Raw genomic sequence first — 114261 nt, forward strand, 5'->3', positions numbered from 1 at the left:
GATATCAGTCTGATCTATCGTCGCAGCAGCAGGCTTGTGTCGCATCACCCCGTGTCACTGATTTCCAACCAGCAAACCATTCCTATTGACGACAGCGACCATATCAGGGTGTCAGACACCCGGGAATATAAAATTCGAGCCATGCCCCCGTGGTCGTGCCGCCGGGCTGCACAATAGCCGTCGAATCGGCGCCGCCGAACTCTCCCGCTGACGCAAAATCCAAATGAATTTCAAAAGCCTTGAGGTCTTTTACTGGGTGGTCAACTTCAGCAGCTTCAACAAAGCTGCGGCAAAACTGCACACGACTCAGCCTGCAGTCTCACAACGAATTGCGGCGTTGGAGAAGGAACTGGGTATCAAGGCGCTGGACCGGACGTCTCGCGCGGTAAAGCTCACCGCGAAGGGCCGCGTCCTGTATGGGTACGCCGAGCGTTTCATGGCGCTGCATTCGGAAATGATGATGAAGGTAGCTGAAGAGCAGGCGATCAGTGGAGTCATTCGTCTTGGCGTTGCCGAAACCATCGTTCATACCTGGCTGGTGGAGTTCCTGGAGCAATGCCGCAAGCGCTATCCCAATGTGATTATCGATTTTGTCGTGGATATCACGCCCACCCTGCGCGAAAACTTGAAGTCGGGTGAGTTGGACATGGCCTTCCTGCTCGGGCCATTGAATGACGATGTGCTGATTGAAAAGCCGCTTTGCAGCTACGAACTCAACTTTCTGTCGGCGCCTTCGCTGAAAGTGGGGAAAGAACCTTTGTCGAACAGCGAGGTAGCGCGACATCCTCTGATCACTTTTCCCAAGCGGACCTACCCGTATACGTTTCTTCATCGGGAACTGACTACCCCCGAGCATGGCGCGCCTCGAATCTTTACCAACTGGTCCCTGTCCACCATCGTTCGCATGGCAGAGGATGGCTATGGCGTATGCGTCGTCCCGCGGTTGGCGGTAGCGAAGGAAGTGGCGCAGGGGCGGTTGAAGGTTCGGCGGGCGCAGATGCAACTGCGTGATCTGTCCTTTGCCGTGGCTTATGCGCCAGGCAGTGACCAACAGACGAAAGAGGCGTTGTCCGAGCTTGCCGGCGAGATTGCGCGGGCTTCATCCGCTGGCAATCCGCGTGGGCGAAAAAAAGCCCGCCTCTAGCAGTTCTTTCACCTCGTCAACGTATTAGTGGTTTCCCTGATAACTGCGGACTTCGTGCGCCCGCTGAGAGTGCACGCTCCTCGGAAAACTGCGATCAATAAGACAGCCTTATTGATTTCTATCCAAAGATAGGATTGGTTGTTATGAAACGACCGGGATGTAATGGGTGCGCAAAATCCCATTCAGCCAGGAGCAGCCTTGAATACCGCAGATCCCACATCCGCCTTTGCCATCACGCTTGGTGACGTGCAGCAGGCACACGAACGCATTCGTTCCCACATCGTGCGTACCCCTTTGCTGGAGAGCGCATCGCTCAATGCATTGACGGGGGCGCGGGTGTTGGTCAAAGCCGAATCCTTGCAAAACGCCGGGGCCTTCAAGTTCCGGGGGGCCGTCAACCGGTTGTTGCAACTGTCCGACGCAGAAAAGCGAGCAGGCGTGGTGGCGTTTTCATCCGGCAACCACGCGCTGGCCACGTCGTTGGTGGCTCGCACGTTAGGCATTTCGGCGTCGATCATCATGCCGGCCGACGCGCCCCGGGCCAAGATTGAAGGCGCACGCGCGAACGGTGCGGAGGTGGTGCTGTACGACCGCCAGAAGGACGACCGCGAAGCGATTGGCGCGGAAATCGCTGGCAGGACCGGCGCCGTGATCGTTCCGCCCTATGACGACCCGCACATCATGGCCGGACAGGGCACCGTCGGCCTGGAAATCGTTGAGCAGGCCCGCGACATGGGCGCGCCGCTGGATATCGTGATTGCGGCGTCCAGCGGCGGCGGTCTGGTCGCTGGCGTGGCGACGGCCGTGAAGTCGCTGTCGCCCGAAACGGCGGTGTATGCCGGTGAGCCAGCGGGCTTTGACGAACTGGCGCGATCGCTGGCATCCGGCCAGCCTGAAAGCAATGCGCCCGGCGCCAAGTCAATCTGCGACGCGCTGCAGGTGGTGAAGCCGGGCAAGCTGACCTTTCCGATCAACCTGGATCTGCTTTCCGGCAGCCTTGTCGTCACCGACGACGAGGTCAGGCGTGCAATGAAAGCCGCGTATCAACACCTGCGTCTGGTGGTGGAGCCGGGCGGCGCCGTGCCGCTTGCCGCCGTGCTCGCGGGAAAAATTGACGTTGCGGGCAAGACCGTTGTCGTCGTACTGAGCGGCGGCAACGTCGATACCCCTGTTTTCATCGAGGCCTTGAACGCCTGACCTATCATGCTGAATTCTGAATCCAAGACATATCACCGCGTTGCACGCACCATCGACGACTTCATGCGCGTCGACTACACCGGCGTGGGACTGATCGGCAATCTCTACGAGGCGCTGCAGACGCGACAGCCTGGATATGCGTGCATGGGCGCTGCCGAGCGGTTGCAGCAGGCCACCCAGGAAAGCGCCGGACCGATCCTGATCGCGACAGGTTTTCCGGAAGGCGGCGGTGCGCCCGAAACCGATGGCCCGATCGGTGCCGCGCTGATGGCCCGGGCCTTTTTCCTGGGGTTGCGTCGCGAGACCGTCATCGTCATCGACGAAGACTGGGAGGAGATGATGATCGCCACCTGCCGCGGCGCGGGCCTGGCGCCGATGCCGTTCCCGGAAGATGGCGTCATCAAGCCCTTCGATTTCTTGCGGCCGGTGTATATCAAGACGGTCCCCAAGGACGATCGCGGCGCACACGCAGTTTGCGACGCGCTGGTGACAATAACGCGTCCCTGCGCCGCGATCGCAATCGAACGGCCCGGGAAGAACGCCAAGGGCCTGTACCACGGGTTGGGCGGTCGCCCGCTGGACGGGCTGGTCGCCAATCTGGACTATTTGTTCGAGAAAATCCAGGCGGCAAAGATCCCGTTCATCGGCATCGGTGACGGCGGCAACGAGCTAGGCATGGGCGTGATTGCCGAGGACTTACCACGGTTTTCACCCAAGGCTGCGGATACCGGCACACCGGGACGCGGCGGCGTCGCCGCTGTCACGGCTGCCGACTGGCTGGTGGTGTCGAACATCTCCAATTTTGGTGCAACGGGCGTGGTGGCGGCGCTTGCTGCCTTGCTGGAGAACCCGGTGGTGTTCCACGAGCCCGAACTGGAAATCCGCAGCACCGAGCTGTGCGTCGCCAGCGGCGGCGTGGATGGGATGTTCATGGCCCCGGAGCCAGCGCATGACGGCATTGCCATGCAGGAGTACGCAGGGATGGTTCGCGCACTGCGTGGCAGTGTGATGCGTGCGCTGGGTCACTCGATCAACTGGCAGGGGCATCAGGGCGACTGGAGGCAACTGAAATGAGCGCAACCACCATCTCCGGTCGGCTGGCCGAACTGGGACTTGCATTGCCAACGGTCAATCCGCCGCGCGGCAGTTACGTTCCGGCCGTGCGCGCCGGAGACTTGCTGTTCGTCGCGGGACAGGCGCCGCGGCGCAACGGCGTGCTGGAGTTCTCGGGCCGCGTGGGGCGCGATCTAAGCGTCGAGCAAGGCCGCGATGCCGCGGCCCTGTGCGCGCTCAACGTGCTCGGCCATCTGGCTCAGGCCTGCGGGGACGATCTGGCGCGCGTCGCCGGCTCGGTGCGGCTGGCCGGTGTGGTCAATTGCGCCGAGGACTTTGATGCCCATTCAAAGGTCCTGGACGGCGCATCGGACTTGCTGACCGCTGTGCTGGGCGAACGCGGCCTTCATGCGCGCATCGCCACCGGCGCTTCATCGCTGCCGTCGGCCATGGCGGTGGAAGTCGAAGCCATCTTCCAACTCAAACCATAAGTCGGGGCGGGGCGTCCGCCTGACATCCGCAAGGGGAAAATTCGTGCAAGCAACTCTGACTCAGCCCGCCTACGCGGGAAATGCGCCGGACCGGAATGCCGTCTACCGCAAGGTGGCGCTGCACATCATGCCGTTTCTCATGTTGTGCTACGTGGCGGCGTATCTGGACCGCATCAATATCGGCTTTGCCAAGCTGCATATGCTGAACGACCTGGGCTTCAGCGATGCCGTTTATGGCTTGGGCGCGGGACTGTTCTTTATCGGGTACCTGATCTTCGAGGTGCCCAGCAATCTGCTGATGATGCGCATCGGCGCCAAGCGGACGATTTCCCGCATCATGATTCTGTGGGGCATCATTTCGGCCTGCTTTGCCTTTGTCGAGACGCCGACGCAGTTCTACGTGTTGCGCTTTCTGCTGGGCGCGGCCGAGGCCGGCTTCTATCCTGGCGTGATCCTGTATCTGACCTATTGGTTTCCGGCAAACAAGCGCGCGAAGATGGTGGCGCTCTTTGTGGGGGCGGTACCGTTGTCAGGCATGATCGGCGCGCCGCTTTCTGGCGCCATCATCGAATGGGGCCACGGAGCGCACTCGTTGGCTGGCTGGCAATGGATGTTCCTTATCGAAGCCGTGCCGTCGCTGATCCTCGGCCTGCTGTGCCTGAAGTATCTGGCCGACAGTCCCGCGGTTGCCCCGTGGCTCACGCAGGGCGAGCGCGAGTTGGTGGAAGGCGAACTCCACGCCGAGCGCGAGCTCACCCGCCACGACAAGTCCACCGTGTCGCTCGCGGCCACGCTGAAAGACCGGCGGGTGTGGAAGATGACCAGCATCTGCTTCTGCTCGGCCATCTGCTCTTACGGCGTGTCGTTCTGGCTACCCACGCTTGTGCAGCAGCTGAACGTGGGGGACGTCATGCACGTGGGTCTTTACACCGCAGTGCCGTTCACCGCGGCTTTCGTGGTGATGTATCTGATCGGCCGCAGTTCTGATCGCATGCGCGAGCGCCGCTGGCATCTGGTCGGACCGTTCACCTGCGTGTGCGTCGGCTTGATTGGCAGTGTCTGGTTCCATGGGTCGATGGGGCTGGCGCTTCTGTCGCTGACGATCGCCGCGGTTGGCGCCTACAGCACGACGTCCATGCTGTTCACGATTCCCGGATTGTTTCTTTCGGGCGTCGGCATGGCAGCGGGCGTGGCACTGATCAACTGCTTCGGAGGACTGGGCGGATTTGTCAGCCCGTATGTCGTCGGTGTCGTCAAGGATGTCACAGGCAGCACCGATAATGGCGTGATATTCATCGCCTGCGTGGCAATGATCGGTGCGGCTCTTACGTTGACGCTGCCCAAGAAGCTGGTGAATCGTTGAGCCGATGCGTTGGCCGCTCAGGCGTCGCCTGCGGCCAACGCATCAAACAGGCGATCCCCGCCCATTTGCCCGCCCTTGAGCATCAGCTCAATGCCGTCGATCACAGGGTCGTCGCTGCGTGCAACGCTGACCGTCACCCCCGGCGCCAGCACGCAGCGAAACGCCAGTCCCCACAATCCCAAGGCAAGCGTCGCCTGGCTGGAAGTGTCTCCACCTGCGATGCCGATGCGATTCAGCCGTTGACCGGCTGTTGCGCTGGCGCGCACGATGTCCGCGGCGAGGCTGGCGGTGGCGCGGGCTGTTGCGGCGGTCTGGTCTGCGCTGACCGTGCCGACAGGCCTGTCGGTATGCACCAGGACGTTGCGGCCTTCGGCCAATGTCACGGCGGCCAACGCAACCTGTTGCGCGGCATAGCCGGCATCAGCCAGCAGACGCGCGACTTGCAGCGGTTGGCGCGTATAGCTTTCGGAAGCGGCGATCTGCCGGGCGGTGACAGGCGACAGGCTGCCCGCGACAACCAGCACCGGGCCGTCCGACGGGCCGAGTGGGGCAGCCTGCGTAGCGGGGGCTTGTCCGGTGGGCCGGGCGCGAGCCAGAGCTTGCTGCACGCTGCTCGGGCCGACAGCCACCAGCGGGGCGCGGGCTGCGGCGCGTTGGATCAGGCGGCCGATCGCGGCGAGCTGCGATTCGTCCACCAGATCCAGCAGCAGCGGTCCGTCCGCACTCTCCGTGACCTGTTCGATCCACGCATCGAGCGAGGCTAAGTCGGTACCGGAACTCACTGCGGAGTCCGTACCCGTGTTCACTGCCAAGTTCGCACTCGGGGGATAAGCAACATGCGGCACCGACCGCACGCCCTCCAACCCCTGCGCTTCCAAATGCCGCCGCAAATCTGCCTCGTGCATCGGCGTGACAGGATGCACGCTCATCACGGGATGGCGATCAATGCGATGAATCTCGGGCGCAGACCCCGCGCGTGCAAAGAGGTTTCCGAAGCTGCAGTACCGGCCAATGCTGGGCTGCCCGCCAACGATCGGCACGATGGGATTCGCAAAATGCCGGCGCAGCTCCCGCACCGCCACGCCGATGCTGCCGACGTGTGGCGCGCTGTCGAAGGTGGAACAGCACTTGTAATGCAGCACGCGCGCGCCGGTGCTGGCCATGAACGCGCCAACCGCGCGCAGTTCCTCGACCATCTCCGCCGGCGCCATCCCACGCGCGGCGCCGGCGATGCCGATGGCGTCCAATGGCCCGGCCCGTTCCAGTTGCGCAGAAGAAGGCACGCCCAAAAACAGCAGGCTGCGCAGGCCCGCCCGCGCGACCTCGGCGAGCGTGTCAGTGGCGCCGGTGAAGTCGTCGCCATACCAGCACACCTGCGGCGCGGTGCCGCCAATCATGCGCGGCTTCCAAAAAATTCCAGCGCGCGCTGCAACTCAGGCGCGTTGCGGGCGTAGTCTTCCAGCCGCTGGTTGTCGCGCACGGCGTGCCACGCCTGACGAATGCTTTGCACCCCAGCCGCCGGGCCATCCGGATGCGCAAGAATGCCCCCGCCCGACATGAACAGCAGGTCGTCGCTGCGCACGGCCGCCCACGTGGCGGGCACCGTGCCGGCCCACTGACCCGACGAGAAAGCAGGCATGACGGCGTCGTCGATTCCCGGTGTCAACGACGCCAGGCAATCGCGCGCCGAGTCCACGACTTCGCTGTCCTCCTGCGAGAATTTCCCTTGCAACCCATGCACATGCATATGGTCCACGCCCGCCAGCCGCCACAGCGTCTGATACGCCTGAAATCCCATGCCCAGCAGCGGATGGCGAGACAGCGCGCCGAACCCATTGCGATGGCCATGCAACGCCAGCGGCGTGCTGCGGCGCAGGGTCTGGATGGCGGAGTAGCCGCACCAGTTCAGGCTGGCCATGACGCAAGTGCCGCCTTCGCGTTCGATCAGCTCGGCGTGGCGGCGCATGGCATCGGTTTCGTCGGTGATGTTGAACGCGACCATCACGTTGCGGCCGGTGCGTTCGCGGTGCGCGCGCACCACGGCCATTACGGCGGCGACGCGCTGGGCGAGCGGGGCGTGGGCCGGGTTGGCGCACACCTCGTCGTCCTTGATGAAGTCCACGCCGGCCGCGCAAAGCTGCGCCACCAGGTGCGCAGTCTGCTCGGGCGAGAGGCCGACGTTGGGCTTGATGATGGTGCCGACCAGCGGACCCTTGTCCACGCCGGTCAACGCGCGCGTGCCGGCGATGCCGACCTGGGGCAGGTCGAATTGCGCACGGTAGTTGGCGGGCAGCTCCATGCTTTCGAGCCGCAGGCCGGTGACTTCGCCCAGGTCGTACAGATTGCCGCCGACCGTGGCGGCCAGCGTGGGCAGGTTGGCGCCCACGTTGGCGACCGGAAACGCGATGCGAAGCCGTGCGCGCTGGAATTTGCCGGGCATGCCACCCGGCTGTCGCGCGAGATACGCATTGGGCAGGCTGGGCGTGTCGACCGTTTCCAGCGTTTCGATGGATTCGATGCGGGCGCGGGCGCGGGCGCGCAGCTCGTCCGTTTCGCCCTGCACGCGCGTGAAGGTGCCGCAGGACTGCTCGCCGGCCATGACCTCCGCAACCTTGGCGGGGTCGACGGGGGTCTCAATCAGGTAGGTGGCGGTAAACGATTGGGAATTCATGGTGGCGTGTGCGGCAGGGGTGTATCAGAGGCGGCTCAGGTCGGGGAATGCGCGGACGGGGTCCTTGCCGTCCCAGTTCACCGAGCTTTCGCGGATCAGGTCGAAGAGGCGGCCTTTGGGGCCGGCCACTTCGGAGAGCTCGATGACGGTGCCGGGGTGGTATTCGGTGTCAAAGTAAATGAAGCGGCCTTTCTCGCCGACTTCACCGCTCATCTTGGGCTTGAAGCCTTGCGCCAACAGGCGTTCCAGGTCAGCGTCGTAGCTTTCGGTCCAGTAGGCGACGTGCTGAAGGCCGGTGCGGCCGGCTTGCAGGAAGTCGCGGTACATGGAGGGCACGTCGTTGCGGGTCTGGATCAGTTCGACCTGCACATAGCCGGAATTGGCCAGGGCAACGGAGTTGTGCGGTTCATAGCCCTTGCCGTCGTATTGGTAATTGACGATGGGCACGCGCGGGTTGTAGTACCAGGGTCCCACGCCGAGCTTGGTGCTCCAGTAGTCCATGGCGGCTTCGATGTCGTGCACGACATAACCGAGTTGGCGGATCTCGCCCAGGAAACGACTCATGTTGGATCTTTATAAAAGGGTGGCTGAGAGACGGGAAGGGCGCGGCCCGCAAGGGGCCGCGCTGCGTCACAGGAAACCGATGGAGAACCAGGGGAAGGCGGCGACGACGATCAGGCCGATCAGCAGCGCGCCGATATAGCCCCAGATCGGGCGGATGCCTTCGTTGGGATCGACGCGGCTGATGGCGCAGGCGCCGTAGTAGCCGACACCGAAGGGCGGTGCGAACAGGCCGATGCCCATGGCGAAGATCACAACCATCGCGTAGTGCACTTCATGCACGCCGGCCTGCACCGCGATCGGGAACAGCAGCGGACCGAACAGCACGATGGCGGGGATGCCTTCCAGCACGCTGCCCAGGATGATGAAGGCCACGATGGAGACGGCCAGGAAGCCGTAGCTGCCGCCGGGCATGCCCGCCATCAGCTTGGCCAGATCGCCCGAGAAGCCCGATTGCGTCAACGCCCACGCCATCGCGGTGGCGCAGCCCACGATCAGCATGATGGCGCCGGACAGGGAGGCAGTCTCGATCAGCATGGGCTTGACACGCGCCCAGTCGAAGCAGCGGTAGATCACAAGGCCCACGACGACGGAATACACGATGCCGATGGTGGAGACCTCGGTGGCGGTGGCCACGCCTTCGACGACGGCGGCGCGGATCACGAACGGCAGGGCCACGGCGGGCAGCGCGATCATGAAGAACCGGCCGATCTCCTTGAAGGTGAAGCGCTGGACGAGGCTCAGGTCTTCTTTGCGGTAGCGCCACCAGACGACGCCGCACAGGGCCAGGCCCAGCACGACGGCGGGCAGCAGGCCGCCCGTAAACAGCGCGGCGATCGACACGCCCGTCACCGACCCGATGGTGATGAGCACGATGGACGGCGGAATCGTCTCGGTCTGCGCGCCGGTGGCGGACAGCAGGGCGACCAGATCGCCAGGCTTGGCGCCGCGCTTTTTCATTTCGGGGAACAGCACGGGCGCGATGGCCGCCATGTCGGCGATCTTCGAGCCCGAGATGCCGGACACCAGATACATGGCGCCGATCAGCACGTAGGACAATCCGCCGCGTACGTGGCCGAGCAGGCTGGCCAGGAACTGGATCATGGCGCGCGCCATGCCGGTCATTTCGATCAGCGAGCCCAGGAAGATGAAGAGCGGCACCGCGAGCAACATCAGGTGCGACATGCCTTCGTCCAGCCGGCCTACCATGACGACCATCGGCGTGTTGGTGGTCAGCGCCAGGTACGAGAAGGTGGCCAGCGCGAACGAGAATGCGATCGGCACGCCCGAAAACACGGTGGCGGCGACGATGCCCACGAAGAAGATCACCAGGTTCAGCTTGCCCAGTCCGGAGAACAGGGGCTGCGCGAGCCAGAACAGGCCGACGACCGCCGCCACGCCCGCCAGCGCCATCGCCACCTGCGGTAGCGGCTGCGTGCGCAAGAGGCGCAGCAGCGCAATGACGCCCATCAGGCCCATGCCAACCGGAATCGCCGAGGCACGCCACGCATTGCTCAGTTCCAGCGCCGGCGTGATGATGAAGTGTTCTTCATGCGCGTACTCGATGGCGGGCGCCAGGATCAGCACCAGGAACGCCAGCGACGCCGCAAGCGCTGCGGTTTCAAGCTGCGCGCGACGCGCCGGGCTGACGTTGTTCACCAGCGCCGTCATGCGCATGTGCTCGCCGCGCCGCAACGCCACGACGGCGCCCAGCATGGACAGCCAGAGGAACAGGATTGACGCCAGTTCGTCGGACCAGACCAGCGGGCTGTGGAACGCGTAGCGCGCCACCACGCCCGCAAACAGGACGAGGATCTCGACCAGCACGATGGCTGCGGCAACGTGTTCGACCACGGTGCCCAACACGCTGTCGAGCGCGCCGGCCGCCCGGCGCAGGGGATTGGCCGGCAGCGCGGGCGCCGCGGCGTGGGGAGCGGACAGGGAGGACATGGCGCGCGACCTCAGGCCAGCTTGCCGACGGACTGCTCCAGGAGGCCCCAGGCCTCATTGCCGAACCGGCCTTGCCATTCCTTGTAGAAGCCCGCGGTGCGCAGTTGTTCGCGGAAGCTGTCGGCGGACGGCTGGTTGAACACCAGGCCCTTGGATTCCAGGTCTGCCTGCACCGAGGCGTTGAGCTTCTTGATGTCTTCGCGCTGGGCCAGGCCGGCTTCGTTGATGCCGCGCGCCACAACCGTCTTCAGGTCGGCGGGCAGGCCTTCCCACATGCGGCCGTTGGCGATGAACCAGTAGCCGTCCCAGATGTGCTTGGTCAGCGAGCAGTACTTCTGCACTTCGTACAGTTTGGCGACCTGGATGATGGGCAGGGGGTTTTCTTGCGCGTCCACCACCTTGGTCTGCAGCGACGAGTAGACCTCGCTGAACTGCAGGCTGGCAGGCGCGGCGCCCAGGCCCTTGAACATGGAGATCGGCAGCGAGCTCACCGGCACGCGGATCTTCAGGCCGTCCATGTCAGCGGCCGTATTGACCGGACCCTTGCTGCTGGTGGTCTGGCGGAAACCGTTGTCCCACATCTTTTCAAAGGCGTAGAGCTTGCGCTGCGCGATGGCGGCGCGCACGTGGGCGCCCAGCGCGCCGTCCATGGCGTTCCAGACCTGGTCGTAGTCCTTGAACGCGAAGCCGACGGCGTTGATGGCGGCCACCGGCACCAGCGTGGCGATCACCAGGGCGGACGGCGTGAAGAAGTCGATGCCGCCCGAGCGCACCTGAGCCAGCATGTCGGTGTCGCCGCCAAGCTGGTTGTTCGGGAAGATCTTGATGTCGACGCGGCCGTTGCTTTCCTTGAGGATGCGTTCGGCCGCTTCCTGGGCGCGGATGTTCAGCGGATGCGTCACCGGCAGGTTGTTGCCGTACTTGAGCGAGTAATCGGCGGCGCGGGCGATCAGCGGAAAGCCGGTGCCGGCGACGGCGAGGGCGGGAACCGCGCAAAGGCGGCGCAGGGCACTGCGGCGAGTAAGCAGCTTCATGGTTGTCTCCGTTGTCTTGCTTATGATGTTTTTTGATGTGCCACAAAACCGCCTTAGCCCTGCGGCACTGTGGACAATAGTGAATAGGCGCTATCATCGTCAAATCTTATTCATGATGGTTTTTGATGTGAATAGAAGCGCCTCCTCTCGTGGACTCGCCAAGCTGGCGGACGTGGCTGCCCGCGCGGGCGTGTCGACGGCCACGGCCGATCGCGTGCTCAATCGCCGGCCTGGCGTGCGCCCGGCCACGGCGCAAAAGGTCTTCAAGGCCGCCATCGAACTGGATTACCTGCCGGACGAAGAGGCGTACGCGGCCCCCGCGCCCGAGCCGATGCGGCTGGTGTTCCTGCTGCCGCGCGGCAGCAATCGCTATCTGCGCATGCTGGGCGATACCGTCAACTTTGCGCACGAGCACTTTGCGCCGTTAAATGCCAAGTGCCATGTCGAGTACGTGGAAAGCTTCAATCCCGATGCGCTGGCGCAGGCGCTGGCCAAACATGGCAAGCGGGCCGACGGAATTGCGTTCATGGCGCTGGAGCACCCCGTGGTGCGCGAGGCCGTGAATGCGCTGGCGCAGCAGGGCGTGCCGACGGTGACGCTGATCTCGGACATCGCCAACAGTGCGCGCACGGCTTACGTGGGGTTGGACAACCGGGCCGCCGGGCGCACGGCCGGCTATCTGATCGCGCGCTTTATCGGTATGCGCGCGGCGCATGTGGCGCTGATCGCGGGGTCGCGGCATTACCGCGCCCATGAAGAGCGGGAAAGCGGATTTCTGCAGCTCTACGCCGAACAATTCCAAGCCATGCAGGTGGTGGACTTGCGCGAAGGCTATGACGACGCGCAGCGCAACTACGAACAGACGCGGCAGTTGCTGGAGCAGTATCCGCAGCTTGCCGGGATTTACAACATCGGCGGCGCGTCAGACGGTGTGGCCCGCGCGCTGAAAGAAGCAGGGCAGCAGCACCGGGTTGTTTTCATCGGGCATGGACTGACGCCGGACACGCGTTCGCTGCTGATCGACGGCACGATGGACGCCGTGATCACGCAAAGCCCGATGGAAGCGCTGATGAGCTGTGTCCGCATTTTCAGCAATCTGCGGGATAAGCGCAGCGCGATGAATGGGGTGGAATTGGCGCGCAGCCAGGTGATATTCCGGGAGAACCTGCCGTAGGGGTGGGGGCGGGCGTATTATTTCGGCTATGGGCTCGCACCCAGTGCGGCAGCGGCGGGGCACGCCGCTGCCTACTTCAACGGATGGTTCCTCTACAACGGTTGCCCGGCGCTTGCCGGCGGACGGCCGTGAAGGCGCTGCGCCATGGACCACACAGCCGACCGCCAGGCCGATCCCGCCGCTTGCGAGGCGGGGTCTGCCGCGCGATCACCGGCGGGTGATCACGATTTCCATGTACTCGCTGGGCACCACGACCGCCGAATCGCCGGAGCGGTTGAAACGTTCGATCTGCGCGGTGATATCGGCGGTCAGCGCCGTCTGCGCCGCGGGTTCCAGCGCGCCGAAGGCCTTGAGCAGCGGGCCGTAGTAGGTCTTGAAAACCTGCATCCAGTGCTCCGGCGAGCGGTAGCGGAACACGAAGTGGCGCGGTTCGCACTGAATCGACTTGGCTTGCGATCCGAACATCTCTTCGATGCGCGCCTTGGTTCCCCACAGCGCGGGCGACTTGACGCCGGCGGGCGGGGGCAGGTGCTTGCCGATGGTCTTGAAGATCTGGCCGATGAAGCCGTCGGGCGTCCAGTTGGCCAGGCCGATCTTGCCGCCGTGCTTGCACACGCGCATCAGCTCGGACGCGGCCTTGTCCTGGTCTGCCGTGAACATCACCCCGAAGGTCGACATGACGACGTCGAACGCGGCGTCGGGGAAGGGCAGCGCCTCGGCGTCGGCCTCCTGGAATTCGATCTTCAGGCGTTCCGCGGCGGCGCGTTCGCGGCCGCGGCTGAGCAGCGCGGGCACGTAGTCGGTCGACGTGACGTCGCACCAGCGGCGGGCGGCGGCCAGCGTGGCATTGCCGTTGCCGGCGGCAACGTCCAGCACCTTCTGCCCGGCGCGGACATCAAGGGCTTCGCAAAGCTGTTCTCCTACGATCTGCAGCGTGGTGCCGACGACGGCGTAGTCCCCGGAGGACCAGGTGCCCTGCTGGCGGGTCTTCAAGGCGGCCAGGTCGGGCTGTGCGGTTTCGCGCACGTCACTGGTGGCAAGGGAGGAAATGGACATGGTGACTCTCCGTTATTGCGTGGGGTGCGCGACAGCATCCATTGCCAGCGCGCCGGGGTAGTGCAACCAGCGCCGAGAAGGAATTCGCGTGCCGTGCGCCCCGGAAACAACGATAAAAACCAGGCGTGGAGGCGAGCGTGGTAGCGGGCGTGGAATCTGCCGTGGATTCGACCGGCGCGGGCATCCACGTGCGCATGCTGGGACCGCTGGCGATCAGCCGCGGGGGCGCGCCGCTGGCGTTGCCGCCGTCGCGCAAGCTGCGGGCGCTGATCGCCTACCTGGCGTTGGCCCCGAACGCCGTGATGCGGGCGCACCTGTGCGAATTGCTGTGGGATATTCCGAACGATCCGCGCGGCGAGCTGCGCTGGTGCCTGAGCAAGGCGCGCGGCCTGCTGGATGAGCCGGGCCGCCGCCGGGTCGAGACGGTGCAGGACGCGGTGCGCCTCGACCTGTCCGATTGCCGCGTGGATGTCCTGGACATCGGCGCGGCGATGCAGGACGGCATCGACAAGGCGGGGCCCGACAGGCTGCGTGCCCTGTTGGCGCTGTTCCAGGGCGATTTCCTGGAAGGGCTTGAGATCGGCCGCAGTCCGTTCTTCCATAGTTGGCAGACCGCGCAGCGGCGGCGCCTGCGCGCCTGCCATGCGGCCGTGCTGGCGCACCAGGCCGCAAGCCTGCCGGCGGGCGCGGAAGAACGCTTCGCCTGCCTGGACAAGTGGCTGCAATTGGCGCCGTTCGATGCGCAGGCGCATGAACTGATGCTGGACGCGCTAGGCCTGCGCGGGCAGTGGCGCGAAGGCGAGGAACATCTGGCTGCGGCCGTGCGCGCGTTTGAGGCCGAGGGGCTGGATGGGCGGCCGCTGCGCGAGGCGTGGCGTGACGTGCGCGCCCGGCGGGCGGGCGGCGTGCAGACTTGGGGGCAGGGCTTGGGTCAAGCGCTGGATCCGGCTTTTGCGGTGGCGCCGCGGCCTGGAGAGGCGGGGGCGACGATCACGGCCGAGACAGGCGCGCAGATCACGGCCGACCCGCCGTTCCAGCCGCCGCCTGAAGCGGATCTGCTTTCCCGCCTTTCCGAGCTCCCGCCGGACCGGCGCGGACGGGCATCCATCGCGGTCATGCCGTTCGTGGACCGGTCCGCGCAGGCCGGTGTACGGGGCGGATTGGCGGACGGCCTGGCCTTTGACGTTATCGCGCGGCTGGCAAAGCTGCGCAGCCTGTTCGTCATTGCGCAGGGCACCGTGTTTGCGCTGGATCAGCGCAGCGTCGGACCGGAGGAAGCGGGCCGCACGCTCAACGTGGATTATGTCGTCAGCGGCTCGCTGCGGCGCCACGGTCAGCGCCTTGCCGTAGACGTGCAACTGGTCGATTCACGCACGGCGCGCATCGTCTGGGCCGATGTCCTGGATCACCCGTTCGATGACGCCTTGCTGGCGTTGGACGAGATCGGCAACCGGATCGTGGCGTCTGTCGACATCGAGATCGAGGCGGCGGAGCGCAACCGCGCGATCCTGACGCCGCCCAATTCGCTGGACGCGTGGCAGGCGCATCACCGCGGCCTGTGGCATATGTACCGGTTCAACCGTACCGACAATGAGCAGGCCCGGCATTTCTTCGAGATGGCGGTGCGGCTGGATCCGACATTTTCGCGGGCCTATGCGGGCTTGTCGTTCACGCATTGGCAGACCGCGTTCCAGCGTTGGGACGAGCAGGGCGATGCCATCGATCGGGCGTTCGAAACCGCCGGCCAGAGCCTGATCGCCGATGACCGCGATCCGGCGGCGCATTGGGCGATGGGGCGGGCGCTGTGGCTGCGCGGCAGCCAGGATCAGTCGGTCAGTGAACTGCGGATCGCCGTGGACCTCAGCCCGAACTTCGCGCTGGGCCATTACACGCTGGGCTTTGTCGACTGCCAGATGGGCGATGCGCAAGCCGCCATCGGCGCATCCGATCACTCGCGCCACTTGAGCCCTTTCGATCCGCTGCTGTTCGGCATGCTGGCCGTGCGCGCACTGGCGCTGGTGCGGCTGGGCCGGATCGAGGAGGCGGCCGGATGGGCGATCAAGGCCGCCGCGCGCCCCAACGCGCACGTGCACATCCTGGCGATTGCCGCCTGCTGCCTGTCGCTGGCCGGCCGAACTGACGAGGCGCTGGGGTTTCTGCCCGCCATCCGCAAGGCGCAGGCGACCTACCGGGTCGACGACTTCCTGGCGTCATTCCGGCTGGAGCCCGACACGCAGGCGCTGTTCCGCGAGGGCGCGCGGCGGATCGGAATCGGATAGTGCAGCATTCGCCACGCTTCGCCAGATTCCGCTTGCTAGGTAGCTGCCTAGGCAGCTAATATCCCGTCATTGATATCGACGGCGGCGCGCCGGGCCCATCATGAGCAACGCAACTCCTTCTGTGCTGGACGAACTGTGCACCGGCGAACTGGGATTCCTGGTGACGTCGGTGCGCAACGGCATTCTGGACGCACTGGACCACGATCTGGCCCCGTTGCAGATCACCGTGCAGCAGTACGTCGTGCTCAATTGCATCGTCAAGGGGTGGGGACGCACGCTCAGCGACTTCTGCCGGGTGCTGTCCTATGACTCGGGCGCCATGACCCGATTGCTGGATCGGATCGTGGCCAAGGGCTTCATTCGCCGGGTCGAAAACGAAGCCGACCGCCGCAGTTCGCTGATCGAGCTCACCGAACAGGGCAAGGCGGCTTTTCCGCAAGCACGCCAAGCCACCGAAGTGGCGTTTCGCCGGCTGCTGGACGGCTTTTCCGAGGCAGAGGCGCAAGTGCTGCACAAGCTGCTATCCCGGATCCTGATCAACGCGCGGCCGGCGTAATTTGCCGGGCGCTTTTTTTTACCCATTTATCTGCCTAGGCATATACAGCCTGGGCTGTGAACCATGTCCCACCCCAAGCCTTCCGTCCCGCTGCTCCTCGTCATCGGCGCGCTGACGTTCATCGACTTCCTGCAGAACGGCATGGCCACCTTTGGCGCAGCGCCCATCATGGGAGAAATCGGCGCCAGCCCCGAGGAATACACCCACATCGCGCTCATCTACGCCTGCGTGGCGGTCATGATGATCGCGTTGCAGGGCTGGCTTACGCATCGGCTGGGCTTGCGCGCCTACCTGCTGGCGTCGCTGGCCGCCGCCGGCATGGGCGCGGCGGTCTGCGCGCTGGCGCAGGACCCGGCGCAATTCCTGTTGGGGCGCGTGTTGATGGCGCTGGGCTGCGCAGCGATGCTTACCTCGTCCCGGCTGACCGTCAACCTGATTCCGCCCAGCCCCGCGCGCTTCCTGGGCATCAAGGCCTTGGCGACCGGCCTGTGCCTGGGGACCGCGCTGGCGCCCTGGCTGGCCGCGATGGCGGTCGAGCACGATGGCTGGCCGTTGATGTTCTGGCTGATCGCGGCGTTGTCGGTGCTGGCGATGGCGCCCGTCTTGCTGGCCATGCCGGGACGCGAGGCGGGATCGGTCCTGGCCGGCAACGTGCGCCTGCTGCCGATCGCCGCGCTGGGCGCGGGCAGCTTCCTGGTGCTGCATGCGTTGCAGCGCGCGTATTACGACTTCTTCAGCCACGGCAGCCTCCTGGCGCTGTCGGCGGCGGCGGGGGTAGCCGCGCTGGGTTACTTCGTGTGGTCGGAAACGCGCAACGGCGCGCCGCTGCTCCGGCTGGGCGGCATGAACGAAGCACGGTTCCTCTGCGGACTGGCGCTCTTCACGGTCTGCTATGTGATGCTCGGGGCCAATGGCTACCTGGTGCCGGTGATGCTGCAGCGTGCGCTGGGGCAGGCCTGGGTCACCGCGGGCAAATTCTTTGCGCTGGGATTGGGGGCGGGCGTGCTGACCTGGGCCGTGATGTCGCAATTGCTGCCGCGCTGGCCCTCGCCGCGCAAGTTCTTCGTGACCGGCTTCCTGGCGCTGGCGGCGTTCGGGGTGTGGATGTCACGCTTGACGCCCACGGCCAACATGTGGACCGACGTGTTTCCCGCGCTGGCCTGCTACGGCATGTTCATCATGACCCTCATGCCCACGACCGCGATGCAGACCTTTACGGGCCTGACGGGCGACCCGGCAGTGTTCGCTCATGCGCAGCAGGTCAAGAACATGCTGGCGCAGGTCGGCCAGGCGCTGGGGATCATGCTGGCCACCATCGGGCAGCAGTGGTTCACGTCGCGGCACTACACGGTGCTGCGGGAAAGCATTGCGACGGGCAATGCGCAGTTCGAGGCGGCGATGGCGCAGCTGACCGCCTATTTCACCGCGGCGGCGGGGCCGGCACAGGCGCGGCAGCTTGCCACGGCGCAGATCGCGCAACTGCTGGACCAGCAGTCGGTGCTGCTGGCCAGCCTGGATCATTTCCGAATCGTGGCGGGCGTGGCGCTGGTGGCGGCCGTCGTCAGCCTAGTCCAGCGCGTGTTCCGCTAGGAGAAGGGTTCAGTTGCCGCCCAGCTGCGCGATGATCTGCCGCGCCACGTCCGCCAGCGACAGGCCGCCGTCCATTGCCGCGCGTTGCAGGCGTTCGTGCGCCGCCTGCTCGGTCAGGCCGTAGCGGCTGATCAACAGCAGCTTGGCGCGGTCGATGCGTTTCCTGTCGTCCAGCGCGCCCCGCACGCTGGTCAGCGCATCGTCGGCGTGCTGCATGCGCAGCGTCTGCTCGCGCATCATGTCCAGAATCGACCGTTCCAGCTCGCCGCCCACGCCGTCCTCGGGCGGCACATCCAGGATGCGGCTCTGCACGCTGAACACCATGCTGGGGACGCGGCCGCTGGCATGATCGGTGTAGCGGCTGAGCAGGAGGCGGCGGTCGTCCAGTTCCTGGCGGGTGTCGGCGATGCGCCGGGCGCACTGCTGCGCCAGTTCCTGCGCCAATTGGGTTTCAACGTTGCGCATGGCGTCGATGCGCGCCGTACACAGGTCGAACCACAGCTCGGCCAGGCCGCTGTCGACGCGCTGCGCGTCCGACGTGTGCTGCGCCATGTCGCGCATGCGTTGCACGGGTTGCGCCTGCTGCTGGATCTGGTCCCACGCCTGCAGTGGCGCGCCCTGCACATACTGCGAGTAGACGCCGAAGCTGCGGGCCTGGTTGGCCGCGAGGCCCAGCATGCGCGCCTTGCGGGCGTCGTCGAACCAGCCGGCTGTAAAGCCCATGACGCCGCAGGCGCGCTCCTGGCCGCTCAGTTCCTTGCCTTGCATGAAATTCAGCAGCGCCACCAACAGGCGCGTGACATCCGGATCGAGTGAAGAGTCGGCGGCTTCGAAGACCACTGCAAGCAGGCTGCCGATCACCTGGGTGAATCGGGTATCGGCGTCTTCCACCGCCACGCGCCGGTCGCGGACCTCGCGGCGCAAGGCCGGCAGCTCGTCCAGCCGGAAGAGGGCGTAGGCGATGCAATTGAGCAGGCGTGCCCGGCCGCTGCCGGCCGCGGGGTCGGATTCCAGTCCATCAAGAAATGTGCGTACGCCGGCTTCCACGGCCTGCGCGTCGCTCGACAGGCCGGCAAGCACCGGCTGCAGCCGGTCCGCGGCGCTGCACAGGGTCAGGTTGGAGTAGCCGCGCTCCTTTTGCAGCGCGTGCACCAGCGCACTGATGCGCAGCACCAGGTCGCAGGTGGCGGCCAGGACTTCCAGTCCTTGAAGTTCGCTGCGGCGGGCGGCGAGCAGGAAGCGCAGCGGCGGCGGCATGTGGCGTTCGGCCATCGGTATCTCTGTGCGGGGTGAGGCGCGTCTTCGCGGAAATCAGGCCGTCCGGCGTTGCGGCGCAAGCACGCCGCCCGCGTCGTCCAGCACGCCGAACATACGGCAGGCGGCGACTTCGCCGATGACCAGCACGGCAGGGCTGCGCAACCGGAAGGTCTGGGCATCGGACGCCATGCTGGCCAGCGTCGACGGACAGACCCGCTGGCCGGGAAGCGACGCGCGCTCGATCATCGCTACCGGCGTGTCCGGCGCCATGCCGGCAGCCAGCAACTGGGCGGTCATGTCGTGCACCTTTGCCACGCCCATGTAGACCACCAGCGTCGTGCCGCTGCGTGCCAAGCCCGACCAGTCGGGCGTTGCGCCGTCCTGCGAATGCGCGGTGATGAGTGTAACGCCCTGGGCCATGCCACGCTGCGTCAGCGGGATCCCGGCCGACGTTGCCGCGGCCAGCCCGGCGGTGATGCCGTTTACGATTTCGCAGGCTACGCCGTGGTCGCTAAGCCACTGCGCTTCCTCGCCGCCGCGGCCGAAGATGCAGGGATCGCCGCCCTTGAGCCGTGCCACGCGCAGGCCCTGGCGGGCGTAGCGCAGCATCAGGCGCTGGATGAAGTCCTGCGGCGTGGAGCGGCAGCCCCCGCGCTTGCCCACGCGCACGATGCGGGCGTTGGGGCAGTGCTGCAGGATCTCGGGGTTGACCAGGTCGTCGACCAGGACCACGTCGGCCCGGGCAAGCGCCTTGACGGCTTTCAAGGTCAGCAGCTCGGGATCGCCGGGGCCGGCGCCGATCAGGGACACGGTGGGATTCGTGGCGGGCATGGTCGTCTCGTTTCAGGAGGTCAGGGCCTGGATCACGATCACGATGGCCAGGATCAGGCACAGGCCTTTCCAGAAAGCCACCGGATTGCGTTCCAAGAGGGGCAGGCGTTCGCCGCCGCGCACGTCGGGCGGATTGCGCAGCGCGTGCGTGAATTCGGACAGCTCGGGCGTGCGGTGCTGCGGGTCGGGATGCAGGGCCCGGCTGAGCACGCTGTCGATCCACGCCGGGATTTCGCGTTCCCGGTCCAGCACCGACACGTAGGTCAGCCGTAGTTGCGCGGCGCGGCTGCGCGATCGCGCGACATCGGCGCCATACGGCAGGCGGCCGGACAGCATCTGGTACAGGATCGCGGCCAGCGAATAGATGTCGGACCGCGCCGTGCCGGCTTCGCCGAGGAAGTACTCGGGCGCCGCATATTGGGCGGTGCCCAGCACCGGCATGGCGTCGTCGCCATCGGCGCCCAGTTCCTGGATGCCGGCCGTCCGGGCCGAGCCCAGATCGATGATCTTTGCCGTGCCGTCGGGCGTGATCAGAATGTTGTCCGGCCGCAGATCCTGATGCACGATCTCCAGCCGGTGAAACGCCTGCAGGCCGCGTGCGATCTGCTCGATGATGGCGATTGCCGGTTCCAGCGCCGGACGCGGATTGGCCGCCATCCATTGCGTCAGCGTGCGGCCTTCGATGTATTCGCTCACGGTGTAGAGCGAGCGGCGCTGCCGCGTGCGCGGCCAGGCGCGCACGACGTGGCGGCTGTCGATGCGGCGCGCCAGCCATTCCTCGGTCAAGAGGCGTTCCAGATAGGCGGGGTCGTGCCGCAGGTCCAAGGACGGGATCTTGATGACGACGGTGTCGCCGCTGTCGAGGTCTTCGGCCAGGTAAACGTGGCTGCGGCTGCTGGCGCGCAGCTCGTCCGTGATGCGAAAGCCTTCGAACGTCTGACCCACGTCCAGCAACGGCGGACAGGGCAGGCTGCCGGAATACTGCGCCATCTCAGCGGCCTGGCGCGCGGGCAGGGCGTCGACGCGCACGATTTGCATGGTCAGGTTGTCGTCGCTGCCGCGGGCAAGCGCCAGCGCGACCAATGCGCGCGCGGCGGCGTCCAGATCGCTGGCGTTGGCGGCCACGGCCTCGCGCAGATCGTCGTCGCCGACATGCTCGTACACGCCATCGGTCGCCAGCAGGAACACGTCGCCGGGTTCCACGGCCTGGGTGTGATAGTCGATTTCCAGATGCGGCGCCAGGCCCAGCGCGCGGCCCAGGTAACTTTTGTCGTGCGCGACCCAGACGCGGTGATCCTCGGTCAGCTGCTCGATCGCGCCATCCCGCAGGCGATAGATGCGCGCGTCGCCGATATGCAGGATGTGCGCGGTGGCGCCCTTGAGCACCATCACGGTCAGCGTGCAGACGTAGCCGCTGTCCTGGTCTTGCCCATGGCGCTGGCGGCTTTGCGAATGCAGCCAGGCGTTGGCCGCGCTGAGCACCTTCTGGGCCGACTTCTTCACGGACCAGGTCTCGGGCGTGCAGTAATAGTCTTCCAGAAAGCTGGCCACCGCCGTCTCGCTGGCGATGTGGCTGACGTTGCTGCTGCTGATGCCGTCGGCCAGCGCGATGGCGATGCCTTTGGCGCCCAGGAGCGGCTCGCCCGGCACGCACAGCCCGTGGAAGTCCTGGTTGACGGGCTTGACGCCGCGATCGGTGTGCTGGCCCACCGCCACTGTCAGCGAGGCGGCGGGCGCGCCGGGCGTAAAGCTGTCCATGCCGGGTCGTATCAGTTGAAGCGGCGCTTGGGCGCGGTCTTCATGTGCGTGGTGTAGAGCGTCAGGCCCGTCAGCGAGATGCCGCCGATCAGGTTGCCCAGCACCACCGGGATTTCGTTCCAGATCATGTAGTCCATGATCGAGAAGTTGCCGCCCATGATCATGGCTGACGGGAACAGGAACATGTTGACGATGGAGTGCTCGAAGCCCATCGCGAAGAACAGCATGACGGGCATCCACATGGCGATGACCTTGCCGCTGACGGTGGTCGAGATCATGGCGCCCACGACGCCCAGCGACACCATCCAGTTGCACAGCACGCCGCGGATGAAGATGGTCAGCATGCCGCCCGCGCCGTATTCCTTGTAGCCCAGCGTGCGGTCTTCGCCGATGTGCGAGATGACCTGGCCGACCTTGTTGGGCGGCACCGAAAAGCCGTACGTGAAGACGATGGCCATCAGTACGGCGACGGTCAGCGCGCCCAGGAAGTTGCCCACGAAGACCTTGCCCCAGTGCTTGAGGATGCCGCCCATCGTGACGCCGGGCCGCTTGTCAAAGAGCGCCAGCGGGGTCAGTACGAATACGCCCGTCAGAAGGTCGAAGCCCATCAGGTACAGGATGCAGAACCCGACGGGAAAGAGCGCGGCGCCCAGGATGGGCGAGCCGGTCTGCACCGTGACGGTGACGGCGAAGACCGCGGCAATCGCGAGGATGGCGCCGGCCATGAAGGCGCGGATCAGGACGTCGCGGGTTGCCATGTAGAGCTTCGATTCGCCGGCATCCACCATCTTGGTGACGAACTCGGAGGGAGCGAGGTAGGACATGATGTTTCCTGTTGCTGTGCTGATGTGATGAATACGTTTGCGGCGGTCGTCAGGCGATTTCGACCGCGTCGCCGTTCAAGCGCACCTGCCAGGTCTGCAGGCGCTGCTCGGGAAATTGCACGCAGCTGCCGTCCGCCAGCCGGAAGTGCTGCTTGTAGAGCGGAGACGCCACCACCAGGTCGCCGGCCAGCTGGCCCACGATTCCACGGCCGATGACGTTGGCGCCGGACTTCGGGTCGCGGTTCGACACGGCGTACAAGGTCTGGCCCGCGGCGTCGGGCAGGTAGAACAGCGCGACTTGCGCGCCATCGACCAGGGCGACGACGCCGGAGTTGGCGACGAGGTCCTGGCGGTTGCACGCGTGGCGCCAGGCGGGGTGGGTGTTGGGCAGGGCGGCCATCAGACGATCTCCTCGGCAATCGGGATGACGCGCTGGACGGCGCGCGCCGGGGCCGGACGGGGCTGGCCGCGTTCCTGAACGAACTGGATGTCGGGGTCGCCCTGGCTGTCGTTGACGAAGGTGCGAAAGCGCTTGAGCTTTTCAGGGTCGCTGAGGGCGTTGGCCCATTCGCATTCGTAGCGGTCCACCACCAGTTGCATCTGCGCTTCAAGCTCGGCGCCCAGGCCCAGGCTGTCGTCGATCACGACCGCCTTCAGATAGTCCAGGCCGCCTTCCAGCGACTCGCGCCACACCGACGTGCGCTGCAGCTTGTCGGCCGTGCGGATGTAGAACATCAAGAGGCGGTCGATGTAGCGGATGAGGGTGGCGTCGTCCAGGTCGGTGGCAAAGAGCTCGGCGTGGCGCGGGCGCATGCCGCCGTTGCCGCACACGTACAGGTTCCAGCCGTTTTCGGTGGCGATGACGCCGATGTCCTTGCTTTGCGCTTCGGCGCATTCGCGGGTGCAGCCGGACACGGCGAACTTCAGCTTGTGCGGGGCGCGCAGGCCTTTGTAGCGGTGCTCGATGTCCAGCGCCATCTTCACGCTGTCCTGCACGCCGAAGCGGCACCAGGTGCTGCCGACGCAGGACTTCACGGTGCGGGTGGACTTGCCGTAGGCGTGGCCCGTCTCGAAGCCGGCGGCGATGAGTTCCGACCAGATGCCGGGCAGCTCGTGCAGTTGCGCGCCGAACAGGTCGATGCGCTGGCCGCCCGTCACCTTGACGTACAGGTTGTATTTCTTGGCGACCATGCCGACGGCGATCAGGCCGTCCGGCGTGACTTCGCCGGCCGGCATGCGCGGCACCACCGAATAGGTGCCGTTCTTCTGCATGTTGGCCATGAAGGTGTCGTTGGTGTCCTGCAGCGGCACCAGGTGCGGGTCCTGGATGGGCCGGTTCCAGCAGGACGCGAGGATCGAGCCGATGGCGGGCTTGCAGATCTCGCAGCCGACGTGACCACGGCCGTGGCTGGCCAGGATTTCTTCGAAGGTCTCGGCGCCGCTCACGCGCACGATCGCGTACAGCTCCTGGCGGGTGTAGGCAAAGTGCTCGCACAGGCTCTTGTCCACCACGACGCCGCGGCTGGCCAGTTCGTGTTCGACCACCTGCTTGAGCAGGCCCGCGCAGCCGCCGCAGCCCGAGGCCGCCTTGGTGCAGGCCTTGACGCCCGCCAGGTCCGTACAGCCGCCGTCGATGGCGTCGCAGACGGCGCCCTTGCTGACGTTGTGGCAGGAGCAGATCGTGGCGGTGGCGGGCAGAGCGTCCACGCCCAGCAGCGGCGCGGCCTGGCCTTGCGGCAGGATCAGGCTGGACGGATCCGCGGGCGGTGCGATGCCGTTCTGCGCGTATTGCAGCAGCGTGTCGTAGTAGCTGTTGTCGCCCACCAGCACCGCGCCCAGGACACGCTTGCCGTCCTCGGAGATCACCAGGCGGCGGTAGCTGGAACCGGCCTCATCGATGAAACGGTAGCTGCGCGAGCCGGGCGTGGCCCCGTGCGCGTCGCCAATCGACCCCACGTCCACGCCCAACAGCTTGAGCTTTGTGGACATGTCGGCCCCCGAAAAGGCCTGTTCCGGCGCGCCGCACAGTTCGGCGGCGACAATGCGGGCCATCTGGTAGCCGGGGGCAACCAGACCGAATACCGTGCCGTTCCACGACGCGCATTCGCCGATGGCGTAGATGTGTTCGTCGCTGCTGCGGCAGCGGTCGTCGATGGCGACACCGCCGCGCTCGGCCAGCGCCAGCCCGGCCTTGCGCGCCAGGAACACCTGCGGACGGATGCCGGCCGAGAACACGATCAGGTCGGTTTCCAGCGGGGCGCCTTCAGCAAAGCGCATGCGGTAGCGGTATTGCGTGCCCGGCTTGATGTCCTGCGTGGCGCGCGACAGGTGCACGCCCACGCCCAGCGCCTCGATGCGCGCCTTCAGCGCCGCGCCGCCGGCCTCGTCCAATTGCACCGGCATCAGGCGCGGCGCGAACTCGACCACGTGCGCTTCCAGATTCAGCGACTTGAGCGCGTTGGCCGCTTCCAGCCCCAAGAGCCCGCCGCCGACAACCACGCCGCGCCGCGCGCCGCTGGCGGCTTCGCGGATCAGGTCCAGGTCGTCGATGCTGCGATACACCAGGCGCGAATTGCCCTCGGCGCCCGCGATGGGCGGCACGAAGGGATAGGAGCCCGTCGCCAGCACCAGCTTGTCGTAGGCGAAGCGGCCATTGGCGGTGATGACTTCCCGCGCGTGGCTGTCGATGTCCAGCACGGGCTCGCCCAGGCGCAGCGTCACGCCGTCCTGCTCATACAGCGAGGCCTCGCCCAGCGCCATCGACTCGGCGTCGCGCCCGTTCAGGTACTCGGACAGATGGACGCGGTCATAGGCGCGGCGGGTTTCTTCGCCAAAGATGGTGATGCGATAGCGCTCGAGGGCGCCGCGGGCGATCAATTGCTCGACGCAATGATGGCCCACCATGCCGTTGCCGATGACAATCAGCGTCTGCAAGGAATCGGAGGTGGCCGCTGCATTCATGGGATTTCCCCAGGCTTGGATTTTCGGTTTCAAAAGACAAACGGCGCCCTGGACCTTTCGGTCGGGGCGCCATTGCCGGTACTGCTCACGTTGTCTTGCCGGGTTTGCACCCGCACATAGGCAATTAAGCAAAGTCCATGCCAGGTATGTCGAGGCGCGATGTGTCGGGGGAAATTCCCTTGCGATTCATAGGGAAGGAGGGCGGTGCGAAGCCGCGATGAGGTTCAGCGGCCCATCCGCGCGGATCCGCGCGCGTGCTTCGTATCGGTGCATATCCGTGTGCGCCCTGCACCCGTTTGGCGCAGCGCAGCATGACTGGCCGTCGGGACGTGGGGCGGCCGACAGCCAAATCAGGCGAATGCCGCCTGCACCGCGGCAAAGGCGGCCGCGACGAGCGGATCGTCGCGCCGCGCCGCCTGGGTGATGAAGGACAGCTCCGCCTGGATCGACAGGCCTTTCACAAGTTGCAGACCGCTGGATTGCGATTCGCGCAGCGCGATGGCGTCGCGCGCGAGGGACAAGCCCACGCCCGAGCGCACCAGATCCAGCATCGAAGCCTCTTGATCCACCTCGGCCACCGCGTGCGGCGTAATGCCCAGGGCGTCGAACTTGTCGGACAGCAGGCGGTGGTGGACTGAATCCGGCGGGGTCCAGATCCACGGCAACGCGGCGATTTCCGCCCAGCCCCGTCCCGCGACCTGCGCGCTCCAGCTTTTTGGGGCGACGACGTAATAGGAAAAGGAAGCAAGCGGTTGGGCGTGCAGGCCGGAGGGCTGGCTGCCGTCCCGGGCGTGTGGCCCCAGAAAGAACCCCACGTCCAATTCTCCGGCGCGCACTTGCCGGCCGACCGATCCGGACATGCCGTGCCGCAGGGTGGGGCGGATCTTCGGGTAGTGCTCGACCAGATACTGCAGCGTGGCGCCCAGCCGCAGGAATTCCGGGTCCAGGATCGTCCCGATGCGCAATTCGCCCTGCACCGTATCGCGCAACGCGCCGATGGCGCGCTGAAAGTCATCCAGCGCGTCCAGCACCCTTTGCGCCGAAGGCAACAACGCCCGCCCATCCGCGTTAGGCGCCAACCCTTGCGCCGTCCGCGCAAACAGCGTCAGGTCCAGCGACTCCTGAAAATTTTTGAGCTGCAGGCTGAGCGCAGGCTGCGTCAAATGCAGATGCTCGGCCGCGCGCGTCAAATTACCTTCGCGCGCGACGGCGGCAAACGTGCGGATGTGCTTCAGGTCCATGGATGCTCCCGGAAATCGCGTTGGAGGGTGTCAGACACCTCATTTCGTCCTACAAAACCGGTGGTGTCAGACACCTCATTCAGTCCTACAAAATCAGGGGTGTCTGACACCCACCCGCACCCGACCAAGCGTGGAAACTGCCGAGCATTATTAGAGACGCTAATAATCCCCTTTTCAACATTTCATTGGACAGCCGCCCCGTCCTGCGCCAGAGTCTTGCCAGATTCCCGGCGCGCGTCCAACGTCGTAGCCGGGGCGGCTCACCGTGCCGGCGTCCGTTTCGGGCCCGCAACTTGATAAGAAGAGCTTATGGAGACATACGACTACATCATCGTGGGCGCGGGGTCGGCCGGCTGCGTGCTGGCCAACCGCCTGAGCCGCGACCCCGCCGTGCAGGTGCTGCTGCTGGAAGCCGGCGGGCGCGACAACTATCACTGGATTCACATCCCCGTCGGTTACCTGCATTGCATCGGCAACCCGCGCACGGACTGGATGTATCGAACCGCCGAAGAGCCGGGGCTGGGCGGGCGCTCGCTTATTTATCCGCGCGGCCGCGTGCTGGGCGGATGTTCGTCCATCAACGGCATGATCTACATGCGTGGCCAGAAGCAGGACTACGAGGACTGGGCCGCGCTGTCGGGCGACGCGGCCTGGAGCTGGGATCAGGTGTTGCCGGTCTTCAAGCGCAGCGAGGACTATCACCGGGGCGCTGATGAATTCCACGGCGCGGGCGGCGAATGGCGCGTGGAGTCGCAGCGCCTGCGGTGGGACATCCTGGAAGCCTTCGCTTCGGCGGCCGAACAGGAAGGCATCCCGCGCGTGCAGGATTTCAACCGCGGCGACAACTTCGGCAGCGGCTATTTCGAGGTCAACCAGCGCAGCGGCTGGCGCTGGAATACGTCCAAAGCGTTTCTGCGGCCGGTGCGCAAGCGCCCGAACCTGCATGTGATGACTGGCGCGCTGGCCGAACAGCTTGAATTCGATGAAAAGCACTGCGTCGGCGTGCGCGTCAACCAGAACGGCCGCGCGGCGTCGTTGCGCGCACGGCGCGAAGTGGTGCTGGCGGCCGGCGCGGTGAACTCGCCGCACCTCCTGGAAGTCTCCGGCATCGGCGAGCCCGCGCGCCTGCGCGAAGCCGGCATCACGCTGCGCCACGCCTTGCCCGGCGTGGGCGAGAACCTGCAGGACCATCTGCAATTGCGCGTCATCATCAAGGTGAACGGCGTCAAGACGCTGAACCGTATCGCGTCCACGTGGCTGGGCAGGGCGGGCATCGGGCTGGAGTATCTGGTGAGCCGCAGCGGTCCGATGAGCATGGCGCCGTCGCAATTGGGCCTGTTCGCCAAATCCGATCCCGGCCAGGACCGCGCCAACGTCGAATTCCACGTGCAGCCGCTGTCGTTGGGTGCATTCGGCGAACCCCTGCATGGTTTCGACGCCTTCACCGCCAGTGTCTGCAACCTGCGCCCCACGTCGCGCGGCAGCGTGCACGCGCAAGGACCGGCGGGGCAGAAGGGCAGCGAAGCCCCCGTCATCCGGCCCAACTACCTGAGCACCGACGACGACCTGCGCGTGGCTGCCGATTCCATTCGCCTGGTGCGCCGCATTGCCGCCGCGCCCGCCCTGCAGCGATACCGGCCGGACGAATGGCTGCCGGGTCCGGCATTCCAGACCGAAGAAGAATTGCGCCAGGCGGCGGGCAAGATCGGCACCACCATCTTCCACCCGGTGGGCACCTGCGCGATGGGCCGGGACGCCGACAGCGGCGCGGTGGTGGACGCGCGGCTGCGCGTGCATGGGCTGCAAGGCCTGCGCATCGCCGACGCGTCGATCATGCCGCGCATCACCTCGGGCAACACCAATTCGCCGACGATCATGATTGCGGAGCGCGCGGCGGACATGATCCGGGAAGAGGCGGGGGCGGCGCGATAGCCGTCCGCCAATGACAACAAGCCGCCCGGTCAGGGGCGGCTTGCCTGGACACGCGCGAATGCGGCGGGTCTAACGCAGCGACCGGTATGTCTCCTGACGCTGCGGATGCGTCAGGATCACCTGCCAAAGCTGCCCTTCGCGCGACCGGAAAAAGCCCGCGCAGCACATCAGGTAGTACTTCCACATCCGGTAGAAGCGGGTGCCGTAGCGCGACTCCAGCGTGGGCCAGGCCTGCTCGAAGCGGTCCCACCATGCCATCAGCGTGCGATCGTAGTCTGCCCCGAAGTTGTGCCAGTCCTCGACGATGAACCGGCCTTCGACGGCCGTCGCGATTTCGCGCGCCGACGGCAGCTTGCCGTTGGGAAACACGTAGCGGTCGATCCACGGATCGGTGCTCTGGCTGGTGGCCGCGATACCGATGGTGTGCAGCAGGAAAATGCCTTCGGGCGCCATCAGCCGCTGCACGTTGGTGAAGTACGTGTCGTAATTCTTCGGCCCGACGTGCTCGAACATCCCGACCGACACCACCTTGTCGAAGCGGCCTTGCAGATCGCGGTAGTCCTGCAGCAGCAGCTCCACGGGCAGGCCTTTGACGCGTTCCTGCGCCAGGGCCAGTTGCTCCTTGGATACGGTCACGCCCGTGACCTTGACGCCGTAGCGTTCGGCCGCGAACTTGGCCAGTCCGCCCCAGCCGCAGCCGATGTCCAGGAGCGTCTCGCCTTCCTTCAGTTGCAGCTTGCGGCAGATCATGTCCAGCTTGGCGACCTGCGCCTCCTCCAGCGTCTGGGCGTGTTCCCAATACGCGCAGGAGTAGATCATCCGGCTGTCGAGCATCGCCTCGAACACGTCGTTGCCGGCGTCGTAATGCTGCTCACCGACTTCAAACGCACGATGCTTGGACTGAAGATTGAACAGCTTGTGGCGCAGGTGTTCGGCGATCAGCTTGATGCGTGCCACGCCCAGCGCCGCCGATCCCATGTCGGCGCGCAGCAGGCGCGTGAACAGCTCGTCCAATTGCTCGCAGTCCCACTCGCCGTCCATGTACGACTCGCCCAGCCCCAACGACCAGCTGGCGAACACCCGCTCGTACATATGCTTGTCATGCACCTGCATGTCCCAGGGCCGCGAACCGTTGATCTGCACGTCGGCGCGCGCCATCAGGTCCTGCAGGATTTTCGGGGGGGCGGGGGGAGGGGGAATGACGCTGGGTTGACCGGCAGGCTGCTCGGTCAGCGGGGTGACGGGACTGCTTTGCTGCATACGGACTCCATATCAATTTTGGGATGACTGATCTGGCAATGCCTGAAGCTTTTTACTGTGCGCCTTGAAAGGTATGCAACTCCAATTTAATGATTGCATCGGGCCCATAGCCAACGGCAATGCGCGGCGGGCCGGGCAGAAAGCGGGCGAAGGACGGGCGCTCGAAGAATGCAAGGATCGTAGCCACGACCGCCGGGATAGTCCAGAGCAGGCCGCACCGGCGTTGCATAACCGATAAGATAGCGGCCAAAGTGGCGCAGCCGTGCCGGCGCGCGCCGATCGTGGAGCCTATCGAAGTGGATGCCAGCCTGGAACCCCGTTTGGAATTCGTCACGTGCGCCAGCCCGGCGGGCCTGCACCGCATGGCCTATTGGGAATGGGGCGATCCCGCCAATGACCGCGTGCTGCTCTGCGTGCACGGTCTGACCCGCAGCGGGCGCGACTTCGACGCACTGGCGCGCCGGCTGGCGGGCACGTACCGCGTGGTCTGCCCCGACGTGGTCGGCCGCGGCCGGTCGGATTGGCTGGTCAATCCGGCGTTCTACACCGTGCCCCAGTACGTGTCCGACATGGTGACGCTTATCGCGCGCCTGCGCCCGGGCAGCCTGTCGTGGGTCGGCACGTCGATGGGCGGGTTGATCGGCATGGCGTTGTCAGGCGCCGCCGCGTTCGCCAAGGCCATGCTGGCAATGCGCCCGCATGCCGGCATGCTGCCGCCTGACCAGGGGCTGCGCCTGGACAAACTGGTGCTCAACGACGTGGGCCCGCGTCTGGAAAACGGCGCCCTGTCGCGCATCGGCCAGTACGTGGGCGCGCCTGGTGAATTCGCCACCTTCGAAGAGGCCGTGGCGACGATGCGCGCCAATTCGGAAACCTTCGGTCCGCATACCGACGCCCAATGGGCAGAACTGGCCAAATACCTGTACCCGCAGCAGGGCGACAAGTGGGTTAAGCACTACGACCTGGCAATCGCGCAGGCGCTGGCGGCCCAGACGCCCGAAGAACTGGCGGCGGGCGAGCAGATCCTGTGGCGGTCGTATGACGCGCTGGACTGCCCGATCCTGATTGTGCGCGGCGAACTGTCCGACCTGTTGACGCGCGCCACCGTCGAAGAAATGCGCCAGCGCAATCCGCGTGCACAGGCGCTTGAGGTGCCGGGCGTGGGACACGCGCCCACGCTGATCGCGGACGATCAGGTCAATCCAGTGGCGGATTTTCTGCTGTCCTGACCGGACGGGCGGCAATGTGGGGACGGCACCGCGCTAGGCGTGCCGCCGGGCCTTCTCTACAATAGCCGGATGAAATCGCCCACCCTGAACATCGACCTGCATTGCCATTCCACCGTTTCGGACGGCGCGCTCGCGCCCCGGGACGTGGCGCAGCGGGCGTTCGCCAATGGCGTCGATGTCTGGGCACTGACCGATCACGACGAGGTGGGCGGCATCGCCGAAGCTTCCGCTGCAGCAGAAGAGCTGGGCATGCGCTTTGCCACCGGCGTCGAAGTCTCCGTCACGTGGGCCGGCCTGACCGTGCATATCGTCGGCCTGCGCTTTGATCCCACCAACGCGGCGCTGGTCGAAGGCCTGCGCAAGACCCGCTCGGGACGCGCGGCCCGCGCCAAGCGCATCGGCGACCGCCTGGCAGACATGGGCATGCCCGGCGCCTACGAAGGCGCGCTGCCGTTTGCCGGCAACCCCGAACTGATCAGCCGCACGCACTTTGCGCGATACCTGGTGCAAGCCGGTTATTGCCCCGACGTGCAAACCGTTTTCAACAAGCATCTGGGCGACGACTGCCCCGGCCATGTGCCCATGCAATGGGCCACGCTGGCCGACGCCGTGGGCTGGATCCGCGGCGCGGGCGGCCAGGCCGTCATCGCCCACCCGGGCCGCTACAAGTACACGCCCCTGCAGTTTGCCGCGCTGTTCGACGAATTCCTGCAATTGGGTGGCGTGGGCATCGAGGTCAACACGGGCAGCCACACCGTGGAAGAAGCCCGCCAGTACGCCGAGGTGGCGCGCCGCTACGGCTTTTTGGCCTCGCGCGGGTCGGACTTCCACAGTCCCAAGGAAAGCCGGATGGACCTGGGCCAACTGCCGCCGCTGCCATCCGACCTGAAGCCGGTCTGGCACGACTGGTTCTGACGCGGGCGGCCTGCGCCGCTCATTCCGAAAGCTTCGACAGTGATCGCGCCATCGCGATGCAACCGCCATGAATAAAGCCTTTGTTAAAGAGTCCGACCACGAGGACGACGACGATCTGCCGCAGGCCCAAGCGTTGCCGGCCGGCACCAAGAACTACATGACGCCCGAGGGTTACGAGCGCCTGCGTGGCGAACTGACCCAGCTTATGAACGTGGAACGTCCGGCCGTCGTGCAGGTGGTGTCGTGGGCCGCGTCCAACGGCGACCGCTCGGAAAACGGCGACTACCTTTACGGCAAGAAGCGCCTGCGCGAGATCGACCGCCGCATGCGGTTCCTGACCAAGCGGCTGGATATTGCCGAAGTCGTGGACCCCAAGGCCCAACCCAACCGCGACCAGGCGTTCTTTGGCGCCACGGTCGTCTACGTGGACAAGGCCGGCGAGGAACACACCGTCACCATCGTCGGCGTGGACGAGGCCGAGCCCCTGGCCGGCAAGATCAGCTGGATCTCGCCGGTGGCGCGGGCGCTGATCAAGGCGCGGGAAGGCGACACGGTGGTGCTGCGCACGCCGGCTGGCATCGATGAGCTGGATATTCTGGAAGTCAGCTATCCGGAATAGGGAAGTCAGACGCCCCAAAAGATAACGGGCGCCGGTTGTGGCCGGCGCCCGTTTGGTGGGCGGGATTCTAGCGTCCCTGCCTCGGTTGGCGGCTTGCGCCGCCGGTTCCCCTGGGGCTTGCTGCGAAACTTTCGCGGTTTGCTTCTTGCGGGTTACTTCTTGCGTCCTGCGATCGACTTTTCGGCCTTGTTGACCAGGTCCTCGCCGATCTGCTTCTTCCACTTTTCATAGACCGGCTTGGTGGCCTTCACGAACGCGTCGTGATCGGCCTGCGACAGCGTCGTCACCGTCACGCCGTGGCCGGCGATTTCCTTGAGCAGCGACGGGTCTTCGGGCGTGACGCCCTTGCGCGCGATCACGATCTGCTGCTTGCCGGCGTCCAGCGCGGCCTGACGCACGATGTCGCGATCCTTTTCCGACCAGGAATTCCAGACTTCGCGGTTGACCACGAAGATCAGCGGATCGGCCACGTAGTTCCACAACGTCAGGTACTTCTGACCCACGGTGTAGAGCTTGGAGCCCGTGTAGATCGACAGCGGATTCTCCTGGCCGTCGACCGCGCCGCTGGCCAGCGCGGGCTGCGCGTCCGCCCAGCTCATCTGCGTGGGATTGGCGCCCAGTGCGGTGAACGTGTCGATGTACAGCGGCGACCCGACCACGCGCAGCTTCATGCCCTTCATGTCCTCGGGCCGCTTGATCTCACGCTTGGAATTGCTGACCTGGCGGTAGCCGTTTTCGCCCCAGGCCAGCGGCACCACGCCGGCCTTTTCGATGAGCTTGAACATGTCCTTGCCCACGTCGCCTTGCACCAGCGCGTCGATGGCGGCGTAGTCGGGCATCAGGAAGGGCAGGGAGAACAGGTTCAGCTGCTTGACCTGCGGCGACCAGTTGATGGTCGAGCCCACGGCCATGTCGATCACGCCCTGGCGGATCGCCGTGAACTCGCGGGTCTGGTCGCCCTGTACCAGCGAGGTGCCGGGGTAGACCTTGATGTTGATGCGGCCTTCGGTGCGCTCGCGCACCAGGTTCGACCAGATCTCGGCGCCCTGGCCCCACGGGAACGTGGTGCCCACGACGATGGAGAGCTTGTACTCGGGCTTGTAGTTCTGCGCATGCACGGGCGCCATGCCCACCACGGCTGCCGCGCACAGCGCCGCGCCGATCAGGTTGCGGAATTTCATGTTGCGTCTCCTCTCTCTGCGAGTCTTTCTGTTGTTGTCATCCATGGCCGGGAACCCTTGCCGGGCCGGCCCCGTCCAGCCTCTCTCAATAACCCAGCTTGCGCGGCAGCCACAGCGCCAGTTCGGGAAACACCAGCACTGCGACCAGCACCATGAACATCGCGCCCAGCAGCCACACCACCCAGCGCACGGTCGATTCCATCGGCACGCGCGCGATGCGGCACGACACCATCAGGTTCACGGCCAGCGGCGGGGTGAACTGGCCCAGCGCCACCTTCAAGGTCAAAATCACGCCAAACCACACCGGATCCCAGCCGTAGGCATTGGCGATCGGCATGAGCAGCGGCACAAAAATCAGAAAGATCGAGATGCCGTCCAGGAACATGCCCACGGTCATCAGCAGCAGGATCAGCAGCGCCAGCACGCCCCATTCGCCCAGGCCGGAATTGACGATGGCATGCGTGATCGGGTCGATCACGCTCAGCGTCGACAGGGCCCACGCGAAGATCCCGGCCAGCGTCACCACCAGCATGATCACGGCGGACAGCTCGGCGGCTTCGCGCAGGATGGTGTAGAGGTCGCGGAACTTGATGGTGCGGTGGATGAAGCCGCCCACGAACAGGCCATAGAACACCGCGACGACGGCGGCCTCGGTCGGCGTGAACCAGCCCATCCGCATGCCGCCCAGGATCAGCACGGGGGCCGCCAGCCCCCACGACGCTTCGCGCAGGCTCTTCCAGAACGGCGGGCGGGGCAGGTGCGCTTCCAGCGCGCCCATCTTGTACTTGCGGCTGAGCCACACGGCCGGAATGATCAGCGCAAAGCCGGCCAGGATGCCCGGAATCATGCCGGCGGCAAACAGCGCGGGCACCGATGCGCCCGGCACCAGCACGGAATAGATGATGAAGGCCACGGATGGCGGGATCAGGATATCGGTGGCGGCGCCGGCGGCCACCACGGACGCCGAGAACGACCCCGGATAGCCGGCGCGCGACATTGCGGTGATCATCACCGCGCCCACGGCCGCGGCGCAGGCCGGTCCCGAGCCCGAGATGCCGCCCAGAAACATGGCCACCGCAATCGACACCAGCGGCAGCATGCCCGGACCGCGTCCGACGATGGCAATCGCAAAGTCCACCAGCCGCTTGGCCACGCCCGAGCGGTCGAAGATGGAACCCACCAGCACGAACATCGGAATCGCCAGCAGCGGGTACTTCGCCAGCCCGGCATAGAAGTTCTGCGGCACCGTCAGCAGGCCATACCACGGCGTATCCAGGTTGGTCAGCACGATCGCCACCGTGCCGCCAATGCCCAGCGCGACGCCAACCGGCACGCCGATGATCATCAGGACGATGAAGACGGTAAAGAGAATGGCGGCGATCATCGCTGGGCTTCCTGGCCCGGCGCGCGCACGAGGCGGCGCAGCGTGCCGAGCGTGCGCAGCGAAATCGCGGCGGCCATGACCGGCAGCCAGATCGAATACCACCAGGTCGGCACGCCGATGGCCGGCGAGGTCTCCTCGTAGATGTATTCGTCATACACCAGCTTGACCGACAGCACGGTCAGCAGCACGAAGAATCCCAGCACGCAGCTGTTCGAGATCAGCGCCATGATGCGCTGGCGGCGCGGCGAGCCCGAGTCCGCCAGGATCTCGATGCGGATGTGATGATTGCGCACGAACGCCACGCTGCCGCCCGCCATCGTCAGCACGATCAGGAGGAACACGGAGATTTCTTCCGTCCAGGCGAACGACTGATCGGTGAAGTAGCGCACCAGCACATTCAGGAAAGTGATGATGGCCAACGTCGCCAGCAGGATCACGGCCAGCCAGTCCTCGACGGCCAGCGGCACCTTCACGGCGGGATCTGCTTCTACGGGGATGATCGGTTCTACGGGCTCGGCGGGGGCTTCGGGGCGGGACATTTGAGGCAGCGGCCAGCGGGCGCCGAAAGGCGCTTTTCTTGTTGGAAGGGTCGCTGCATCCTACCGTTGCGCTGCCGGGCCAGGTCTTCGTGTTTTCCCGCAATGCGGGGTCGAAGCAACATGCTGCGCCGCATCAACGTGGCGGGGCGGGAACGCCGCCGGGAGGGCAAAAGGGCCGCCTTCCGTCCCGTGGCGCCGGCGATATTGCTTTGCACCATGCCAGTGCGCGGCGTGCGGAATTCTTTTGTAACAATGGCCAAATCGGACCGCTGGAACCCGCCGCGAACTTCGGCTCCGGGAAAACCCCTTAAACGGGTAAAATCCCTGCTTTGCACCCCTCTTTATACGGCGCCCGCATCGTGTCCCTAGTTCAGCATCTGCCTGGTTCCTCCGTCCTGTCCTCCTTTCGACGTGATCGCCTTCTGGCGCAATTGAAGGAAGCCGGCCTGCCGGTGGCCGACATATCCGCCCGCTACGAGCACTTCGTCAGCACCGACGCGGCCCTGACGGCCGAACAGCAGCAGCAACTGTCGCAACTGCTCGACTACGGCACGCCCGCCACGGGTGACGCGCCCGCCAAAAGCGTGTCCCTGCTGGTGATCCCGCGCCTCGGCACGATCTCCCCCTGGGCCAGCAAGGCCACCGACATCGCCCACAACTGCGGCCTGTCGTCGGTGCATCGCATTGAACGCGGCGTGCGCTATGTCATTACGCCCGAACGCGGCCTGCTCGGCGCCAAGTCGCTCGACGAAGCCATGCTGGCGCGCGCGGCCGACTGCCTGCACGACCGCATGACCGAAACCGTGGTGGACGCCAGCTTCGACGGCCAGGCGCTGTTCCAGCCGCTGGCCGGCAAGCCCATGCGCACGGTCGACGTCCAGACGCGCGGCGCCGATGCGCTGGTCGAAGCCAACACCACGCTGGGCCTGGCCCTGTCCGACGACGAGATCGAATACCTGGCCAAGTCCTTCACCGACCTGGGCCGCGATCCCACCGACGTCGAGCTGATGATGTTCGCGCAGGCCAACAGCGAACACTGCCGCCACAAGATCTTCAACGCCGAATGGGTCATCGACGGCCAGTCGCAGCCCAACACGCTGTTCGGCATGATCCGCGCCACGCACAAGGCGCAGCCGCAAGGCACCGTCGTCGCGTACTCGGACAACGCCGCCATCATGGAAGGCGGCCCTGCGCAGCGCTTCCAGGCCGGCGTGCCGGGCCTGGCAGGCCAGGGCGCCGACAGCGCCAAGTACATCCGCCGCGACACCACCGTGCACACGCTCATGAAGGTGGAAACGCACAACCACCCGACCGCCATCGCCCCGTTCCCCGGTGCGTCCACCGGCAACGGCGGCGAAATCCGCGACGAAGGCGCCACCGGCCGCGGCTCCAAGCCCAAGGCGGGCCTCACGGGCTTCACCGTGTCGCACCTGCGCTTTGACGACGCACTGCAACCCTGGGAAGCCGACCACCACGGCCTGCCGGATCGCATCGCTTCGCCGCTGTCCATCATGATCGACGGCCCCATCGGCGGCGCCGCGTTCAACAACGAATTCGGCCGTCCCAACCTGCTGGGCTACTTCCGCTCGTTCGAGCAGACCGCCGGCGGCACGCGCTGGGGCTATCACAAGCCCATCATGATCGCGGGCGGCCTGGGCAGCATCGACGCCGGCCTCACGCACAAGGATGTGATTCCCCCCGGCGCGCTGCTGATCCAATTGGGCGGCCCGGGTTTCCGCATCGGCATGGGCGGCGGCGCCGCCTCCAGCATCAGCATGGGCAGCAACTCGGCTGAACTGGACTTCGACTCCGTCCAGCGCGGCAACCCCGAAATCGAACGCCGCGCCCAAGAGGTCATCGACCGCTGCTGGCAGCAGGCCGAAAACAACCCCATCATCGCGATCCACGACGTGGGCGCGGGCGGCCTGTCCAACGCATTCCCCGAACTGGTCAACGACGCCGGCCGCGGCGCCATCTTCGACCTGAAGCGCGTGCCTCTCGAAGAATCGGGCCTGTCGCCCGCCGAAATCTGGAGCAACGAATCGCAGGAACGCTACGTCCTGTCGATCCTCCCGCAAGACCTCGAACGCTTTGACGCCATCGCCCGCCGCGAACGCTGCCCGTACGCGGTGGTGGGCGTGGCCACCGAAGAGCGCCAGCTGCGCGTGGTGGACGGCGAAGGCCTGCCCGGCCTGGACACGATCCGCCCGCAAGGCGACGCCGAAGTGCGCCCCGTGGACGTGCCCATCGACGTCATCCTGGGCAAGCCGCCGCGCATGACGCGCGACGTCACCCGCCTGCCCGGCGTGTCCGAGCCGCTGGACCTGGCCGGCATCGACCTGACCGAAGCCGCCTACCGCGTGCTGCGCCACCCCACCGTGGCCAACAAGTCCTTCCTCATCACCATCGGCGACCGCACCGTTGGCGGTCTGTCCAGCCGCGACCAGATGGTCGGTCCGTGGCAGGTGCCTGTCGCCGACTGCGCCGTCACGCTGGCCGACTACGAAGGCTTCCGCGGCGAAGCCATGTCGATGGGCGAACGCACCCCCATCGCCATGCTGGACGCCCCGGCTTCGGGCCGCATGGCCGTGGCCGAAGCCCTGACCAACCTGGCGGCGGCCGACGTCGCGCGCCTTGAAGACATCAAGCTGTCGGCCAACTGGATGGCCGCCTGCGGCGTGGCCGGGCAAGACGCCGCGCTGTACGACACCGTGTCCGCCGTCAGCGAACTGTGCCAGGCCACGGGCCTGTCTATCCCGGTCGGCAAGGACTCCCTGTCCATGAAGACCTCCTGGGAACAGGACGGCGAGCAGCGCCAGGTCGTGGCGCCCGTGTCGCTGATCATCACGGCGTTCGCACCCGTTGCTGATGTCCGCGCCAGCCTGACCCCGCAACTGCGCACCGACGCCGGCGACAGCGTCCTGATCCTGATCGACTTGGGCCGCGGCCGTCACCGCATGGGCGGCTCGATCCTGGCGCAGACCTACAACCAGGTCGGCCAGACCGTGCCGGACATCGACGCGCCGCAAGACCTGCGCGCCTTCTTCGTCACCATCCGCACGCTGGCCGAAGCCGGCACCATCCTGTCCTATCACGACCGTTCCGATGGCGGCCTGTTCGCCACGCTGGTCGAAATGGCCTTCGCTGGCCGTACCGGCATCTCGGTCAATCTGGACATGCTGACCTTCGATCCGCAGTCGGCCGATTGGGGCGACTACAAGATCCGTCCGGAACAGGTCGCCGTGCAGCGCGACGAACTGACGCTGAAGGCCCTGTTCTCGGAAGAAGCGGGCGCCGTCATCCAGGTGCCGGCCTCGCAGCGCGACGCCGTCATGCAGGTCCTGCGCGGCGCCGGCCTGTCGGCCCACTCGCACGTCATCGGCGGCCTGAACGGCGCCGACGAAGTCGAGTTCTACCGCGACGGCCGCAAGGTCTGGGGCCAGCCGCGCGCCGATCTGGGCCGCGCGTGGTCCGAAGTCTCGCACCGCATCATGGCGCGCCGCGACAACCCCGCGTGCGCCCAGGCTGAACTGGACGTCTGGAACGACACCAAGGATCCGGGCATGAGCCCGACCGTGGCCTTCGACCCGCAAGAGGACGTGGCCGCGCCGTTCATCAATACCGGCAAGCGTCCGCGCGTGGCCATCCTGCGCGAGCAGGGTTGCAACAGCCAGGTCGAAATGGCCTGGGCCTTCGATACCTCGGGCTTCGAGGCCATCGACGTCCACATGACCGACCTCCTGTCCGGTCGCCTGGACCTTGCCCAGATGCAGGGCCTGGTCGCCGTCGGCGGCTTCAGCTACGGCGACGTGCTGGGCGCCGGCGACGGCTGGGCGCGCACCATCCGCTTCAATAGCAAGCTGTCGGATCAATTCGCCGCGTACTTCGCGCGTCCCGATACCTTTGCGCTGGGCGTGTGCAACGGCTGCCAGATGATGGCCGCGCTGGCGCCCATGATCCCGGGCGCCGAGCACTGGCCGCGCTTCACGCGCAACCAGTCCGAAAAGTACGAAGCCCGTCTGTCGATGGTGGAAATCGCCAAGTCGCCGTCCATCTTCTTTGCCGGCATGGAAGGCGCCCGCGTGCCGGTCGCCGTGGCCCACGGTGAAGGCTTTGCCGACTTCTCGCAGCAGGGCGACGCCAGCCGCGTGCTGGCCGGCGCGCGCTTCATCGACAACTATGGCCAAGCCACCGAAGCCTATCCGTTCAACCCGAACGGCAGCCCGGGCGGCCTGACCTCGGTCACCACGGCCGACGGCCGCTTCACGGTGATGATGCCGCACCCGGAACGCGTGACCCGCAACGTCATGATGTCGTGGGCGCCCGAGAAGTGGGGCAATGCGGACTCGGGCGGTGCGTTCAGCCCGTGGATGCGCATCTTCCGCAACGCGCGCGCTTGGCTGAAGTAGGCGTTTCGGGCTAAGCCCCGAACCCCTGGCCACCAAAACCGCCGCGGCTCGTCCGCGGCGGTTTTGCGTTGACGGCCTTGCCGCGGCGGCGATGATTCCGCCGCCGAAGGGGGGAGCGCTGGCGGCAGGCGCACAAGCTGTCCGCCCCGCGGTCCGCTCAACGCATGTAACCCGGTGAAATATTTAACTTTTCATTGCATTGCGCCGTTAAGGGGAAAGCGTTACGCAACCCCCGGAGTGGCTTTCAATGTTCAAGAATTTAAGTATCCGCGCAATCCTGACGACCGCCTTGGCCGTCTTCTTTGCACTCTTTCTGGTGACCGGCATCGCGGTCTACCAGCAACTGACCTCCAACCGCACCTCGATCGAGGTGATGCTGGACACCAACCTGGTCCGCGCCAATTCGCTGGACGACGCGGCGTCGGACCTGCTGCGCGCCCGCGTGGTGCTGCTGGCGGCGCATAGCGCGCTGCTCGAAGGCAAGAGCCTGGACACCACGGCCAGCAACATGCAGCGCATGGACAGCTACGTCACCAAGGCCACCGGTCAGATCGAAGCCGCGCGCAAGCTGCCGGAAACGTCGCCGCAGGGCAAGCCTCTGTTCGAGGCGGCGCTGGCCGCCTACGACGTCTACGTGCGCGAGGCCATCGGCCCGATGATCGCCGCCATTCGCGCCGGCGACGCCAAGGAGGCCGGCCGCATCAATCAGGAAAAGGTTAGCCCGCTGGGCACCAAGTTCACCCAGGCCAACCAGCAATACGTCGACTTCGCCGACGAAGTCGGCCAGCGCGTGGCGCGCGATTCCGCCGCGCGCATCAATACCGCGATCGTCTTCCTGATCTGTCTGCTGGTCGTGGTGGCCGCACTGGTCGTGGGCCTGTATGTGGTCTTCGGCCGCGCCGTCTTCCGTCCGTTGCATGAAGCCGGGCGCCTGTTCGACCGCATCGCCAGCGGCGACCTGACCAACCGCATCGAGCAGCGCGGCAACAATGAGATCGGCGTCCTGTACGGCGCCGTCAAGCGCATGCAGGACAGCCTGGCGCGCACGGTGTCGGCCGTCCGTCTGGGCGTTGAAGAGATCCACACCGGCTCGCGCGAAATCGCCGCGGGCAACATCGACCTGTCCTCGCGCACCGAGCAGCAGGCTGCCTCGCTGGAAGAAACCGCCGCCAGCATGGACGAACTGTCCTCCACCGTGAAGAACAATGCCGACAGCTCGCGCAGCGCGGCGCAACTGGCGATGGCGGCATCCGAAGTCGCCACGCGCGGCGGCCAGGCGGTCGGCGACGTGGTCGGCACGATGCGCGGCATTGCCGACAGCTCGCATCGCATCTCCGACATCGTCGGCGTGATCGACGGCATTGCCTTCCAGACCAACATCCTGGCGCTGAACGCCGCGGTCGAAGCCGCGCGCGCGGGCGAGCAGGGCAAGGGTTTCGCCGTGGTGGCCAGCGAAGTGCGTGCGCTGGCGCAGCGCAGCGCAGCCGCCGCCAAGGAGATCAAGGGCCTGATCGACGACTCCGTGCAGAAGGTCTCGGTGGGTTCAGACCAGGTGGAGGCCGCCGGCGCCACCATGCAGGAGATCGTGACGTCGGTGCGCCGCGTGGCGGACATCATCAACGAGATCTCCAGCGCGTCCGAGGAGCAGTCGCAGGGCATCGAGCAGGTGAACCAGGCCGTGTCGCAGATGGACAGCGTGACGCAGCAGAACGCGGCGCTGGTCGAAGAGGCCGCGGCCTCGGCGGCATCGCTGGAAACGCAGGCCCAGCGCCTGCGCGACGCGGTTGCGGTGTTCAAACTGCAATCCGGCCGGGTGATCGACGCTGAAGCTCCCGCGCTGGACAACCGCGGCGCTGAACCGGCCCTCATCGGCGCCTGATTCCGCCCGCCAAAGTTACGCGCCAATAAAAAGCCGGCCCCGAAGGCCGGCTTGCATGTACCACGCAAGGCCCCGACGCATGACGCGCCGGGGCCTTTTGCATTACTGGTCGAGCTGGATCTTGGCGTCGTTGGCGACGTTCTTCCACTTCTTCACGTCGCTGGCGATCACTTGCTGGAAGGCGTCCGACGAACCGGCCACCACGGTGCCGCCCAGGCTGGCCATCTTGGCCTTCACTTCCGGCGTGTTCAGCGCCTTGACCGAGGCGTCGTGCAGCTTGGTCTTCACGGCTTCCGGCAGGTTCTTCGGGGCCAGCAGGCCGTTCCACGCGTTGGCTTCATAGCGCGTCAGGCCGGCTTCCTTGAAGGTCGGCGTGTCGGGCAGTTCCGGCGAACGCACGTCGGCGGCGATGGCGATCGGGCGGATCTGGCCGCTCTTGATGTAGGGCAGCGAGGCCGGCACCGGTTCCCAGATCATCGACACCTGGCCGCTGATCACGTCGGTGAAAGCGGGGCCCGCGCCGCGGTAGGCGATGTGCATCAGGTGCGAACCCGTCATCGACTTCATCAGTTCCATGGCCAGGTTGCCCAGGCCGCCCGCGCCGGACGACGCGTACGTGTACTTGTCCGGATTGGCCTTCGACTGCGCGATCAGCGCGTTCAGGTCGGCGGCGGGGAAGTCCTTGGTGACGCTCAGCACGCCGGGCACGGTGACCAGTTGCGTGATGGCCGTGAAGTCCTGCGACGCATCGTACGTCAGGTTCTTGTAGACGGCGGGGTTCGTGCCGTGGGTGCTGGAGGAGGCCAGCAGGATGGTGTAGCCGTCGGGTGCGGCGTCGGCGACGTAGCGCGTGCCGATCGAACCGCCTGCGCCGGCCTTGTTCTCGACCACCACCGTGACGCCGAGCTCGGTGCCCAGTTGCGCGGCGAAGACGCGGCCGATGATGTCGGCGGTGCCGCCCGGGGCGAACGGCACGATCATGCGGATGGGCTTGCTCGGGTAGTCGGACTGCTGGGCCGAAGCGCCGGCCGCCAGCGTGGCGCCGGTCAGGAGCGCCAGGGCGATGGTGGTTTTCTTCAGGGTCATCTGTATCTCCACGAGAAGGTTAGTCGAGGCTGCGATCGAGCCAATCGACGATCAATCCGGCAATGTGGTCGCTGTTGCGATCCAGCATGCAGAAGTGCGAGTTGCCGGCGATGCCGGCAGCGGGCAGGTCCAGCACGTCGGCGCGTTGTCCGGCCGCGCGCAGGGCGTTCCAATAGGCGTCCGTCTGGGCGCGATAGCGCTGCCAGGTGTCGTCCGCGGTGAAGTGATCGCCCCAGACCAGCAATTGCGGGGGCAACTGACAGGAGGCCTGGGCCGGGGTGCCGGTGGGTTCGACGGCCACGACGGCGCGCACGGTCGCGGCATATTCCTGCGCTAGCTGCGTGACAAAGCCGCCGCCCTGGCTGTGGCCGACCAGGATGCAAGGACCCACGAAGTCGAGCAGCGCGCGATAGGCGTCCAGCGCCATGTCGCCGTGCGTCAGCCAGCGCGGGACGAACTGTTTGGAAAAGGTGTCGAACGCCTCGACGGGAAACTGCTGTCCCGGATACGCCTGGCGCGGTTCGCCGGCCGGCGCATAGCCCGAGGCCGGGCCGATGCGGAACAGCCGCCACGCTTCTTCCTTGGATCGGAAGATGGGGGCCGAGTCGTAGACCTCGGGAAACATCGCCCACGAGGCGCGGCCGCGTTCCGGCGCGTCGGACACGAAGACGTCGTAGCCGGCCTGCAGCAGGCGCCACAACCAGCCGTCGCGGCCATCCGGCGTGCTTTCCCATTGCGCGCCGGTCATGCCGCCGCCATGCCATAGCAGGACGGGGTAAGGCCGCGTCGGCTCGGCGAGGCGGTACTCCTGGACATACAACTGGCCGACGCTGTAGCCGCCGTTCATGTCGATGAGCCGGGGCGACGCATTGCCGACCACCTTTTGCTGCTGCATCGGCAGTCCGCCGGCCACGACTTCGACGCCGCCCAGGTAATGGCTGCGGATGGACTTGAGCTGGACAGGGATGTCGGACATAGGGTTTTCCAGGAGTGGATGCGGGGATATTAGTTGCAAGGTGTTTCTGTCTTGTGCAAAATGCGCACTCGTTGTGCCGAACAGGCACAGCCGATGAGCCGCTGGCCAACACGCATCCAGCCCCGGACAGACATGGGGCGGGGCAGGAGAAGACGCATGGACATCAAATGGCTGGAAGACTTCGTCGCGCTGTCGAAGTCGCGCAACCTGTTTCAGGCCGCGGAGTCGCGCAACGTGACGCACCCGGCGTTCGGGCGCCGCATCAAGGCGCTAGAGGATTGGGCGGGTGTGCCGCTGGTCGAACGCGGCCACCAGGTGTCCACGCTGAACGCCGCCGGCCGTAGCGTGCTGGCCGCCGCCATCGACGTGCTGGACATCCTGCACGAGACGCGCGAAGCGCTGCAGAAACCCGAACAGGAACGCGCCCGCAAGATCACCATCGCATCAGGCAAGACGCTGGCGCACTCGGTGCTGCCGGGGCTGATGGCCGGCGTGCAGCGCAGCCTGCCCGCGTTTCAGTTGAAGGTGATCACCACGACGCTGAATTACGGCGTAGACATGCTGGGGGACGGCGAGGTCGATTTCCTTTTGTGCCATGCCCACGAACCGCTGTACGCCAAGATCGACAATCCCAATTACCGTTGCCGGCGCGTGGGTGCCGACAAGCTGGTGGCCGTGAGCGCGCCCGTGGCGCCCGGCGGCCGTCACCCCCGGTTCGCGGTGCCCAAACTGGCGTCCGACCCGCCCGTGCCTTTCCTGGCCTACGCCGACAGCATGTCGCTGGGCCGCATCCTGCACGACAAACTGCGCGGCCTGTGCGAGGTGCCGCTGCTGCATACCACCTACGAGTCCGACCTGGCCGACGCGCTGCACGCCATGGCGCGCCAGGGTTTCGGCCTGGCCTGGCTGCCGCACACGCTCGTCGAACCCGACCTGCGTGACGGCCGGCTGGTCCGCGCCGACGGCGCCCGCAACGACATCCATATGGAAATCCGCCTGTACCAGTCGGTCGGCAACACCAAGCCCCTGGCCCGCGAGGTGTGGAGCCGCATCGAGGCTTACGCAGCCAAATAACGCCGTTTGCCCGCGCAGGCATAAAATAGCGATTTGCCCCTTTCCCGCACACAGGAAGCCAGCGCCATGAACGCACGCATCCCCGAAGACGCATTGCCGCCCACCCTTGATCCCAAAGCCCTCCAGGACTTCGTGGACGACAAGTGGGACAACGAGATCATCCCCGCGCTGACCGACTACATCGCCATTCCCGCCAAGAGCCCGGCCTTTGACGCCGACTGGGAAAAGAACGCGTTCATCGAGCGCGTGGTGCGCGATGCGGCGCAGTGGGTCGAAGCGCAAAAAGTCTCCGGCCTGAAGCTGGAAGTGGTGCGCCTGCCGGGCCGCACGCCCGTCATCTTCTTTGACGCGCCCGCCACCCGCAGTGACAACGGCGACACCGTGTTGCTCTACGGCCACCTGGACAAGCAACCTGAATTCTCGGGCTGGCGTGCCGGACTCGGTCCGTGGACGCCCAAGTACGAAGACGGCAAGCTCTACGGCCGCGGCGGCGCCGACGACGGCTACGCCGTGTACGCTTCGCTGACCGCCATCATGGCGCTGGACAAGCAGGGCATCCCGCGTCCGCGTTGCGTCGGCATCGTCGAGACCTGTGAAGAATCCGGCAGCTACGACCTGCTGCCGTACGTCGACGCGCTGCGCGACCGCCTGGGCAACGTGGCCCTGGTAGTGTGCCTGGATTCCGGCGCCGGCAACTACGACCAGCTCTGGATGACCACGTCGCTGCGCGGCATGGTGTCGGGCACGCTGGAAGTCCAGGTCCTGGACGAAGGCGTGCACTCGGGCGACTCCAGCGGCGTCGTCCCGTCCTCGTTCCGCATTCTGCGCCACCTGCTGGACCGCCTGGAAGACAGCGGCACCGGCCGTCTGCTGCCGCAAAGCCTGCACTGCGAAATCCCCGCCGAACGCATCGAACAGGTCAGCGCCACCGCGCGCATCCTGGGCGACGAAGTGTGGCGCCGTTTCCCCTGGAGCTGCGGCGCCGACGGCGGCTTCGTGCTGCCCATGACCACTGAACCCGAGCAGGCGCTGCTGAACCGCACGTGGCGCCCCACGCTGTCGGTGACCGGCGCCGAAGGCCTGCCGCCGCTGTCCAGCGCCGGCAACGTGCTGCGCCCGCGCACCGCCTTCAAGCTGTCGCTGCGTCTGCCGCCGCTGGTGGACGCGGTGGCCGCCTCGCAGGAAATCAAGGAACTGCTCGAAGCCGACGCGCCCTATAACGCCAAGGTCATCTTCAAGGCCAACGAAGGCGCCGCCACCGGTTGGAATGCGCCCGCCACGGTGCCGTGGCTGACGCAGGCCCTGGACGCCGCTTCGCAGCAGTACTACGGCGCACCCTGCGGCTACATCGGCCAGGGCGGCACGATTCCGCTGATGAGCATCCTGCAAAAGGGCTTCCCGCAGGCGCAGTTCATGGTGTGCGGCGTGCTGGGTCCCAAGTCCAACGCGCACGGCCCCAACGAATTCCTGCACGTGCCGTACGGCAAGAAGCTGACCGCCGCCGTGGCCCAGACCATGGCCGCCATGCCGGCCGCTTGACCTGCACGCGTGCCATGCAGAGCGCGGGGCCGTCGGCCTTGCGCTCTTTCTATTTCCAGGACTGATTCCATGATTTCCACTTCCGACGCCTACGCCAACGTGGTCGCAGAAACCCGCCACTGGCTGAACCAGGCGGTGATCGGCCTGAACCTCTGTCCCTTCGCCAAGGCGGTGCAGGTCAAGGACCAGATCCGCTTTGCCGTCAGCGACGCCACCGACGCCGAGGGCGTGCTGACCGACCTGCAGGACGAGCTGGCGCTGCTGGCCGAAACCGATCCGGACAAGATCGACACCACGCTGCTCATCATCCCCGACGCGCTGGACGACTTCATGGAGTTCAACGACTTCGAAGACCTGTCCGATCGTCTGCTCAAGCGCATGCGTCTGGTGGGCGAGTTGCAGGTGGCCACCTTCCACCCGCAATTCCAGTTCGCCGACACGCAGCCGGACGACATCGAGAACTACACCAACCGCTCGCCCTATCCCATCCTGCATCTGCTGCGCGAAGACAGCATCGACCGCGCGGTGGAGTCGTTCCCGGATGCCGCCGAGATCTACGAGAAGAACATCGACACGATGAACAAGCTCGGGCTGGAAGGGTGGAAAAAGCTGATGACGAAGGCCTGATCGGCGGGCCTTGATCGGGCCTTGATCGGGCCGCGACTCGGCCCACATCAAGTCCCCGCATCGGGTTCGGCATCGGGTCCCGTATCGCGTCCATCACCCAGGCTGTTACCGGGATATCCCTAGATAGCCCGTCGGTTGTATTGCATACAACATACGATCATTGTGACCGTCGCCGATCGGCGGCGGCCTGTACGTCCTTCCCCTTTTCATTGTCTTGCCTCGCGGCCCCCATCGGCCGCGCGTTGGCCTTTGCCTTTGTCTGGAGAGCCGTATGCGATTCACCCGCCGTCATGCCCTGGGCGCGCTCGCCGCCTTGCCGTTGATCTCGCGCCCGGCCTGGGCCCAGCAGAACGCCTTTCCGACGCGTCCCGTGCGTCTGCTGGTGGGCTTTGCGCCCGGCGGGCTGACCGACATTGCCGCGCGCGCGCTGGCCGACCGCATGGGCAAGACCCTCAAGCAGAACGTCGTCGTTGAAAACCGCCCGGGCGGGCAGGCCATCATCGCCACCGTCGCGGTGGCGCGGGCCGAGCCCGACGGCTACACGCTGGGCTTTGCCGGCACCAACGGCATGATTCTCAACCCCTTGCTCTACAACAACCTGCCGTACCAGCCATCGGACTTCAAGCAATTGGGATCCATGGGCAAATCGCCCATGCTGCTGATCGTGCATCCCGACCTGGGCGTGAACACCGTGCAGGAGTTCATTGACCTGGCCAAGAAAAAGCCCAACGACATCACCTGCGCGCATGCCGGCCGCGGCGTCATCAATCATCTCGCGCTGCTGCATTTCCAGTCGAAGACCGGCACGCAATTCCAGGACGTGCCCTACAAGGGCAGCGGTCCGGCGCTGTTGGACCTGATGGCGGGCACCGTGCAAAGCACGTTCGACTTCCCGACCTCGGCGCTGCCCAACATCAAGTCCGGCAAATTGAAAGTGCTGGCCGTCACTGCGGACAAGCGGCTGTCCAGTCTGCCCGATGTCCCCACGATGAAGGAAGCGGGCGTCGACGATTTCGAGCTCTACACCCGCATGATGATCTCCGGCCCCGCCGGCATGCCCGCCGACGTCGTGAAGACGCTGGAGCACGCCGTGCGCGAAGGCACGCGCGATCCCAGCCTGGTCCAGCAATTTGCGGAGCAGGGCGTGGCCGTGGAGTTCACCTCGTCCGCAGATCTGGATAAGGTCATTGCCGACGAATCCGCCATGTGGGCGCAGGTCATCAAGGCCAACGGCGTGCCCAAGACCGACCTGAAGGCTTAAGGCCGCGACGGCAAGGAGACGACAGTGACACAGCCCCGTATCACCGTAACGCCCGAACGCGCGCTGATCGACGTCGAGCGCGACATCCGCATCGAAGGCTTTCCGGCTTATGCCTTTATCACCGTCACGGCCAGCATGCACATGTGCGGCGCGGCGTGGCGCTCGGAGGCCGTGTTCGTGGCCGGCCACGACGGACGCCTGGACTTGCGGCGCGATAGCCCCGTGTCCGGCTCGTACGCCGAACCGTCGGCCATGGGCATCGTCTGGTCCATGGTGTGCCAGGACATGGACCGCGTGGTGTTTCCGCCCGACAGCACGGATGCGCTGACCGTGCACCTTCACGCCACGAATGGCGCGCTGTCGGCAGAGGCCACTTTGGTGCAGGACTTCCTGGCGGACGGTGTCACGCACCGGTCCGTGCGCGAAGAGGTGGACGGCATGTCGCTGTCTGGCGAACTGTTCGTGCCGGCCGGACCCGGCCCGCATCCCGTCGTGGTCTACATGAACGGCTCGTCGGGTGGCGTCAACGCGCCCCGCGCCGCGCTGTTTGCCGCTCGCGGCTATCAATGCCTGGCGTTGGCGATCTTCAACTACGACGGCCGTCCGAAGTACTTGAACGACATGCCGCTCGAATACTTCGAAGCCGCCCTGAAATGGGTCCGCAAATCGCTGCAGCCGCGCGACGGCTTCGTGGCGGTGTCGGGCATCAGCCGGGGTGGAGAGACATCGTTGCTCGTTGCCTCGCATTTCCCCGACTTGGTCAGCGCGGTCGTCGCGTACGTGCCGTCGCCCGTGATGCACGGCGTGGTCAGCGCCGGCGCGCCGGGCACGGGCCGCGATGCCCAGGTCTGGACCCGGCATGGCGAGCCCCTGCCGCACCTGTGGCAAGACAACGCCACGGCCGACTGGAACGCCGCCTATGCCTCCGAGCCGCCGTATCGCCAGACCCTGGCATTCCTGAGCGCCACGCGCGATGCTTCGGCCTTCGAGCGCGCGCGCATTCCCGTCGAAAACTATCCTGGACCGGTCATGCTGGTCAGCGCGTCCGACGACGGCTTCTGGCCCAGCACCGCGTATTCCGAAATGGTGGTGAGGCAGCGACAGGCGTTCGATCTGCCCACGAACCACTACGTCTGCGCCGGGGCGGGCCACCATGTCCACTATCCCTGCCTGCCCGCCACGCTGATCAACAAACCGCACGCGATGTCGGGACTGCTGCTGGATGCGGGCGGCACGCCGTCTGCCAATGCTGCGGGGAACGAAGGATCGTACCGGGCGGTACTGGATTTCCTGGCGCAGGCTCGGGCTGGGCAAGGGTAGGGCATCCCGCGCGCAACAAAAAGGACCGGCAGTGCCGGTCCTTAACTCTGCCCACGTCAGCATCACTGCTGGCGGATGGCCTCGACCTGGATCTTCAGCTTCACCTCCGGCTTGAAGCCCATGTCCAACCCGAAATTCATGCCAAAGTCCTTGCGGCTGAATTCCGTGGAGACATCGGCGCCGCAGACCTCGCGCTTGACCATCGGATGATCGATGCATTTGAAGTCGTCGATATCGAGCTTCACCTGGCGCGTGACGCCGCGCAGCGTCAGGTCGCCCGTGGCTTCCTCCGGCTTGTCGTCGTCGAACTTGGTGAACTTGCCCTTGAACGTGGCGGTGGGGTACTTGGCTGCGTCGAAGATATCCGGCGCGATCGCGTGCTGGTTCATTTCGTCGTGGCCGAAGTCCACCGACTTGATGTCCACGGTGACTTCCAGGGTGCCAGTGCGCGCCGCGCGGTCCAGCACGACCACGCCGCTGGACTGGTTGAACTTGCCCCGCCAGGTCGACAGGCCGCCAAAGTGATCGGCCTCGAAGCTGGGGTACGTGTGCGAGGGATCAAGGTCATACGTGACCGGCGCGGCGGTCGCGGCGAAGGTCATCGACAGCGCACTTGCGCCCAGCAACAGGGACGGGATCAACTTCATTGCGGCTCCTTGTGGATGGCGTTCAAGCACGCCGGCGACGGGTCGCCTGCGTGCCGGAAAGTCAAAACAATAACATTCAGTTCTGTGTCAGCAGTGCGGCGTAAATCAAAAATCCGTGGCGCTGCGCTGCGCGGCGCACCGTCCGATGGCATCAATCCACTTTGCCCAGCCATGCCGACAGATCCTGCAAGGTCTCACGCAGGGCGTTGAAGCGCTGTTCGCCCAGGTGCGCTTTCCATTCCAGTTCAACGGCCGCCACGCAACTGCGCATCAGCACGTACATCTCCTGGCCGCGGGCGGTGAGCTGCAATTCGGTGGAATTCGATGTGGCGCCGGGCCGGCGCAGCAGATAGCCGCGCCGCTCCAGTTCGGCCAGCACGTAGTTCATTGCCTGGCGCGACATGTTGCACTGGCGGGCCAGCTCGATTGGCCGCCGGCCGTGCGGGCCGGGGTACATGAAGACGCCCAGTTCGGTCAATGACACGTCAAATCCCTGCGCGTTGACGGCGGACAACATGCGCGCCACGACGTGCTCGCGAGGCAGCCGCAGCAAGGAACCGATCATCGGCAGGCTGGTTTGCGGTTCGGATGCGGCGCTATTTTTTCTGCTGGACATGGCGTAAAAAATTTGTACACTGGCACGTAAAGTAACTTTACACGGGAGTATGCCATGAACGTAGCGCAAGCATTCGATGCAGAAGAAGTGATCCGCGTGGGCCAACTGGAAATCCGCTATCTCCAGCCAAGCGGGCGGGGGAACCGCATGGGGGCGTTTGAATTGTGTGTGCCGCCCGGCTCGAACGTGCCGCCGCCGCATAGCCACGACAACGAGGAATTGATTTACGTGCTTGAAGGCACGCTGCGCTTTACCGTCGGCGCAGAAACGCGCGTCCTTCGTCCCGGCGATTCGATGACCACGCCGACCGGTGTGGCCCATGCATTCAGCAACCCGCACGCGGTCATGGCCAAGGCGCTGGTGATCAACACGCCGGAAATCAGCGCGGATTACTTCCGCGAGATGGCGGCGCTGATCAACGGCGGCGGGCCGCCGGACAAGGCCCGGATGATGGAGACGATGAAGCGGTTCGGCCTGACGCCGATCGCGCCGGCGCCGGCGCCTGCTGTTGCGGCGGCGGCGGGTTGACCGCGCGCGTGATCGGCGCAGCGTTCCGGGCAGCATCGCTGGCATCCTCTGGCGGCCGGTGAGCGCGCAAAAAAAGGGCGTCGCCAGGACGCCCTTTTTCGGTTGATTCGACTTCGATTGCTTCAGTTTCGGTCGCTATCGCCTCAGTCGATTCAGCTTCGGCTGATGAATCCTCGGCTTACTCGTCGTTCGCCCACTCGACCTGCACGCCCAGGCTGCGCAGGTTCTCGACAAAGCGCGGATGGGCGCGTCGGATCGGCGTGGCGTTGCGAATCTCCGAACGTCCCTTGATGCTGCTGGCCACCATGAACAGCGCGATCGCCACGCGGATGATGTAGGGGCTTTCGACCACGCCTGGCGTCAGCGGATTGCCGCCAAACGTCACCACGCGGTGCGGGTCCGACGAGAACACGTGCGCACCAAATTTGGACAGCTCGCCCGTCCAGCCCAGCGCGCCGTCATAGACCTTGTTCCAGAACATCGCATTGCCCTCGGCGCACACGCCCAGCGCAATGAAGATCGGCAACAGGTCCACCGGAAAGTAAGGCCAGGGCGCCGCCTCGACCTTGGTCAGCACGTTGCTGGTGAACGGCGTCTGCACCTTCAAAGGCCCGTCCCGCAGCGCGCGGGACCAGCCGTCCTTGTGCTCGATTCGCACGCCGAACTTGGCGAACGTGCGGTCGATCAGCGGAAAATTGCCCGGCGTGCGATTGCGCACCACCACGTCGCCACCCGTGATCGCGCCCAGCGCGAGGAAGGTCGTGATCTCGTGGAAATCTTCTTCAAACGTGAACTCGCCGCCGCCCAGACGCTTGCCGCCGCGCACCACCAGCCGCGACGTGCCGATGCCGTCGATATCGGCGCCCATCATCGCCATGAACCGGCAGAACTCCTGCACGTGCGGCTCGGACGCTGCATTGGTCAACGACGACTCGCCTTCTGCCGCGGCCGCGCACAACACGAAGTTCTCGGTCGTGGTCACGGACGCATAGTCCAGCCAATGATGCGTGGGCTTGAGCGGACCGCTTGCGCGCACCAGCAGTGACCCGCTGGCGCGTTCCACCTGGCCGCCGAACGATCGGAAGATGTCCACGTGGGGATCGATCTCACGCACCCCCAGCGTGCATCCCTTGACGTTGTCCTCCAGCCGCGCCACGCCAAAGCGCGCCAGCAGCGGCGGCACCAGCATGATCGACGAACGCATCTCCTCGGGCAGCCGGTGGTTTGCCGCATCGAAAACCGTGTTCTTGTGATGCAGCGCCAGCGTGCGCGTCGCATCGTCCAGCCGGACGTCGCTGCCCAGCGTGCGGAAGATGTCCAGGATCTTGCGCACATCGGTGATGTCCGGCACCCCATGCAATGTCAACGGCTGATCGGTCAGCAGCGTGGCGCACAGGATCGGCAGCACCGCGTTCTTGTTGGCCGAAGGGACGACGCGGCCGCGCAAAGGCGTGCCGCCGTGGACGATGAGGTTGGACATGGGGATGGGGACTGCCGGGAAAGAAATAGGGGAGAGCGCGGGGATTGTACCGGGGTCTTTCCCAGGACCATTTGGACGAAAGGCGGCTAAACGTTTCAAACTGCAATACCGGCGCCGGGAAATAGGACGCGCCGCACGGTTGTCAGTCTTCGATCTTGCGCACCAGTGTCAGTGGCACCCAGCCGCTCTGGCCGTCCGATAGCCGGCTGCACCACATCCAGCCATTGAGTTGCTCCGAGCCGGCCAGCTCGTCGCCTTCGTCCACGTCCAGTTCCCTCGCGGTATAGGCGCGTAATGCGCGGCCTTGCCCCGCGTCGATCCTGTCGATGATCTGGCCCGGAACCCAGCCTCCGGAATGCCCCGACGTCGTGCAGAAGTACCAGTTGTCCCAGCCTTCGGGCCCTTTGTACTGTTCTCCGACCGTCAGCAGCGTGCCTTGTGCGAAGGTGATCGGTTCCGGATATTCGCTGCGGTGTTGACCGAGCGCGACATATCTCATGCAGACTTATCCCGATTCTTCCGGATCAGCACCGCGCCGCCGATCGTCAGCACCAGACCGCCGCCGATGTACGGCAGGCCAAAGATCAGCAGGGTAAAGAACAGCGCCGTATTGGCATCCCGCGCGCCCGGCCCGCCGCCGGTGTGCATGGCGGGATCGATCTGCAGCATGGCAATCGCGGCAGTCAGCAGCAACATCACGCCCAGGGTCGCGCATCCCCAGCCGAACAGTCGGCGCAGGTTGGCAATGCGCGCCAACGCCACGGCCGAGACGACGGCGACCAGGACATAATGAACCACGCTGGCCATTGCGACCCGATCCAGCAAAGCCGAATCCAGTGGGTCAGCGCCTGCCCCCGCGCTCGGATACACGCCGAACACCGCCAACAACAGCGGATTGGTGATGCCAAAGCTGGCGCTACCGATCAACAATCCGAAGACGATGCTGACGAGCCATTTGATCGCGGTAGGAGGCATGGGGCGGGTCGCTTCTGAAAGGTCAGTAGTAGATGTCGACGTAATCGGTCAGGCCGCCGCACGCTTCCATCTGCTGCAGGCGCCAGTACTTGCGCTTTCCGGTCGCCTTGAACTCGTAGTCGCCGGTGCGTTCGCAGCGGCGGCCCTTGTCCGGCGCGTCCAGGATCAGGATCGTGCCGCGCAGCACGAAGCTGTCGCGGCCAATGGAGACGACCTCGCCTTTGACCTTCAAGGTGCCTTCATGGTTGGCCTGCGTGCCTTCCAGGCGCACCACGTCGTTGTCGTCGATCGCGTTCATCTTGCCGCGCTTGGCGGACCACAGCCATTGCAGCGTGACGCCGCTGTTGTTCAGGAGCCGCTCGTAGGCGGCCTGGTCGTTGATCTGGGTTTTTTGCACGGGCGCCAGGGCGCCGCCGGCCGGCGCCTGCTGTGCGGGCGCTTGTTGAGCGGGCGCGCGTTGCGCGGGCGCCTGCTGCATCGGGGCTTGTTGAGCCGGAGCCTGCTGCGGGGCCGGCGCCTGGTTGCCCGAATTGGCGCGCGGGGGGAGGATGGCTGCGCCAGGATCCTTCTGCGCGAAGGCGGCGGCAGAGACGAAGGCCAGGCCCAGCGCGAGAAGCAGCGTTCCGGACTTGCGTTTGATTCCCGAGGCGCGGGCAACGTGAGTTTGCATGGTCTGTATCAAGAGAGGAGAGGGATGCGCCGTCTTTCGTCTTGATGGGGCCCGGTCATCGACCCTGACCCCGATTACGGCACGGGCGCCAACTTATCACGCCCGAGCGCGCAAATAATTGCGGGGTTTACCGTAGCTGTATCCATTCGTTAGGCGGAAAACAGAATGCTTCACCCTGCCGTAATCTGAAGGTGTTCACGCCCTGCGCCGCACATTCTCTTCATGCAGTGCGCGCACCTGTTCGACGAATTCCGGCACCGGCCCTTCAGCCTGGATGCCGTCGACCACTTCGGAGATGGGCAGAGGCCGCACGGCCGACGGTGGCACGCCCCAACCGCGCATCCATTCGGCGTACTGGGCCGACGACACGGCGTAGACGATCCGGCCAAGTCCCACCCAGCCGTGCGCCGCGGAACACATCGAACAGTGCTCGCCGGACGTGTACACCGTGCAGGCCGCACGCTCGGCTTGCGGCACATTGTTGGCGGCCCAGCGGGCAATCTCGAATTCCGGATGCCGCGTACGGTCGCCGCTGGAGACGTGGTTGTGGTCTTCAAACAGCACCCGCCCGTCGCCCGACACCAGCACCGATCCAAACGGCTGGTCGCCCGCATCGAGCGCCTGTCGGGCCAGCTCGACGCAGCGTGCCAGGTGCTTCTTGTCCTCTTCGGTAATCACGCGTGATCTCCTTGTCAAAATCGAGGCCGGCGCGGACCTCCCGCGCCGGCGCAGTCGCTACAGCAGCAGCGGCGAAATCTTGCTGCCATCCACCGACACGCCCGCCATCAGGCCGCCGTTGTTCATCACGAAGCCGACGATGGGTTGCTGCGCGGTGTTGGAATCGATGCTGCCGTTGACGCCCACGTTGGCCACGGCGACGGTCGCGTCCGCGCCGATGGTCCAGCCGCTGCTGGCCCGGAACTTGGCCAGCGCGTCGTCCGTCATGAAAAGCAGCACCATCGCCTTGGACTGCGCGCCCGCCTGAAAGCCGATGGATCCGCCCGTAATGCTGTAGTAGCCCTTGTCCTGACCGCTGACCTGCAGCACGCCTGTCCCATGCTGGGCGCCCACGATGAAGCTGGCGCTCAGCACCGCCGGAAACACCAGGACGCCCCGGGCGCGTTCCACCAGTTGCCGTGATTGCGGCGAGGATTCATATAGCTTGGACAGCGTGGCCGCCGTGGCGGCATCCAGTTCCTGACGCTTTTCGGCGGCGGTGGCCGTAGCGCGCGAATCCGTCGTGGTGCAGCCCGTAAAAAGAAAACCTGCCATGCCCAACGTGATGGCGGCGACGGCAGTCCTGCGGAATTTCGAAGTGATATCAAGCATTTGCGCTTCCTTTTTGTGGGTGACCAACGAGGTACATCAAATCATCTCCTGGCTGGAGATTACCCCGGCTCGCGCGAGGAGGCGACGGGTGTAGGCCGTTCGGGGTGAAAAAGTGTTTGCTTCCGGGTCGGTCGCGAGCGCTTGCGGTGCCCGGTTCTGCCGGCTCGTCGAATCCACTCAGCGCAAGACCGAATCCCCTCGGTTTAACATCGCGCCATGCTTCTCATCATCTTTCTCTGGATCGCACTCGCGATCGTGGTCGGCTTCATGGCCAAGCGTCGCGGGCGCAATGGCATTGGGTGGGCCTTGCTTGCCGGCCTGATCAGTGCGCCGGTCGCGGGCATTTTCCTCAAACGCATTCCCAACCGGTCGCCGCTCGCCAGCCAGCCGCTTCTTTCCACGCATATCGAATGCCTGCATTGCGGCGAGCGCATTCTGCGTGAGGCGCGCGTGTGCCGGCATTGCGGCGGGGACGTGACCGACGCGGGTCTGACGGCCGTACGGCAAGCGATGCCTGTCGGGTACTGGTTCGACCTGCCCGACCCCGCATTCAAGCTGATGCGGACTGCGGACCGCGTGGCGTTGATAAAGCCTGTTCCGCCGTGGATCGTGGTGGACCAGTCGCTTGACTCCATCGTTATTGGCAGCCGCTGGCCCGGAAAGCTCTGGCGCGTGCGCGTCGAGAAGCAGGGTGATATGTCCGATCTGGTTGCGGAGCCGGGCTACTGGCGCGCCAGTGCCATCGAATTGCTGGAAGCGCTGCCGTTGTCGGTGCTGTTCGGCCCGAAGGGCGAGGCGGTGCTGGAGATCATCGCGCAGATCAATACGCTGTCGCGCAGCGAGGCGCAGGCGCTGGCCGACAACCTGCCGGAGAACGCCTGGATGGCGTACAGCCGCGCGTGGATGCGCTGGTCGCAAGAGGACGGCGAGTCGGCTGCGGATGAAGAAAGCAATTGGCGCGGCGCGTTGGCCGCCACGCGGCGGGGCGACAAGGCCCGGTCGCCGGTTCACTCCGGCTTTCTGCTGATCCACAGCCAACTGCGGCAGCGCGCCGAGCAACTGGACGGCGGCAACGCGTTTACCTTGATCGAGGAAGACGGCGAGACCGAACAGGTGTTGAAGCCGATGTGGCAAGCGGCTTGCGATGCGCTGCTGTTTGCCGCGATGGCGCGCGCCGCGCCGCAGTATGTGTCCGACGAGGACGCGGTCACGTTGCTGCACGCTTGGACCCGCGTGCTCAGTCGTGAAAGCGAGCGCGCTTGAGATTCACCACATCGATTCGTTCAGGATCTTCCGGGCACGCTTGAACGTGATGACCGCTGCGCCGGCCGCCAGAATCAGTGCGATCCACCCGTTCATGTTGAATTTCATCTTGCGCGCGTAGTTCGCGTCGTGCACCAGCTTTGCATCGACCAGCGTTTCACCGTTCTTGCGCACGCCATAAACCCGGACGGGAATGGCCATGTTGTACTGAAGCGCAATCGTGCTGTCGGCAAGCTGCGCATCGTTTTCCTGCACCGCAAACTCTACTTGCTCACCCTCGGTATACGGAACTCTGTAGGTCGCTTCATAAAACTTGAACACCATGTAGGGATAGTTGCCTGAATACACGCAGAGCGCGCCATAGTGCTCCCACCGCCCGCGAATCTTCGCCCGGGTGTCGCAGCTTGCCACCTTGTCCACCCGCAGGCTGATCGTGTTCAGCTTCGCGGGGTCATAGGGCAGACGGACGTCTTTTGCCGCGTTGAAGCAGTAGATGGCGACGCCGGCAAGCACCAGCGCGGCAATTGCGGGAAGTCGGCAAGGCAGGAGGGCGCGTTTCCAGTCAGCCAGCTCACTGCTCATGCTGGCTGACTCGGGAACGCGAACGGCGGTTGTTGGGGCCTTGGTCGATTTTCATGACGCGCGCTGCAGAATTTGCGAGCGCTGATTTTAAACAGGCGCTGAAGCAAGCGTTGAATCACGCGCGCTGCTGCGACGCCTTCCTACTTCGGATCGCAGTGATTCCGGAACGCCTTCTCGCCCGCGTCGGAGACCTCGACCCACTTCTGATCCGGCGGCGCATCCTGCACATAGCTGTCGTGCCAGTTCCACCACTTGTACGGCGGCGTCTGCGGATAGCCCGCAGGGGAATCTTCCCAGGTCTCCTGCCGTCCCAGCGGCGTGATGTCCAGGTAGTTCCACGTGCCGCCCATCTGCTCGTCGCCACGGTTGTTCAGGAAGTAAGTGCGATAAATGCGGTCGCCGTCGCGAAAGAACACGTTGGTGCCGTGCCATTCGTCCACGCCGAAGTCCGCATCGAAGCTGTCGGTCAGCGTGAACCACGGCATCGTCCAGCCCATGTGCGCCTTCAGCCGTTCAATGTCCGCCTGCGGCGCGCGGGACACGAAGACCAGCGTCGTGTCGCGGGCGTTCAGGTGTGCCAGATGCGCAACCTGGTCCGCCACCATCGAACAGCCTCGGCACGCGTGATCCGGCCAGCCGAATACGCCAGGCTCGTGAAACGCGCGGTAGACGATGAGTTGCCGGCGGCCGTCGAACAGGTCGCGCAGCGTGACCTTGCCGGATGGGCCATCAAAGATGTATTCCTTGTCCACCGCTGTCCAGGGCATGCGGCGGCGCTCCGCAGCCAGCGCGTCGCGGGCGCGGGTGTGCGCCTTTTCCTTGATGAGCAGTTGTTGGCGGGCGGCTTCCCAGTCTTCAGCGGATACGACCGGGGGCGTCTGCATGGCGGCGTGGGCGCCGTTGCCTGCGGATGCTGGGGGTGTGGTCATGGGGTGATCCTCCTGGTGTCTTTAGTTCCCGTGCGCCCTGTTCGGGCGGGGGGAATGGGAACAGTGTGGCACCGGGAGGGACGGGACAGGAGTAACAAATCTGGCGCGAAAGTGCGCCAGACGCGTGCCGCACGTTGAGCGCGATCCGTTCGTTCTGCGTCAGACGGGGATCAGCGCTGCCTCCCGCGGCATGGCCTGTGCGGTCCACCCCCGCAGGCTTTCGCGCAACAGCGACACGGCGGCCTGGCCGCTTTCGTTCAGACGATGCGCCGCGTACAGGCCAAATTGCGCGCTCAGCGGCAACGCGCCTTCATCGCCGATGGAAATCACGCGCATGGTGTCGGGCCGCAGACACTCGGTCGTCAACAAGGCCACGCCCAGGCCGTTCTCGACAGCCGCGATCGTGGCGCCCACGTTGTGACTGGTCAGCGACACCCGAAAATCCCGCCCCGACGCCGTCAGCGCATCGAATGCCAGCCGGCGCCAGGAGCACGGTTCGGCATAGACGATCACGTCCAGCGGCTGGTCCGGGTCCAGGGTTTCGTCGATGCCGCATGCCCAATGCAGATCCACGGTCCAGGACTCGATGGGTTCATCGACAAAGCCCACGCAGGCGCCCACGGCCACGTCCAGCGTGCCGTCCTGCCAACGCGCGGCAAGTCGCTCGCCGTCGTCGATGACAACGTCCAGATGCAGATTGGGACACGAGCGCCGCAACCGGCCCAGCGCCGCCGGCAAGGCGGCCACCGCCACGTCCTCGGACAGCCCGATGCGAACGCTGCCGGCGACCGCGCGCTCGCGCAGCCGCGCTGCGGCCGCCTCGCCCAGCGCGAGGATGCGGTTGGCGTAACTGAGCAGCACCTCGCCCTCGGTGGTGGGCGCCATGCCGCGGCCGGTTCGATGCAGCAGCCGCTTGCCCACCATTTCCTCCAGACGGCGGATCTGCGTACTGAGCGCCGATTGCGCGCGGCCGGATTGGTCCGCTGCGCGGCTCAGGCTGCCGTAGCGGCAGACGGCGACAAAGGTGCGGAGCAGGGCAGGGTCGAAATCGGCTGACATTATCAATACCTGAAATCTGGTTTACGAGATATCAGTCTAGCTGTAACCCTGGCGCGTGCCTAGGATGACCCTTGTCGCGAAATGTCCGACTCAACTCAAGGAACCATCCACCATGACACAACCCCAAAACCTGCGCGTCGTCCTCGCCTCCCGGCCCGTCGGCCGCCCCAAAGCCACCGATTTCCGCGTCGAACGCGTGCCTGTTCCGGAACCGGCCGACGGTCAGCTGCTGCTGGAAGTTCAGACCCTGTCGCTGGATCCCTACATGCGCTGGCGCGTCAGCGACGAAAAATCCTACGCCACGCCCATGGAAATCGGCGATGTGATGGTCGGCGGCACGATTGCCCGTGTTCATACGTCGCGCCATCCCGACTGGCGCGAAGGCGACATCGTCCTGTCGTCTGCCGGCTGGCAACGCTACGCGCTGTCCGACGGTACCGGCCTGCGCCGGCTCGATCCCGCGAACGCGCCGCCCTCGACCGCGCTGGGCGTGCTGGGCATGCCGGGTCTGACGGCCTATGTCGGGCTGCTGAACATCGGCCAACCCAAGCCAGGTGAGAACGTCGTCGTCGCGGCCGCGAGCGGCGCGGTGGGTTCCGTCGTCGGCCAGATTGCACGCATCAAGGGCGCGCGCGTCGTGGGCATCGCGGGCGGGCCGGAGAAGTGCGCCTTTGTGAAGGAAGAGCTGGGCTTTGATGTGGTCGTGGACCACCATGCGCCGGATTTTGCGCAGAAGCTGGCCGAAGCCTGCCCTGACGGCATCGACGTGTACTTTGAGAACGTCAGCGGCCATGTGTGGGATGCGGTCCTGCCGCTGCTGAACGACTTTGCCCGCGTGCCGGTGTGCGGCCTGATCGCCAACTACAACGACGGCCCCGCCGACCGGAGCGGTCCCGACCGCCTGCCCGCCACCATGCGCGAAATCCTTTCGCGGCGTATCACCATGAAGGGGTTCATCGTGTTCGATTTCCCGAAGGAACAGGAAGACGAGTTCCTGAACGTGGCCGGGCAGTGGATCCGCGAGGGCAAGCTGCGGTGGCGCGAGGATGTGGTCGAGGGCCTTGAAAATGCGCCCGAAGCGCTGATCGGTCTGCTCGAAGGCAAGAACTTCGGGAAGCTGGTGGTGCGAGTGGGGGATTGACGCACTGGCGGTCTGGCATTCAGGCGGCCTATTGGCCGATCGTGCGCGCCTTGCTGCGCCGCGCCTTCGGCTTGGGCGCAACCCCCAGGCGCGGATCGCGCGCCACGGCCAATGCCGCCAGCGTTGCCGCAGTCGATTCGAAGGACTCGCTCGACTGCGGCAAGTACAGCCACTTGCCCAGCACCGGATGCGGCAAGAGGTCGGGAATGTCCGCCAGCAGCGCCGCATGACGTTCCTGCGACGTGCAGACCATGACCCCGTTCCACGGATCGTCCCGATCGGCGACGATCAGATACAGCAAGCCGTCCAGATACGCGGCGTCGGCGCCGAACATCTTGCGATGCGTGAAGCTTGCGTCGCTTTCGAGCGGCTCAAGAATCCACAGCAGCGAATTGGATTTTGCAGCACGCTGTTTGCGGGGAGGAGCGAAAGGATCGGGCGAGTTGCGCATGGATGGGAAGCGGTCGGGCAGGGCACAGCGACTATGCCACACCGGCTACTGCTCGAACAACGGCGCCAGTGGCAAAAGCGGCCCATACTTCTTCAGCTTTTCCCACGCCTCGGCCGCCTGGCGCAGTTCCTCGTTCTTGCGCGCCTCCTCCAGGATTTCGTCGATTCGCGGCGCCAGTGCGACGGACAGGTCGATGATGTCGTTGGCGGTGTAGCCACGCTCCCAGCGTGCGCGTAACGTCACGTCATCACCCTTGGCCCGCATGGCACGCGTCGCTTCTTTCAGCAGGGCCTTGCGCTGATCCGCATTGAGCCGCTCGGCAAACGAGATGCCCGCCACCAGGCCCTGGACCACGCCTTTCTCCCGATACCCGGTGGTAGCCGCCACCTCGCTCGCGACGCTGCGGCTGATGACCTTGGGCGCCAGGTTGTCGCGGATCCAGCTTCGGCTTAACCGCAGCAATCCAGCGCTAAGACCGTGGCCGAATCCCGTGCGCATCCCTTCCGCGCGCGCCGCTTCCTGCGCTTCGGCGTAGGTCATCGCAAATTGCACCATCAGCATGATCGCGTCCTGCGGGCCGGGCATCAGGAAGTCGGCCACCCAGCCGGCGGCGCTGCCGATCTTGCTCAACGCTGAGGCCGCGCGGCCTTGGACTTTCAGGACCGATCCGGCTTCTTCGGCCAGCGCGGCGGTGGTGGTGGCGGGCGCGGACGCAGCTTTCTTGCCGAAGCGTTGTTCAAATTCCTCCATCCGAGGCGGGCCGGCGGGGACCTTGGGCTGTTCGCCGGGAATGCGGGGTTTGGTGGCGGGTTGTTCGACGGGGAGTTGGGGCAGGGATCCTCTTGGCCGGGGGCGTCCCACGTTATCCGGGTGCTGAACGAACTTTTCGTCGGGTAGCCCGGCTCGCACGGCGGGGTCGCGCATGGTCGATAAGGATCGATAGTGACCCGTACCATCGTTCCAGGTTTTGACCTTGCCGCTCTCGAAATCCACTTGGCCCGCCCAGTTGACGCGTTCGCCGCGCGCCGCTTCGGTGTGACCATATCCGCCGCCGACCGTCCTCTTCGACTTGACGGCGAAGATCTCGCCGTCTTTCACTACAAAGTCATAGTTGCCGCGCGCCGTGCGGACGTACTTTGGGCCGACCTCCTTCCACGTGCCGTTGACGTTCCTGAGCCGGACGACTTCGCCCGACGATCCCGGCGCCGGCAGATCCCTGGGCAGATTGCCATAGGTCGGACCGCTTGCGTCGCGCTGGAGAAGACGGGCGCCGTGCGCGCTCATCGACGATTGCTGAACCACGTGCGCCAGCTCATGCGCCAGCAGCGCGCGGCCTGCGGTCGTGCCCGGCGCGTACTGACCCGCGTTCAGAACGATGTGATGGCCGACGGTATAGGCCCGGGCGTCAACGGCATTTGCAGAAGCAATCGCCAGCGCATCGGAATGCAGCTGGACGTGGCTGAAGTCGCGCTGGAAACGAGACTCCATGAAGGCGCGGGTATGCGCATCGAGGGGACGGCCTTGGATGGATAGCACGTCGCGAAGGCCAGGAATGTCATCGAGCGATGCCGCGTTGCGCGGCTCGGCCGGCCGCAGAAGCGGGGGCGGTGGAACCGGTGTGGGTTGCAAGGTGGACGGCACGGCGCCGTGCGCCTGGTCGTCTTGGGATTGCGGCATGCGCATCACGTGTCCGGACATGCGATGCGCTTCCTGCTCTGACGCGTCGCCGGGATGACTGATCGCAAGGTGCGTGCCGGGGGGATGCACGGATATCGCGGAGACCGAATGAACCGGACGCCACCGCTGAAGTTTCGTATCGCGCGCAGCCCCATCTGGCGGCGTGCGCGACGCTGCACGCTTATCCGCCGCGTCCCGTTTGCGGCTTGCGGCCGGCCCTTTGTGAACCGCCGCCTTGGGCTTTTGCACGAAAGCGCGCATGGATTCGCTCCGTTCGTTCCGGCGATTATTGTCCTCCTTTGCGGGGTGGCTGAATACGGGCGGGTTTGGTCCGGCACCTATTTCTGTAATACTCCGGCATCACCGTTTCAGTACGCGCTCGTCATTAACTGACATCGCCAAAACCTCACGGCTTTCGGATTCCGCCCATGTCTGAACACCATCAATTCATCTTCCCCCGCGACTTCCACCTGCCGCCGCCCAATTGGCCCGCGTTGGAAGCGCGGCTGCTGGAAGGGGGTTATGTCCTGCCGGCGCATGGCGACACCATTCCCTACCGCGCCAACAACGACGACGGTTTCGACGGAGATGACGCGTCATGGCGCAGCGTCCAATACTGCCTCGGCCCGGCGGCCAGACCCTACCTGAGCGATGCTGTCAGAGAGGATTACGACGCCGATCCCAGACACTTTCCGCTCATGTTGCTGGCCTTCGATGGGCCGAATCCCCGCGTCATGGTCGGCGAAAATCTTTTCGCGCCGAGCGTGCCGGGATCAAACGAACCCGCCATGCCGATGCCAGCCGAGTCGCACATCGACTTCATCGGCGAAGCCTACGAGAACCCGGCCGTCCAATGGCAATGCGAGGAAAGCGGACGCAGTTATCGCATCCTTGAACTCGATTGGCATTACAGCCTGGCGATGGGATTCCGGATGGTGCAATGCGAAGGACTGGATCGCGAGAGTGCGGAAGGGCTGGCGGGCCTGATCGGCGAACTGACGGGTCAGGTCATGGGCTGCAGCCATCGGCATCTATGACTGCGCAGGGGCGTGGACAATCGTCAGCCTACAGCCAGAGACAATTCGAAACGCCGCAGCGCGCCTGCCGACACATCTTCGCCCCTGCACAATGGCATCCTATGTGTGACGAATGCCAGACCCATTCCCAAGGAGCGATATGTCGATTCAAACGTTAAGCCGCTACGGTGTTGTGTTGTTTCTTGCCGCCATGAGTTCGGGCTGCTCGGTCGTCGGCGAGTGCGGATTGCTTCGCAGCAGCTGCGGCTATGAAGGCCAGTACGAATCGGGTGAGGAAGATTACGCGGAAGACGAAGCCAAACGGTTGAATAAACAGTCTTCCGATCGGTTGCGTCGAAGCTCTGGAGACTGACGCGGCCCGCGGCTTGTCTGAATTGGTGAAGGCGTCCTGATCCCGCCACGGTGCAGCTGCGCGGGTACTTGAACGCGACGCGGCCGGGATCGTCGAACACCTGACGCCTCGCCCCGATAGAATGCCCAGCGCCCCGTCAGCGTGGTGCTGGGCAGAATTTCAAAATGCTCTCATTCTGAATAACGCGCTCGGCGTTTTATCTACCGAAGCCGATCATTCATCACGGCCAGTCTGCCAAGTTTCCCAAAAGATTCGAAGTAGTCTTATTTCCGTAATGATTGCCGCGGTGGTTTCATACGCCTGCAGCATGCGATGTGCTGCAGGTGGAAACGCTGATAAATCCATATTCCGTTCCCAGCGAGCGCTCGCTGTAGACCGGCAGCTTCAGATTTCATGATGGTCTGCGGCGAGTAATCTGGATAAAGCAGCGGCGGCTAAATCGCGTTAAAAGTTGGGGCATAGGTAGGGTGACGCTATTAGCCGATGCCTGGGGCCGTGGCGCAAGTCACGGCCTTTCTTTTGCATCCTTTCAATCTAGGACCCGGTGGCGTTCATGCAAGCGGAAACTGCTTCCGAGCACGCGAAAGGAAGACTGCCCGAAGTCCGAGCACCGCAGGCAAGACAACAATTGCGAGCCAGCCCGCGATCGATGCCGCCCATGCCCAACGATATTTCCAGGAGATGAATTCCGGTACGCCGTTGTCGTCAAACCAAGGATCAATTGATATCAGTATCAATCCCATGGCATAGCAAAGTACTAATGCCAAGAGGGTAACGGTAAGCGCAGGCGGCGCTCCTTTGACCGAGCGTCCCTTCACCACACCAGCCAGCCAGATCGTCAGGACGCCCACGAGTACAAGGGGAAAGATAAGGATCATCAGCATTTCGTGCGCTCTGTCTTGTCGGGGCTCATTGATACTCCTTAATACTCCCCCAGAAACTCCTCCGGATCGGCTTCGATCTCGGCAATCGACCCCATCAATAGCGCCTCAAAGCTGGGCGCCACCCAGGTGATCTGGTCCGGGTCATGGGTGAAGGCGATGATCTGCCCCGGTGTGCCCGCCTCGGTGGGCGAGTGGTCGATCATCATCAGCAGTGTTGCGCCGCCGAAACTGGCGAAGGGGAGCCAGCCCTGGTGAAACCAGCCGTCCCTGATGCGCGCATCTCGCAGCGCCGGTTCAGCGTATCCGACATATCGCGGCGCTCGGTCTGCCATACGCGCTCGTGCCGCAATCGCCTTTTCCAACGGCAGAAAATCATAAGCCGTCAAATAGCCCGGCTGCATGAACACCGGCTCGTCGCGCTCGGCCCCATTGGCACGAAGCCAAGCCTGCCGGGCGCCCGCAGAGATAAGGAAGCCAAGTTCCGCCTCTACCGCTTCCAGGACCGATTCCGCCGCGCCTGGGTTGAGGTTTAGCGCGTGACCGTGCGCGTCGCATACCGCTCGAACCCGATCAACGTATTGGGAAAAATTCATCGCCGCTGGTGGTCCTTTTGCGTGTTACGCAGCTTGCGGCAAGAAAAACCGATCCTTCAGTTCCTGCAATCCAATCCGCTCCAACATCTCGGTCAAACGCTCGGCAGGCTTGCGAGTCGGCAGATTTTTATATTGCGCAATGATCAGCTCATTCTTCATCGAATGCTCCCAGCCAACCAGTTCAGTCACGCTGACCTGATACCCATGCGCCTCAAGCTGCAGGCAACGCAGCACATTCGTAATCTGGCTACCGAACTCCCGCGTGTGCAGTGGATGCCGCCAGATCTCGGCCAACGGATCGGCCAGCGCTTTTGCCTTGTTTTTCCGCAGCACCGAAGCCACTTCCGCCTGGCAGCACGGCACGACCACGATGTATTTGGCTTTCTTCTCCAACGCAAAATGAATTGCGTCGTCGGTGGCGGTATTGCAGGCGTGCAGGGCGGTAACGACGTCAATCGATGCGGGAAGCTTGTTCGAGGTGATCGATTCCGCAACCGAGAGGTTCAGAAACGACATGCCGCCAAAGCCCAGCCGCTTGGCCAGTTCCTCCGACGACTTCACCAGTTCTTCCCGCGTTTCGATGCCGTAGATATGCGAGCCGTTCTTCAGCGCCTCGGGCTGATCCTTGAAGAACAGGTCGTACAGGATGAAACCAAGATACGACTTGCCCGCGCCGTGGTCGGCCAGCGTGACGGCGCCGCGTTGCGCTTGGACGTCCTTGAGCAGCGGCTCGATGAACTGGAACAGGTGGTAGACCTGCTTGAGCTTGCGGCGGCTGTCCTGGTTCATCTTGCCGTCGCGGGTCAGGATGTGCAGGGCCTTGAGCAGTTCGATCGACTGGCCGGGGCGGATGTCGTGGGTTTTTTCGGACATGGGGAAAGGCAAAGCGCCCCGCTGGGGCGGGGCGCGTCGAGGTGCGGAAAGAGGCATTTTACCCCTCTGCGTGTTTGACTCCGGCTCTACCTGAGGGCCGGCGCCAGACACGCAGGTCAAAGGAGCGCCTCAGACCGTCACGAGGACAGGCTCACCCAGATTCAGCATCAACCGATTCGCCCACGCAAAGATCGCGTCCGAATGCAGCAGATCCAGGATCTCACCGTCATTCAATCCAACGTCCTTCAGCGCCTGGATGCTGGCCGCGTTCACGTCAGCCTGCGCTTCGGTGATCTGGATCGAGAACTTGCCAATCGCCTGTTCACGCTTGGTCGTGCCAGCCGTGATCGGATCCTCGAACACCTGCCCAATCACGTCATTGCGCTTGGCCAGTTGCTCGAACCGCTGCGCATGCACCGACGCGCAGTACACGCAGCCGTTGACGCGCGACACGACGGTGGCGCCCAGCTCGCGTTCGGCGCGCGACATGCCGCCCGGGGCGTACATGATGGCGTTGAAGGCCGTGGAGCGTTGGCGCAGGATTTCCGGCTGGTGGACCAGGAACAGGTAGTAGTCCGAGACCTTGGCCTTGGGGTGGCTTTCTTCCAGGACGGCGATCTGTTCGGGCGTGGCAGTGTCGACGTTGACGACGTCGAGCCAGGCCTTCCACTCCAGGACTTCGTTCGTGAAACCGTGGGCCTTGATGACGTCGCCGGGTTCGGTGTTGCCGGGGTTGATGACGGCAGTCGCTTCCGCGGCAGCAGAACCGGCGCCTTGACCCTCAGCGGCCTTCATCGCCACCAACCCCGCCACCAGACGCGTCTGATACGACAGGAAGGCGATGAGCTGCGACAGGGTGACGACAGCGGGCGTCGAAACCCCCGCCGCCGGCAGCGTCTTCAGCGCCGCCTCGTCGCCTTCGACAGGCTTTTCAATCAGTTTGCGCGTGAATTCCAGCACGGCGGCCAGTTGCGGGTTGGCGGCGTCGGCCGGTTTGCCCGATTCGGCGACGGCGATGTCCGCTGCCGCGGCGCCGGCTTCCACGGCGCGGGCACGATAGTGCGCAGCCAGCAGCGGCGACGGCGTGATGCGCGTGGCATACAGCGCGACCAGCAGCCGGTCGGCCAGCGACAGGCCGGGCAGGGCCGGGTCGAACAGGGCGTCGTAGCTGCCTTGCGTGGCGGCGGCGACCTTGTCGCGCTTGTGGCGCACGTCAAAGGTCTGGCTGCCGGGCGTCAGGCCCACGAGCTGGTCGACGAGGTCTTTGTTGATGTCGTAGACGATGGGTTGTTGTGCCATTGACGAATTCTCCTAAAGTTTCTTTCAGCCGGCGTTGCGCTTGTCGCCCGCAGTCGCAACCGCCGCACCCTTGGCCTTCACCGCCGCATCCAGGAACGACGTCACGCCTTCCCAGGATTCCTGATCGGCGCGGGCGTTGTCCTTGGGGTTGCCGCCGCTGGTGCTGATCTTGCCCGACACCGGGTGGGCGTACACAAGCTGCGTGGTGGGCACGTAGGGGAACAGGATCGAGTGGCCGCCGTTCTCGTAATCCAGCCACTTGACCGGGTACGGGTGCTGCACCTCGACCAGCTTGTCCTGCACCATCTTCGAATACAGGCTGGACGGCCACGAGCCGTCGTCGGTGCCGGACAGCAGCATGACCGGGCCTTCGATGTCTTCCACGCGGATGCGGGCGCGGGCGACGGCGTCGGGGTCTTGCAGCGCAGTCAGGATGGCCTTTTCGTGGCGATGCGGCGCGGGGCCTTCATCGAATGGGGCCCAGGTGGCGGTGCGGTTGTTTTCCCAGACGTGGGGAATGGGCTTGCCGCCCAGCAGCCACGTCGGGCCTTCGCGGCCGATCTTGGGATCGCAGGCGTTCTGGCCGCTGTGCACGACAGCGCCGGGCACGTAGGCCACGACCGCCGACACTTCCTTGGGGAAGGTGGCGCCCAACAGCAGCACCAGTTCGCCGCCGCGCGACTGGCCGCTGATGGCGACGAAGTCGTGCTTGGGCTGGACCTTCTTGCGCAGCCAGCGCAGTCCGGTCTGGAAGTATTCGAGCGGGGTATTGGAAATGTAGTCCGACAGGCCCGGCGCCTTGAAGTACGCCAGCGCAAAGGCGGCGTACCCGCGCGAGGCGTACAGGGCGGCGCGCGGTTCATTGATGCCGCCGCCGGACCCGTTCAGGATCATGACGGCGGGATGCGATCCCGGCGCGCTGCCGGCGGGCAGGTACAGGGTGCCGACCAGACCTTCCTCGCGGACTTCAACGCGCGTGACGCCGTCGGACGCCAGGCGTTGCGTGAAGCTGGCGCGCGCTTCGGCGCCTTCCACGCGAGCCACCACGTCGGTGACCAACGCGTCGGTCACCGGGTGGTTGAAGTATTCACGGCTCTTGCCGTCGTCGGGGGACTGCGCCCAGATCAGCCCCATCGGGGACAGGCCGGTGTAGTCGCCGGAAACGGGCGCTTCGCGGGTCAGGTCGACCACGCCGTCCTCGCCCGCCGTGTAGGCGGCCTGGGCTTGCCAGACCACGCCGTTGCGGCGGGTGAGGGCGGTGATCTCGACGGTCGCGCCGGGCGCCACGTGTTCGACGCGGATCTGGCGCGGGACGTCGATGAGGGCGTCCGCGGGGGTGATGGTCAGGGTCGGCGCCATGGCTTTACTTGTCCGAAACCTTGGTGACCATCATGGCGGCCGTGCGGTCGCTGGTCATCGGCGTGACCTTCAGGCCCTTCTTGGTGGCCCAGATGTTCTTGTAGTGGAACAGCGGGATGATGCCGACGTCATCGGACACGAGCTTGACGGAGTCGCGCAGGATGGCTTCACGCTTGGCCACGTCGAATTCCGAGGTGGATTGCTCCAGCGCGGCGTCGACCTTGGCGTTCGTGTAGTGGCCCCAGTTGGACGCGCCCAGGCCCTTCTTGGCGTCGACCGTGGCCAGGATGTTGACCAGCGCGTAGCTGGCTTCACCCGTGCCGTTGCCCCACGCCAGCATGCTGACGGCGAATTCGTTCTTGTTGGCGCGGCCCGAGTACACGGCCCACGGCACGACTTCCACTTGCGTCTTCACGCCCACGCGGGTCCAGAACTGCGCCACCGCCTGGGCCGTTTCCGGGCCTTGCGGGTAGCGGTCGTTGGGGACGTGCATGGTCAGCTTGAAGCCATCCGGGAAGCCCGCTTCGGCCAGCAGCTTCTTGGCTTGCGCGACATCGTTCGGGATGTCCTTGATTTCGGGGTTGTAGCCGAAGGTGCCCTTGGGCATCCACTGGTTGGCTTCGGTGGCGGCGCCTTGCAGGATGCGGTCGGCGATGGCCTTGCGATTGATGGCCAGGTTCAGCGCCTGGCGCACGCGCACGTCCAGGAGCGGGTTCTTGTCCAGCGGCTTGCCGTTGTTGTCGGTGATGTACTGGTTGGGCGCGGGGTTGAAGCTGGGTTGCAGCAGCATGACGCGCAGGCCGTCGTACGGGTAGACCGAGATGTTCGAGGCCTTTTGCAGCTTGGCCAGGTCGGACACCGAGACCTTGTCGATCACGTCCACGTCGCCGGCCAAGAGAGCGGCGGTGCGGGCGGCGGCGTTGTTGATGTAGCGGTAGTTGACCTTTTCCCAGATCTGCTTGTCGCCCCAGTAGGCGTCGTTGCGTTCCATCAGGACGCGGTCGCCGGGGGTGTACGAGACGAACTTGTAGGGGCCGGTGCCGACCATGGCCTTGCCCGAGTTGTAGTCTTCGGTCGACGACTTTTCGCCGACGTGCTTGCTGACGACGTGGATGGACGCCAGGTTCAGGGGCAGGTCGGGGTTCGGGGCCTTGGTCTTGACGATGAGCGTCAGCGGGTCCTTGGCGGTCATCGTGTCGATGGTGCGCAGGTAGCCGGCGTAGGTGGCGACGCTGCCGGGCACGCCGCGCGCGCGGGTGTAGGAGTAGATCAGGTCGTCGGCGGTGAACGGCGTGCCGTCCTGCCACTTGACGCCTTCACGCAGCTTGAATTCCCAGGTGGTGTTGTCCAGCGGCTTCCAGCTCACGGCCAGACCCGGCTGCAGCTTGTTCCACTTGTTCTCGATCAGGAGGTCCCAGAAGTGCAGGGCCACCGAGCGGTCGCCGGCGTGGTTGTTCAACTGCGGGTCCAGCGACGACAGCGGGTCGGCAAAACCGATCGACAGGTTGTCGGCGGAGGCCGCAGCCGAGGCGCCCAGGATGGCGGCGGTGAGGGTCGAGAGAATCAGGCGTTTCATTGTCCGGGATCCTTGGTAGAGGGGGAACGGAGTGGGTCCATTGACCGCGGCGGTCGTGCCGCAGTCATTGATCGTCAGGCCATGTCGTTCAGGTGACAGGCGCTCAGGTGGTTGATGGCGATTCCCTTCAATGTGGGAACCTCGGTCTTGCAGCGCGGCATCGCGTGCGGACATCGCGGATGGAAATGGCAGCCGGTAGGCGGGTTGAGCGGGCTGGGGATCTCGCCCTTGATCGCGGTAAAGGTCTTGTGGCGCGACTTCAGGGTGGGAATCTCGGCCAGCAGCGCCTGGGTGTACGGGTGGTTGGGACGCTGGAAGACTTCTTCCACCGTCGCCGTTTCCACGACGCGGCCCAGGTACATGATGACGACGCGGTCGGACAGGTGTTCGACCACGCCCAGGTCGTGGCTGATGAAGAGATACGTCAGGTTCAGCTCTTCGCGCAGGTCCATGAACAGGTTCAGGATCTGCGCCTGGATCGACACATCCAGCGCGGCCACGGCCTCGTCGCATACCAGCATGGACGGCTGCACGGCCAGCGCGCGGGCAATGCCGATGCGTTGGCGCTGGCCGCCGCTGAACTGGTGCGGATAGCGCTGGCGCAGGGCGGGGTCCAGGCCCGCGCGCTCGAGTTGCGCGCTGACGTAGTCATCGAAGTCGCCGTTGCCGACCAGACCATGAATGCGCGCCGCTTCGCCGACGATCTCGTCCACGCGCAGGCGCGGGTTGAGGCTGGCATAGGGGTCCTGGAAGATCATCTGCACCTTCAGGCGCGCGGCGTGGGCTTCGGCCGCGTTCATGTCGGCCGGGCGCACGCCGTTGATGCGGACCTCGCCGCCGGACGGCGTGAGCAGGCCGGCCGCGATGCGGCCCAGCGTGGACTTGCCGCAGCCGGATTCGCCGACCAGACCGACGACTTCGCCGGGGTTCACGATGAGATCGACATGGTCCACGGCACGCGTGATGGCGGGCGGCTTGGACAGGCCCAGCGATTGCATCGCGCGGCCGGCGGCGCCGATCTTGCGTTCGCCGAAGCGCTTGCTGACCTGGCGCAGGTCGATCAGCGGGGTGGGGGCGTTGGCGTTTGCGCTCATGCCGCCACCTCGCGGTGGATCTGGATGGAAGGATGGAAGCAGCGCACGTCGTGGTCGGGTAAGGCTTGGGTGATGCCGGGTTGCTGGCCGCAGGCGGCGGTGGCGCGCGCGCAGCGCGCCGCGAACGCACAGCCGGCCGGCAGGTGCAGCAGGTTCGGCGTCATGCCGGGAATCTGGCGCAGGCGCTGCCCGCGCTGGTTGTTGCTGGGCAGGCTGTCGATCAGGCCCACGGTGTACGGGTGCTGCGGACGGTCCAGCACGTCGTCGACCTTGCCGTGTTCGACGATGCGGCCGGCGTACATGACGGCCACGTCGTCGGCCAGGCCGGCCACCACGGAAAGATCGTGCGTGATCCAGATGAGGCTGGTGCCATGCTGCTGCGCGAGCTTCTGCACTTCGGACAGGATCTGCGCCTGGATGGTGACGTCCAGCGCGGTGGTGGGTTCGTCGGCAATGATGAGATCCGGGCGGTGCAGCATGGCAATGGCAATGGCCACGCGCTGGCGCATGCCGCCGGACAGTTGATGCGGGTAGGCCAGCAGGCGTTCCTCGGGGCTGGGAATGCCCATCATGCCCAGCGTGTCGCGCGCCAGGATGCGGGCCTCGGCCTTGCTCATCTTGTTATGGGCGCGCACGGTCTCGATCATCTGCACGTCCACCCGCAGCACGGGGTTCAGCGTCATCATCGGATCCTGGAAGATCATGGCGATGCGGTTGCCCTGCAGCTTGCGCAACTCGCGCGGCGCCAGCTTGGTCAGGTCGCGTCCCTGGAACAGGACCTCGCCGCCGGCGATGCGGCCCGGCGCATCGACCAGACCCATGATGGAGAAGCCCGTCACGGACTTGCCCGAGCCGGATTCGCCGACCAGGCCCAGAATCTTGCCGCGTTCCAGCTTAAAAGAGACGCCATCCACGGCGGGCAGCACGCCCGCGCGGGTATGGAATTGCGTGCGCAGGTTGCGCACTTCAAGCGTGGCCGGCGCGCCTGCCGAGGCGGTGCGGTCGGTCATTTGTGAGTCCTCGGGTTCAGCACGTCGCGCAGGCGGTCGCCCACCAGGTTGATCGCCACGATGGTGATGAGCAGCGCGATGCCGGGGTAGAAGCTGATCCAGTATTCGCCGGACAGCATGTATTGGAAGCCGTTGGAAATCAGCAGGCCCAGCGACGGTTCGGTCACCGGCACGCCGAGGCCCAGGAAGCTCAGCGTGGCTTCCAGCGTGATGGCGCGCGCGATCTGCAGGGTGCCGATCACGATCAGCGGCGGCAGGCAGTTGGGCAGGATGTGCTTCAACATGATCCGCCAGTTGGGAATGTCCAGGCAGCGGGCAGCTTCGACGTATTCGCGGCGGCGTTCGACCAGGGCCTGGCCGCGCGCGGTGCGGGCGTAGTAGGCCCATTCCAGGATCACGAGCGTCAGCACCACGTTGCCCACGCCCTTGCCCAGATAGGCCAGGATCATCATGGCCACCAGGATCGACGGGAACGACAGGATCAGGTCCACGAGACGCATGATGAAGGCGTCGACCTTGCCGCCTGCGTAGGCAGCCAACAGACCCAGCAGCGTGCCGATGACGCCGGCGATCAGCGCCGAGCCTACGCCCACCATCAGGCTGATGCGCAGGCCGTACAGGATGCCGGACAACAGGTCGCGGCCCTGGCCGTCGGTGCCCAGCCAGTAATGAAAGGTCTCCAGGCCGTTCATGGTGCCGGGCGGCAGGCGCGAGTCCAGCACGTCGATCTGCAGCAGGTCATACGGGTTCTGCGGCGATATCCAGGGCGCCAGCACGGCAGCCAGGATCAGCAGCGTGGCCACCACCAGGCCCAGCACCGCCGTCTTGGACGACAGGAACTCGGTCAGGTTGCGGCGCCACGGCGACTCGCGGCGCAGGGCAGGCGCCTGCGCGGTATTGGATACGGAACTCATGCCGTGGCCTCCAGCCGTACCCGGGGGTCCAGCACTTTGTACAGAATGTCGACGATCAGGTTCAGCGTCACGAACAGGCACACCACCACGATCAGGTAGGCCACGATCACGGGGCGGTCCAGCGCGTTCAGGCTGTCCAGGATCAGCTTGCCGGCGCCGGGCCAGGCAAAGATGCTTTCGGTGATGACGGCAAATGCGATGGTCGAACCGAGTTCCAGGCCCAGCACCGTCACCAGCGGAATCATGGTGTTGCGCAGCACGTGCACACAGACCACGCGGAACGGCGACAGGCCCTTGGCGCGCGCGAACTTCACGAAGTCCAGCGGCATCACGTCGCGCACGCCGGCGCGGGTCAGGCGGATCACCAAAGAGATCTTGAAGAGCGACAGGTTGAACGCCGGCAGGATCAGGTGGCGCCAGCCGTCGGCCGTCAGCCACGACCACTGAAAGCCCAGGAACTCCACCGTCTGGCCGCGGCCGCTGGCCGGCAGCCAGCCGAGCGAAACGCTGAACGCCATGATGAGCATCAGCGCCACCCAGAACGTGGGCAGCGAGAAACCGACGATGCTGCCCGCCATGATCATCTTGGACGCGCGGCTGTCGGGGTACAGGCCGGCGAACAGGCCCAGCGGCAGGCCGACGATGACGGCAAACGACAGGGCGGTGATCGCCAGTTCAAGCGTGGCCGGCAGGCGCTGAATCACCAGTTCGATCGCCGGGATGTTGTAGACGAAGCTATTGCCCAGGTTGCCGTGCAGCGCGCCGTTCAGGAAGGCCAGGTACTGCTGCCACAGGGGCTTGTCCAGGCCGAGTTCGGCGATGATGCGCGCGCGGTCCACCTGGTCCACGTCCTGGCCGATCAGGATGTCCACGGGGTTGCCGATGGCGTGCAGCCCCACGAAGACGATCAGCGTCATCAGGAACACGACCACGGCGGCTTGCGCCACGCGGCGTAGCAGCCATGCGGTCATTGCGCGGTCTCCGCCTGCGAAGCGGTCGCCGGCGCAGGGGCTGGGGTCCATTCATCGCCGAACACTTCGGGCTCAGCAAACGCTTCCATGTTGGCGTAGTGCGTGGCCACGTCTTCGCGGTAGAACAGACCCGCGATGCCTTGCGCCAAGCGCTTGGCGCCTTCGCTGATGGCGGGGATGTCGCCCGAGATCGTGCCTTGCGTCAGCGCGGCGGGGTACGAGAAGCAGTGCACGCGATCCAGACCGGGGCAGGCGCCGGGCACTTTTTCCTGCAGTTCGAAGACGGCGCCCAGGTCGGGCGAATCATGCAGTTCCTGGTCTTCCTCGCCGGCGGGCGGCGTGTAGCGGTCGCCCCAGGCGCGCACGTGAGGCGCGAGCGGCGCGAATTCCGGCCGCACGGTCCAGTCGATGCGAAAGCCCGTGGAGAAGATCAGGAAGTCCAGCACGAACACGCCCTTGGGCGTGGTGACGTGGATCTCGTCATCGATCAGCGCCAGGTCCAGCACGCCACAGCCCAGGTTGAAGAAGGCATTGGGGTGGCGCGACACGCGCAGCGTGCTGCCGCGCGGGGGCGGCACTTGCGCGGCGTTGATGTAGTGGCGGATCTTCCACTTCCATTCGTCGGGCAGCGTCAGGTGGCCGTGGGTCAGGCCTGGGTTGCCCGCGCCCTTGCCCTTGTTGATGCGGGGAATGTCGTTGCGGCGGATCAGCAGGTCGACGCTGGCCGCGCCGGCTTCCAGCGCGGTCGCCGCGCTGTCCATGGCGGATGCGCCCGCGCCCACGACGCCGACGCGCTTGCCGGCCAGCGTGTTGTAGTCCATCACGTCGGACGAATGCGCCCAACGGTCGCGCGGCAGTTTCTTTGCAAAGTCAGGCACATAGGCGCCGCCCAGGCCGTCGCGGCCCGTGGCCAGCACGACACGGCGGGCCAGGACGGTGCTGCGCCCGGCGGGCGACTGGACGTCCAGTTCCACCAGCTTGTCGGCGCGCGGCTGCACGGACAGGATGCGGTGTTCGTTGCGCACGTCCAGGTTCAGCACGCGGCGGTACCAGCGCAGGTAGTCCATCCATTGCAGGCGCGGGATCTTGTCCAGCGCTTCCCACGCGTCCAGACCGAATTGCGCTTCGAACCAGGCGCGGAAGGTCAGGGCGGGCAGGCCGAGCGCGGGACCGGTCAGTTGCTTGGGCGAGCGCAGCGTCTCCATGCGGGCCGTCGTGGCCCACGGGCCTTCGAAGCCTTCGGGCGCCTGATCGAAAATCGGCGCGTCGATGCCCAGATGCTTCAACGACGCCGCCGCCGCAAGACCGCCCATGCCGCCGCCGATGATGGCCACGTCCAGCACCTGCTGGCCATCGACCAGCCGGGGCGTCACCCAGTTCTTGGCGGGCAGTTCCAGCCACGACAGGTCTTGCCGAAGGCGCGCCTCCAGCGCGGGCAGGCCTTGCGGCGGGGTGGCAATGGGCAGATTCATGATGCGGGTGTTTCCATAACAGGGGCGTCATCGCCGTAGATCGACTGCAACAGCGCCGAATGCTCGCAGGCGTCGTGCAGCACGAAGCCCGGCAGCAGGGCTGCGGCGGCTTCGGCCAGTGCGTCCGCCATGGCCTGGCAGGCCGGCGTCAGCGTTTGCGACTGCGGGGTGATGACCCCAAAAAAGAAGGGGATGTCCAGGTCGATGGGCCGGATCGCCACGCCCGCCACCGGCGAGCCGTAGGCAGTCACGGGTTCCAGCACCGACACGCCAAGCCCGGCGCGGACGGCGGCCAGGGCATTGACGGACGAATTGGTTTCAATGGTGCCCAGCGCCTGTACGTTGTGCGAGAGGGCCGCGTCCAGACGGCGGCGCAGGCGATAGGGATTGGCCATAGTGATGAGACGGCGGCCGGCAAGGGCCGACACCGGCACCACGGCATGCTGCGCCACAGGATCGTCTTCGGGCAGGGCGACGACGCAGGGGGCCTGGGCAATCCAGTGCACGGTCAGGCCGCGGTGTTCCAGCGGCAGGCTGGTCACGCCTAGTTGCGCGGCGCCCGACAGCACGGCGTGCACTACGCGTTCCGGCGAGGCGCTGCGCAACTGTACGCGTGCGGCGCCAAGGCGGGCTTCGATGCGTTTGAGGGCAGCGGGCACCAGACCGGCGGCGAGTGCGGACGTGGCGGTCACCAGGAGCGGCTGCGCCTGGCCGCGCGCGATCTCATCGGCCCGCCCGCGGATCTGCTGCAGGCTGGTCAGTGCGCGTTCAACGTCGTCATACAGCAGGAACCCCTGTTCGGTCGGCGTCACGCGGGGACCGCTGCGCGCGAACAGGGGATAGCCGATTTCGGCCTCCAGTTCCTGCAGCAACCGGCTGATCGCCGGCTGCGAGCGTCCCAGCAGCCGTCCGGCCGCGGTGACGCTGCCGGTGGACATGACGGCCGCAAAGGCCTCGAGTTGACGGAGTTCCATTGGTCTTGATTTATGCCAAGGACGAATTCTGGCCGCTCGAGTATGCACCCTACAAATACTAAAAAGGCATAAGTAAATTCCCTAGATGCGAATGACCGCACATTTTTAATTACCGCGAGTTATTTCAAGGACTTAGGGTAAGTCCTGAGGGGAGCGGTGTCCGGCGCGCTAAGAGAAGGCGCAGCCGCTGAAGGACGATTCAGCGCCGCACAGGCTCGATTCCAGCCATGGAAATGGGGAAGGCCGGGGAGAAGCGCTAGGACCCGTCGGGTCCGGCTTGTGCGCCCTGAATCGGCGCATGGGAGGCCAGAAGCGCACGGCCTTTTTCCGTCAGCACCAGGACGGCTTCGCCCTTCACGGTGCTTTGCTCCTGCGTCATGTCGATCAGGCCATTCGCCGTGGCGTCTTCCCAGGCCGACAGCCTGGGGCAGTGGGTACGCCACGCTTCCATGGTCTCTGCGTAAGTGCGAGGACGCGCCGCAATCCACAGCAGGAATTGCACGAGGTTGCCCTGTTGTGACGCGCCGGATTCCAATTCTGCTTGCGAAGGGTCAGACATGGGACATCTCCGTTCTGGGCCAGGATGCGCCTTTGACGATACTCCCGCGCCCGTCTGCGCTCCAGCGCTATCTGGGAGCCATCCCCTTGCGCAACCGGTTGGAGGGTTCCAGCAGCGCGTCTTTCATGTCGTCGCGCTCCAGCACGCAGGGTTCGCGGTGCAGGTCGCGTATGAAATCGTCGTAGAGGTCGCCGGTGATGCCGGCCGGGCGCTTGAAGTCGCCGGATAGCTGATAAGCGCGCAGCAAGATCGAACGCAGCCGCTTGACCTCCCAAAGCAGGGTGATCACATCGGGGTTCCAGGGCTGACGCTCGCGGATGCACCGCAGGTCGGCGTGGGAAAGGGGGTTTTTGAACGGCATGGCGGAAAATACTGTTTATTTATCCAGTATAGTCCGCCGGGATGAAAGGCAGGCGTCGGTGTTTACAGCAATGGCGCCCACTTCGTGGGAACGGGTAACGCCGCAATACCGAATGTGAGAATTGTTGAGCCTTTGAAGCCCCGTCGTCCGTACCATTCCGTGAAAGCAAAATGAAAGGGAGTGGAGCGATGCTGTGCGGCCAATGTGCGGCCATCACCGTGGATCAGGCGGGGGCGCCGGGGCATGAAAACCTGATCAGCCTGGGCCATGTCCGGTCGTTGCCCCTGGTGCAACGCGGCGTCACGCACGAGGCATTCACGTGCGGCGAATGCGGCGCCAATTGGGATTATCTGCACGATCGGCGCAACCCGGCATCGGGTTGGGCACTTTGTGATCGCACCATGCCCGCCCCGCAACGGTCCATCGATCCGCCGGCCGTGGAAGCGGCCTGAAAAATGGCCTGCCGGTCAATCCGGCAGGCCGCGCAAACCTCAGTAGTCAGCTGTTGCGCGTTACACCACGCGCGTATGCACCTGGCCTTCGCGGAACCACGAATCCAGATTTGCGCGCATCAGGTCCGCCATCGCGCGGCGCGTTTCGTGGGTGCCGCTGGCAATGTGCGGCAGCATCACCACGTTGTCCATGGCGTTCAGTTCCGGGGGCGTGGCGGGTTCGTGTTCGAACACGTCCAGGCCGGCGCCGGCAATGCGTTTGTTCTGCAGCGCCGCTACCAGCGCGGCTTCGTCGACCACCGTGCCGCGCGCAATATTGATCAGCCAGCCGTCCGGACCCAGGGCGTCCAGTACCTGCGCGTTCACCATGTGGCGCGTCGCGCCGCCGCCCGGCACGGCCAGCACCAGAAAGTCGCATTGCGCGGCGAGCTCGAGGATGTCCGGGCAATAACGGTAGCCCTCGGGCGCGTCGGGACGCTGTTTGCGGTTGGTGTACAGGATCTCCATGTCGAAGGCCTGCGCGCGGCGGGCGATCTGCAGGCCGATGTTGCCCAGGCCGACGATGCCGCAGCGCTTGCCGGTCATGCGCGAACCCAGGCCGAACCCTTCAGTGGGCCAGCGGCCGGCGCGCACGAAGCGGTCGGCTTCGGCGATGCGGCGCGAGACGGCCAGCATCAGGGCCAGCGCGGTATCGGCCACGCAGGCGTCCAGCACGCCCGGCGTGTTGGTGACCACGACGTTGCGCGCCTTGGCCGCCGCGATGTCGATGGTGTCGTACCCCACGCCAAAACTGAAGATGCCTTCCAGGGCGGGCAGGGCGTCGATCAATTCCTTTGTCGCGCCGAAGCGGCCACTGGTGGCGATGCCGCGGATGGCGGCGCCATGTTCGCGCAGCAGCGCCGCCTTGTCCTGGGCCTCCCAGAGGCGATGAACGCGGTAGCGCGATTCCAGGTCGGCCACCAGTTCAGGCAGCAGGGGACCGACCATCAGCAGATCGGCGGCGGAGGCGGGAAGGGATGCAGTCATGGATACGGCTTATGTAGGTAAGAAGGAAAGGCCCGCCGAGGCGGGCCGGGACCGGAATCAGTTGGTCTGGATGTTGCGGGACTTGATTATCTGCCCATAGCGTTCGCGCTCGCTAGCGGCCAGGTCCTGCAGCTCCTTGGGTGTCGATCCGTGGGCGACGGCGCCCTGTGATTCGAGCTTGGCCTTGACCGCGGGATCGGCCGCCACGGCGCGGATCGCCTCGGACAGCTTGTCGATCACGGCCTGCGGCGTGCCGGCTGGCGCCAGCACTGCCGTCCACGAGCCGCTCTGCGCGTTCTTGACGCCGGCTTCGTCGATGGTGGGCACGTCCGGCATCGCGGGCGAGCGAATCGCGCCGGTCACGGCCAGCGCGCGCAGCTTGCCGGCCGTGACGTACGGCATGGTCTCCAGGACCGACGCGAACAACATGTCGACGCGCCCGGCCATCAGATCGGTCATCGCCGGGCCGCCGCCCTTGTAGGGCACGTGCACCAGATCCACGCCGGTGGCTTCCTGGAAGATCTCGCCGGACAGGTGGGGCGCGCCGCCCGTGCCCGAGCTGGCAAAGGTGTGCTTGCCGGGCTGGGACTTGGTCAGCGTCACCAGTTCCGCGACGTTCTTTGCCGGCAGGCTGGCGGGCACCACCAGCACGAACGGCAGGTCCGAAAACAGCGACACGGGCGCAAACGCCTTCACCGGGTCGGAATGCAGCTTGTAGATCCAGGGGTTGATCGCCAGCATGCCCGAGTTCGCGAACAGCAGCGTGTAGCCATCGGGCTGCGAACGGGCCACCAGGTCGGCGGCGATCTGGCCGCCGGCGCCCGGGCGGTTGTCCACCACCACCGACGACGAGAATTTTTCACCCAGGGCCGCGGCCAGCAGGCGCGCCGAGATGTCGGTGCCGCCGCCGGGTGAGAAGGGGACGATCAGATTGATCGGGCGTTCCGGATACCCTGCGGCGCTGGCCGCGTGCGGCAAGGCGGCGGTGGCAGCCAGGGCCAGCGCCGCGGCGAGGAGCCGGACGCGAATCCGGGCGGTGTTCTTTGTCTCCATGGATTTTCTCTTTTATGGCGTTGATGGCGGCGAGGCCGCAAAAATGGTGCTGCGGGTAAGGCTCCTGATGCTTCGCGGGCCGGAATCCAGCCCTGCAGCCGAGTATAGGGATGCCTGTCCATGGATAGCCGTTCGAGCTATAAATAGCATCAATCAATTCAAGGATTGAATCGATGGAATTCCGCCAGCTCGAGTGCTTCATTGCGGTTGCCGAAGAATTGCACTTCGGCCGCGCCGCCGAGCGCCTGTGCATGACGCAACCGCCGCTCTCGCGCCAGATCCAGCTACTGGAGCAGGACCTGGGCGTGACCCTGTTCGAGCGCAACAGCCGGCAGGTGGTGCTCAGCGCCGCCGGCCGGCGCTTTCTGCGCGATGCACGCCATTTGCTTGAGTTTTCGGCGCAGGCCGCCGCCACCGCGCGCCGCACGTCCGGCGGCGAAGCCGGCCACATCAGGTTGGGTTTCACGGCCGTGGCCTCGTATCGCCTGATGCCGTCGCTTATCGTGCAGGCGCGCAAGCTGCTGCCGGGCGTGGAGATCCAGTTGCGCGAAACCGTGACGACCGAGCTGAGCCGCCTGCTGCTGGCCCACGAGCTGGACGCCATCCTGGCGCGCAGCGTGCCGCAACAGGCAGGCATCGAGTCGCGCCTGCTTGAGCGGGAACCGCTGGTGCTGGCGCTGCCCGCCGATTCGCCCTTGTGCGAGCACGCCATCGTGCCGCTGCGGTTGCTGCAGGGGCAGCCATTCGTGCTGTATTCGCCCCGCGAAGGCAAGTATTTCTACGACCGCATCGTGGGCGCTTTCGGCCTGGCGGACGTGCAGCCGCAGTATGTGCAGCGCGCCGGGCAGACGCATACCTTGCTGGCGCTGGTGCGAGCCGGGCTGGGCGTGGGCCTCGTGCCGGATTCCGCCCGCGAGCTGCGGTTTGAAGGTGTCGTGTTCCGGCCGATTGGCCAGCGCGATCTCTACGCGGACATGTACCTTGCCTGGCACGCGCAGCACGATAATCCGGCGCTGGATGCATTTCTGCAGCGCGTGGCCAAGCGAAACAGCCCGGAAACTGTCGGAAGCCCCGGACAGGCGTGAGCCAGACTTCTATCTAGCGGCGCTTGGGGCGATTCGGCGCGGACAACGGCGCGCCGACGTGGCTGGCCAACCAGTGTTCGATCTTGTCGTCCCGGCGGGCGGCCCAATCCTTGCCGATTTCCAGGATAAGCAGGTTGCGCGTGTCGCCATAATCCTGTCCCGGCGCCTTCTGGAACATCTCGCGCCAGATCTCGGAGGCGACCAGGTCCGTCGTCACCAGCACGCCGATTCCCTTCGCGTCGATCCACAAAGGCGCGGCGCGCTCATCCACGTGCGTCTTGATGTTTTCCAGGATTTTCTGCGCGAGGGCGGCGTTGTCTTTGGATGCCGCGATCAGGACCAGATATTGCCGATGGTCGCTGGACGGCTCGTCGGAATCGCCAAACGGATTTTCCATGATGCTTTCCTTTCGGGTGAGTATTGCCCGACAGACTGTAATTCATCGGACAAGTCGGGCGGCGTGATGGACTTGGAAATCCGCCCTAATCACCCCGTCCGGGCCCGCGCGGACGCTTTGGTCCTCCGCCTGCTGCGCGTGGGTCGAGCACGCGCTAAGCACCAGTCTGCACCCGGAACCCGTCTGGTGGCGGCATAACCCCAGGCTGTAATCGCCAGTCCGCTGCCGGTCCCACGCCTTGTCGCCGAGGGCGACGAAGTGCTGCGCGCCGTTAGCGGCCACCGCCACGCATTGGTTCCTGAAGCTGGCGTACACCGCGCAGGTGGCGCGGGGTTCATCTTCCTGGCAAGCGGTGAGCGCGCTGCGGCGGGCCGCGGCGTCGGTGCCATACAGGATCGAGGCGTAGTAACGATAGGTTGAAGAGACGATCAGGGCGCCATACAGGTCGGGCGGAACCGGCTGGGCGACCGCCGCCGCGGAGCAGGCAATTGACACGAGCAATCCCGATGCAAGGCGTGGCGCCATGAGAATCCCCTGGGGTTCACGACGACGGTAGCGGACCGGCGCCTGCCCTGCCAGCGTCAATAAGACCGGCATCCGAAGACCAGCACCGCGTCGAGCAGGCAGATCTATCAAGTTGAAACATCCATAGACCATCCAAGTGGATGGTTTATTATTCGATCCATGCCGCCTCGCACCTCTCAACTCGCATCCACGCCAAAGCCTGCGGACGAAAAAATCACCATCAACCTGGGTTATGTCGACCTGGGCCAGATTGATTTGCTCGTCCAGGAAGGGTTCTACGCCAACCGCACGGACCTCATCCGCACGGCCATCCGCAATCAACTTGCCACCCACGGCGACGCCGTGCGCCAGGCCGTCAGCCGCAAGACGCTGGTGCTGGGCATCCAGCACTACACCGCCCAGGATTTGCTCGCGGTCCAGACCGCGGGCGAAATGCTTCAGATCCGGGTGCTGGGCCTGGCAACCATTGCCTCCGACGTCACACCCGAGCTTGCGCTCGCCACGATCGAATCCCTGACGGTACTGGGGGCGCTACATGCCAGCCCCGCCGTCAAAGCCGCCCTGCGTCAGCGCATCCGCTGACCCTCGCGGCGCAGAAAAAGGTCATTCCATGCACCCTGATTTTCAGCAACTCATGCACCGGGCTACCCAGCTCACCCAATCCGGCGATCTATCGGCAGCAACTGCCGCCATCCAGGCCGCCCTGCGAAACGGCCTGGCTGCCGCGCCGGCTAGGCAAGACGATGCTGACGTCATCGACGTCGAGGCTTGGGAAGTTCCGGATTCCGCCCAAGCTTCCAGCGCGGCGCCGCACGTTTCCGGCGACGCTGCGCAGTCCGTCCCAAAACCTGCCGCCGCGGGCGATACGTTCACGGCGGGGTCATTCCGCAATTCGTCCGGGCAGCGCGCCTACAAGCTGTATGTGCCGCCCAACCCGGATGGCACGCCGCGTCCGCTGGTGGTCATGCTGCACGGATGCACGCAGGACGCAGACGATTTCGCCGCGGGCACCGCCATGAATGCGGCTGCGCGCGAGCAGGGCTTTCATGTGCTGTACCCCGTGCAATCGCGCGACGCCAATCCGCAGAAGTGCTGGAACTGGTTCAAGCACAACCATCAGCAGCCAGGCCGGGGCGAGCCGTCCATCCTTGCGGGCATGACGCGCGAGGTGATCGCCGCCCACAACATTGATCCCACGCGCGTGTATGTCGCGGGACTGTCGGCGGGCGGGGCGATGGCAGCGATTCTGGCGGGCGCTTATCCCGAACTGTATGCGGCGGCAGGTGTGCATTCGGGGTTGGCCGCTGGCGCGGCGACGGACCTGCCTTCGGCGCTGTCCGCCATGAAGGGCGTGGGCCTGAAACCCGCCGCACCGGCCGGCAACGGCGTGCCGGTCATCGTGTTCCATGGCGATCGCGACGCCACCGTCAATCCCGCCAATGCCGGCAACGTGATCGCGGCCAGCGTGGGGCCCAACGCGCGTGTCGAAACCGTTCGCGTGGCGGGCGCGGGCAGCATGCGCGATAGCACGCAGCATGTATACCGCGATGCGGCGGGCAACATCGTCGCCGAACGCTGGGATGTCCACGGCGCCGGCCATGCCTGGGCAGGCGGCTCGGAGCAAGGGTCCTACACGGATCGGACCGGTCCGGATGCGACGGCCGAGATGCTGCGATTCTTCTTCGCGCGCACGTCGCGCGCTCAGTGATTCGCTAACGTTCCAGCGTGGTCAATGGCGGCTTGGATCGCGGCCAATGTAGTATCGGCCGTGATTCCCCTTGCATGTGATCCCTTGCATGCGACCACCCCTCAACGCGCCGCTAGCCGGCGAATGGAGCACCGTGAAAATCGTCAGAATCATCGAAAACATGCGTCAAGGCGACCAGGAACAGACCCGCGCGCATGAATCCCCGACCGAGGGCGACCTGCTCGCCGCCCTGGACAGGCTGGATGGCGCGGTCTTCAGCTCGACCGCCTTCGTGATTGACGACGACACGGTCATGTCGATCGGCGGTGGCGGCGACGGCGCCTATATCGTGTTCATCTCATCCGGCGGCGACACGCGGATCCACACGCTGATCGACCCCGCCAAATCCGAAGACCACGACCAGGACCTGGTGGCGGGCGGACAATCAGGCAGTTATCCGCAGTACCAGTGCGTAGACCGTTCCAAGGCGGCGTCCGCGCTGTTGTACTTTCATGCGCACGGCGCCGCGTCCCCGGATTTGAATTGGGCTAGCGAATAGCCACCGGCTTGCCGTAGAACACCCGCGCGCACAGCAGACCGGCGACTGCGGCGGGCAGGGCGCCCATGAACAGCGGAAATCCCAGCGCTGCCAACGATCTGTCGCGGCTGCCGAACGTCAGCAAAAAGACAAAGGCATACGCCGCGCCAATGAGCCCCATGCGCAGGATGGCCAGCCAGGACGGCGCGACGGGCTTGAGCGCGCCCGCCGTCAACCCGCAAAAGAGCGCCGGCACACCGCCAAACAGATACGCCCACGGCAGCCCATAGAGACCGAACAGGAGCAGTTCCGGATCCTGGGCGCCGATCGACATGGTCACAGCGATGAGCACGATGGCGACGGCCGGTCCCATGAATGCGAAGATCGCGGCGCCCGACAGCATGTCGCGCGACATGGCGCGGCCGGAGTCCTCGGGTCTGCGCTGCATGCGGCGGTAGACGGCAGCGGCCAGCGTAGACGCGAGAAGCAGGGCGCCAAAGAAATAGATCATCAGGTCAGTTCCGGTTGTCAGGGTGTATAGGCTTGCGGGTGGCCGGCCTGCTACTTGCGAACGAGCGTTCCGCAGGCGTGCGCCTGGCCGCCAGCATTGTGCGGGAATTGCGCCGCAACCGCGTCAAGGCATCTTTTTCTTGCCCAGCAACGTCAGCGTCAGGCTGCGGCCGGTGCGCATGAAAGGATAGAGCGCCTTGGACAGGCACGCGTTGCTGAATATGGTGGCGTTCAGGCGATTGAACACATCGCTGCCCGTGCTGAGCAAGGCCAGCCGGTGGATCGCGTCCGCGCCCCAGTAGTCGCGGCCGTCCAGGTGCAACAGCATGCCCTGGTTCAAGTCATAGCCTTGCGCGCGATGGTGCGCGGCCAGGTCGGGATGGTCGCGCATGTTCAGCATGGCGATAGGCCCAGCGGCCTTGCGCAGCCGCATCATCCGCACGTAGTTCGAGCAGAAGGGGCAATCGCCGTCATAGAGAAGGTAGTTTTCGTCGGACTGCATCGTCGGGATCCGTCGGGGTTTGCAGAAACATACCGCAAAAACCCGTTCGGGCGGTCCGCAGGGCGCGTTGCCGACGAGCGCGCTGTCGAAATGCGCGCGGCCGGCAAGCGCGGGAACCGGCGCCTTCAGCCGCCCCGATGTCCGTGATAGCGCGGCGCCGCAACGGCGCGCGTGTTCTCCTTGTGCTGGGAACCGACCAGCGCCTTGCGCCGGGCTTCTTCGTGCTGGTGATCGGACTTTGCGCGCTCTTTGTCCGCATGCGGCGGCGCATGCGTGTCGGGCGCGGCGGCCGGGGCCGCTTGGTGGGGATCGGGGCGGGAAGTCGTGGGCGTCATGGTGCGCACCTGCAAAGGCAACGCGGCATATGCCGCGTTTTCACGTTACGCCCGCGGTCCGCGATTCTCCAGGGTTCAATTGCAACAGCGTGCGCGCGGCTCAGGTCCGCGGCCGCCGAGCCGGCGATTCCCGGTCCTGCGACCGCCATCCCGCGCGCAATTCGGCAATCCGGCGCACCGCGTGTTGCGACATCTTCCACCACCCGAATGGCCGCGGGTCCGCCAGCATGCTCATGGCACGGGCGTAGTCCAGCGTCAGGCCCGGGGTCCAGGCCATCGTGAGGGCACGCTTGCGGATTTGCGCGGCCACCCAGAGCTCGGGCGTCAGCAGCAGCCGGAGCAGCACCCGCCAGCCGGCCTCGCCGCCATGCAGGCGTCCCACGACGCCATCCAGCGCGGCGTCCAGCGCCCGTGACACGGTGCTTGAGCAGTTGCGGTGGGTGAGGTTGTAGGTGGCGTTTTTGCGGTACTCCTGCCAAAACGCCGCCAGCTTGTCCGCATCGTAGTTCCGGATACGCACGCGTACGTTCGACGGGCACCAGGCGTTTGACTCGGTCGCGTAATCGGGTTGATAGACCCCCGGTATGTCGTTGTCGGCCGTGGCGCGAAGCAGCGCGCCGAAGTCGTCGGGCGACCGGTCGATTTCCTCTTTTGGGTACAGGCTGATGTAGATGCCTTCGGGTGACTCCAGCGCCGCGTGTCCCGTTGAGATGACGCCGTTGACGTCGACCGCCGCGATGTAGCGATCCACCAGCGGATAGCTGCGGGTCTGCGCCTTGGCCGAGCCCGATGGCGTCCAGACGTGGACGGTCAGCGCGCGCTCGGAATCGGCAGGCGGGCCGTCCCAGATTTGCGGCTTGGCCTGCTCCGGCGCGGCAGGTGCAAAGCCCATCGACTGCGTGGCGGCGAAGGCGGGGTTCGAGGCCAGATGCCGGACGCGGCGCGCCAGCCACAGCAGCTTTGCGCCCGCAATGCCGAGGAATAGCCCAAGGCAATACGGCACGGTACCCACGTAATTCGTGGGGTACGGCTGGAAGAAAAAGATCGCCAGCAGAATTTCCGCCACGCCGCCGGCAAACGCGTAGCGCCAGCGCTCGTAGCGCACGACGTACGCCGCGATGCACTGCAGCAACCCATCCACCAGGAAGAGCGCGCCGAAGATCATCGACAGGACAAAGTGTCCGTGATGATGTCCCGCCAGAATCAGTCCGCCCGCCGCAAGAACGAACGACCCTTTCGCATAGCGCAGCACGCGCTGGCCCCCGACGCCGCTGGAAGCGATCAGCAGCGTGCCCAGACCTTCGATGATGAAGAGGACAGCAAAGGCGTTGAGCGGAAAGTAGAGGGCATCGTCCAGGGCATCGATGAACACGACGATACCGGCCACGAGGAACACCGCGCCCGCGATGGCCAGCGCGCGCCATCGCTGGCGCAGGTAGGGGACTCCCAACAGAAGCAAGACCAACTGCGGCATGGCGGAAAACCCCGCAAAGTCGATAACGTGTACACGAACATAAGAGCAGCCGGGCGGGCGCGTCAACGCGTGGGATGAATTGGCGGGCGGCCCAAGGCCAGGTTCGCAGTCCGCAAATTGGGGTCTGATCAAGTGTCATAAATATCCACCCGGACCTATGGTTAACACCTAGTCAAAACATGCCGACGGCGTATAATCTCGCTTTGCGCCCGGAGTTACCCATGCGTCTCGTTCAAAAAGCGCTCACCTTCGACGATGTGTTGTTGGTGCCTGCGTATTCCGAGGTGTTGCCGCGCGACACCTCCCTGGCCACGCGCCTGACTCGCAATATCAGTCTGAATATCCCCCTCGTGTCCGCCGCCATGGACACCGTCACCGAATCGCGTCTGGCCATCGCCATGGCGCAAGAAGGCGGCATCGGGATCATCCACAAGAATCTCTCCGCCGACGCCCAAGCGCGTGAAGTGGCTCGCGTCAAGCGCCACGAATTCGGCATCGTGATCGATCCGGTCACCGTCACCCCCCAGATGAAAGTGCGCGACGCCATTGCGTTGCAGCGCCAGCATGGCATCTCGGGCCTGCCGGTCGTCGAAGGCCGCAAGCTGGTCGGCATCGTCACCAACCGCGATCTGCGCTTCGAAGAAAACCTGGATCAGCCCCTGCGCAACATCATGACACCGCAGGAGCGCCTGGTCACCATGAAGGAAGGCGCCACGCTCGACGAAGCGCAGGCCCTGATGCACAAGCACCGTCTGGAACGCGTGCTGATCGTGAACGACGGCTTTGAACTGCGTGGTCTCGCCACCGTCAAGGACATCGTCAAGAACACCGAACACCCGATGGCCAGCAAGGACGCCCAAGGCCAACTGCGCGTTGGCGCAGCGGTGGGCGTAGGCGGCAACACCGAAGAACGCGTGGAAAAGCTGGTCGCCGCTGGCGTCGACGTGCTCATCGTCGACACCGCGCACGGCCACTCCAAGGGCGTGCTCGAAGGCGTGCGCTGGGTCAAGCAGAACTACCCCAAGGTTGAAGTCATCGGCGGCAACATCGCCACCGCAGCCGCCGCGCGCGCGCTGGTCGAGCACGGCGCCGACGGCGTCAAGGTCGGCATCGGCCCGGGCTCCATCTGCACCACGCGTATCGTGGCCGGCGTCGGCGTGCCGCAAATCCACGCCATCTCCGAAGTGGCCAAGGCGCTGGAAGGCACGGGCGTTCCGCTCATCGCCGACGGCGGCATCCGCTACTCGGGCGATGTCGCCAAGGCGCTGGCCGCTGGCGCATTCGCATGCATGATGGGCGGCATGTTCGCCGGCACCGAAGAAGCCCCCGGCGAAGTCGTGCTGTTCCAGGGCCGGTCGTACAAGTCGTACCGCGGCATGGGAAGCCTGGGCGCCATGACGGAAGGCTCGGCCGACCGCTACTTCCAGGACCCGGCCAACAACGCCGACAAGCTGGTCCCCGAAGGCATCGAAGGCCGCGTCCCCTACAAGGGCAGCGTGCTCGCCATCATTTACCAACTGGTCGGCGGCATCCGCGCCTCCATGGGCTACTGCGGCGCCGCCACCATCGACGACATGCGCACCAAGACCGAGTTCGTGGAGATCACCTCCGCGGGCGTGCGCGAGTCCCACGTGCACGACGTGCAGATCACCAAGGAAGCGCCCAACTACCGCGCCGACTGATCCGCACAGTCAACTACAATGTCATGCATCACGCACCGGCAGATCCGCAAAGAACAGCGGGTCTGCCGGTGCGGTTTTATTTCCAACGGGTAGAGTCTCCATGCACCAGCGCATTCTTATCCTCGACTACGGTTCGCAAGTCACCCAGCTGATCGCCCGCCGCGTCCGCGAAGCCGGCGTCTATTCCGAAGTCCACCCTGGCGACGTCGACGACGCCTTCGTGCGCGAACAGCAGGCGCAGGGTCTGAAGGGCATCATCCTGTCCGGCAGCCACGCTTCGGCCTACGAAGAGGGCTCCATGCGCGTGCCGCACGCCGTGTTCGAGCTGGGCGTTCCCGTGCTGGGCATCTGCTACGGCATGCAGTCCATGGCGCAGCAACTGGGCGGCGTGGTCAGCTTCTCCGACCACCGCGAATTCGGCTACGCCGAAGTCCGCGCCCACGGCCACACCAAGCTGCTGGAAGGCCTGGAAGACTTCAGCACGCCCGAAGGCCACGGCATGCTCAAGGTCTGGATGAGCCACGGCGACAAGGTCACCGAACTGCCCCCCGGCTTCAAGCTGATGGCCTCCACGCCGTCCTGCCCCATCGCCGGCATGGCCGACGAAGACCGCCGCTTCTACGCCGTCCAGTTCCACCCCGAAGTCACGCACACCGTCCAGGGCAAGGCCATGCTGGCCCGCTTTGTGAACGAAATCTGCGAATGCACGGGCGACTGGAACATGCCCGACTACGTCTCCGAAGCCGTCGCCCGCATCCGCGAACAGGTCGGCACCGACGAAGTCATCCTGGGCCTGTCCGGCGGCGTGGACTCCTCGGTTGCCGCCGCACTGATCCACAAGGCCATCGGCGACCAGCTCACCTGCGTCTTCGTCGACCACGGCCTGCTGCGCCTGGACGAAGGCAAACAGGTCATGCAGACCTTCGCTGAAAACATGGGCGTGAAGATCATTCACGTCGACGCCACCGCGCAATTTATGGGCAAACTGGCCGGCGTCGCCGACCCCGAAGCCAAGCGCAAGATCATCGGCCGCGAATTCGTCGAAGTCTTCCAGGAACAAGCTGGCAAGCAGAAGAGCGCCAAGTGGCTGGCTCAGGGCACGATCTACCCCGACGTCATCGAATCCGCCGGCGCCAAGACGGGCAAGGCCACGTCGATCAAGTCGCACCACAACGTGGGCGGCCTGCCGGACACGCTGAACCTGCAACTGCTGGAGCCCCTGCGCGAACTGTTCAAGGACGAAGTCCGCGAACTGGGCGTGGCGCTGGGTCTGCCGCCGCAGATGGTCTACCGCCATCCGTTCCCGGGTCCGGGTCTGGGTGTGCGCATCCTGGGCGAAGTGAAGCATGAGTATGCCGAACTGCTGCGCCGGGCCGATGCGATCTTTATTGAAGAACTGCGCAATACCAAGGACGAGGCCAGCGGCCTGACCTGGTATGAGCTGACTTCGCAGGCGTTTGCCGTGTTCCTGCCGGTGAAGTCGGTGGGCGTGATGGGCGACGGGCGTACGTATGAGTATGTCGTGGCGCTGCGTGCGGTGCAGACGTTTGACTTCATGACGGCTGATTGGGCGCCGCTGCCGCATCCGTTGTTGGCTCGCGTTTCTTCGCGGATTATCAACGAAGTGCGCGGGATCAATCGGGTGGTGTACGACGTGTCCAGCAAGCCGCCGGCGACGATTGAATGGGAGTGATCCTGCGGCCGGCACAGACCGGCATCAAGCAGTAAGCATTACGCCGAAAGCCCGCTTAAACGCGGGCTTTCTTCTTGGCGTTGTCTGACAGACTGTCGCGTGGAAAACTCAAAAACCATAGCTTCTGACCGAGATGAAATTCACGTGACGGCAGCGCTTTGCGTTACCGTCACCCATCCGATACGGCTACCGTGTTCGCGACAGCGGCGGGTCCCCGCCATGCGGCCGCTATGGAGCTGTCGAATGCACGGCTTGTTCCAAACGCAGTCGGCTGGAGGCTCGCAGCTGCTGGAGGCCCAGCTTTCGCGCCATCGCGTGATACGTGGCTTCACCTTCAGACCCTTGTGCGATCACGGCGCGGGCGAGCGAAGCCAGTTCCGGAATACTGATCTCGTCGGCCGCACGCACGCTGTCCTCGTCGACAGGCGCACGAAATGGAGGCTCCGCTGCGGTGTCTAGATGCTCGGGCCAGTAGAACGTGCCAACTTCTTCATCGGTAGTCTGATAGCGTGCACGTGCTATTCGGAAAACGCGTTCTCGGATGCGTCCGCCGGTACGCAGCCAGCCGTGCGCGCGGGCGATGCGGCGCGCCAACAGCGCGTCGAGAACAGGGCCTTCATGATCGACGACGTGAGCTATCATGGCCGTCAGGATGCTGGTGTAGTCTTCGTCAAAAAAGCGATTGGCATCAACTCCCGTGACTGCGTCAGAAGGATCGGTAATTTGATATAGAGATATCTTCGATGGCGCTGTTTCGGCGGTATCGACATGAGCCGGCGATGCAGCTATCTGGCGGGCAAAAACTTCCTCAACTTCCTGCGGAGGCGCCGACGTCGGGAGTGCGGGGGCGTTCGGTTGTACCACTTGGACTGGAGCTTCCGACTCGTCATCCGACTTTGTAGAAGCCATGGCTTGCGCGATCGCCGCTTGCGCTAGCCGCTCAGACTCGGCTTGGCGTTCTGCCTCTTCGGCACGGTGCTCGCGCTGAGCTTTGAGCATGTCTTGCAGACGGGCGTCCACTTTGTCGAGCGTGCCGCGTGGATCTACCCACCAGTCGGTGGACCAGACCCGCACAATCTCCCATCCCAGACCCCGCAAGACTTGCTCGCGCAATTTGTCGCGATCACGCGCTGTTGCGCTGCGATGGTATGTGGCACCGTCACATTCGACGCCCGCGAGGTAACGTCCAGGCGCGTCAGGATCGACGATCCCAAGGTCAACTCGGAAAGATGATGCGCCGATTTGTGACTCAACGCGCCAACCTCGCTGAGAGAGAGCGGTGGCTACGGCTTGTTCGAAAGGACTGTCGAACCCGCCCACGCTGCCGCGGTTGGCCTCAGCCAGCGCGCGGGCGCCGCGTTCGGCGAATTCCAAGAAATGCTTGAGATCGCGCACTCCGATGGCCTGGGTGCGTGCCAAATCCATTTGCTCGCCGCGGAAACTGGCGAACACGCGCAATTCGTGCCGTGCGCGGGTAATGGCTACATTCAGCCGACGCTCGCCGCCCTGACGGTTGAGCGGACCGAAGTTCATGGCCAATTGGCCTGCGGGATCCGGGCCGTAGGTGACGGAGAAATAGATGAGATCGCGTTCGTCGCCCTGCACACTCTCCAGATTCTTGATGAACAGCGGCTCCAGCTCGTCATCCGCGAAGTAGGATTCCAGGCGTGGATCCTTGCGTCGTGCGTCGTCGAGCAGGTCCTCAATCAGCTTCTGTTGCTCGGAGTTGAAGGTGACGACGCCGATCGTCAATCCACTTTCGCGAAAGCCAGGTGTTGTCAGGCGCGCCACGATGTCGGCGACCAGCGCCTTCGCTTCTGCGGGGTTGGTCCGGGTGCCTCCCTTTTGATAGGCTCCCGATATCAATTGCAAGCTGACCGCGCGATCGTTGGTGACGGGGGACGGAAAGGTGACCAGTCCGCCGTCGTAGTAGGCATGGTTGGAGAACGCGATCAGGCTTTCATGTCGGGAACGGTAGTGCCAGTTTAGATTCCGTGTCGGCAGGTTGGCGCCGATGCACTCGTCGAGAATGCTTTCAAGGTCGGCCTCGACGTCTTCGTCATCCAACCCCGATTCCGCGCGGTCGAAGAAGGAGGTCGGCGGAAGCTGCTTGGGGTCGCCGACCATGACCACCTGGCGGCCGCGAGCGATGGCGCCAATCGCGTCCCAGACTGGGATCTGTGAAGCTTCGTCGAAGATCACTAGGTCGAACGCATTGGCTCCGGCCTGAAGATACTGCGCTATGGACAAAGGACTCATCAGCAGGCAGGGCGTAAGTTTGGTAAGCGCCCCGGGAATCTGGGCCATCAGTTCGCGCAAGGGAAGGTGAGCGCGCTTCTTGCCCATTTCATGGCGGAGCAGTCCCCATTCGGAGTTCCGGCTGACGTTGTCCTGCGATGGCAGATCGGCGCATAGACGGGCTCGTAACCAGTCTCGGGTCAGAGCAGTGAAGCGCTCGTCGATTTCACGGAAGTCGCGGATACGCTGTTCGTGCTCGGCGCTGACAAATCCGCGAATGATCGGTTCGTGGTCTACCACGGCGTTGAGCCACCAGCGTGCGTAGTTAGTCTCAAAGGTTCGACGTGCCTGGCCCGGAGCAACCTGGCCCTGCTCGATGCCGTGCGCCAGGGAGGACAGGCCGAGTGTCAGTGCTTGCTCGCGCGCGTGAAGCCATGCGCACCAACTGCGAAGTCCGTGTTCGGCTCGTACGATAGCCTGGCTTTGCTCGATCAGTCCGTCGAGGGACATGGACTGCCACTGCGTCTGGCAGGTCTCTGCAAAATGTCCGGTTATCGCGAGCGCCTCGCGCCGCGGCAGCAGTTGCTTCCATTTCTCCAGAAACTGAGTCCCGGACAGCGCGATGCGGCCGCCTGGCTCCAGCAACGCGTTGGCATCGCCCAATAGCGCAAGCAGAGGAGTCTTGCAGGCAATGATCTGTTCGGGTGTGTTGGCCAAGCGGGTCAGCACGGCAGCTAGATCCTCCCGAAGCTGGCAGGCCTGCTCAAGGTGAGCGAGGTTAGTGACGAGACCTTTCCACAAGCCTGCGGTGGACTCGCGCAAGTCATCCAGGGTGGCCAGCGCCTGTTCTGTGTCGGTACGCTGTCGAAGCGTCTGGTAGTCGCCCGCCAGCGTGGAACCGCATGCGCCTTCTTCCACCAGGGTATGGTCGCCCAATGCGCCTTGGTGGGCATGGTTTCGCCAATCGCTCAGGAAGTCGAGTGCGGCATGCAGGCGGTCGACATGGGTGTCATGGCCTGCCCAGAGGTTGTCGGTCGCCGGTGCCAGCGATGCATGTGCAGCAATGCTCTGGTCGAGATGGCGCAGGCGCCGTGCACGTTGCAGATCGGCCTGCAGGATCGCCCCACACTGACCATTGGCGATCGCGTCAAAATTGTCGTCTTCCCAAGTCTGGCCTTGGCGTACGGCTGACAGGGCGGCTTGCCATCGCAGAGACACGCGCACCTTGTCCTCGATTGTCTCCAAACCCGCCCAAACGTCAGAACACTGTTGGCCTGGATCGATGGCTTGGATCTGCTGCTGCAAGGCGCGTATGGCATTCCATCGCCGCAAATCGTTGGCGACATCGGGTTGCGAGGAGGCTGCGGCGGCGCTGGTCAACTGCGCGGTGACCTTGCGCTTGATCAGCCAAGACTTGGGCCAGACTGCCTGCTCGGCCTGTTCCCACATCTGCTGCAATTGGTTGACGTCGAGCTGATCGATCGTTTTGCCATAGGAAACGGAAAGCGCTGCTTGGTGTTCGCCAAGTTGGCATAGCAGATCCAATCCGTGGTTGAGCTGAACGGTAGTACTTTCAGGCCAGGGCGCGCCGAGCTCGGCATGAGTCTGACGATGCTCGCTGAGCAGCGTTAGTCCGTCGGTGCAGGCGCTCAGCACGGAGTTGGGCCACGGTGTGGAAAGCTGATTGTTCAACGCCTTGTGTTGGCGCACCAAGGACGCGCCTTCCTCCAGGCGTTGGCTTAGGGAACGGGCATCGGGGCGTAGGACGAAGCGCCAATCGTGTCCTGCGGCGGACGGCAGGCGTTCGGCGAGGATAAGCAATGCGTCGCAGGTTTCGGGCGTCAATGCCGGCGAGGGCAGGCCGATGGCTTGGACAAACGCCTGGGCAGATTCTATGGCTGCCTGGGCGGCAGGAAGCACGTCACGTGCCGCAGCGATCAAATGCTGTTGCCATGTGGGCGACCAGTCTCCGTTGCCAACCAGGGCCAAGGGGTGCTGCGCCAACGCAGCATGGCCAATGGCTTGTGCATTGACTTCCAGACGTTCTACGGCATTGCGCAACTGCTCGAGGCCTGCATGGTCGTGCTGATCAGCGGAGGGCCAGGCGAGCGCGAAGGGCGGGATACCGCTTCCCTCGCTGACAGTGCCGATGGCGTCGAACAGGGTTAGACCATTGCGGCGACGCTGGTGGAGACGTTCCACATAAATATTTAGCGCATCGCGCAGCTGCTTGAGTTTTTGCGCTTCGGCCTGCCATTGCTCTGCATTGGCGTGTGCGCTGCTGGACCAGGCAGATTGCAACTGTGCGAGTACGTCGAGCTTGCGAGCTTTGCTCGAGTGCAATTCCAAGCAGAACTCGCCCAAGCCGACTTCGCGCAGGCGCCGGTATACGACGTCAAGCGCCGCAATCTTCTCGGACACAAAAAGCACGCGCCGCCCCTGCGCCAGGGACTGAGCGATCAGGTTGGCAATGGTCTGACTCTTGCCGGTGCCTGGCGGGCCAATCAGGACAAAGTCCTTGCCTTGCGATGCGGCCAGCACTGCCGACAACTGCGAGGAGTCCGCAGGCAAGGGGCAGAAAACTTGTTTGGGATCGAAATTCTTGTCCAGTTCACGTACTTGCGGGAACGGAACGCCGGACGGATAGGCATCGCGTGGGGTGTCTAGCAGGTGGCGAACGACCGGATTCTCGCGCAATTTTTCACTGTGTTCAGCCAGGTCTTTCCACATCAGATACTTGGCGAAAGAGAACATGGACAGCACCACGTCCTCGGTTACTTCCCAGCCTTTGATGTCCTTGATGGCTTGGCCGACTGCTTTCCAAACGGCAGCGACGTCCAGACCGGTATCGTCCCGCGGTAGTTCACCTTCTAACGTGCCCAGGCTCAGTTCGAAGTCCTGCCGCAACATCTCGATCAAGGTCGGATTGAAGCGAGGCTCATCGTCGTGCAACGTAAGTGTGAATCCCGATCGAGCACTTTTGCGCTGTAGACTGACTGGAACTAGGATCAAGGGAGCGCGGTAGCGCTGACCGTCTCGGTCCTCGCGTGTCCAGGACAGGAAGCCGAGGGCGAGATAAAGCGTGTTGGCGCCACCTTCCTGCAACGTTGTGCGTGCGCCGCGGAACAGATCGGTTAGGCGTGCATCAAGCTCGATTTCTGGAACGCTTACGAAAACTTCGCGTTTTTGCAGGGCGTCGAGTGCGTGTGCGCGCCGCACGTTTTCACGTTCGCGTGCTTCGTAGATGGCTTGATCACGTGGATCGATGCCGTCCATCAAATCCGGGCGTGGGCGTAGCTTTAAGGGCTGGCCGCTGGCCAGCAGGTCTTCCAGCGCGCCGGCATCTGGCGCCTCCAGCCTAAGCGCCTTCCTACCACTCTTGAAGTTGAGCAGATTATTGCGAAGCGAGAGGTCTAGCAGCTTGCGTTGCCAGCGAAGCAGCCGGTCTTTGGGATCAATCTGGCTGACATCTTCTGCATTGGCCGGGGCGCTGTCGGGAAGGTCTGGCGCGGCTTCAAACTTTGGCAGCACTGGTGTAGACGGCGATACTTCGCTTTCCGACGTTGTAGCAATTGCCGCTTCCGCACTGGCCAGGGGCTTGATGCGCTGCAATCGTGCCCGACGAATGTCCACAGCCAATCGGAACCGCGCATCTTGAGATTCGTCTACCTGCTGAGTGCCACGTTCCGTGGCGTAGCTGAAGGGAACGATGGGGCGCTGGGTAATCAGCGTCGTTTCGAAGAGGACCAGTTCCTTGAGCCGGAGGCGCTTGCGCAGGGCAGTCACATCGTCGACTACCGTGGCCGAAAACTCCTCAGGCTGCAGCCACACACCAGCAAATGCATGACCGTCGGTGAAGATGAGCAGGGGGTTCAGACCCGCTTGCTCGAGCGCCGCGCAGAACAGCAGCGCGAGGTCGAAGCAGGTTCCTAGACCCGAGCTTTCAATTTGGCCAGGACTACGTACCTTCTGGCCCGACCGTTCGAAACTGGCTGGAGGCAGGGCGTAGTCGAGTTGCATGCTCGCCACTGCGCCCCATACTGCCGAGGCCAGTTCCCAAGCCCGCTTCGCTCCTCCTGCATAGCCGTCCAATGCGGGATTTCGATCGTTCTTGCGTAGCACATCCGCTGTGCGCTTGAGCAGTCGATCTATGGCCGGGTCGTTTGGTTGGACAAATGCGGCGACCAAGTCGGGCAGGTGCGAAATGCCGCCCCATTGATTACGTGGCAGCAATTCCAGCTGGACAGCTCGTTGCGTCAGGACTGGAGTGGAGGCATTCCCGCCTAGGGGTTGCAATGCCAGTGAAACCGTCGCCGTCTCGGCTTCGGTCAGACGGGCTAGTAATCCGCCGTCCAGACTCAAGTCGAGATCGCGGATGGGATATCGCGAACCCGCTGCCAGCGCGTCGATGCGCCACCGGCGCGGCTTGATAAAAGGCGGATCCGAACTAAGTACCAGCTCCACCTGCTCATACGTCGTTTCTGTCTCGTTGATAAGCGAGAGATCCCGCAGGAGAGGGACCGCATTCTGAAAATCCGCCAGATTTAGCTTGGCGATCAGAGTGACGTCGATCTTAAGTTCGGGCGCACTCTCCGAACCCGCCAGTTGTGTCTCGTCCATAGAGCTCCCCGTAACGATCTTCAGTAACAGCATTGCGAGCTGTTACTAACTCGCAGGCATATTAGCTTCATTCGTTAAGAAACTGAAAATGAGGGACTCACGGCAGCGTTAACTACGCGAGTCACATAGATTTTTCGGCGATCTCAATAGTTGCTAATAATTACTTATATTTAGGATGCCTTTCTTTGCACGGCTTCCCTCCCCTTAGTATCGGTCGCCACCCCGCTCGAATCGTAGGTTGCGACGAAGCGCGATGCATTTATGGCGGGTTGCTTAAATGGTGACTGACCATTGATATACTGCCCGATCTCATTTAGTTAACAACCAACTGGAGATATCGGATGCGCTTGAGGGCACTTGCACTTGGCTTGATGACGGTTTGGGGGGCATCGGTGGCTGCGCAGGACAGCACTCAAACCTTACAGCAGGCCTTGAAGCAAGTACCGCAGGTGGTTTTGAGCGCCCCTGAAGCGATACAAATATCCTTCCTCGACGTGCAAGCCTGGCGCGACCTTGAAAAGGCCGGTCCCTCCGCCGACGCCATGCGCCGGTTGTCCATCTCGCAGGCGATCACTCCGCTACAGTCCATCGGCTTCGGTCTGGACAAATGGTCCGCCAACGCGCATATCCCGTTCGACGAGTTATCCTATTTCGCCGGCTTCGGTCAGTCTCCCAGCAATGTCACCTACTGGGGGCTGAAGGACAAACCATCCGCTGCAAAGTTTGCCGATCGCCTGAAGCAAGCCGGGTTCAAGCCAGTCGACGGCGATGTGGCCGGTCTTTTGGCAAACGGCGAGCCCAATAAGCCCGATATGACCAAAGCCACGGGGCAGCAGCCATGGCGGGGCACGATGGGCATGCCGACGTTTGTCTTGCCGCTTGATACGGCGTTGGTGCAGGCGGCAGGGCCGACGGGAATGAAGACGCTGTCCCAGACCGCGCCGTCCGTTGCGGACAGCGAGATTGTTGGTGCGGCTGTGACCGGGTTGAAGGATGAGGTGCCTTCGGATGGCGGCCGGATCGTGCAGGCGGCTGTCATCTCGTCCGTATTCGGGTTGCAGGGTGTTGACCCGGCCAAGGTGTTGTCGGGTTCGCCCGGCGATCTGGAAAGCGCGAAGCAGAAGCTTCAAGCCGCCGCGGCAGCTAGCGGGCGCGGCATTCCGCCTTATTTTGCGGGCATCATTGCGGACGTGCAGGTCAAGGATGTGCCTGCCGTTGTGATTTCTCTGTCCTACGCAGATTGCGCTGCCGCCCAGCAGGCGGTCGATGGTGTTGGCGCTGCGTGGAAGCAGGGCATGGCCGCTACTGTTCAAGCTGATGTGAAGGGACGTACCGTCCAGGCTGGCAAACTGTGCGCGGCGGTCGTCACCTTGACCGCGGCAAAGGCTGAGAATGCGGGCAATCCGATTCTTAGCCAGATCATGAACCGCTACATGCAGCGCGACGCTTCCGTTCTGCAGATTGGTACGTCGCAGTAAGTAGCTAGCCGCTTGCCGAATCTGCGACTTGATCTGCAGATTCGGCGATCCGTGCACGGAGTGGTTGGCACATGCGGCATGCCGTGTCGCTAGCACCGGCTGTCAACGTGCCGTGCAATGAATGCCATCCGCCGGTTCGCCATCAATGGGCGTCACAAAGACCCTCGATGGCTCCACGTGCGTAAATGATGAACGCCTCGGTTTCAACCGCATGCCGATGCGCCAAATCGTCCTGCGCTTGCCCGAGATAAATCGCCAGTGCGTGGCTGAGAACCGGTCGATACACAGGTTCGATCCGCTCCAGCAGCCACGTTGCCGCGTCCGACTTTGATGCGATCTCCCCAGAAACCGCCGTATACCAGATACGTGCCAGCGCCAGGATGATGTTTCGCTCGTCGCCAGCCCAGTCTTCCGGCTGGTTCCATTGGGCGACGGTATCCAGCAGAGCGCGCGTCAGATCTTGGCGCGGAACGGCGTCAAAGATCTGATTTGCGGGCGGTCCGACGACCGGGATGCTGTGGCCCAACACCTTGGTCAGAACGATGGCGAGGTCGTGGTCCAGCATGGGCGGCTCCACGATGCCCGCCAGCAAATCCTGGCGCAGCCATTCGCCAAACTGAAGTTCTCGGCGGGCCGGGTGGCGCCACGGCACGGCATCCCGAAGCGTCATCACGGTGACTTCGAGCGCGCGCAAACTGGGCGACTGGCCAGGCGGCGCGGAGACCGTCAGCAGTTGCATCGCCAAGGTCCGGAGCGTGGCCGCACCGGGCGGCTCGGTAACGGTGACGAGCAAGTCGATATCGCTATGAGCTTGCAGACCGCCGTCGACGGCGGAGCCGAACAGATGGATGGCGACGAGGCGCGTTCCGAGCTGGCGTTCGATGAGCCGTCTGGCGTCATCGATCTGCGTCGCGATTGCGGTAGGCGGGGCTTGGGTCATGCAAGGATAATAGCCAAGCGTCCGCGCCTTGGGCAGACCGACGGTCGCGGCGGGCGCTCGGCATCCCTCAACAGCAGCCCGATACCCGCGACGAGCCAGTCCATATCCATAACCGTTCTCACCCAAGCTTCATGACCAACTACCCCCAACTATTCAGTCTTCAAGACAAGATCGCGGTCGTACTCGGCGCGGCTTCTGGCATCGGTCAGGCGTCGGCGCATGCGCTGGGCGCGATGGGCGCATACGTGATGTGCGCGGACCGTGACGAAAGCGGTGCGCAGGCCACCGCGCAGCAGATCATCGACGGCGGCGGCGCGGCCGGCTGGATGCAAACTGATGCCGCCAGCGGCGAGTCCATCGCGCAGTTGGCCGCCAGGGTTTTGACTGAGCGGAAAAGGATCGACATCGCCGTGGCGACGCCGGCGTTGAACATCCGCAAGCTGATCGTCGATTACACGGAAGACGAGTTCGATCAGGTGGTGAACCTGAACCTGCGCGGCGCCTTCCACTTCATGCGGCACTTCGGCCGGCCAATGATGAAGCAGGGCGCGGGCAGCATGATCCTGTGCTCGTCGATGCGCGCCGTGACGATCGAGCCCGGTCTGGGCATCTATGCGGCGACAAAAGCGGGCATCGAGCAGATGGTCAAGGCGTTCGCGGCTGAGGTCGGCAGCTACGGCGTGCGTGTCAACGCGGTGATGCCTAGCATCATCGAGACCCGTCTGACCGAGCCGCTGAAGGAACGTCCCGAGATCTACAACACCTACGCCGGCCACACGGTATTGAACCGCTGGGGCCAGCCTTCCGAGGTGGGCGCTGCGGTGGCGTTTCTGGCGTCGGATGCCGCGAGCTACATTTCGGGCAGCAGCCTGGCGGTGGATGCGGGATGGACGGCGATCGACGGGCCGCCCACGGGGCTGACGCAGACGCGGCCATCTGCATAATCGCGGTGGCGCTTGTTGGCGTTACGATTGTGAGCCTTGAGTTCCCTCGCACGCCGGCCTGACTGGCCGATTTGCCGCTACCGACTTCCAACGCCTGGCCGTTCAGACGCGCGAGGCTTGCCCCGGAGAATGCTCACGTGATGACGTTTGAATCGCAAAAGGGAAAATACTTCGTCCTTAGCGCAAGCATCTGGAGCGATGGCATTGGCCCGGGCCTGGTGATCGCCAACGAGGAAAAGCTGATTCGGCCCGGCATGTACACGATGGAAGCGCCCGACGGCGATCCTTCGCAATATTGCGAACGGCCGCACATCGTCCATGTGCCGGAAGAAGGCGGAGCGCTTCGGCAATTCGAGCAGTGGTGCGGCATCTGGATCGTCTCGGAGCCGTTGAGGCAGGTCTTCGAGACGGTCGATCCTGAGGCCTTTGTGTTCAGTGCTTGCGACTATACGCAGGCCGACGGCTCGCCGGGGCCGCAATACTATTTTTGTAATGTGATGCGCACGCTCGACGCGCTGGATGTGGACGCGTCGCGGGTCAAGAAAAAGTACGACCGGAATTTCCTGACCGGTGAAGACGAGCTGTATTACAGCGTCGTGGGCGGCGCCAATCTCGTATTTCGAGCCGAGCGCGTCGGCAATGCGCACATATTCCGCCAGACGCTGATGTCGATCGACCCGGTGGTCGACCGGGTGATGTATGACGCGCTGTGTGCCGCGGATTTGGATGGCGTGCGGCTGCGGGACGCGGCGGATTTGTGATTGCAACTGCCGTCCGGCGAGTGCGCCGGGCGGCAGGCTGATCGGCACTTATCGCTGATCTCTGACCGCGACCCCCTTACCCCACGCGCCCCATAATGCTCAGCGCCACGGCCTCGGCAATCTTGATCCCGTCCACCCCCGCCGACAGAATCCCGCCCGCATAACCCGCGCCTTCACCCGCGGGAAACAAGCCCTGCGTGTTGATGCTCTCCAGCGTCTCGTTATCCCGCTTGATACGAATCGGCGACGACGTCCGCGTTTCTACGCCCGTCAGCACGGCATCGGGCATGTTGAAGCCCTTGATGGTCTTGTCGAACGCCGGCAATGCCTCGCGAATCGCAGTGATCGCAAAGTCGGGCAGGGCGGTGGCCAAGTCGGTCAGGTGGACGCCGGGCGTGTAAGACGGCTGCACCGCGCCGAATTCCGTCGAGGCCTTGCCTTCCAGAAAATCGCCCACCAACTGACCGGGCGCGCTGTAGTTGCGGCCGCCCAGTTCGAAGGCCTGAGATTCCCACTTGCGCTGGAAGTCGACACCGGCCAGCACATGCTCCGGGTAATCGACCTCGGGCGAAATCCCCACAACGATGCCCGCGTTGGCGTTGCGTTCGTTGCGCGAGTACTGGCTCATGCCGTTGGTGACGACGCGGTTCGGTTCAGACGTGGCCGCGACGACCGTGCCGCCCGGGCACATGCAGAAGCTGTAGACGGAGCGGCCGTTGCTGGCGTGGTGCACCAGCTTGTAGTCGGCGGCGCCCAGGATCGGGTGGCCAGCATTGGGGCCGAAGCGCGCCCGGTCGATGAGGGACTGCGGATGTTCGATCCGGAAGCCGATGGAGAAGGGCTTGGCTTCCATGAAGACACCCTGGTCCAGCAGCATCTGGAAGGTGTCGCGCGCGCTGTGGCCGATGGCGAGGACGACGTGGTCCGCTTCGATGTGTTCGCCGTTTGCCAGTGTGACGCCGGTGACCTTGCCGCTTTCGCGGTGCAGCGTTTCAACGCGGCTGGAGAAGCGGACTTCGCCGCCCAGCTTGGTGATGGTGTCGCGCATGACTTCGACCATGCCGACCAGGCGGAATGTGCCGATGTGAGGCTTGCTGACGTAGAGGATTTCCTCGGGCGCGCCGGCCAGGACGAATTCCTTCAAGACCTTTTCGCCGTAGTGCTTGGGGTCCTTGATCTGGCTATATAGCTTGCCGTCCGAGAACGTGCCGGCGCCGCCTTCGCCAAACTGGACGTTGGAGTCCGGGTTCAGGACGCGCTTGCGCCACAGGCCCCACGTGTCCTTGGTGCGCTCGCGCACGGCCTTGCCGCGTTCCAGGATGATGGGCTTGAAGCCCATCTGCGCCAGCACGAGGCCGGCAAAGAGGCCACAGGGGCCGGTGCCGATGACGATGGGGCGCTTGGTGAGCGTGGCGGGCGCCTGGGCGACGAATTTGTATTCGGTGTCCGGAGACGGCTTGACGTTGCGGTCGTCATGAAAGCGTTTGAGGATCGCGGCTTCGTTGGCGACGTCGACATCCAGCGCATAGATGAGCAGGATGTTGTGCTTTTTGCGCGCATCGTAGCTGCGCAGGAAGATGGTGAAGCCGTTCAGGTCGCTGGCCGGAATGCCCAGTTTCTTGAGGATTGCCGCGGGCAGTTCCTCGGGCGTGTGGTTCAACGGCAGCTTGATTTCAGACAGACGCAACATGCTTGGGGTCCAGACAGAGGGGCGATCACAACGTCGCCAAACGCGGATTGTACTGGACGGCTGGCGTCGGCTGGCCCGGCTTGCGCAACCGGGTCGGCCCGTTTTTACCGCTGCGCCTGCCCGGCGCGCCACCAAGCCGTTCCCGCTTGTGGCGCCCCGATATCGACGCGCTCTCCCATGACCGGTGTGGCCAGATCGACGCCATGGTCCCGTGCCAATGCCGTGATGCGCTCGAACGGCTGTTCCCACGGGTGCATGGCCAGGTCGAAGGTGCCGTTGTGAATCGGCAGCAGCCAGCGGCCGCGCAGGTCCAGGTGTGCCTGAAGGGTCTCTTCGGGTCGCATGTGGACGAAGGCCCAGCGCGTGTCGTACGCGCCGGTTTCCATGAGGGTCAGGTCGAAGGGGCCGTAAGCGTCGCCGATGGCCTTGAAGCCGTCGAAGTAGCCGGTGTCGCCGCTGAAGAAGACGCGCAGGTCGGCGTCCTGGATGACCCACGAGGCCCACAGGCTGCGGTCGCTGTCGGTGAGACCGCGGCCGGAGAAGTGCTGGGCGGGCGTGGCGGTCAGTCGCAGGCCGTCGACCTCGGTGGACTGCCACCAGTCCAATTGCTCGACGCGGGCGGGGTCGATGCCCCAGGCTACCAGTTGGTCGCCGACCCCCAGCGGCGCGATGAAGTGCGCGGTCTTGCTCGCAAGCTGTGCGATGGCGGCGCGGTCGAGGTGGTCGTAATGGTTGTGGGACAGGATGACGCCTGCGATCGGAGGCAGGTCGTCGATGCTGATGGGCGGCGCATGAAAGCGGGCGGGGCCGGCCCATTGCACGGGTGAAGCGCGTTCGGAGAAGACGGGGTCGGTCAGCCAGAAGCGGCCGCGCAGTTTCATGAGGATGGTGGAATGTCCAAGCCGGTAAAGGCTACGGTCGGGGGCGGCTTCCAGGGCTGCGCGGTCCAGCGCGCGCACGGGGATGGGGATGTCGGGAACCGTGCCGCTTGGCTTGGCGAAGAGGACGGTCCAGGCGAGTTTGAGGCCTTTCCAGAAGCCCATGGCGGGGCGCGGTCGCGGATTGCTGAAACGTCCGTCGCGCTGTTGGGGGGATTGCGGATAAAGCGGCAAGGCGCGGCGGTTGCAGGCGGAGAGGACGGTCACGGCGGGTGTTCCCATGAGATTCGAAAAATGGCGCGACGGCGGCAAACCGCTCGCGCCAAAAATTACACTGCACAGTGTAGTTTCCAAAATCAGAAAAGTACACCGTCGGGTGTAGAATTTCGCCCATGTCGACGAAAGCTCCCGATTCCGCCAAGGAACGCCCGCCCAAACGCCTGACCGACCGCAAGCACGAGGACATCGTGCGCGCGGCGGTGGAGGAATTCCGCACTGCGGGGTTCGAGGCCACCAGCATGGACCGCATCGCTCAGGCTGCTGGCGTGTCCAAGCGCACGGTCTACAACCATTTCCCGAGCAAGGAGGCGCTGTTCGCGCTGATGCTGGAGCAGTTGTGGGCCAGCAGCGCGGCCAGCGTCGACATGGCCTACCGGCCCGATCTTCCGCTGGCGCAGCAATTGCGACAGTTGTTGATGCAGAAACTGGAGTTGCTGGGCGACGCCAGCTTCATTGATCTGGCGCGGGTCGCCATGGCGGAGATCATTCATTCGCCGGACCGCGCGCAGGACATCGTGTGCCGGATGGACGAGAAGGGCAGCGGGGTGACGGCGTGGATTCAGGCGGCGATTGCCGATGGTCGCCTGGCCGAGGTGGATCCCGTATTTGCGGGCCATCAGCTCGAGGGACTGGTCAAGGGCTTTGCGTTCTGGCCGCAGGTCACGCTGGGGCAACCACCGTTGAAAAAGGCGGAGCGCGAGCGCGTGGCGGATTCAGCGGTTGGGATGTTTTTGGGGTATTACGGCCGAGGCGCGTAGCCCGCCGCGCGTGCGCGCCTAACTCTTAGAAGAACTCGTCCAGCAGGCAGTAAAACGCAAGACGGCGGTCATCCGGTTCGACGCCATAGCTGCGAAAGAACGGCTCGATCCACTCGCGTCCCAGATTGCGTTCGATGCTGCGCGCGGCCAATGCAAGGTCCTGGTGGCGGTCGCTGACGCCAAGGCGGCCGCAGTCGATGTAGCCGGTGAATACGCCGCCATCGGCCATGAAGTTGGGCAGGCACGCATCGCCGTGCGCCACGACGAGATCGTGCGTGGTGGGCCGCGTCGCAAGGAGTTCCGCAAACGCGTCTTCGGCGGTGCGTCCAATTCTCTCGTCATCGAAATCCGATTCGTCCACCAGGCCGGCGTCCAGCGCCCGTCTGGCCTCGGCGATACGCCGTTCAAGGGTGTGATCGAAAGGGCATTGGTCGATGGGAATGCAGTGCAGACGATGCAGCGCATCGGCCATGATGGCGATCACCTGCGCAGGCGGCAGACCCGCGCTGGCCAGATCCTGGCCAGCTACGGCGCTCATCAGCAGCCAGTGCCGCGTGGGTGTGGCGGCCGCGTCGATCACGGTGGGGCACGGCAGGCCGTGCGCGGCCATCCATTGCAGGCGCTCGATTTCGTCTGGCAGTTCGGGCAGCGTGCCCGTGTGCTCGGATTTGAGATAGCGATCAGGCTGATTCGCGCTGCGAATGCGATAGACGTCCGCGCGCGACTCACCGATGGATTGCTGCTCGAGCCGCGCTCCGGCAAGGCGCGGTTGCCACTGCAACGGAAGGCTGTCGTGAATGCTGTATTGAGCGTGCATGGGGTTCATTTCAGGGATTGCGCGCGGTACACCACGCTTCTGCGGGCCGCATGAATCAAGGGTTTTCGTTCACCTTGCTGTCAGAAAGCGCGGCATTTTGAAGGTTCTTACGTTGTCCTTAATGCAAAAGACTTTCCCACGTCAAGAAATTCCATCTGATACGGTCGAATGAGCAGATCAGAAGCGCATAATGCCGGCACCTGCTCTTACGTCCCTTTTCAAAGAGCAGTGTTGATTTTGAGCAAGAAAAGAGCGTGTTGTCACTAGCTCGGGCAGTTCGTGTTTCCAGGTTTCATGTTCGGTAGCGCGCTAGGACAACTTGGAGTATTCACGGAGATGTCCATGACTGATGACGCACAGCCGCGCCGGCGGTTTTTGCAAACGATGGCCATTGTGCCAGCGTCGACGTTGGCGATCGGCGGCCTGACTGTCGGCTGTACCAACGCCGCCGACGGCAACGCCGCAAAGGCGGCCAAGCCCTACGAGCCCACCTATTTCACCAAGGCCGAATGGGCCTTCATCGTTGCCGCGGTGGATCACCTGATTCCCGCCGACGAGTACGGCCCTGGCGCCATCGTGGCCGGTGTGCCCGAGTTCATCGACCGTCAGATGGAAACGCCCTTTGGCCACGGCAAGCTGTGGTACATGGACGGGCCGTTCCACACCGATCAGGTGCCGGAACTGGGTTACCAGCTCGATCAGAATCCCCGCCAGGTCTATCGCAATGGCATCGAGGCCTGTGATGCCTGGTGCGTGAAGACGCACGGCAAGGCCTACGCCGAACTCGACAAGGCCTTGCAGGAACAGATCCTGAAGGACCTGCAGTCGGGCAAGATCGCATTCGAATCCGTGCCGTCCAAGACGTTCTTCAGTTTCCTCTTGGCCAACACCAAGGAAGGTTTCTTTGCCGACCCGATCTACGGCGGCAACAAGAACATGGTGGGCTGGAAGATGGTGGGCTTTCCCGGCGCGCGCGCCGATTTCATGGACTGGGTCGACCAGCCCAACGTGAAGTATCCCTATGGCCCCGTGTCGATCTCTGGTGAGAAGGGTTAAATCATGGCGATCAAGAAAGACAAAGTTGATGCGGTGCTGGTCGGATTCGGCTGGACCGGCGCGATCCTGGGTCAGGAACTGACCGAAGCGGGGCTGCAGGTGCTGGCGCTGGAGCGCGGTGGCATGCAGGATACGCCGAAGGACGCCGAATACCCCAAGGTGATCGACGAGCTGAAGTACTCGGTGCGCGGTTATCTGTTCCAGGACTTGTCCAAGGAAACCGTGACGATCCGCCACGGCGTGGATGACGTGGCCGTGCCGTACCGCCAGAACGGCTCGTTCCTGCTGGGCACGGGCGTGGGTGGCGCGGGCTTTCACTGGAACGGCATGCACTACCGCGTGCTGCCCGAAGAACTGGAACTGCGCACGCGCTATGAAACGCGCTACGGCAAGAAGTTCATTCCGGAAGGCATGACGATCCAGGACTTCGGCGTGACCTACGACGAACTGGAACCGTACTTCTCGAAGTTCGAATACGTGTGCGGCACGTCGGGCAAGGCCGGCAACCTGAATGGCAAGATCGTCGAAGGCGGCAATCCGCTGGAAGGCAAGCGCAGCAAGGAATTCCCGCTGCCGCCGCTGGCCACGACCTACGGCGCTTCGCTGTTCGAGAAGGCCGCGCGCGAAGTCGGCTTCAACCCGTATCCCACCCCCGCGGCCAACGCGTCGGGTCCGTACACCAACCCGTACGGCGTGCGCCTTGGCCCCTGCAATTTCTGTGGCTTCTGCGAGAACTACGGCTGCTACATGTATTCGAAGGCCTCGCCGCAGACCACGATTCTGCCGGTGCTGTTGAAGAAGCCGAATTTCGAGCTGCGTACGCGCTCGCAGGTCATCAAGGTCAATCTGGATTCGACCGGCAAGAAGGCCGTTGGCGTGACGTACATCGACGCAGACGGCAACGAGGTCGATCAGCCTGCCGATCTGGTGATCCTGTCGGCTTACCAGATGCACAACGTGCGTCTGCTGCTGCTGTCGGGTATCGGCAAGCCGTATGACCCGAAGACCAACGAAGGCGTGGTTGGCAAGAACTACGCTTACCAGATGAACGGCGCGGTCAACGTGCTTCTGCCCAAGGGTACGCAACTGAACCCGTTTGTCGGCACCGGCGCCGGCGGCGTGGGCATGGACGACTTGAACGGCGACCAGTTCGACCACGGCCCGCTGGGCTTTGTGGGCGGCGCCAGCATCCGCCACGTGCGCTACGGTGGCCGTCCGATCAAGCAGACGCCGACCACACCGGGCACCCCGACGTGGGGCACGGCCTGGAAGGCGGGCGTGCAGGATGCGTATCAGCGCTTCATGACGATCGGTATTTCCGGTTCGGTGATGTCGTACCGCGATGCCTACCTGTCGCTCGATCCGACCTATAAGGACGCCTACGGCCAGCCGCTCTTGCGCATGACGTTCGACTGGCACGACAACGAGTTCGACATGCTGGGCTACATGGGCAAGCGCATGGAGACCGTGGCCAAGGCCATGAATCCTGAAAAGCACTTCGTGGCCGTGCGCAAGAAGGGCGCGCGCTACGACACGCGCGTCTACCAGAGCACGCACAACACAGGCGGCGCCATCATGGGCTCGAACCCCAAGGAAAGCGTGGTCAACAAGTACCTGCAGAGCTGGGACGTGCCGAACGTGTTCGTGATGGGCGCCTGCGTGTTCCCGCAGAACATGGGCTACAACCCGACCGGCCTGGTCGGCGCGCTGGCCTACTGGGCGGCACAGGCGATCCGCGAGCAGTACCTGAAGAACCCCGGCCCGCTGGTCCAGGCTTAAGGAGACGGAACAATGATCAAGCAAACCATTGTTGCGGCCTTCTCGGCCCTCGTTGCCAGCGCCGCGTTCGCGGCCGATGGCACGCCCGCATCGACCGACGCGCAGATGATCAAGCAGGGCGAGTATCTGTCGCGCGCCGGCGACTGTATCGCCTGCCACACGGCCTCGGGCGGCAAGCCCTTTGCCGGCGGTCTGGGCATCGATTCGCCGCTGGGCATGATCTATTCGACGAACATCACGCCGGATAAGGAAACGGGTATCGGCAATTATTCGTACGAGGACTTCGACCGGGCCGTGCGCCACGGCGTGGCCAAGGACGGACATTCGCTGTACCCGGCCATGCCGTACACCGCGTATGCCAAGGTCACGCCAGAGGATGTGAAGGCCCTGTACGCCTACTTCATGCACGGCGTCGAGCCCGTGAAGCAGGAAAACAAGGACACCGACATCGTCTGGCCGATGTCGATGCGCTGGCCGTTGACGGTGTGGCGCTGGATGTTCGCGCCGGATGTCGCGACGGCGCCTGTTACGGTGAACACGAGCGGCGCGGACAAGCAGGCGCTGCTGCGCGGCCAGTACCTTGTCGAAGGCCTGGGCCATTGCAGCACCTGCCATACGCCGCGCGGCGTGGCGTTGCAGGAAAAGGCGCTGACGGACGCGGATGGCTCGGCCTTCCTGTCGGGCGGCGTGGTCGAAGGCTGGCTGGCCAAGAACCTGCGCGGCGACGCGACCGACGGCCTGGGCGCCTGGAGCAAGGAAGACATCACGGCCTTCCTGAAGTCCGGCCGCAACGGGCATTCGGCGGCGTTCGGCGGCATGGCGCAAGTGGTCGAGGAAAGCACGCAGCACCTGACGGACGACGACCTAAACGCCATCGCGGTGTATCTGAAGAGCCTGCCGCCGGTGAACAAGGACGCCACCAAACCGCTGGCCTATGACGAGTCCGTGGCGAATGCGCTGCGCACCGGCAAGGACAAGAGCGACGGCGCCATGGCTTTCCTGAACAACTGCGCGGCTTGCCATCGCAGCACGGGCAAGGGCTATACCGAGACCTTCCCGCAGCTCGCGTTGAGCTCGACGGTCAACTCGGCCGATCCGGCCTCGTTGATCCACATCGTGCTCAAGGGCGCGCAGATGCCGGGCACGGCGTCGGCTCCGACCGCGTACGCGATGCCGGGCTTTGACTGGCGCATGACCGACAAGGAAGTCGCCGACGTGGTGAGCTTCGTGCGGTCGAGCTGGGGCAACAAGGGCGCGGCAGTCAGCGCGTCCGACGTGGCCAAGGTGCGTAAGGACATCGGCGCGGCGCCGCAGCCGGTGCGCGCGCAGTGATGTGACGATGTCGTGATCGACGGTCCCGCCGCTTTGCCGGCGGGATGGCAAACGGCGCCGGAGGGCTTGAGGCTTTTCAGCGCCGTTTTTCATGCGCGGGTTTCTTGCGGGGCTCACCAGCGACGCCGAGTACGACGCCATCACGGCGTATTTCGTGGAGCCCGAAGAAGAAGAGGGGCTGACCATCGTCAGGCACGCTTCGACAGAATCCGGACAGGCCGGCCTGCTATGATTACTGGATAAATAAACAGTCCGTCCGGCCGCCGCCGATGTTGCCCGCCCACCGTTACTACTATCTGCACAATTTCCAGCGCGCGCTGGCGTGGGTCTCGGACCGCTACGCCGACCTGCTGGACGATGACGATTGCCGCTTTCTGGCGGATTTCGCGGCGTTGCCGCAGGCGTCGCAGGCGTTGATGGTGCGCATGCTGATGCGGCGCGGGCCGTGGTTTCGGGCCAGCCGGCTGGTGTACGAAGAGATCCCGGCCGTCGAAGAGGCGGCCGCGGCGCTGGAGGCGCTAGGGTGGCTGGACACGCGGGCGCCGATGTCGCTGGATGAACTGTTTGCATTATTGACCAAGCCCGAGCTGTGCCGTGTGTTCGCATCGCAGGCGGCAGCCAGGCCGGGCCTGCGCAAGGCCGACATGCTCGAGACGCTGCGGGCGGACATGCCCGACGCCCGGCCGTTCTGCGGCTGGGCGCCTGATTCCTTGGAAGCCGTCTGGCGCGTGATGGTGGCGGACCGCTGCGAACGGCTGCGCCTCATGTTTTTCGGCAATCTGCATCAGGATTGGTCGGAGTTCGTGCTGGCGGACCTGGGCGTATTTCAATACGAGACCGTGCCGTTCGATGCGGCGTCGCGGGCGTTTCAGACGCGGGCGGACGTGGACTGTTATCTCGCGTTGCATGCGTGCAGGCAGGCGCTGGACGACGGCGTGGCCGTGGACGACCTGCTGCGGGCGGCAGAGGATTGCATCAGTGGCAACGCCTGGCTGGAAAAGCGCCGCGCCAAGGTGTTGCTGCGCATCGGACAAGCCTGCGAGCGTGCGCAGGATTGGGAAGCCGCCCAGCGCGTGTACGCGGCCTGCGGCTATCCCGGCGCGCGGCATCGGCGCATCCGGGTGTATGAACGGATGCAGCGGTTTGAAGACGCGATGGCGCTGGCCATGACGGCGGCGAACGCGCCCGAAAGCGAAGAGGAAAGCCAACGCGTAGCGCGCATGATGCCGCGGCTGCGTCGTGGGCTGGGGCAGGGCGCGGCGGCGCGTGCGGCAGCGCCCATCCTGCCGCGCACGGAACTGGCGCTGGTCCGCCCGGCGCATCCCTCCTCGGTCGAATACGTGACGCGCGATCACCTGCATCACGACGACGCGCCGGTGCATTACGTCGAGAACGCGCTGATCAATTCGCTGTTCGGTTTGCTGTGCTGGCCGGCCGTGTTCGCGCCGTTGCCAGGGGCGTTCTTTCATCCTTTTCAACGCGGGCCCGCGGACCTGGAAGCGCCGGATTTCCACGCGCGGCGGCAGGCGCACTTCGCGGCCTGCCTGGCGCAGCTGGATACGCCCGCCTATCGCGACGTCATTCTGCAGCGGTACGCGGACAAGGCGGGTTTGCAGTCGCCGTTCGTGTTCTGGGGCGCCTTGTCCGAAACCTTGCTGGCGCAGGCGCTGGACTGCCTGCCGGCTGCGCATCTGAAGCTGTTCTTTACGCGTCTGCTGCGCGACGTGAAGGGCAACCGGACCGGTCTGCCGGACCTGGTGCGGTTTTGGCCGGCCGAGCGCCGTTATGAACTGATCGAGGTGAAGGGACCCGGCGACAAGCTGCAGGACAACCAGATCCGCTGGCTTCAGTACTGCGTGGCGCACGGCATGCCGGTGCGCGTATGCCACGTGAGCTGGTTGCAGGAGGCCGCATGAGCTACGCGGTGGCTGTGCGGGCGTTGTGCGAGTTCACGGCGCGGGCCGGCGATCTTGACCTGCGCTTTACCCCTGCGCCCAGCGGCCTGGAAGGCATGGCGGGGCACGCGGCAGTGACAGGGCGGCGCGGGCCGGACTACGAAACCGAAGTGTCTTTGTCGGGCGTGTTTGGCGATCTGCTGGTGCGCGGGCGGGCCGACGGCTACGACCCGGCGGCCAATCAACTCGAAGAGATCAAGACCTACCGCGGGCAGTTCGACAGCGTGCGCGAGAATCACCGCGTGGTGCATTGGGCGCAGGCAAAGGTGTACGGCCATCTGCTGTGCCAGGCGCGCGGCCTGGCGAACGTGCGGGTGGCGCTGGTGTACTACAACGTCGCGACCGAGGAAGAAACCGTGCTGGTGGAAACGCACGAGGCTGCGGACTTGGCTGCGTTCTTCCAACTGCAATGCGAACGGTTTCTGGCGTGGGCCAAGACGGAACTGGCGCACCGGCAGGCGCGCGATGCGGCGCTTGAGGCGCTGGCATTTCCGCATGGCGAGTTCCGAGCCGGGCAGCGCGATCTGGCTGTGGCCGTCTACCGCACGGCGCGCGATGGCCGCTGTCTGATGGCGCAGGCTCCTACGGGCATCGGCAAGACGCTGGGCACGATATTTCCGCTGCTCAAGGCCAGTCCGGGTACGGGCCTGGACAAGGTGTTTTTTTTGGCGGCCAAAGGATCGGGCCGCGGGTTGGCGGTGGAGGCGCTGGAAACCATCAATGCGCAGCCCGCCAAGCCTGGCTTGCGGATTCTGGATCTGCAAGCGCGTGACAAGAGCTGCGTGCATCCCGATCTGGCGTGCCACGGCGACTCCTGCCCGCTGGCGCGCGGCTTCTACGACCGTCTGCCGCAGGCCCGCGCCGCAGCGGTTGAACACACG

The 114261-nt window shown here is 64.8% G+C and carries 101 protein-coding genes (1 of these 101 only partly in view); 42 read left to right on the forward strand and 59 right to left on the reverse strand.

The genetic code is table 11. The features are described from left to right. Positions 1-223: 223 nt before the first annotated feature. The 5 genes from HV681_RS00005 to HV681_RS00025 all read left to right on the forward strand — a co-directional run bounded on the left by HV681_RS00005 (position 224) and on the right by HV681_RS00025 (position 5248). Entirely contained in the window at positions 224-1144 is a 921-nt protein-coding gene (locus HV681_RS00005; protein ID WP_175121120.1) for a LysR family transcriptional regulator, read from the forward strand. A gap of 198 nt (positions 1145-1342) precedes the next feature. Beyond that, the gene (locus HV681_RS00010) at positions 1343-2341 is read left to right on the forward strand and encodes a threonine ammonia-lyase (protein ID WP_254594836.1); all 999 of its coding nucleotides are present in this window, start codon (positions 1343-1345) and stop codon (positions 2339-2341) included. A 6-nt stretch (positions 2342-2347) separates the two neighbouring features. Continuing rightward, the gene (locus HV681_RS00015) at positions 2348-3415 is read left to right on the forward strand and encodes a DUF4392 domain-containing protein (RefSeq protein ID WP_175121121.1); all 1068 of its coding nucleotides are present in this window, start codon (positions 2348-2350) and stop codon (positions 3413-3415) included. Beyond that, on the forward strand, positions 3412-3885 hold the full coding sequence (locus tag HV681_RS00020) for a RidA family protein (RefSeq protein WP_175121122.1): 474 nt from the start codon (positions 3412-3414) through the stop codon (positions 3883-3885). The genes HV681_RS00015 and HV681_RS00020 overlap by 4 nt, the downstream gene beginning before the upstream one ends. A gap of 43 nt (positions 3886-3928) precedes the next feature. Continuing rightward, entirely contained in the window at positions 3929-5248 is a 1320-nt protein-coding gene (locus HV681_RS00025) for an MFS transporter (RefSeq protein WP_217467813.1), read from the forward strand. 17 nt (positions 5249-5265) lie between these two features. Here the strand turns inward: HV681_RS00025 and HV681_RS00030 are convergent, their stop codons facing one another. From HV681_RS00030 to HV681_RS00050, 5 genes are all read right to left on the reverse strand, one after another. After that, the gene (locus HV681_RS00030) at positions 5266-6645 is read right to left on the reverse strand and encodes a four-carbon acid sugar kinase family protein (protein WP_175121123.1); all 1380 of its coding nucleotides are present in this window, start codon (positions 6643-6645) and stop codon (positions 5266-5268) included. Next, complete coding sequence (locus HV681_RS00035; RefSeq protein WP_175121124.1) at positions 6642-7919, reverse strand: ribulose-bisphosphate carboxylase large subunit family protein; 1278 nt, start codon at positions 7917-7919, stop codon at positions 6642-6644. The genes HV681_RS00030 and HV681_RS00035 overlap by 4 nt, the downstream gene beginning before the upstream one ends. Positions 7920-7943: 24 nt before the next feature. Beyond that, positions 7944-8483, reverse strand: a complete 540-nt coding sequence (locus HV681_RS00040; RefSeq protein ID WP_175121125.1) for a VOC family protein — start codon at positions 8481-8483, stop codon at positions 7944-7946. A gap of 66 nt (positions 8484-8549) precedes the next feature. Continuing rightward, entirely contained in the window at positions 8550-10430 is a 1881-nt protein-coding gene (locus HV681_RS00045; protein ID WP_175121126.1) for a TRAP transporter large permease, read from the reverse strand. 11 nt (positions 10431-10441) lie between these two features. Next, positions 10442-11464 (reverse strand): TRAP transporter substrate-binding protein, encoded by a 1023-nt coding sequence (locus tag HV681_RS00050; RefSeq protein WP_105239374.1) that lies wholly within the window; start codon positions 11462-11464, stop codon positions 10442-10444. A 112-nt stretch (positions 11465-11576) separates the two neighbouring features. On the opposite strand from HV681_RS00050, the gene HV681_RS00055 reads away from it, so the two are divergent. After that, positions 11577-12638: a LacI family DNA-binding transcriptional regulator gene (locus HV681_RS00055; RefSeq protein ID WP_175121127.1), complete on the forward strand. Its 1062-nt coding sequence runs from the start codon at positions 11577-11579 to the stop codon at positions 12636-12638. 207 nt (positions 12639-12845) lie between these two features. Here HV681_RS00055 and HV681_RS00060 read toward each other — a convergent pair whose 3' ends face one another. Next, positions 12846-13694 carry a class I SAM-dependent methyltransferase gene (locus HV681_RS00060; RefSeq protein ID WP_175121128.1) on the reverse strand — a complete coding sequence of 283 codons (849 nt, stop codon included), beginning with the start codon at positions 13692-13694 and terminating at the stop codon, positions 12846-12848. A 161-nt stretch (positions 13695-13855) separates the two neighbouring features. Between HV681_RS00060 and HV681_RS00065 the strand changes: the two genes are divergently transcribed. The 3 genes from HV681_RS00065 to HV681_RS00075 all read left to right on the forward strand — a co-directional run bounded on the left by HV681_RS00065 (position 13856) and on the right by HV681_RS00075 (position 18119). Beyond that, entirely contained in the window at positions 13856-15973 is a 2118-nt protein-coding gene (locus HV681_RS00065; RefSeq protein ID WP_254594837.1) for a transcriptional regulator, read from the forward strand. Positions 15974-16073: 100 nt separating this feature from the next. Next, positions 16074-16529 (forward strand): MarR family winged helix-turn-helix transcriptional regulator, encoded by a 456-nt coding sequence (locus HV681_RS00070; protein ID WP_175121130.1) that lies wholly within the window; start codon positions 16074-16076, stop codon positions 16527-16529. 63 nt (positions 16530-16592) lie between these two features. Beyond that, a complete protein-coding gene (locus tag HV681_RS00075) occupies positions 16593-18119 on the forward strand; it encodes an MFS transporter (RefSeq protein WP_175121131.1) in 1527 nt (508 codons plus the stop codon). Positions 18120-18128: 9 nt separating this feature from the next. Here the strand turns inward: HV681_RS00075 and HV681_RS00080 are convergent, their stop codons facing one another. The 7 genes from HV681_RS00080 to HV681_RS00110 form a co-directional block, all read right to left on the reverse strand. Next, positions 18129-19391, reverse strand: coding sequence for a nitrate- and nitrite sensing domain-containing protein (locus HV681_RS00080; RefSeq protein ID WP_175121132.1), 1263 nt, complete (start codon positions 19389-19391; stop codon positions 18129-18131). Between the two features lie 39 nt (positions 19392-19430). Continuing rightward, positions 19431-20207: a uroporphyrinogen-III C-methyltransferase gene (gene cobA / locus HV681_RS00085; RefSeq protein WP_175121133.1), complete on the reverse strand. Its 777-nt coding sequence runs from the start codon at positions 20205-20207 to the stop codon at positions 19431-19433. Between the two features lie 12 nt (positions 20208-20219). Further along, complete coding sequence (locus HV681_RS00090; RefSeq protein WP_175121134.1) at positions 20220-21965, reverse strand: bifunctional protein-serine/threonine kinase/phosphatase; 1746 nt, start codon at positions 21963-21965, stop codon at positions 20220-20222. Between the two features lie 11 nt (positions 21966-21976). Next, the gene (locus HV681_RS00095; protein ID WP_056562246.1) at positions 21977-22789 is read right to left on the reverse strand and encodes a formate/nitrite transporter family protein; all 813 of its coding nucleotides are present in this window, start codon (positions 22787-22789) and stop codon (positions 21977-21979) included. A 49-nt stretch (positions 22790-22838) separates the two neighbouring features. Further along, on the reverse strand, positions 22839-23189 hold the full coding sequence (gene nirD, locus HV681_RS00100; protein WP_175121135.1) for a nitrite reductase small subunit NirD: 351 nt from the start codon (positions 23187-23189) through the stop codon (positions 22839-22841). Next, positions 23189-25750 carry a nitrite reductase large subunit NirB gene (gene nirB, locus HV681_RS00105; RefSeq protein WP_175121136.1) on the reverse strand — a complete coding sequence of 854 codons (2562 nt, stop codon included), beginning with the start codon at positions 25748-25750 and terminating at the stop codon, positions 23189-23191. Before nirB ends, nirD begins: the two co-directional genes overlap by 1 nt. Positions 25751-26100: 350 nt before the next feature. Beyond that, positions 26101-26991, reverse strand: a complete 891-nt coding sequence (locus tag HV681_RS00110) for a LysR family transcriptional regulator (protein WP_175121137.1) — start codon at positions 26989-26991, stop codon at positions 26101-26103. 309 nt (positions 26992-27300) lie between these two features. Between HV681_RS00110 and HV681_RS00115 the strand changes: the two genes are divergently transcribed. Beyond that, positions 27301-28923 (forward strand): GMC family oxidoreductase, encoded by a 1623-nt coding sequence (locus tag HV681_RS00115; protein WP_175121138.1) that lies wholly within the window; start codon positions 27301-27303, stop codon positions 28921-28923. A gap of 69 nt (positions 28924-28992) precedes the next feature. Here the strand turns inward: HV681_RS00115 and cfa are convergent, their stop codons facing one another. After that, complete coding sequence (gene cfa / locus HV681_RS00120; RefSeq protein ID WP_175121139.1) at positions 28993-30183, reverse strand: cyclopropane fatty acyl phospholipid synthase; 1191 nt, start codon at positions 30181-30183, stop codon at positions 28993-28995. A gap of 296 nt (positions 30184-30479) precedes the next feature. Between cfa and HV681_RS00125 the strand changes: the two genes are divergently transcribed. The 3 genes from HV681_RS00125 to greB all read left to right on the forward strand — a co-directional run bounded on the left by HV681_RS00125 (position 30480) and on the right by greB (position 32946). Further along, positions 30480-31412 (forward strand): alpha/beta fold hydrolase, encoded by a 933-nt coding sequence (locus HV681_RS00125; protein ID WP_175121952.1) that lies wholly within the window; start codon positions 30480-30482, stop codon positions 31410-31412. A gap of 69 nt (positions 31413-31481) precedes the next feature. Continuing rightward, complete coding sequence (locus HV681_RS00130) at positions 31482-32327, forward strand: 3',5'-nucleoside bisphosphate phosphatase (RefSeq protein WP_175121140.1); 846 nt, start codon at positions 31482-31484, stop codon at positions 32325-32327. A 67-nt stretch (positions 32328-32394) separates the two neighbouring features. Further along, positions 32395-32946 (forward strand): transcription elongation factor GreB, encoded by a 552-nt coding sequence (gene greB / locus HV681_RS00135; RefSeq protein WP_056319052.1) that lies wholly within the window; start codon positions 32395-32397, stop codon positions 32944-32946. A 152-nt stretch (positions 32947-33098) separates the two neighbouring features. Here greB and HV681_RS00140 read toward each other — a convergent pair whose 3' ends face one another. From HV681_RS00140 to HV681_RS00150, 3 genes are all read right to left on the reverse strand, one after another. Next, positions 33099-34127, reverse strand: a complete 1029-nt coding sequence (locus HV681_RS00140; protein ID WP_175121141.1) for a DctP family TRAP transporter solute-binding subunit — start codon at positions 34125-34127, stop codon at positions 33099-33101. 85 nt (positions 34128-34212) lie between these two features. Continuing rightward, a complete protein-coding gene (locus HV681_RS00145; RefSeq protein WP_175121142.1) occupies positions 34213-35511 on the reverse strand; it encodes a TRAP transporter large permease in 1299 nt (432 codons plus the stop codon). Further along, positions 35508-36050 carry a TRAP transporter small permease gene (locus HV681_RS00150; protein WP_175121143.1) on the reverse strand — a complete coding sequence of 181 codons (543 nt, stop codon included), beginning with the start codon at positions 36048-36050 and terminating at the stop codon, positions 35508-35510. Before HV681_RS00150 ends, HV681_RS00145 begins: the two co-directional genes overlap by 4 nt. Before the next feature lie 359 nt (positions 36051-36409). Here HV681_RS00150 and purL point away from each other — a divergent pair, with 359 nt between their 5' ends. Further along, positions 36410-40459: a phosphoribosylformylglycinamidine synthase gene (gene purL, locus HV681_RS00155; protein ID WP_175121144.1), complete on the forward strand. Its 4050-nt coding sequence runs from the start codon at positions 36410-36412 to the stop codon at positions 40457-40459. Positions 40460-40706: 247 nt separating this feature from the next. After that, positions 40707-42338, forward strand: coding sequence for a methyl-accepting chemotaxis protein (locus HV681_RS00160; RefSeq protein ID WP_175121145.1), 1632 nt, complete (start codon positions 40707-40709; stop codon positions 42336-42338). A gap of 102 nt (positions 42339-42440) precedes the next feature. On the opposite strand, the gene HV681_RS00165 is transcribed toward HV681_RS00160, so the two are convergent. Together HV681_RS00165 and HV681_RS00170 are read right to left on the reverse strand one after the other, a co-directional pair. After that, complete coding sequence (locus HV681_RS00165) at positions 42441-43424, reverse strand: Bug family tripartite tricarboxylate transporter substrate binding protein (protein WP_175121146.1); 984 nt, start codon at positions 43422-43424, stop codon at positions 42441-42443. A 19-nt stretch (positions 43425-43443) separates the two neighbouring features. Further along, entirely contained in the window at positions 43444-44400 is a 957-nt protein-coding gene (locus tag HV681_RS00170) for an alpha/beta hydrolase (RefSeq protein ID WP_175121147.1), read from the reverse strand. A 156-nt stretch (positions 44401-44556) separates the two neighbouring features. On the opposite strand from HV681_RS00170, the gene HV681_RS00175 reads away from it, so the two are divergent. From HV681_RS00175 to HV681_RS00195, 5 genes are all read left to right on the forward strand, one after another. Then, on the forward strand, positions 44557-45474 hold the full coding sequence (locus HV681_RS00175) for a LysR family transcriptional regulator (RefSeq protein WP_175121148.1): 918 nt from the start codon (positions 44557-44559) through the stop codon (positions 45472-45474). Between the two features lie 66 nt (positions 45475-45540). Then, positions 45541-47013, forward strand: a complete 1473-nt coding sequence (locus tag HV681_RS00180) for a M20 family metallopeptidase (RefSeq protein WP_062841085.1) — start codon at positions 45541-45543, stop codon at positions 47011-47013. A gap of 69 nt (positions 47014-47082) precedes the next feature. Further along, the gene (locus HV681_RS00185; protein ID WP_175121149.1) at positions 47083-47640 is read left to right on the forward strand and encodes a DUF1415 domain-containing protein; all 558 of its coding nucleotides are present in this window, start codon (positions 47083-47085) and stop codon (positions 47638-47640) included. 271 nt (positions 47641-47911) lie between these two features. Then, positions 47912-48901, forward strand: a complete 990-nt coding sequence (locus HV681_RS00190; RefSeq protein WP_175121150.1) for a Bug family tripartite tricarboxylate transporter substrate binding protein — start codon at positions 47912-47914, stop codon at positions 48899-48901. A gap of 24 nt (positions 48902-48925) precedes the next feature. After that, positions 48926-50221 (forward strand): acyl-CoA thioesterase/bile acid-CoA:amino acid N-acyltransferase family protein, encoded by a 1296-nt coding sequence (locus tag HV681_RS00195; RefSeq protein WP_175121151.1) that lies wholly within the window; start codon positions 48926-48928, stop codon positions 50219-50221. 62 nt (positions 50222-50283) lie between these two features. Here the strand turns inward: HV681_RS00195 and HV681_RS00200 are convergent, their stop codons facing one another. Beyond that, positions 50284-50868: a YceI family protein gene (locus tag HV681_RS00200; protein WP_175121152.1), complete on the reverse strand. Its 585-nt coding sequence runs from the start codon at positions 50866-50868 to the stop codon at positions 50284-50286. A gap of 151 nt (positions 50869-51019) precedes the next feature. Beyond that, positions 51020-51484, reverse strand: a complete 465-nt coding sequence (locus tag HV681_RS00205; protein ID WP_175121153.1) for a MarR family winged helix-turn-helix transcriptional regulator — start codon at positions 51482-51484, stop codon at positions 51020-51022. Positions 51485-51538: 54 nt separating this feature from the next. On the opposite strand from HV681_RS00205, the gene HV681_RS00210 reads away from it, so the two are divergent. Continuing rightward, complete coding sequence (locus tag HV681_RS00210; RefSeq protein ID WP_175121154.1) at positions 51539-52012, forward strand: cupin domain-containing protein; 474 nt, start codon at positions 51539-51541, stop codon at positions 52010-52012. Positions 52013-52190: 178 nt separating this feature from the next. On the opposite strand, the gene HV681_RS00215 is transcribed toward HV681_RS00210, so the two are convergent. The 6 genes from HV681_RS00215 to HV681_RS00240 all read right to left on the reverse strand — a co-directional run bounded on the left by HV681_RS00215 (position 52191) and on the right by HV681_RS00240 (position 56466). Continuing rightward, complete coding sequence (locus HV681_RS00215) at positions 52191-53492, reverse strand: UDP-N-acetylglucosamine 1-carboxyvinyltransferase (protein WP_056562178.1); 1302 nt, start codon at positions 53490-53492, stop codon at positions 52191-52193. A 142-nt stretch (positions 53493-53634) separates the two neighbouring features. After that, positions 53635-53991 (reverse strand): SH3 domain-containing protein, encoded by a 357-nt coding sequence (locus HV681_RS00220; RefSeq protein WP_175121155.1) that lies wholly within the window; start codon positions 53989-53991, stop codon positions 53635-53637. Next, entirely contained in the window at positions 53988-54467 is a 480-nt protein-coding gene (locus HV681_RS00225) for a hypothetical protein (RefSeq protein WP_175121156.1), read from the reverse strand. Before HV681_RS00225 ends, HV681_RS00220 begins: the two co-directional genes overlap by 4 nt. Positions 54468-54489: 22 nt before the next feature. Next, the gene (locus HV681_RS00230) at positions 54490-55137 is read right to left on the reverse strand and encodes a hypothetical protein (protein ID WP_175121157.1); all 648 of its coding nucleotides are present in this window, start codon (positions 55135-55137) and stop codon (positions 54490-54492) included. Between the two features lie 195 nt (positions 55138-55332). Beyond that, positions 55333-55815, reverse strand: a complete 483-nt coding sequence (locus HV681_RS00235) for a nucleoside deaminase (RefSeq protein ID WP_175121158.1) — start codon at positions 55813-55815, stop codon at positions 55333-55335. Between the two features lie 57 nt (positions 55816-55872). Next, positions 55873-56466, reverse strand: a complete 594-nt coding sequence (locus tag HV681_RS00240) for a BPSL1445 family SYLF domain-containing lipoprotein (RefSeq protein WP_175121159.1) — start codon at positions 56464-56466, stop codon at positions 55873-55875. A 216-nt stretch (positions 56467-56682) separates the two neighbouring features. Here HV681_RS00240 and HV681_RS00245 point away from each other — a divergent pair, with 216 nt between their 5' ends. Next, positions 56683-57729, forward strand: coding sequence for a hypothetical protein (locus HV681_RS00245; RefSeq protein ID WP_254594838.1), 1047 nt, complete (start codon positions 56683-56685; stop codon positions 57727-57729). A 3-nt stretch (positions 57730-57732) separates the two neighbouring features. Here the strand turns inward: HV681_RS00245 and HV681_RS00250 are convergent, their stop codons facing one another. The 3 genes from HV681_RS00250 to HV681_RS00260 all read right to left on the reverse strand — a co-directional run bounded on the left by HV681_RS00250 (position 57733) and on the right by HV681_RS00260 (position 60299). Continuing rightward, positions 57733-58311, reverse strand: a complete 579-nt coding sequence (locus HV681_RS00250; protein WP_175121160.1) for a hypothetical protein — start codon at positions 58309-58311, stop codon at positions 57733-57735. 140 nt (positions 58312-58451) lie between these two features. Further along, entirely contained in the window at positions 58452-59195 is a 744-nt protein-coding gene (locus tag HV681_RS00255) for a DUF899 domain-containing protein (protein ID WP_217467823.1), read from the reverse strand. 204 nt (positions 59196-59399) lie between these two features. Then, positions 59400-60299 (reverse strand): LysR family transcriptional regulator, encoded by a 900-nt coding sequence (locus tag HV681_RS00260; RefSeq protein WP_175121162.1) that lies wholly within the window; start codon positions 60297-60299, stop codon positions 59400-59402. 112 nt (positions 60300-60411) lie between these two features. Between HV681_RS00260 and curA the strand changes: the two genes are divergently transcribed. Continuing rightward, a complete protein-coding gene (gene curA / locus HV681_RS00265; RefSeq protein ID WP_175121163.1) occupies positions 60412-61440 on the forward strand; it encodes an NADPH-dependent curcumin/dihydrocurcumin reductase in 1029 nt (342 codons plus the stop codon). A 28-nt stretch (positions 61441-61468) separates the two neighbouring features. Here the strand turns inward: curA and HV681_RS00270 are convergent, their stop codons facing one another. Continuing rightward, positions 61469-61891 carry a hypothetical protein gene (locus tag HV681_RS00270; protein WP_175121164.1) on the reverse strand — a complete coding sequence of 141 codons (423 nt, stop codon included), beginning with the start codon at positions 61889-61891 and terminating at the stop codon, positions 61469-61471. Positions 61892-61936: 45 nt separating this feature from the next. Further along, a complete protein-coding gene (locus tag HV681_RS00275) occupies positions 61937-63829 on the reverse strand; it encodes an eCIS core domain-containing protein (protein ID WP_254594839.1) in 1893 nt (630 codons plus the stop codon). A gap of 167 nt (positions 63830-63996) precedes the next feature. Between HV681_RS00275 and HV681_RS00280 the strand changes: the two genes are divergently transcribed. Beyond that, positions 63997-64605, forward strand: a complete 609-nt coding sequence (locus HV681_RS00280; protein WP_175121165.1) for a hypothetical protein — start codon at positions 63997-63999, stop codon at positions 64603-64605. A gap of 139 nt (positions 64606-64744) precedes the next feature. After that, the gene (locus HV681_RS00285; RefSeq protein WP_175121166.1) at positions 64745-64957 is read left to right on the forward strand and encodes a hypothetical protein; all 213 of its coding nucleotides are present in this window, start codon (positions 64745-64747) and stop codon (positions 64955-64957) included. Between the two features lie 551 nt (positions 64958-65508). On the opposite strand, the gene HV681_RS00290 is transcribed toward HV681_RS00285, so the two are convergent. From HV681_RS00290 to HV681_RS00355, 14 genes are all read right to left on the reverse strand, one after another. Then, positions 65509-65835: a hypothetical protein gene (locus HV681_RS00290; RefSeq protein WP_175121167.1), complete on the reverse strand. Its 327-nt coding sequence runs from the start codon at positions 65833-65835 to the stop codon at positions 65509-65511. A 44-nt stretch (positions 65836-65879) separates the two neighbouring features. Continuing rightward, positions 65880-66434, reverse strand: a complete 555-nt coding sequence (locus HV681_RS00295; protein ID WP_175121168.1) for an SMI1/KNR4 family protein — start codon at positions 66432-66434, stop codon at positions 65880-65882. A 24-nt stretch (positions 66435-66458) separates the two neighbouring features. Next, positions 66459-67307 carry a class I SAM-dependent methyltransferase gene (locus HV681_RS00300; protein WP_175121955.1) on the reverse strand — a complete coding sequence of 283 codons (849 nt, stop codon included), beginning with the start codon at positions 67305-67307 and terminating at the stop codon, positions 66459-66461. A gap of 129 nt (positions 67308-67436) precedes the next feature. Beyond that, a complete protein-coding gene (locus HV681_RS00305) occupies positions 67437-68606 on the reverse strand; it encodes a CMD domain protein (RefSeq protein ID WP_175121169.1) in 1170 nt (389 codons plus the stop codon). 24 nt (positions 68607-68630) lie between these two features. Then, entirely contained in the window at positions 68631-69965 is a 1335-nt protein-coding gene (locus HV681_RS00310; protein WP_175121170.1) for an acyl-CoA thioesterase/bile acid-CoA:amino acid N-acyltransferase family protein, read from the reverse strand. A 4-nt stretch (positions 69966-69969) separates the two neighbouring features. Next, positions 69970-71541: an ABC transporter substrate-binding protein gene (locus HV681_RS00315; protein ID WP_175121171.1), complete on the reverse strand. Its 1572-nt coding sequence runs from the start codon at positions 71539-71541 to the stop codon at positions 69970-69972. Positions 71542-71615: 74 nt separating this feature from the next. After that, positions 71616-72635, reverse strand: a complete 1020-nt coding sequence (locus HV681_RS00320; protein ID WP_175121172.1) for an ABC transporter ATP-binding protein — start codon at positions 72633-72635, stop codon at positions 71616-71618. After that, positions 72632-73645 carry an ABC transporter ATP-binding protein gene (locus HV681_RS00325; RefSeq protein ID WP_175121173.1) on the reverse strand — a complete coding sequence of 338 codons (1014 nt, stop codon included), beginning with the start codon at positions 73643-73645 and terminating at the stop codon, positions 72632-72634. The genes HV681_RS00320 and HV681_RS00325 overlap by 4 nt, the downstream gene beginning before the upstream one ends. Beyond that, positions 73642-74559 (reverse strand): ABC transporter permease, encoded by a 918-nt coding sequence (locus HV681_RS00330; RefSeq protein ID WP_175121174.1) that lies wholly within the window; start codon positions 74557-74559, stop codon positions 73642-73644. Before HV681_RS00330 ends, HV681_RS00325 begins: the two co-directional genes overlap by 4 nt. Beyond that, on the reverse strand, positions 74556-75530 hold the full coding sequence (locus HV681_RS00335) for an ABC transporter permease (protein WP_056566643.1): 975 nt from the start codon (positions 75528-75530) through the stop codon (positions 74556-74558). The genes HV681_RS00330 and HV681_RS00335 overlap by 4 nt, the downstream gene beginning before the upstream one ends. Then, on the reverse strand, positions 75527-77002 hold the full coding sequence (locus HV681_RS00340; protein WP_175121175.1) for a flavin-containing monooxygenase: 1476 nt from the start codon (positions 77000-77002) through the stop codon (positions 75527-75529). Before HV681_RS00340 ends, HV681_RS00335 begins: the two co-directional genes overlap by 4 nt. Next, a complete protein-coding gene (locus HV681_RS00345) occupies positions 76999-77976 on the reverse strand; it encodes a LysR family transcriptional regulator (RefSeq protein ID WP_175121176.1) in 978 nt (325 codons plus the stop codon). The genes HV681_RS00340 and HV681_RS00345 overlap by 4 nt, the downstream gene beginning before the upstream one ends. Before the next feature lie 256 nt (positions 77977-78232). Next, on the reverse strand, positions 78233-78535 hold the full coding sequence (locus HV681_RS00350) for a hypothetical protein (RefSeq protein WP_175121177.1): 303 nt from the start codon (positions 78533-78535) through the stop codon (positions 78233-78235). 67 nt (positions 78536-78602) lie between these two features. Beyond that, positions 78603-78896 (reverse strand): hypothetical protein, encoded by a 294-nt coding sequence (locus tag HV681_RS00355; RefSeq protein ID WP_175121178.1) that lies wholly within the window; start codon positions 78894-78896, stop codon positions 78603-78605. A 170-nt stretch (positions 78897-79066) separates the two neighbouring features. Here HV681_RS00355 and HV681_RS00360 point away from each other — a divergent pair, with 170 nt between their 5' ends. After that, on the forward strand, positions 79067-79348 hold the full coding sequence (locus tag HV681_RS00360; protein WP_254594126.1) for a hypothetical protein: 282 nt from the start codon (positions 79067-79069) through the stop codon (positions 79346-79348). A 60-nt stretch (positions 79349-79408) separates the two neighbouring features. On the opposite strand, the gene HV681_RS00365 is transcribed toward HV681_RS00360, so the two are convergent. Together HV681_RS00365 and HV681_RS00370 are read right to left on the reverse strand one after the other, a co-directional pair. Further along, positions 79409-80374, reverse strand: a complete 966-nt coding sequence (locus HV681_RS00365) for a 2-hydroxyacid dehydrogenase (RefSeq protein ID WP_175121179.1) — start codon at positions 80372-80374, stop codon at positions 79409-79411. Between the two features lie 57 nt (positions 80375-80431). Continuing rightward, a complete protein-coding gene (locus HV681_RS00370; RefSeq protein WP_175121180.1) occupies positions 80432-81427 on the reverse strand; it encodes a Bug family tripartite tricarboxylate transporter substrate binding protein in 996 nt (331 codons plus the stop codon). A 173-nt stretch (positions 81428-81600) separates the two neighbouring features. Here HV681_RS00370 and HV681_RS00375 point away from each other — a divergent pair, with 173 nt between their 5' ends. Next, positions 81601-82512 (forward strand): LysR family transcriptional regulator, encoded by a 912-nt coding sequence (locus HV681_RS00375; protein ID WP_175121181.1) that lies wholly within the window; start codon positions 81601-81603, stop codon positions 82510-82512. A gap of 13 nt (positions 82513-82525) precedes the next feature. On the opposite strand, the gene HV681_RS00380 is transcribed toward HV681_RS00375, so the two are convergent. Together HV681_RS00380 and HV681_RS00385 are read right to left on the reverse strand one after the other, a co-directional pair. After that, positions 82526-82909, reverse strand: coding sequence for a hypothetical protein (locus tag HV681_RS00380; protein ID WP_175121182.1), 384 nt, complete (start codon positions 82907-82909; stop codon positions 82526-82528). A 42-nt stretch (positions 82910-82951) separates the two neighbouring features. Further along, the gene (locus HV681_RS00385; RefSeq protein WP_175121183.1) at positions 82952-83434 is read right to left on the reverse strand and encodes a DUF4189 domain-containing protein; all 483 of its coding nucleotides are present in this window, start codon (positions 83432-83434) and stop codon (positions 82952-82954) included. A 159-nt stretch (positions 83435-83593) separates the two neighbouring features. Between HV681_RS00385 and HV681_RS00390 the strand changes: the two genes are divergently transcribed. From HV681_RS00390 to HV681_RS00400, 3 genes are all read left to right on the forward strand, one after another. After that, positions 83594-84016 (forward strand): CopG family transcriptional regulator, encoded by a 423-nt coding sequence (locus HV681_RS00390; protein ID WP_175121184.1) that lies wholly within the window; start codon positions 83594-83596, stop codon positions 84014-84016. A gap of 28 nt (positions 84017-84044) precedes the next feature. Further along, a complete protein-coding gene (locus HV681_RS00395; protein ID WP_175121185.1) occupies positions 84045-85142 on the forward strand; it encodes an extracellular catalytic domain type 1 short-chain-length polyhydroxyalkanoate depolymerase in 1098 nt (365 codons plus the stop codon). A gap of 133 nt (positions 85143-85275) precedes the next feature. Further along, a complete protein-coding gene (locus HV681_RS00400) occupies positions 85276-85680 on the forward strand; it encodes an Imm1 family immunity protein (protein WP_254594840.1) in 405 nt (134 codons plus the stop codon). Here the strand turns inward: HV681_RS00400 and HV681_RS00405 are convergent. From HV681_RS00405 to HV681_RS00420, 4 genes are all read right to left on the reverse strand, one after another. Continuing rightward, on the reverse strand, positions 85670-86170 hold the full coding sequence (locus HV681_RS00405; RefSeq protein ID WP_175121186.1) for a hypothetical protein: 501 nt from the start codon (positions 86168-86170) through the stop codon (positions 85670-85672). The two genes, HV681_RS00400 and HV681_RS00405, sit on opposite strands and share 11 nt — an antisense overlap. Positions 86171-86293: 123 nt before the next feature. Then, the gene (locus HV681_RS00410; protein ID WP_056562054.1) at positions 86294-86671 is read right to left on the reverse strand and encodes a DCC1-like thiol-disulfide oxidoreductase family protein; all 378 of its coding nucleotides are present in this window, start codon (positions 86669-86671) and stop codon (positions 86294-86296) included. 125 nt (positions 86672-86796) lie between these two features. Further along, positions 86797-87006 (reverse strand): hypothetical protein, encoded by a 210-nt coding sequence (locus tag HV681_RS00415; RefSeq protein WP_175121187.1) that lies wholly within the window; start codon positions 87004-87006, stop codon positions 86797-86799. 100 nt (positions 87007-87106) lie between these two features. Then, a complete protein-coding gene (locus HV681_RS00420; protein WP_175121188.1) occupies positions 87107-88480 on the reverse strand; it encodes an HdeD family acid-resistance protein in 1374 nt (457 codons plus the stop codon). A gap of 221 nt (positions 88481-88701) precedes the next feature. Between HV681_RS00420 and guaB the strand changes: the two genes are divergently transcribed. Both guaB and guaA read left to right on the forward strand, forming a co-directional pair. Continuing rightward, positions 88702-90162, forward strand: coding sequence for an IMP dehydrogenase (guaB, locus tag HV681_RS00425; RefSeq protein WP_175121189.1), 1461 nt, complete (start codon positions 88702-88704; stop codon positions 90160-90162). 100 nt (positions 90163-90262) lie between these two features. Further along, positions 90263-91855 (forward strand): glutamine-hydrolyzing GMP synthase, encoded by a 1593-nt coding sequence (gene guaA / locus HV681_RS00430; protein ID WP_175121190.1) that lies wholly within the window; start codon positions 90263-90265, stop codon positions 91853-91855. A gap of 228 nt (positions 91856-92083) precedes the next feature. On the opposite strand, the gene HV681_RS00435 is transcribed toward guaA, so the two are convergent. Continuing rightward, entirely contained in the window at positions 92084-98713 is a 6630-nt protein-coding gene (locus tag HV681_RS00435; protein WP_175121191.1) for a DUF3320 domain-containing protein, read from the reverse strand. A 341-nt stretch (positions 98714-99054) separates the two neighbouring features. Here HV681_RS00435 and HV681_RS00440 point away from each other — a divergent pair, with 341 nt between their 5' ends. Beyond that, on the forward strand, positions 99055-100191 hold the full coding sequence (locus HV681_RS00440; protein WP_254594841.1) for a hypothetical protein: 1137 nt from the start codon (positions 99055-99057) through the stop codon (positions 100189-100191). A gap of 142 nt (positions 100192-100333) precedes the next feature. Here HV681_RS00440 and HV681_RS00445 read toward each other — a convergent pair whose 3' ends face one another. After that, positions 100334-101131, reverse strand: a complete 798-nt coding sequence (locus HV681_RS00445) for an aminoglycoside adenylyltransferase family protein (protein WP_175121192.1) — start codon at positions 101129-101131, stop codon at positions 100334-100336. Between the two features lie 131 nt (positions 101132-101262). Between HV681_RS00445 and HV681_RS00450 the strand changes: the two genes are divergently transcribed. Then, positions 101263-102075 carry an SDR family NAD(P)-dependent oxidoreductase gene (locus HV681_RS00450; RefSeq protein ID WP_175121193.1) on the forward strand — a complete coding sequence of 271 codons (813 nt, stop codon included), beginning with the start codon at positions 101263-101265 and terminating at the stop codon, positions 102073-102075. 140 nt (positions 102076-102215) lie between these two features. After that, positions 102216-102836: an imm11 family protein gene (locus HV681_RS00455; protein ID WP_175121959.1), complete on the forward strand. Its 621-nt coding sequence runs from the start codon at positions 102216-102218 to the stop codon at positions 102834-102836. Between the two features lie 76 nt (positions 102837-102912). On the opposite strand, the gene HV681_RS00460 is transcribed toward HV681_RS00455, so the two are convergent. Then, entirely contained in the window at positions 102913-104526 is a 1614-nt protein-coding gene (locus tag HV681_RS00460; RefSeq protein ID WP_175121194.1) for an NAD(P)/FAD-dependent oxidoreductase, read from the reverse strand. 104 nt (positions 104527-104630) lie between these two features. After that, positions 104631-105686 (reverse strand): MBL fold metallo-hydrolase, encoded by a 1056-nt coding sequence (locus HV681_RS00465; RefSeq protein ID WP_175121195.1) that lies wholly within the window; start codon positions 105684-105686, stop codon positions 104631-104633. Positions 105687-105796: 110 nt separating this feature from the next. Here HV681_RS00465 and HV681_RS00470 point away from each other — a divergent pair, with 110 nt between their 5' ends. Continuing rightward, positions 105797-106441: a TetR/AcrR family transcriptional regulator gene (locus tag HV681_RS00470; protein WP_175121196.1), complete on the forward strand. Its 645-nt coding sequence runs from the start codon at positions 105797-105799 to the stop codon at positions 106439-106441. Between the two features lie 25 nt (positions 106442-106466). Here HV681_RS00470 and HV681_RS00475 read toward each other — a convergent pair whose 3' ends face one another. Further along, entirely contained in the window at positions 106467-107258 is a 792-nt protein-coding gene (locus HV681_RS00475) for an APH(3')-II family aminoglycoside O-phosphotransferase (protein WP_175121197.1), read from the reverse strand. A 342-nt stretch (positions 107259-107600) separates the two neighbouring features. Between HV681_RS00475 and HV681_RS00480 the strand changes: the two genes are divergently transcribed. The 6 genes from HV681_RS00480 to HV681_RS00505 all read left to right on the forward strand — a co-directional run. Then, positions 107601-108314 carry a gluconate 2-dehydrogenase subunit 3 family protein gene (locus HV681_RS00480; RefSeq protein ID WP_175121198.1) on the forward strand — a complete coding sequence of 238 codons (714 nt, stop codon included), beginning with the start codon at positions 107601-107603 and terminating at the stop codon, positions 108312-108314. Between the two features lie 3 nt (positions 108315-108317). Then, positions 108318-110093: a GMC family oxidoreductase gene (locus HV681_RS00485; protein ID WP_175121199.1), complete on the forward strand. Its 1776-nt coding sequence runs from the start codon at positions 108318-108320 to the stop codon at positions 110091-110093. Positions 110094-110105: 12 nt separating this feature from the next. Further along, entirely contained in the window at positions 110106-111425 is a 1320-nt protein-coding gene (locus HV681_RS00490) for a cytochrome c (RefSeq protein ID WP_175121200.1), read from the forward strand. Between the two features lie 91 nt (positions 111426-111516). Then, positions 111517-111657: a hypothetical protein gene (locus tag HV681_RS00495; RefSeq protein ID WP_254594843.1), complete on the forward strand. Its 141-nt coding sequence runs from the start codon at positions 111517-111519 to the stop codon at positions 111655-111657. A gap of 37 nt (positions 111658-111694) precedes the next feature. Continuing rightward, complete coding sequence (locus HV681_RS00500; protein ID WP_175121201.1) at positions 111695-113341, forward strand: VRR-NUC domain-containing protein; 1647 nt, start codon at positions 111695-111697, stop codon at positions 113339-113341. After that, positions 113338-114261, forward strand: the 5' end (the start) of a protein-coding gene (locus tag HV681_RS00505; protein ID WP_175121202.1) for an ATP-dependent DNA helicase. It continues 1347 nt past the right edge of the window; only the first 924 of its 2271 coding nucleotides appear in the window; its start codon is at positions 113338-113340; the stop codon falls past the right edge of the window. Before HV681_RS00500 ends, HV681_RS00505 begins: the two co-directional genes overlap by 4 nt.

This window comes from Achromobacter animicus (genome assembly GCF_902859585.1).
In the GTDB taxonomy this organism is placed as follows: Bacteria; Pseudomonadota; Gammaproteobacteria; order Burkholderiales; family Burkholderiaceae_B; genus Achromobacter; species Achromobacter animicus.

Excerpts from the sequence above, each read along its gene's own strand:
- HV681_RS00005 (WP_175121120.1), top strand. The coding sequence starts at position 224 with ATGAATTTCAAAAGCCTTGAGGTCTTTTACTGGGTGGTCAACTTCAGC.
- HV681_RS00015 (WP_175121121.1), top strand. The coding sequence starts at position 2,348 with ATGCTGAATTCTGAATCCAAGACATATCACCGCGTTGCACGCACCATC.
- HV681_RS00020 (WP_175121122.1), top strand. The coding sequence starts at position 3,412 with ATGAGCGCAACCACCATCTCCGGTCGGCTGGCCGAACTGGGACTTGCA.
- HV681_RS00030 (WP_175121123.1), bottom strand. The coding sequence starts at position 6,645 with ATGATTGGCGGCACCGCGCCGCAGGTGTGCTGGTATGGCGACGACTTC.
- HV681_RS00035 (WP_175121124.1), bottom strand. The coding sequence starts at position 7,919 with ATGAATTCCCAATCGTTTACCGCCACCTACCTGATTGAGACCCCCGTC.
- HV681_RS00040 (WP_175121125.1), bottom strand. The coding sequence starts at position 8,483 with ATGAGTCGTTTCCTGGGCGAGATCCGCCAACTCGGTTATGTCGTGCAC.
- HV681_RS00045 (WP_175121126.1), bottom strand. The coding sequence starts at position 10,430 with ATGTCCTCCCTGTCCGCTCCCCACGCCGCGGCGCCCGCGCTGCCGGCC.
- HV681_RS00050 (WP_105239374.1), bottom strand. The coding sequence starts at position 11,464 with ATGAAGCTGCTTACTCGCCGCAGTGCCCTGCGCCGCCTTTGCGCGGTT.
- HV681_RS00055 (WP_175121127.1), top strand. The coding sequence starts at position 11,577 with ATGATGGTTTTTGATGTGAATAGAAGCGCCTCCTCTCGTGGACTCGCC.
- HV681_RS00060 (WP_175121128.1), bottom strand. The coding sequence starts at position 13,694 with ATGTCCATTTCCTCCCTTGCCACCAGTGACGTGCGCGAAACCGCACAG.
- HV681_RS00070 (WP_175121130.1), top strand. The coding sequence starts at position 16,074 with ATGAGCAACGCAACTCCTTCTGTGCTGGACGAACTGTGCACCGGCGAA.
- HV681_RS00075 (WP_175121131.1), top strand. The coding sequence starts at position 16,593 with ATGTCCCACCCCAAGCCTTCCGTCCCGCTGCTCCTCGTCATCGGCGCG.
- HV681_RS00080 (WP_175121132.1), bottom strand. The coding sequence starts at position 19,391 with ATGGCCGAACGCCACATGCCGCCGCCGCTGCGCTTCCTGCTCGCCGCC.
- cobA (WP_175121133.1), bottom strand. The coding sequence starts at position 20,207 with ATGCCCGCCACGAATCCCACCGTGTCCCTGATCGGCGCCGGCCCCGGC.
- HV681_RS00090 (WP_175121134.1), bottom strand. The coding sequence starts at position 21,965 with ATGGACAGCTTTACGCCCGGCGCGCCCGCCGCCTCGCTGACAGTGGCG.
- HV681_RS00095 (WP_056562246.1), bottom strand. The coding sequence starts at position 22,789 with ATGTCCTACCTCGCTCCCTCCGAGTTCGTCACCAAGATGGTGGATGCC.
- nirD (WP_175121135.1), bottom strand. The coding sequence starts at position 23,189 with ATGGCCGCCCTGCCCAACACCCACCCCGCCTGGCGCCACGCGTGCAAC.
- nirB (WP_175121136.1), bottom strand. The coding sequence starts at position 25,750 with ATGAATGCAGCGGCCACCTCCGATTCCTTGCAGACGCTGATTGTCATC.
- HV681_RS00110 (WP_175121137.1), bottom strand. The coding sequence starts at position 26,991 with ATGGACCTGAAGCACATCCGCACGTTTGCCGCCGTCGCGCGCGAAGGT.
- HV681_RS00115 (WP_175121138.1), top strand. The coding sequence starts at position 27,301 with ATGGAGACATACGACTACATCATCGTGGGCGCGGGGTCGGCCGGCTGC.
- cfa (WP_175121139.1), bottom strand. The coding sequence starts at position 30,183 with ATGCAGCAAAGCAGTCCCGTCACCCCGCTGACCGAGCAGCCTGCCGGT.
- HV681_RS00130 (WP_175121140.1), top strand. The coding sequence starts at position 31,482 with ATGAAATCGCCCACCCTGAACATCGACCTGCATTGCCATTCCACCGTT.
- greB (WP_056319052.1), top strand. The coding sequence starts at position 32,395 with ATGAATAAAGCCTTTGTTAAAGAGTCCGACCACGAGGACGACGACGAT.
- HV681_RS00140 (WP_175121141.1), bottom strand. The coding sequence starts at position 34,127 with ATGAAATTCCGCAACCTGATCGGCGCGGCGCTGTGCGCGGCAGCCGTG.
- HV681_RS00145 (WP_175121142.1), bottom strand. The coding sequence starts at position 35,511 with ATGATCGCCGCCATTCTCTTTACCGTCTTCATCGTCCTGATGATCATC.
- HV681_RS00150 (WP_175121143.1), bottom strand. The coding sequence starts at position 36,050 with ATGTCCCGCCCCGAAGCCCCCGCCGAGCCCGTAGAACCGATCATCCCC.
- HV681_RS00160 (WP_175121145.1), top strand. The coding sequence starts at position 40,707 with ATGTTCAAGAATTTAAGTATCCGCGCAATCCTGACGACCGCCTTGGCC.
- HV681_RS00165 (WP_175121146.1), bottom strand. The coding sequence starts at position 43,424 with ATGACCCTGAAGAAAACCACCATCGCCCTGGCGCTCCTGACCGGCGCC.
- HV681_RS00170 (WP_175121147.1), bottom strand. The coding sequence starts at position 44,400 with ATGTCCGACATCCCTGTCCAGCTCAAGTCCATCCGCAGCCATTACCTG.
- HV681_RS00175 (WP_175121148.1), top strand. The coding sequence starts at position 44,557 with ATGGACATCAAATGGCTGGAAGACTTCGTCGCGCTGTCGAAGTCGCGC.
- HV681_RS00180 (WP_062841085.1), top strand. The coding sequence starts at position 45,541 with ATGAACGCACGCATCCCCGAAGACGCATTGCCGCCCACCCTTGATCCC.
- HV681_RS00185 (WP_175121149.1), top strand. The coding sequence starts at position 47,083 with ATGATTTCCACTTCCGACGCCTACGCCAACGTGGTCGCAGAAACCCGC.
- HV681_RS00190 (WP_175121150.1), top strand. The coding sequence starts at position 47,912 with ATGCGATTCACCCGCCGTCATGCCCTGGGCGCGCTCGCCGCCTTGCCG.
- HV681_RS00200 (WP_175121152.1), bottom strand. The coding sequence starts at position 50,868 with ATGAAGTTGATCCCGTCCCTGTTGCTGGGCGCAAGTGCGCTGTCGATG.
- HV681_RS00205 (WP_175121153.1), bottom strand. The coding sequence starts at position 51,484 with ATGTCCAGCAGAAAAAATAGCGCCGCATCCGAACCGCAAACCAGCCTG.
- HV681_RS00210 (WP_175121154.1), top strand. The coding sequence starts at position 51,539 with ATGAACGTAGCGCAAGCATTCGATGCAGAAGAAGTGATCCGCGTGGGC.
- HV681_RS00215 (WP_056562178.1), bottom strand. The coding sequence starts at position 53,492 with ATGTCCAACCTCATCGTCCACGGCGGCACGCCTTTGCGCGGCCGCGTC.
- HV681_RS00220 (WP_175121155.1), bottom strand. The coding sequence starts at position 53,991 with ATGAGATATGTCGCGCTCGGTCAACACCGCAGCGAATATCCGGAACCG.
- HV681_RS00225 (WP_175121156.1), bottom strand. The coding sequence starts at position 54,467 with ATGCCTCCTACCGCGATCAAATGGCTCGTCAGCATCGTCTTCGGATTG.
- HV681_RS00230 (WP_175121157.1), bottom strand. The coding sequence starts at position 55,137 with ATGCAAACTCACGTTGCCCGCGCCTCGGGAATCAAACGCAAGTCCGGA.
- HV681_RS00240 (WP_175121159.1), bottom strand. The coding sequence starts at position 56,466 with ATGCTTGATATCACTTCGAAATTCCGCAGGACTGCCGTCGCCGCCATC.
- HV681_RS00245 (WP_254594838.1), top strand. The coding sequence starts at position 56,683 with ATGCTTCTCATCATCTTTCTCTGGATCGCACTCGCGATCGTGGTCGGC.
- HV681_RS00250 (WP_175121160.1), bottom strand. The coding sequence starts at position 58,311 with ATGAGCAGTGAGCTGGCTGACTGGAAACGCGCCCTCCTGCCTTGCCGA.
- HV681_RS00255 (WP_217467823.1), bottom strand. The coding sequence starts at position 59,195 with ATGCAGACGCCCCCGGTCGTATCCGCTGAAGACTGGGAAGCCGCCCGC.
- HV681_RS00260 (WP_175121162.1), bottom strand. The coding sequence starts at position 60,299 with ATGTCAGCCGATTTCGACCCTGCCCTGCTCCGCACCTTTGTCGCCGTC.
- curA (WP_175121163.1), top strand. The coding sequence starts at position 60,412 with ATGACACAACCCCAAAACCTGCGCGTCGTCCTCGCCTCCCGGCCCGTC.
- HV681_RS00270 (WP_175121164.1), bottom strand. The coding sequence starts at position 61,891 with ATGCGCAACTCGCCCGATCCTTTCGCTCCTCCCCGCAAACAGCGTGCT.
- HV681_RS00275 (WP_254594839.1), bottom strand. The coding sequence starts at position 63,829 with ATGCGCGCTTTCGTGCAAAAGCCCAAGGCGGCGGTTCACAAAGGGCCG.
- HV681_RS00280 (WP_175121165.1), top strand. The coding sequence starts at position 63,997 with ATGTCTGAACACCATCAATTCATCTTCCCCCGCGACTTCCACCTGCCG.
- HV681_RS00285 (WP_175121166.1), top strand. The coding sequence starts at position 64,745 with ATGTCGATTCAAACGTTAAGCCGCTACGGTGTTGTGTTGTTTCTTGCC.
- HV681_RS00290 (WP_175121167.1), bottom strand. The coding sequence starts at position 65,835 with ATGATCCTTATCTTTCCCCTTGTACTCGTGGGCGTCCTGACGATCTGG.
- HV681_RS00295 (WP_175121168.1), bottom strand. The coding sequence starts at position 66,434 with ATGAATTTTTCCCAATACGTTGATCGGGTTCGAGCGGTATGCGACGCG.
- HV681_RS00300 (WP_175121955.1), bottom strand. The coding sequence starts at position 67,307 with ATGTCCGAAAAAACCCACGACATCCGCCCCGGCCAGTCGATCGAACTG.
- HV681_RS00305 (WP_175121169.1), bottom strand. The coding sequence starts at position 68,606 with ATGGCACAACAACCCATCGTCTACGACATCAACAAAGACCTCGTCGAC.
- HV681_RS00310 (WP_175121170.1), bottom strand. The coding sequence starts at position 69,965 with ATGGCGCCGACCCTGACCATCACCCCCGCGGACGCCCTCATCGACGTC.
- HV681_RS00315 (WP_175121171.1), bottom strand. The coding sequence starts at position 71,541 with ATGAAACGCCTGATTCTCTCGACCCTCACCGCCGCCATCCTGGGCGCC.
- HV681_RS00320 (WP_175121172.1), bottom strand. The coding sequence starts at position 72,635 with ATGAGCGCAAACGCCAACGCCCCCACCCCGCTGATCGACCTGCGCCAG.
- HV681_RS00325 (WP_175121173.1), bottom strand. The coding sequence starts at position 73,645 with ATGACCGACCGCACCGCCTCGGCAGGCGCGCCGGCCACGCTTGAAGTG.
- HV681_RS00330 (WP_175121174.1), bottom strand. The coding sequence starts at position 74,559 with ATGAGTTCCGTATCCAATACCGCGCAGGCGCCTGCCCTGCGCCGCGAG.
- HV681_RS00335 (WP_056566643.1), bottom strand. The coding sequence starts at position 75,530 with ATGACCGCATGGCTGCTACGCCGCGTGGCGCAAGCCGCCGTGGTCGTG.
- HV681_RS00340 (WP_175121175.1), bottom strand. The coding sequence starts at position 77,002 with ATGAATCTGCCCATTGCCACCCCGCCGCAAGGCCTGCCCGCGCTGGAG.
- HV681_RS00345 (WP_175121176.1), bottom strand. The coding sequence starts at position 77,976 with ATGGAACTCCGTCAACTCGAGGCCTTTGCGGCCGTCATGTCCACCGGC.
- HV681_RS00350 (WP_175121177.1), bottom strand. The coding sequence starts at position 78,535 with ATGTCTGACCCTTCGCAAGCAGAATTGGAATCCGGCGCGTCACAACAG.
- HV681_RS00355 (WP_175121178.1), bottom strand. The coding sequence starts at position 78,896 with ATGCCGTTCAAAAACCCCCTTTCCCACGCCGACCTGCGGTGCATCCGC.
- HV681_RS00360 (WP_254594126.1), top strand. The coding sequence starts at position 79,067 with ATGAAAGGGAGTGGAGCGATGCTGTGCGGCCAATGTGCGGCCATCACC.
- HV681_RS00365 (WP_175121179.1), bottom strand. The coding sequence starts at position 80,374 with ATGACTGCATCCCTTCCCGCCTCCGCCGCCGATCTGCTGATGGTCGGT.
- HV681_RS00370 (WP_175121180.1), bottom strand. The coding sequence starts at position 81,427 with ATGGAGACAAAGAACACCGCCCGGATTCGCGTCCGGCTCCTCGCCGCG.
- HV681_RS00375 (WP_175121181.1), top strand. The coding sequence starts at position 81,601 with ATGGAATTCCGCCAGCTCGAGTGCTTCATTGCGGTTGCCGAAGAATTG.
- HV681_RS00380 (WP_175121182.1), bottom strand. The coding sequence starts at position 82,909 with ATGGAAAATCCGTTTGGCGATTCCGACGAGCCGTCCAGCGACCATCGG.
- HV681_RS00385 (WP_175121183.1), bottom strand. The coding sequence starts at position 83,434 with ATGGCGCCACGCCTTGCATCGGGATTGCTCGTGTCAATTGCCTGCTCC.
- HV681_RS00390 (WP_175121184.1), top strand. The coding sequence starts at position 83,594 with ATGCCGCCTCGCACCTCTCAACTCGCATCCACGCCAAAGCCTGCGGAC.
- HV681_RS00395 (WP_175121185.1), top strand. The coding sequence starts at position 84,045 with ATGCACCCTGATTTTCAGCAACTCATGCACCGGGCTACCCAGCTCACC.
- HV681_RS00405 (WP_175121186.1), bottom strand. The coding sequence starts at position 86,170 with ATGATCTATTTCTTTGGCGCCCTGCTTCTCGCGTCTACGCTGGCCGCT.
- HV681_RS00410 (WP_056562054.1), bottom strand. The coding sequence starts at position 86,671 with ATGCAGTCCGACGAAAACTACCTTCTCTATGACGGCGATTGCCCCTTC.
- HV681_RS00415 (WP_175121187.1), bottom strand. The coding sequence starts at position 87,006 with ATGACGCCCACGACTTCCCGCCCCGATCCCCACCAAGCGGCCCCGGCC.
- HV681_RS00420 (WP_175121188.1), bottom strand. The coding sequence starts at position 88,480 with ATGCCGCAGTTGGTCTTGCTTCTGTTGGGAGTCCCCTACCTGCGCCAG.
- guaB (WP_175121189.1), top strand. The coding sequence starts at position 88,702 with ATGCGTCTCGTTCAAAAAGCGCTCACCTTCGACGATGTGTTGTTGGTG.
- guaA (WP_175121190.1), top strand. The coding sequence starts at position 90,263 with ATGCACCAGCGCATTCTTATCCTCGACTACGGTTCGCAAGTCACCCAG.
- HV681_RS00435 (WP_175121191.1), bottom strand. The coding sequence starts at position 98,713 with ATGGACGAGACACAACTGGCGGGTTCGGAGAGTGCGCCCGAACTTAAG.
- HV681_RS00440 (WP_254594841.1), top strand. The coding sequence starts at position 99,055 with ATGCGCTTGAGGGCACTTGCACTTGGCTTGATGACGGTTTGGGGGGCA.
- HV681_RS00445 (WP_175121192.1), bottom strand. The coding sequence starts at position 101,131 with ATGACCCAAGCCCCGCCTACCGCAATCGCGACGCAGATCGATGACGCC.
- HV681_RS00450 (WP_175121193.1), top strand. The coding sequence starts at position 101,263 with ATGACCAACTACCCCCAACTATTCAGTCTTCAAGACAAGATCGCGGTC.
- HV681_RS00455 (WP_175121959.1), top strand. The coding sequence starts at position 102,216 with ATGACGTTTGAATCGCAAAAGGGAAAATACTTCGTCCTTAGCGCAAGC.
- HV681_RS00460 (WP_175121194.1), bottom strand. The coding sequence starts at position 104,526 with ATGTTGCGTCTGTCTGAAATCAAGCTGCCGTTGAACCACACGCCCGAG.
- HV681_RS00465 (WP_175121195.1), bottom strand. The coding sequence starts at position 105,686 with ATGGGAACACCCGCCGTGACCGTCCTCTCCGCCTGCAACCGCCGCGCC.
- HV681_RS00470 (WP_175121196.1), top strand. The coding sequence starts at position 105,797 with ATGTCGACGAAAGCTCCCGATTCCGCCAAGGAACGCCCGCCCAAACGC.
- HV681_RS00475 (WP_175121197.1), bottom strand. The coding sequence starts at position 107,258 with ATGCACGCTCAATACAGCATTCACGACAGCCTTCCGTTGCAGTGGCAA.
- HV681_RS00480 (WP_175121198.1), top strand. The coding sequence starts at position 107,601 with ATGACTGATGACGCACAGCCGCGCCGGCGGTTTTTGCAAACGATGGCC.
- HV681_RS00485 (WP_175121199.1), top strand. The coding sequence starts at position 108,318 with ATGGCGATCAAGAAAGACAAAGTTGATGCGGTGCTGGTCGGATTCGGC.
- HV681_RS00490 (WP_175121200.1), top strand. The coding sequence starts at position 110,106 with ATGATCAAGCAAACCATTGTTGCGGCCTTCTCGGCCCTCGTTGCCAGC.
- HV681_RS00495 (WP_254594843.1), top strand. The coding sequence starts at position 111,517 with ATGCGCGGGTTTCTTGCGGGGCTCACCAGCGACGCCGAGTACGACGCC.
- HV681_RS00500 (WP_175121201.1), top strand. The coding sequence starts at position 111,695 with ATGTTGCCCGCCCACCGTTACTACTATCTGCACAATTTCCAGCGCGCG.